Source organism: Nocardia amikacinitolerans, assembly GCF_900215415.1.
In the GTDB taxonomy this organism is placed as follows: Bacteria; Actinomycetota; Actinomycetes; order Mycobacteriales; family Mycobacteriaceae; genus Nocardia; species Nocardia amikacinitolerans.
The window spans coordinates 1027057-1137730 of record NZ_OBEG01000001.1; the positions used below are offsets into that span (position 1 = coordinate 1027057).

Consider the following 110674-nt stretch of genomic DNA (forward strand, 5'->3'; position numbering starts at 1 on the left):
ACCGCGGTCTGGAACGTGACGTCGGCGCCGAGCGCTTCGATCGCGGTGTCGACGCCCTCGCCGCCGGTCAGTTCGAGCACCCGCTCGACGACGTCCTCGCTCGTGAAATCGATGATCTCGCCTGCACCGTATCGGCGTGCCAACGCTTGACGCGCCGGTACCGACTCCACGCCGATGATCAGACCGGCGCCACGCAATTTCGCTCCCGCCGTCGACATCAAGCCGACCGGCCCCTGAGCCAGGACCGCCACGGTGCCCCCGATCGGGATGTTGCCCTTCTCCGCGCCCATGAATCCGGTGGACAGCATGTCGGAGCAGTACACCGCCCACTCGTCCGGAATACCGTCCGGGATGACGGCGAGATTGGCGTCGGCATCGTTGACGTGAAAGTACTCGGCGAAGACGCCATCCTTGGAGTTCGCGAATTTGAAGCCGCCGAGCGGTCCACCCGATTGCGAGGGGAACCCGTTCTGCGCGGCCGCATCGCCCCAATCCGGGGTGATCGCACCCGCAAGGACGCGGTCGTTCGGACGAATGTGCCGCACCTCGCTGCCGACCGCGTGCACGACGCCCACGGCCTCGTGACCCAAGGTCAGGTTCTCGCGTGGACCGATGCCGCCCTGGACGGTATGCGAGTCGGAAGTGCAAATGAGGGCCGTGGTGGTCCGCACGACGGCGTCGAATGGGCCGGGCTCCGGGACGGGTTTCTCGGTGAACCCCACCGACCCGATCTCCTTCATGACGAACGCCTTCATCGTCCTGCCTCTCCCTAACGTTCGAGGTCGTAGAAACGGGCATGTCGACGGCGAATCTCGGCAAATTTAGCAGCTTTGCACCCGGTCACCAACGATTGTTACCACCACGGGATCTCCACGAGAAATCTCCGGAATGCGCTACGAGTTGCCCGCTTGCCCGGCACAATTCCGATGAACTGCCTCGCATCCGGTCGAACGGCTCGGCTTTTCAATCCCGCGATCCACTTGTCTCGAGCGCGCCGAGTCCCAGGCCGGGTACACGATGTCGACGAAGTCGTGTCACAGAATCCGAGTTGTCAGAGATGGCCAACGCTCGAGCATCCAATGCTGAACGGTGTTCCCCTGGGTTCCCGATCGGGAGACCTACGACTCGACCAGAAGGAGATGACATGATCGCAAACCGGAGTCGAATTACCCGCTCCGTTCTCGTCGCCGGGACAGTGGCCGCGAGCATCGTCCTCACCGGCTGCGGCGACAACGGCGACGACGCCGCGCAAGACACCACCACCCCCATGACCACACTGCCCATGACCACGACACAGCCGACTACCACCCCGGCGACCTCGCCTACGAACGGTGCCGAGATCAGCTCCGAGGCAAGTCAGCAGTTGTGCGACATGATCGAGCCCGAACTCGACAACTGGCGTGACCAGGGTTCGACGATCGCCAAGACCACTTTCAACGCAACGGTGCAGAACTGGGCGGCCCGCAACGAGCTGACCGACGACGTCGTTCAGGACAAGACGATCGTCGACACGGTCACCACGCAGACCTGCCCCGACGTCCGTCAGCAAGCACTGGAGGTGCTGGAGGTCCCGGACCTCGCCGCCGCCCTGGTGGGATTCGGCGGCTAGAACGCGCGGCGTCGTAGCCGGTTGTCGTGGACCTCGACGCGGGTCCGGGCACGCGGCGGCTGCGGACCCGCCCGCGGCGTTCGTGCGTATCGCGGTGCACACGGGGTAGGCGGTCTAAGCACCTACCTCGACGAATGGAGGCGTCATGAGGGACACCGATGCCAATGTTCCCGCCGATCGCGGCCGCCCGCTCCGAATTCCGCGTAGCCGGGGCGCCGCCGGCGGGCTCGCGGTACTCCTGCTGGGCGTCTGGGGTGCGCTCATCCCATTCCTCGGGCCGTACTTCGATTTCGCCTTCACTCCGGACGAGCCGTGGGTGTGGACCGCGGCGCGCGGGTGGCTCGAAGTACTGCCCGGTGCCGCCGCGGTCATCGGCGGACTGCTCATGTTGGTGAGCCGCAACCGTCTGGTGGCGAGCTTCGGCGCGTGGCTGGGAGTGGCGGCCGGGTTCTGGTTCGTCATCGGGCCGCTACTGGCTGACCCGCTGGGAATCGGGAATGTCGGTGATCCGGTCGCCACGTCCGACTGGAAGCGCGCGGCGCTGCAACTGACCTACTTCTACGGTCTCGGTGCGCTGATCCTGTTCTTCGCCGCGACCTCGCTCGGCCGGTTGTCGGTGCGGAGCCCACGCGATATCGCTTTCGCGCGACGCGAGGTCGATGCCAGAGCCGCCGAAGCGGACAGGCAGCGCCGCGCGGCCGACACGGCAGGACCCGACGCACCCACTTCGTGGAACAATCCCGCGACGGGACCGCGTCCGAACGACCCTGGGCCGCACCGCGGCTGAAACAAGACTCGTGCCGGTGCCTCATGGAGCTCTACGGTGGAGATATGACCGCCTTGGAGTATCGGCACGTGCTGGTCGCGCGGGACGGCGACACGGTGCGCATCACCATGAACCGGCCGGACCGGCGCAACGCGCTGTCGGGCGAGCATCTGGCCGAACTGCTGGCCTCGTTCCGGGCCGCAGGCGAAACCGACGCCACCGGGATCGTGCTCGGGGCACAGGGTCCGGTGTTCTCCGCCGGACACGATTTCGCCGATGTCGCCGCCCGCGACCTGCTCGGCGTGCGGGAACTGCTCACGCTGTGCACCGAGCTCATGTCGACCATCCAGTCGGTGCCGCAAGTAGTGATCGCCCGGGTGCACGGTCTGGCCACGGCCGCGGGCTGCCAGCTGGTGGCCTCCTGCGATCTGGCCGTCGCCGCCGAATCGGCCGGTTTCGCGCTGCCCGGCGGCAAGGGCGGCTGGTTCTGCCACACTCCCGCGGTGCCGGTGGCTCGCTCGGTCGGCCGCAAACGGCTGATGGAACTGGCCCTCACCGGCGACCCGATCGACGCCCGCACCGCCGAACAGTGGGGCCTGATCAACCGCGCGGTGCCGGACGCCGAGCTGGACACGGCCGTGGACGAGCTGCTCGCCCGCGCGACCCGGGGCAGCCGGGCCAGCAAGGCGCTCGGCAAACGCACCCTCTACGCCCAACTCGACCGCCCCGAAGCAGACGCCTACGCCCTCGCCCTCGAAGTCATGGCCGCCGCCGCCCAAGTACCCGGCGCCCGCGAAGGGATGGCCGCCTTCCTGGCGAAGCGCCCACCCGTGTGGCCCGATTAGTCAGCTGGACTGCGGCGTGAGCGCGGCCTGCATGGCGACCCCGTCGACGTAGGAGTGCTTCTCCTTGACGGCACCGTCCTCGACGAGGACATAGTCCGCGAGGTCGACGCACACGCGATTGCCGGCGGCCGAGGTTCCGGTCAGCTGCCATTGGACCACCCAGAAATCGTCTCCGACGCGCAAGGAGATCAGCTGGAAGGTCAGGTCGGGAACCAGGGCGAAGGTTCCCGCCGCGGCCTCGCGGATGGCGGCGCGGCCTCGGGCGGGTTCCTGGCCCGAGTGCAGGTGGAATACCGAGTCGGCGGTGTGGAGTTCGATGATTCGGTCCGGGTCGCGGTCCGCCCAGCACGCGTGGTAGCGCTCGAACAATTCGCGCGTGGCAGTGGTCATGGGGGCCAACTCCGATCGCAGTAGCAGTCGTTTTCGTCGATGTGACCTGAGAGGTGTTCTGCGCGAGTCACTCTGGACGCTGTGACGACTCAGGGACTTCAGTGTCGCGGGGAGCCGTCCGTCGTGGCGACGGGCGCGCGCCTCCTCTTCGAACGTCTCCGTTGTGCGCACGCACAACGGGCGCTAGGTTGACCGCAGTGACCCAGAACACGCACGCCGAGCGCCCGCGCCTCCTTCGCGAGCTGCGCGCGGATCTCGCCGCGATCGCCGAAATGGTCACCGCCAGAATCGAAAACGACGACGGGGACTATGGCGACGCCGCACTCGATCATCACGAATTGGCCGTCCTCGTTGCCGACAGCCTCGCGGCACTGCTCGATGCCCTTGGCGGAGAGCCGTATTCGCTCGATCCCGCTCGCGGAGCCGGACGCCTCAAGGCCGAGCGTGGCATACCACTGGACAGTTTGCTGCACGCCTTCCGCCTCGCGGGCTTGGCGTTCTGGGACATCATCGTCGAACGCGCCGATCACGACGACCGTCCCGCGCTACCTCAGCTGTCCACGCTGATGTGGGCCACCGTCGACGAGTATTCCGTCGCGGCGGCCGACGCCTACCGGCGTGTAGTGGTCGCGGGGACCGAACAACCCGATCAACGGTTGCTGCGGGCGCTGCTGGATCCGAGCTTCCCGCCGACGCAGCGTGCGGACCTGGGCAGCAGGATGCGCCTGCCCGCCGGAGCCACGTTCGTCGTCGTGGTCGGCGACATGCGCCTGGCCGCGACCGGGGTCACCACCGTGCGCACCCGTCTCGCCGAGGACCGAGTCACCCTTGCTGCCGCGGTCTCGCCTGCCACGCTGCACCGCGCGCTGGACACCGTGCGGACGCGAGCCGGTGCGAGCAAGCCGTTCACCGACCTCGTGGCCACGCCCACCGCACTCGACCAAGCACGTCTCGCCTTCCGATGCCTGAGCGAGGCGGACACCGGAGTCCACACCTATGCCTCGTCCCCGGCGCGTGCGCTGATCGCGGCGAATCCCGGACTCGCCGCGGACGTTCTCTCGGACGCGCTCGCCGCGTTCGACCGGCTCCATCCCGACGACACCGATGCTCTCGTCCGGACCGCCCTGGCCTGGTACGAACTCGGCGGCTCCACGTCGGCGGTCGGGGAGCGGCTGCACCTGCACCGCAATACAGTCCTGCATCGCCTCAAGCGAATCGAGCGACTCACCGGCACGGACTTCGCGGTTCCCGCCGACACGGCGTTGCTGTATCTGGCACTGCAAACACGGCTGCTTCAGGCGCCCGGCGACAAATCGTGATCAGACCTCAACATCTCCGCACAGACCGTGGAATTGGATAACATTCGGTGTCCATTCCGCGCATCCGGTTTCGTATCGAGATCGAATTGCGTACTCACACCGTGATTTTCTACTTTTATTGTGGCCGGTGACGTGCGGCGGCTTCGAATCGGACGGCGGTGGCCGACAATCGCGGGCGCGGTGCGCCACGGTCGTATACTCCCGTTATGGCGGATGAACCGTCCTCCACGGAATTCCCCGAGGCGCCGGTTCTTGTGGTGCAGACGAGGGAACGCGTCTATCGGCTACGCGCCGGTGGCCACTACAACGTCGGCCGCGATCCCGCAGCCGACATCGTGGTGACCGATCCCCGAGTATCCGCGGTGCACGCGGTTCTGGAACGCGGATCGAACGGGTGGGAAATCGAGGACGCCGGCAGCCGCAACGGTATCTATTTCGACGGTAAACGCGTCGAGCGCATGGTGATCGACCGAGACGAGACGTTCCAGCTCGGCCACGCCAGGGACGGCGAGCTGTTGACCTGCTCGGTGGAAGCGCCACCCGGCCACGAGACCGATGGCGGCCCCGGCGGAGACACGATGATCGTCCCCGATCCCGGCTACCAGCTCGACGACGAAGCGACGGTCACCAAGTTCGTGACGGGCGAGCGGGCGATCGCGCGACCCTTGGCTCCGTCCGCCGACCCCAGCTCGGTCGTGAAGATCACCTCGAGCCCGCTGCGGATCGGCCGCGCCGCCGACAACGACATCGTCGTGTCCGACCTCATGGTCTCCCGCCATCACGCCGAGTTGCGGACGATCGGCGACGGCAAGTACCGGATCGTCGACCTCGGCAGCCACAACGGCACCTACGTCAACGGTTCCCGGGTCGACGCCGCCGACCTCTCCGAATCCGATCTGATCAGCATGGGGCACACCACGGCCCGCCTGGTCGGCGACGAACTGCGCGAGTACGTCGACACCGGTGACGTCTCGGTCTCGGTGCAGAACCTCATCGTGCGGACAGGTGAGGGCAAAGTAATTCTCGACGGGGTGAGCTTCCCCATCCCGCATCGCTCGCTCGTCGGCGTCATCGGACCCAGCGGAGCGGGCAAGTCGACGCTCCTCGGCGCGGTCACCGGGTTGCGACCGGCCACAGAAGGCACGGTGCGCTACGACGGACGCGACCTGTACACCAACTACGACGAGCTCCGGCACCGGATCGGCCTGGTCCCACAGGAAGACATCCTGCACAACCAACTGCAGACCCGGCGCGCCCTGCTCTACGCGGCCGAACTGCGCTTCCCCGGCGACACCCGCCGCGAGGAGCGCGAGCAGCGGGTCGACGAGGTCCTCGAGGAACTCGGCCTGGCGCGGCACGCCGACACCCGCATCGATCGGCTCTCGGGAGGACAGCGCAAACGGGTGAACGTGGCGCTGGAATTGCTGACCAAGCCATCGCTGCTGTTCCTCGACGAACCGACCTCCGGCCTCGACCCCGGCCTGGACAAGACGGTCATGGAGATGCTGTCCGAGCTGGCGCACGATGGGCGGACCGTCATCGTGGTGACGCACAGCGTGGCGAATCTCGATGCCTGCGACCGCCTGCTCGTCCTGGTGCCCGGCGGTCGGCTGGCGTACTACGGTCCGCCCGCGGACGGGTTGCGGCACTTCGGGCAGCGCAGCTGGGCCGAGGTGTTCCAGGCGTTCGAACGCGAGGCCGAGCGCGACTGGGCGGGCGAGTTCCGTGATTCGCCGTATTTCCAGCAGTACGTGGCGGTCGGACTGACCGACGAGGTCGGCCCCCCGGAGGTGCGCCCACCGGAGCCGCCGCCCGCGCCGCAGTCCAAGCTCAGCCAGCTCAGCACGTTGTGCCGTCGGTATCTGGCCGTCATCGCCTCGGACCGAAGCTATCTGGCGCTTCTCGGTGTGATGCCCGTGCTGCTCGGCGGCTTGATCGCCGCGGTGCCGCCGGGCCAGGGTTTCGCCGGGGCGCCGGGAACCAACACGGACGCACCGACCAAGCTCATGATCCTGATGTTCGCCGCGTGCTTCGTCGGCACCGGCAACTCGATTCGCGAGATCGTCAAGGAGCAGACGATCTACGGCAGAGAACGGGCGGCAGGCTTGTCGGCCGGTGTCTATCTGATGTCGAAGATGCTGGTGCTCGGGGTGATCACCACCATCCAGGCGGTGGTGTTGGTCTTGATCGGCACCATCGGCGTGGACATGCCGCCCAAGGGGCTGTTCACCTCGGTCTTGGTGGAGCTGATTCTGGCGATGGCGCTGCTCGGTATCACCTCGCTGGCATTGGGCTTGCTGGTGTCGGTTTCGGTCAACACCTCCGAGAAGACATTGCCGCTGCTGATCGTGCTGTCGATGGCGCAACTGGTGCTCACCGGCGGGCTGGTGCGACTGCCCGGCACACCCGTCCTGGAGCAGCTGTCCTACATTTCGCCGTCGCGGTGGGGATACGCCGCGGGAGCCTCCACCCTCGACCTCGACACACTCTCGCCGCACGAGGGCGCGGCCGATCCGCTGTGGAAACACAGCATCGGAACGTGGCTTGTCGACATGGGAGTCGTCGCCGCCCTCGGGATCGTCTTCCTCACGCTGGCTTGGTATCGCCTGTACCAGATGCGCCCACGGCGCCGCGGCGCGCGTCCCGCGCGGATCTGACGACTATCACGCTCTCGAAGGCGCCGATGCGTGCGTTCCGCGGCGCGCTTCGAGCGCGTCCAGTATCAGCTCCAGCCCGAAGCCGAACTCGCCCGTGTGGTCGTAGCCGGGTTGCAGGGCGTGGTCGACGATCATTTCCGTCAGGTAGGGCAACTCCTGGGTCGGCAGGTGGTCGAGAAGGTTGCCCGCGACTTCCGCCATATCGGCCGGAGTCCGCACCGGCAGGTTCGCCTCCTGGAGGACGTACCCGCTGACATAGCTGTCGATGAGCGAGACGGCGTGCGCGGCCATCGGCAGCGAGAACCCCGCCTCCCGCAGGACTCCGAGAACCGCGTTGTGATGGCGCAACGTCGCCGGTCCCGGATTTCTGCGCGAATCGATGAGACCGAGAGCCCAGCTGTGTCGTGACAAGACCGTGCGCGCGGAGTACGAACGCGTCCGGATCGCTTCGCGCCACTCGGCGCACTCGATGTCGGGTAGCTCGATCGCCGCGAACACCGCGTCGACGACGCCGTCGAGGAGCGCGTCCTTGTTCGGTACGTGGTTGTAGAGCGACATCGCCTCCACGCCCAGTTCCCTGGCTACCCGTCGCATCGAAATGGCCTCCGCCCCACCGCGATCGGCGACCCGGATCGCGGCGTCGAGAACGCGATCTCTGGTGAGGGGTTGGCGTGCGGGCATGACGTCTCCAGGGTGCGAAGGTGTTGACAAGCTTACAGGTGTAAGTCAGCCTTACAGGTGTAAGTTTCCCGGGTTGCAGCAGCTGCCGATCTCGGCGGGACGACCTGGATATGCCCTCACGTGGCGAGAGAAGGAGATCACCGATGCCGATGCCGAGGTGGTGGGTGCACATCAACAAGCGGGTGTTCAATCCTCCCGCGATCGCCGGAGGGAAGCGGCCCGTACTGATTCACGTCGGCCGAGTCTCCGGCACGACCTACCGCACGCCGCTCGACGCGCATCCCGTCGACGGCGGCTACCTGTTCGTTCCGGTGTACGGATCGAGCTCGGACTGGGTGCGCAATATTTTGGCGGCGGGCAGCGCGCGGCTCCGGGTCGACGGCACGGAGATCGATCTCGCCGCCCCGCGTTTGGTGGGGGTTGAGGAGGCGTACCAAGCCTGGCCCGATTCGGTGGCGCGTCCACCGAAGCTGTTGCGCATCACCGAGTTCCTGCGCATGGACCTGGTCACCGCCTGACCGGCCCCACCGACGACGCCAGAGCTCGCACGAATGCCTCGATACCTTCCAGCGTGTGCGCGGGCATCATGATGTCGCAGAACGGCAGGGCCGCCGCCATCGCACCGGTGGTCGGCTCGAATCGAGGATTGCCCGCGCGGGGATTGAGCCAGATGACCCGCCATGCACGGCGTCGGATCCGGGCCATCGCGCGGGCGAGAACATCGGGGGTGTCGCTGTCCCAGCCGTCCGAGGCGATGACGACGACGGCGCCGCGCACCGCGTCACCGGACGGCGTCGCGAGCAGCGCGCCGAGGCATCGGCCGATGTGCGTGCCGCCGTAGCGGTCGACAACCTTGTCGTTGGCCCGCGCCACCGCGACATCGGGGGAGCGGTGCGCCAGCACCGAGGTCAGCCTGGTCAGCGAGGTGGAGAAGGCGAAGACCTCGGGCCGATCGGGGGAGCGGCGCAGCATCGCGGCCCGCATCAGATGCAGGTAGATCGTCGCGTACGGCTGCATCGACCGGCTGACGTCGCAGATCAAGACGATTCGGCGGCGTCGACGCCGGGGACGGGTACGGACGAGCACCGCCGACTCCCAGCCGGTGCGGCGAGAGTTGTTCATCGTCGCGCGGAAGTCGATCCGCTTGCCGTGCGGATGGCTTTCGTAGCGCCTGCTACTGCGCTGGGGCCAGAGCGCCGCCGCCTGTTCCAGCCAGGTGCCGATGGTGCGCAGATCGTCCGGATCGAAGCGGGCGAACGGTTCCTGTGCTCGCGCCGCGAATCGGCTCGGCAGCACGTCGGGCAGCGCGGCGCCCCGGTCGGTCGATCCGTCGGCGTCGGCTACCGATCCCAGTGTCGCCCAAGGGACTTCACCGCCGTGCCGAGGCTGCCCGCGACCACCCGTGCCCGGCGCAGTCGCGCGTCCGGGCGGCAGTCCGTGCGTTCGGCTCGGCGGGTCCGTCCCCAGTACCGCGTCGGCGAACACCGTCGCGAAGACCGCGTCGAAGGCGGCGAGATCCTGCATGCGATCGACGAGCGTGAGGCGCGTTGCCCAGTAGAGTTCGGTGCGCGATCGCGGCGTCATGCGACGCAAGGCGTGCACGTACAGCGCGGGCCCGCTCGGCGCCACCGCGACCCCGCCGCGCCGCAGCCGCGCGACGACCGCGACGGCGAAGGCGGCCAGATCGACGCCACGCAGCAGGACCGCTCGCGTCATCGTCTGCCGCGTATTCGCCTGAGTACCACAATGATTCCGATCAAGGCCGCGAGCGCGAACGCGATCGCGGGCACGTACTTCTCGAGCAACGCCGACCTGACGAGATTTCCGAGGTCCAGCGGCGCCTGCTCGGGTTGCGCGACAGGCTGTAGCCGCGGTGCTCGGCTCTCCGCCTCGGCCATTGGCTCGACCGCAGCCGAATCGCCCTCCGCCAGTTTCGCTTCCAGTGATGCGACGAATTCACCGATCATCTTCTCGGACACCTGCTGCAACATCCCGCTGCCGAATTGCGCGAGCTTGCCGACGATCTTGAGATCTGTGTCCACACTGACACGGGTCCTGTCGCCGTCTTCACGTAACCGCGTGGTGATGATCGCCGCGGCGTTTCCGGATCCGCGAGAATCCCGGCCGCGGCCGTTGATGACGGCTCGATGGTCGTGTTCGTCGCGCTCGACGAAATTCGCCTTCCCGCTGAATTCGCTGATCACCGGGCCGACTTTGACCTTCAGCTTGCCGAGGAAGTCGTCTCCTTCCCAGCCCACCATTTGTGCGCCCGGCATGAGCGGGACGACCTGTTCGAGGTCGGTCAGCACCTCCCAGGCCCGCTCGACGGGTGCGTTGACGGTGAACTCGTTGGCGATCTTCATCGGAGTATCCCTCTCATCCAGAAGTCGGACCTCGGGTGTATTCGGCGAACGCCGCGTCGACGGTGACGCGGTCGTCGGGCGTCTTGGCCAGTGCGCTGAGCGCGGCGATCGCCTCCGGCGCGGTGAGTTCGGTGACATCGAGTGTCGCCAATGCCGCGATCCAGTCGATGGTCTCGGCGACGCCGGGCGGCTTGTCGAGATCGAGAGTGCGGGTGTGGGCGACGAATCGGGTGGCGTGCTCGATCAGCGCGTCGGTCGCCCCTGGCACGGTGCGTCGCACGATCGCGACCGCGCGGGCCGGTTCGGGGTAGTCGATCCAGTGGTAGAGGCAGCGCCGCCGCAGCGCGTCGTGCAGGTCGCGGCTGCGGTTCGAGGTCAGCACCGCCAGCGGCGGCTGTTCGGCGACGAAGGTGCCGAGCTCGGGAACGGTCACGGCCGCCTCGCCGAGGAATTCCAGCAGCAGCGCCTCGAATTCGTCGTCGGCGCGGTCGATCTCGTCGACGAGCAGCACCGGCGGGGTCGGTCCGCGATACCGGACACAGCGCAGGATCGGACGGTCGACCAGGAATGCCTCGGTGAACAGGTCGGCTTCGGTGAGGTCGGCGCCGAGCGCCTCGGCGAGCCGGATGCTGAGCAGTTGACGTTGGTAGTTCCAGTCGTAGAGCGCTTCGCTCACGGTGAGGCCCTCGTAGCACTGCAGGCGGATCAGCGGTGCGCCGAGCACGGTGGCGAGAGTCTTCGCGGCCGTCGTCTTGCCCACTCCCGGTTCGCCTTCCAGCAGCAGCGGCCGCCCCAGCGTGGTGGCCAGATAGAAGGCCGCGGCGGTCCCGGTGTCGAGCAGGTAGTCGTCGGCGTCGAAACGTCGCACGACGTCCTCGACATCGTCGAACGGCGACATCATGGCGGTGACGCGGCGCGCAGGCGCTCGTAGTCGTCCCAGGTGTCCACGTCCAGGGGCACCGGTGCGTCGACATCGAGCAGGGACACCGGCACGCGGCCCGACTCGATGATCTTCCACACGGCTTTGTCGCCGTGCAATTCGGCCAACTCGCCGAACATGCCGCGGCTCAGCCAGAAGGGATGCCCGAGGCCGTCTCGATAGCGGCAGACCGTGATGGCTCCGGTCGTTCCCTCGGCGATCAGCCGATCGACCGTCGTCGCCGAAAGACCCGGCTGATCACCGAGCACCAGCACGATTCCGTCGGCCTGTGGGTCCACCGAGCGCAGCGCCGAACGCAACGACGACGAGCAGCCCGAACCGAACTCTTCGGCCATGACCACCGCCAACCCGGTGAGATCGACCCGCTGCCGGATCGCCTCGGCGGATCCGCCGAGGGTGACGATCATCTGATCGAAAGCGCACGAGCGCACCACGTCGAGGGTGGCGCCCAGAACCGTCGTATTCCGATACGGCAGCAGCTGTTTCGCAGTCCCGAGACGCCGTGAGGTTCCCGCGGCGAGGACGACTCCGGTGACGAACCCGCTCGTCATGAGTCCGTCTTCGTCGTTGCGAAGGAACTGCGGCAGCCGGAACTACAGAACCAGTAGTCGACATCGTCGACGGTGAGATGTGGCGTATCCGGCCCGACCGCCACCGTCATGCCGCACACCGGGTCCAGAGCCTCGGAGACGACGCTCACCGGGCTCGACGGGACGGTCAAACCATCCTTGCGGATCGCCTGGATCAGTTCCGCGACGATCGAGACAGCTATCTCCTGCGAGGTCTTGGCCCCGATCGGCAAACCCACTGGTGTGCGTACGCGCGCACGCTCGGCGTCGGTCAATCCGAGCTCGTCGAGGATCGACGCACCGCGAATCTTGCTGGCCACCAAGCCGATATAGCCCACGCCCGCGTCGAGCGCCGCCCGGATCAGCTCGGCTTCCGGTCCGCCGTGGCTGGCGATCACCATCGCCGTGGTGTCGGAAGGTGAATCCAGCGGGTCAGCTTCGGCAGCACCGCGTTGCACCCCGAATCCCACCAGTTCGCACATTTCGGCCAGTGCGTCCGCGATGGGCGTCGCACCGCAGATGCGCACCAGCGGCGCCGGGATCTGCGGCTCGAGGAAGATCTCCAGCGCGCCGCCGGACAGGCAGGGATTCACCACCACCGCCGCGCCGGGCGCCTCGGGAAATTGCAGATCGCCGTCGGGCAGCACCCGCAGCAGCACGCTCTCGTTCGACTGCAGTGCGCCAAGCGCGGCCTTGCGGACCGAGTTCTGGGCGCACTGGCCGCCGACAAACCCTTCGATCGTGCCGTCCGGCAAGAGGATCGCCTCGTCCCCGGCGTGCGCCGAGGTCGGTTGCTGCGCGCGCACGACGGTCGCGTGCACGAACGGAGTCCGGGTGCGGACCAGCTGCTGTGCTCGCTCGCTGATCTTCATCGGTGATCTCATCGCTGGTATCCACTCAGATGGGCGGTGTCGGCCTGCCCTGCATCGCTTCCCACACCCGCGACGGCGTCAGCGGCATGTCGGCGTGCCGAACTCCGAACGGCGCCAACGCGTCCACCACCGCGTTGACCACCGCCGCGGGCGATCCGACCGTGGCCGATTCGCCGATGCCTTTGGCGCCGATCGGATGCACCGGCGACGGGGTGACCGTGTGGCCGGTCTCCAGATGCGGAACCTCGAGCGCCGTGGGGATCAGGTAGTCCATCAGGGAGCCACCGAGGCAGTTGCCGTCCTCGTCGAAGGCGATGATCTCCATCAACGCCATGCCGATACCGTCGACGATGCCGCCGTGGATCTGGCCCTCGATGATCATCGGATTGATGCGGGTTCCGCAGTCGTCGACGGCCAGGAAGCGCCGCACCTTCACCACGGCCGTTCCAGGGTCGACGTCGACGACGCAGAAGTACGCACCGTAGGGATAGGTGAGGTTCTCCGGGTTGTAGCAGATCTGCGCGTCGAGCCCGCCCTCGATTCCCTCGGGGAGGTCACCGGCGCCGTGCGCGCGCATCGCGATCTGCTGGATCGTGACGGCCGCGGACGGATCGCCCTTGACGTGGAACGAGCCCTTCTCCCAGTCCAGGTCGGCGATGGAGACCTCGAGCATGCCGGAGGCGATGATCCGCGCCTTGTCGCGCACCTTCCGCGCCACCAGCGCGGCGGCCGCACCCGAGACCGGTGTCGACCGGCTGCCGTAGGTGCCGAGGCCGAACGGCGTCTGATCGGTGTCGCCGTGCACCACGTCGATGTCGTCCGGCGGGATGCCGAGCTCCTCCGCGACGATCTGAGCGAACGTCGTCTCGTGTCCCTGACCCTGGGTCTGAACCGACAGGCGCAGAACGGCTTTGCCGGTCGGATGGACGCGCAGCTCGCACCCGTCGGCCATGCCGAGTCCGAGGATGTCCATGTCCTTGCGCGGGCCAGCGCCGACGGCCTCGGTGAAGAAGGACATCCCGATGCCCATCAGCTCGCCGCGTGCTCGCCTGTCCCGCTGCTCTTCACGCAACGCGTCGTAGCCGATCATATCCATCGCGAGGCGCATGGTCTTCTCGTAGTCGCCGGAGTCGTAGACCCAGCCGGTCTTGCTTGTGTACGGGAACTGTTCTGGGCGAAGGAGATTCCGCAACCGCAGTTCGGCCGGATCCATTTTCAATTCGTGGGCGAGGCAATCGACCAACCGCTCGACGAAGTAGACGGCCTCGGTGATCCGGAACGAGCACGCGTACGCGACGCCGCCGGGCGCCTTGTTGGTGTAGACCGCGGTCATCTTGCAGTACGCGGCCTCGATGTCATAGCTACCGGTGAAGACGCCGAAGAAGCCCGCCGGGTACTTCAACGGCGCGGCCGTGCCGTTGAAGGCGCCGTGATCGGCGAGCACGGTCGACCGGATGGCGAGAATCTTGCCCTCGGCGGTCGCGGCGATCTCGCCGACCATGATGTAGTCGCGGGCGAACCCAGTACTGGTGAGGTTCTCGCTGCGGTCCTCCATCCACTTCACCGGTTTGCCGAGCAGCAGCGACCCGACGATGGCGCAGACGTAGCCCGGATAGATGGGTACCTTGTTGCCGAATCCGCCGCCGATGTCGGGGGCGATCACCCGGATCTTGTGCTCGGGCAGTCCGGCGACCAACGCGTACAGCGTGCGGTGGGCATGCGGCGCCTGAGTCGTCGACCACAGCGTGAGCTTCCCCGTCACGGGATCGAGATCCGCGACGGCGCCGCACGTCTCGATGGGGGCGGGATGCACGCGCGGGTAGACGATCTCCTGCTTCACCACGACATCGGCGCGCGCGAACACCGCCTCGGTCGCGGCGGCGTCGCCGGTCTCCCAGTCGAAGCAGTGGTTGTCGCGCTTGCCCTCGAGATCGTCGCGGATCACCGGCATCTCGGGCGACAGCGCGGTCCTGGCGTCGATCACCGGATCGAGCATCTCGTACTCGACATTGATCAGCTCCAGCGCGTCGCGCGCGGAGTAGCGATCCTCGGCGACGACGAAGGCCACCTCTTGGCCTTGGAATCGGACCTTGTCCGTCGCGAGCACCGCCTGCACGTCGTTGGACAGCGTCGGCATCCAAGCCAGGCCCTTCGCCGCGAGATCCGCGCCCGTGACGACGGCCTTGACCTTCGGAAGCGCCTGTGCCGCCGAGACATCCACGCTGACGATCCGCGCGTGCGCGAACGGGGAGCGCAGGATCGCCATGTGCAGCATGCCGGGCAGCGCCACGTCGTCGACGAAGTTGCCGCGGCCGCGAATGAATCGCGGGTCCTCCTTGCGCAGCATCCTGCCGTGACCGCACGGCTTGCGGTCGTTGTCGACACGGTCTTCGGGGCGGGGCTCGACGGCGGTCATGACGCGCTCCCCGCGGGCGCTGCCGTGGCGGCGGGTTCGGGTTCCGCGGCTTCGCCTCGTTGCTTCGACGCGGCCCACTGGATGGACCGCACGATCGTGGTGTATCCGGTGCAGCGGCAGATCTGGCCCGAGATCGCCTCGCGGATGGTCTGCTCGTCGGGATTCGGGTTGCGGTCGAGCAGCGCCCTGGCGGTGATCATCATTCCCGGCGTACAGAATCCGCACTGGAGCCCGTGGCACTGCATGAAACCCTCTTGGACGGGATCGAGCTGGCCGTCCACTTCCAGTCCCTCGACGGTGCGCACCGCGTGGCCGCCCGCCATGACGGCAAGCATCGTGCACGACTTCACCGGTTCGCCGTCGACCTCGACCACGCAGGCGCCGCAGTTGCTGGTGTCACAGCCCCAGTGGGTTCCGGTGAGCCGCAATTGATCTCGCAGGAAGTGCACGAGCAGGGTGCGTGGCTCTACTTCCGCGGTGACCGACTCGCCATTGACGGTCATGGTTACCTGCATGGCTAATTCCCTTTCGGCGCGGGATGGTTCAGCACTCGCTCGACGGCGCTGCGCAGCGAGCGGATCGTCAGTTCGGACGCGAGATGGCGCTTGTACTCCGCGCTGCCTCGCGCGTCGGAGACCGGTGCGCACGCCGCGCTCGCCCGGCGGCCCGCCTCCGCGAAGACCTCTTCGGTGGCCGGCCGGCCGATGAGCGCGTCCGACGCGGCGGCCAGCGCCGCCGGATCGGGGACGACTGCCGTCAGGCCGATCCGTGCGGCCGCTATCGCGCCGTCGTTCAAGGTCACCGTCACGCCTGCCGCCGCGATGGCCCAGTCGCCGACCCGACGCTCCACCTTCGTGTAGGCGCTCGAGGTCCGGTGCCGCACGGGAATCCGGATCTCGATCAGAAGTTCGTTGTGCGACATGGCGGTTTCGTACGGTCCGGCCAAGAAGTCGTCCATCGCGATTTCCCGCTCGCCGGACGGTCCGCGCACCAGGCAGGTGGCGCCGAGGACCGTGCAGACCGTGGTGAGATCTTCGGCGGGATCGGCCTGGCACAGCGAGCCGCCGATCGTGCCGCGGTTGCGCACGACCGGATCGGCGATCACCCGCTCGGCGTCGCGGAAGATCGGGCACACCGCGGCGAGGCGGTCCGATTCGAGCAAGTTGCGATGCCGGACCATCGCACCGATGCGCACCAGGGTCGGATCGGTGACGATGTAGCCCAGCTCGGCCGCCAGGTCGTTGATGTCGATGAGATATTCCGGATTGGCCAGCCGCAGCTTCATCATCGGCAGCAGGCTGTGCCCGCCCGCGATGATCCGCGCCTCTTCCCCCAGCCGGTCGAGTAGTCCGATGGCGTGGTCCACGCCCGTCGCGCGCTCGTATTCGAATGGTCCAGGAACTTGCATGTGATCGACCTCACATCGATGGGGAAGCTCAGCCTCTGCCCCGCACATGCCGCCGTCAAGACCGATTTAAGGGATCACTTAATTCGCTGTCGCGCCTGGCGTGTGGTGAATCCGGCCGCCGGTGTCGGTCAGTGAACGGCCGTGTCCGCCCCAGCGTCGCGCGATGATCTCGGCCGCGATCGAGACCGCCGTCTCTTCGGGCGTCCGGCCGCCCAGATCAAGCCCGATCGGGCTGGCCAGCCGGGCGAGTTGTTCGTCGGTGAGGCCGGCCCGACGCAGCCGCGCCATCCGCTCGTCGTGCGTGCGGCGCGATCCCATGGCGCCGACATAGCCGATCTCCGGCGCGCGCAGCGCCACCTCGAGCAGCGGAACGTCGAACTTGGGATCGTGGGTCAGCACGCAGACGACGGTCCGCGAGTCGATCGCGCCCGCGGCGATCTGCGCGGCCAGGTAGCGGTGTGGCCAGTCGACGACGACCTCGTCGGCGGTCGGGAACCGGGCGGAGGTGGCGAAGACCGGCCGCGCGTCGCACACCGTCACCCGATAGCCGAGGAACGATCCCTGCTTGGCGACCGCGGCGGCGAAATCGATCGCGCCGAACACCAGCATCCGCGGTTGCGGCGCGTAGCTCGCGACGAAAACCGCCATACCTTCGCCGCGCCGCTGTCCGTCCGGGCCGTAGGTCAGCACCTCGTTGCGACCTGCCGCGAGCAGCCCGCGCCCGTCATCGATCACCGCGTCGTCGGCGCGCGCCGACCCCAGCGTGCCGTGCGCGGTGTCCGGCCGGATCAGCAGCCGTCGCCCTATCCGGCTGGCATCGGGGTGCTCGATGACGGTCGAGACCGCGACCGGCCGGTCCTCGGCGATGTCGGCGGCGATCTCGCCGAGTTCTGGAAACGTCGCCCGCGAGATCGCCTCGACGAAGATATCGATGACGCCGCCGCAGGTGAGGCCGACGGCGAAGGCGTCGTCGTCGGAGAAGCCGTATTGCTGTAGCACCGGGCGACCGGTCCGGATGACCTCGGTGGCGAGGTCGTAGACCGCGCCTTCGACGCAACCACCGGAGACCGAACCGCCGACCGTCCCGTCGGGGGCGACGACCATGGCCGCGCCCGGCGGTCGCGGCGCCGAACGGAAGGTCCGCACGACCGTCGCGACCCCAGCCGTGCCCCCGGCGTTCCAGGTTGTCATCAGATCCGTGAGCACGTCCTGCATGATGCGTCCTCCACGCGCGATGCGGCGGTAGGCGCTGCGCCCACCTCCAAATTAGACTCGAATCGTGACGCCCGCCCAGCTTCGGGCCTACTCGACCGTGGTGCGGCTCGGCTCCGTCCATGCGGCGGCCAGAGAGCTGGGGATGTCCGACGCCGGTGTCTCGATGCACATCGCCCAGCTGCGCAAGGAACTCGACGACCCGCTGTTCACCCGCGCGGCGGCGGGACTGATCTTCACACCCGGCGGGCTGCGTCTGGCCAGCCGGGCGATCGAGATCCTCGGACTACAGCGCCAGACCGCCATCGAGGTGAGCGAGGCGGCGCACGGCCGACGGCTGCTCCACATCGCGGCGTCGAGCGCGTTCGCCGAACATGCCGCGCCCGGCCTCATCGATCTGTTCGCGGCCCGGGCGAAGGATCTGTCTGTCGAGCTGAGCGTGCATCCGACCAGCCAGTTCCGCAGGCTGATCGAGACCCGCGCGGTCGACATCGCGCTCGGACCCGCACCGGAGGGCGCAGGCGCGACCGTCACCGCCCGGCCGTTCCTGAAGTACTCGATCATTTCGGTCGCACGCCCCGACAGCCCGCTGGCGGGCACCGCACCCCATCCGGCGCTCCTGCGCGAGCAGCAGTGGATGCTCGGCCCGAGCGCTGGCAGTGTGGACGGACATATCGCGACGATGTTGCGCGACTTGGCGATTCCTGAATCGCAGCAGCGGATCTTCCAGAGCGACGCCGCCGCTCTGGAAGAGGTCCGCCGCGTCGGGGGCATCACCCTGACGATCGGCTTCGCCGTTTCCTCCGACCTCGCGGCCGGTCGGTTGACCCACATCAACGGTCCCGGCCTGCAGGTATCCGACGAGTGGTGCGCGACCACACTGCCGCCCGATGCCCGCCAGCCCGCGGTGTCAGAACTGCTCCGGTTCATCACCACGCCGCGCTGCATTCAGGCGATGATCCGCGGCTCCGGCGTCGGTGTCACGCGGTTCCGTCCGAAAGTGCATGTGACACTGTGGAGTTGACGATGGATCCGCCCCCGCCAGCCATGTCGAGAAGCATCTTCGCGGCGACCGTCGCCCCGTCGGTGCGGATCGTGTCGGCGACGGCCCTTGCCCGCGTACGAGTCTCGGGGGCCAAGGCGACTTCGAGTGCTGCCGAGAGGGATTCGACGGTCGGCGCCGGACCGTCGTGCGCCGCGCCGATGCCCAGTTTGGCCACTCGCTCGGCCCAGTACGGCTGGTCCGCGATCTGAGGGACCACCACCTGGGGTGCACCTGCCTTGGCGGCCGTCGTCGTGGTACCCGCGCCGCCGTGGTGCACCACCGCGGCCACCCGGCCGAACAGCGCCTGCTGGTTGACCTCGCCGACGGCGAAGCAGTCGTCGGCGTCGTCGATCAGGGCCAGCTCGGCCCAGCCGCGCGCGAGAACGACGCGGCGACCCTGCGCGCGGACCGCCTCGATGGCCACCTGGGCGATGTCCTTCGGGACGTACGAGGCGATGCTGCCGAAGCCCACGTACACCGGCGGTTCCCCGGCATCCAAGAACGCCTCCAGCTCCTCCGGGAGTGGACGGTGGTCCGGGAGAATCCACGCCCCGGTCTGCACGAGGTCGAGGTCCGTCATGCCCTGCGACGGGCACAGCGTCGGGTCCGCCGCCAGCCACGGCCGGTCGGTGAAGACGTAGTCGCGGACGTTGTCCACCGGCGGCAGGCCGATCGCCGCCCGATGGCTGTTGAGCGCCTCGCGGTACAGCGCGTTCACCCGTTGGGCGTCCTGCTCCCACAGCACCCGGTTGTCGGTCTCGTTCTTCGGTGACGGCTTGCCCGGCCGCGCGCCCGGAGGGTAGTGCCGCGACGGCAGTCCGTAGAGCTGGAAGCACGCGAGCACGTAGCCGATGCCCAGTTTCTCGGCCACGTCCCGCGCCCCGGCAGGCATCAGGCCGGTCGCCAGCAGCGCGTCACATCCCTCGGCCGCCTCGGTGAGCGTGGCGAACCGCGCCGCGACCAGCTCGCGGGCGAACCGGAACGCGTCGTTCGCCGTCGGCGGCTTCGCACCGGCGACCACCGAGCGCACCGACGGGCCGAGCGGCACGAGCGGAACGCCGACGCGCGCCAGCAGCTCCGCGAACTCCTCGTCCGGCGGCGCGCACACCAGCGCCTCCGCACCCAGCTCCCGCAACGCCACAGCGAGCGCGACCACGGGTTCGACATCTCCGCGCGATCCCACCGTCGTCAACAACACACGCACTTCCGCACTCCCCATTTCCGCAGGTCATAGCTTCCGGCCGACAATGATGGGCCATGACCCGGGTCTTGCCGCAAGCCCCCGGGTGCGCTATATCTTGAGAGGGGGAGGGGAGTGGGACCTCCTCACATTCGCTTCTCAGCCGAATCCTTCGCGCCGACCATGTGCCCGGGCGTGGAGCTGCGTCGCTACCCGCCCGTGTGACTCACCGGCTCGGTGGCTCCTTGTTCCGTACGATCGGCGGCGGACACGTCGGCTCGGTTCGGCAGCGTATTATCCTGCGCCACAACCGAAGTCGTCTCGTAGTTCGCAACGTCGAACTTCCGCAGCTGCCCACGGAACCGGAAGCTGAAGTCGGGCCACAGCGTGGGATTGTTCCCGTGCTGGTCCAGGAACCAGCTGGTGCAGCCGCCGGTGAGCCACACACTGCGGGCCATCTTCTGCCGCAGGCCGCGGTTGTACTCGTCCTGCACGTCCTTTCGGACCTCGAACGTGCGCAGGCCCCGCTTGTCCATCGTCGCGAGAGCGTCGAGGACATAAGCGATTTGGGATTCGATGATGTAGATCAGCGAGGTGTAGTTCAGGCCGGAGTTGGCGCCGAGCATGGTGAAGAGGTTCGGGAAACCCGCGACGGTCGTGCCCTTGTAGGCCTGTAGCCCCTCGGTTTCGAACTCCTCGGACAGCGTGAGTCCGCCCCGGCCGGTGAACATGCGGTAGGTCGGCGAATCGGCGACGTGGAAGCCGGTGCACAGCACGATGGCGTCGACCTCGCGTTCGATGCCGTCCGCCGCGACGATCGAGCGTCCGCGGATCTCCTCGATGCCGTCGGTGACGAGCTCGACGTTGTCCCGGGTGAGCGCCGGGTAGAACCGGTTCGAGACGAGCAGACGCTTGCAGCCCGCCCGGAATTTCGGCGTGAGCCGCTTGCGCAGCGCCGGATCGCGAACCTCCAACCACAGCTTCACGCGCGCGATCAGCTCGAGAAACACGGCCGTGGCCGGGTACTTGGCCTGGCTGATCACGAACAGTTCGCGGTTGGCGTAGATCAGCCCGCGGAGCAATCGTTGAAGTCCAGGAACATGTTTGAACGCGAATCGCTCCGGAGCAAGGTACCTGCGGGTGAGATGCGGGAACACCCATGCCGCGCTGCGCTGGTACACGTCGAGCCGCGCGACCTGCGGTGCGATGGACGGTACGATCTGCACGGCCGAGGCGCCCGTGCCGATGACCGCGACCCGCTTACCGGACAGTTCCGCGTCGTGATCCCATTGCGCGGAATGGAAGATCTCACCCTCGAACGAGTGAATTCCCTTGATGTCGGGCAGATTCGGCTCGGCAAGCACCCCGGCGGCGGAGACGACGACGTCGGCGGTGAACTTCCCGCGCGTGGTCTCGACCTCCCACCGGGCGGCCGCCTCGTTCCACCTGGCGCTCGTCATCGCGCAACCGAAGATGTGCTTGTCGCGCACACCGTACCGATCGGCGATGCCCTGGATGTAGCGGTGGATCTCCGGCTGCGGCGAGAACGACCGCGACCACTCGGGATTCAACGCGAACGAGTACGAGTACAGCTGCGACGGAACATCGCAGCCCGCACCCGGATACGTGTTGACCCGCCAGGTGCCGCCCACGTCGTCGCCGCGCTCGATGACCAGGAAGTCGGTGTACCCCTCCTGGGTCAACCGGACGGCCGTGCCGAGTCCGGAAAGCCCGCTCCCGACGATGAGGACGCGGGTGTGCCGAGGCGTGGTGTCCCCGTTGGTGATGCTTTGGCTCATATTCGACCTCAACGGGATTCGTAGATGCGCTTGTGACCGGAGATCGCGGCCAACCGGAAGGGGCGGCCGGTCTCCTCGGGGATGGCGTGATACATCCCGTCCGAGGGCGATTCGGCTTCGTGCAGCACGCGGTAGCGGTCGTAGTCGAGCGCGACGCGGGTGGCGATGGCGTCCCGGTTGGCGTCGGTGCGCAGGTGTGCACGGTAGCCGGGTTGTACTGTGCCGCTGAAGAATTCGGCGACGCTGCCCGATCCGTAGCTGATGAAGGCCAGCGGCTTGCCTGTCAGGTCGCCGGTGTGGTCGAGCAGGGACGCGAGACCGAGGTAGAGCGAGGCGGTGTAGCTGTTGCCGACCGTGCGGTTGTAGATCGTGGTGTTGCGGATCGCGGAATCGATCTCCGCCGCGTCGGCGGTGTGCCCCTGGCTCTCCAGCAGGTGGCGGTGCGCCTTGAAGGCCATCTTGGTGAACGGCTGGTGGTAGCAGAACGCGGCGAACTCGGTGAGTTCGCGCCCGCCGTTGCGGCGGTAGTCGGTCCAGGCTTCCTGGGTGGCCTTCTGGTAGGCGTTGACGGAGGTCTTGCCGTCGACCATGGCGGCGGTGCGGTAGTTCGGGCGCCAGAAGTCCATGATGTCGGCGCTGTAGATGCCGGACTGCGGATCCAATTGCAGGATCGCGGGATTCGCGCTGACGAGCATGGCGACCGCGGCGGCGCCCTGGGTCGGTTCGCCGGGGGTGCCGAGTTCGTACTTGGCGATGTCGGTGGCGATGACCAGCACGCGCTGCGACGGGTCGCGGGCGATGAGTCCGGCGGCGAATTGCAGACCAGCCGTGCCGCCGTAGCAGGCCTGCTTGAGCTCGACGACGCGAGCGGTGTTCGGCAGGCCGATCAGCGGGTGCAGGTACAGGCCCGCCGCCTTGGACTGGTCGACGCCGCTTTCGGTGGCCAGCAGCACGGTGCGAATGTTGTCGACGCCGTGGCGGTCGAGGATGGGCTTGGCGGCGGCCGCCGCGATGGTGACGATGTCCTCGTCGGCGGCGGCGACACTCATGTTCTCCTGGCCGATGCCGAGGTAGAACTTGTCGGGATCGACGCCGAGGCGCTCGGCGAGCACCGCGTGATCGAGGGCGTAGTGGGTGGTGGCGAAGGAGAGGTCGTGGATTCCTACCGGTGTGACGGTCATGGCTGTGCTCCGATGGTGGCGGTGGGGATGCTTGCGGTGGGCCGTTCGAATTGGGTATGGGCGCGCATCAATTCGCCGCTGTTGGTCTGCGCCGCCATCAGCGACAGTTCGCCGCACAGCACGGTGGCCGCGGCGATGACGGCGAGCCGGCGGGCGTTGTCGCCGGGCTCACGATCCGCGCGGCAGCCGAGGCGGGTCAGGTTCTCGTCGACGAAACTCAGGTCCTTGCCGTTGCCGACTGTCCCGACGATGAGATTCGGCAGCGTGCACGAGAAGTAGAGGTCGCCGTCGCGGTCCTCGGCGTGGGTGATGCCCTGCGACCCTTCCACGATGTTCGCGGCGTCCTGCCCGGTGGCGAGGTAGAAGGCGAGCAGCATGTTGGCGTAATGCGCGTTGGCGGAACGGATTCCACCCGCCAGCAGGGTGCCGATGAGGTTCTTGCGGATGTTCAGCTCCGCCACCTGGCGAGCGGTGGTGTGCAGCCGCTTCTCGACCACTTCGCGGGGGACGAGCAGCTCGGTGACGACGTTCTTGCCGCGGCCGAGGATGCCGTTGACCGCGGTCGCCTTCTTGTCCGTGCAGTAGTTCCCGGAGATCGAGACGTACCGCAGGCCGGGCATCGTGGCCAGGATGTGGTTCATCAGGTGGTCGCAGGCGAGGGTGGCCATGTTGTGGCCCGAGGCGTCGCCTGTGGTGAATTCGAAGCGCAGGAACAGCAGGTTGCCGGTGATCTGGTGGTGCAGGTCGATGAGGCGGGCGAACCGGCTGCTGCCCGCGGCCACCCGCTGGAGTTCGGGGAACCGGTCGCGCAGCTGTCCGACGGTGGTGTGCGCGGTGTAGGCGTCGTCGGCCTCGAGCAGGATCGAGCGGGTCATGCGGTCGTCGACCAGGGTGGCCACCACGCCCTTGTCGGTCAGCGTTGAGATCCGTGCGCCGCGACCGACCGAGGGCCACAGCGGCGATTCGTAGGTGGCCAGTGGGACGTCCACACTGTCGTCGACGGTGTCGCCCGTAATGCGCACGGGGCCGACCCACCGCAGCGGTACCGCCGCGAAAGACTCGTCGTTCACGCGTGGCTCCTTCTTTCCGATTCGTTCCACCAGGGACTCCGGTGGGTATAGGAGGCCGCGTCGATACCGCGCAGCCGGCAAAACGTGTCCACCTCGCCGGTGATCAGCAGGTCGCTGCCTGCCAGGTCGGCGGGCGTCGGCGCGCCGAGCACGGTGAGGATCCGCCGCAGCTGATCGAGCCACGTGCGAATCGTCTCGATCAACGCGTCGGTGCCGTGACTGACCAGCGTCTCGAGGAAGCGACCCGCGACCCCGGTCGCGTTGGCGCCCAACGCCAATGCGCGGGCGACGTCGAGGGGTGAGCGGATGCCGCCGGAGGCGAAGAGGTCGATGCCGGTGACGCCCGCGCAATCCACCAGGCAGTTGACCGTGGACTGGCCCCAGTCCGTCAGGAAGGAGAAGTCCGCCGTGGTGCGCCGGTCGTTCTCGATGCGCGCGAAATTGGTGCCGCCGCGCCCGCCGACATCGGCGACGGCCACGCCCGCCTCGCGCAGCCAGGTGACGGTGGGCCTGCTGAGACCGAAGCCGACTTCCTTGACGATCACCGGCACGGCGGTGTGCTCGGTGATGCGCTCGATCTGCCGGGGCCAAGAGCCGAAAGACCGGTCGCCCTCGGGCATCACGATCTCCTGGACCGCGTTGAGGTGGATCTGCAACGCGTCCGCTTCCAGCAGGTCGATCGCTCGCCGCACCTCGTCCAGCGTCGCGGTCGCGTTGACGTTGGCCATCACGAAGCCGTGCGGATTCTCCTCGCGCAGCACACGGAAGGTATCGGCGACGGAGGGGTCGCGGAAGTAGGCGCTCATCGATCCGGACGCGATCGGAACCCCGGTCTCGCGGGCGGCGATGGCCAACTGCCGGTTGATCTCTCCGGTGTGCTGACTGCCACCGGTCATGCCGTTGATGAAAAGCGGTGTATCCCAGCGCTTCCCGGCCACGTCGACGGCAAGCGACACGTCGTCGCCGTCGATGCCCGCGAGGGCGTGGTGAACGAAGGTGACCGAGTCGAAGTCGTTGGGGCCGCCGTCGCGCTGCTGGCTCACGGCGTGGCGGACGTGATCGTCTTTGCGGCTCGCGATCATCGGCGATCCCCTTCGAATGGATGTGTCCGCAGCGACAGCGGCCGGATGCCGGCGCCGACCCAGCGGTCGGTGAGCTCGGTGATCGCCGCGGTGCGGCCGCGGTCGATGAGCGCGATGCCGCAGTCGCCGCCACCCGCGCCGGAGGGTTTGGCCGCGGCGCCGACGGCCGCGCCCGCCTCGCACAGCGCACGCAGTGACGGCGTCATGATGCCCAATCGAGCTCGGGCGTCGAGGTCGACCAGAAGTGCTCGGGCGCGGTCGATTTCGGTGCGGATGGCCGGTGCGTCGTCGGCTTCCAGTGCGGCGACGAGTCGTTGGACGCACTCGTCGCTGTGCACCAGGAAGTCGGCAGGCGTGCCAGCGCGGAGTCCGGCGACCAATGCCGGTGTCGACGCGGGCTTCTCGGTCCAACCGACTCGCATCGCGAGTCCCGTCGGCGTGGGCAGCGGGCGCACCGACAGTCCCGGCCATGGCGCCCGCAGCGCGGCGGCCACCCCGCTCTCGGCCACCAGCTCGGCTACGTGCCCGCGGTCGGGGGAGCTGTAGGCGATCCAGCCGCCCCAGGTGCTCGCCGCCACGTCGCCGCCGGAGGCGCGCGGGTTGATCGACACGGTGGCCAGCATCGCCAACCGGTACCGGTCCATCGAGCTGAGACCGAGCCGATAGAACTGGCCGAGTGCCGCGACGGTGGCCACCGTGACGGCCGCGCTGGAACCGAGACCGAGCTTTCTCCCGTCCGCGTCGGCGAGGTCGGTGCTGATGCTCAGCCGGTAGGGGCGCGCCACGATCCCGCGCTCGACGACCAGCCGATCAATGATCGCGGCCGCGGCGAAGACGTAGCTGAAGTTCGGCGGCACAACGCCATCGGCGGGAACCAGTCCGTCGCCGATGCGCCCGCAGGTCAGCGTCACGCCACCGTCGAGTTCCGAGTGCAGCGTCGTGACTTCGTCATCGGCCTCGACGACCGTGGCGGTGGCATAGCGGTCGACCGCGGTGAGAACGGCGTGGCGCCCCGGGTCGACGACGGCGTATTCCCCTGCGATGAACAGCTTTCCGGGGGCGCGGCGGGTGATCATCGCTCGTCGTCTCGGACGAGGGTCGCACCGGGGCCGAGATGCGCCACCTGGATGTCGGCGACGTCGCCGCCGTCCCGCAGGGCGGTGGTCACTCGCTGCTCGTCGGCGCGGGCGCACAGCACCTTGACGTTCGGTCCGGCGTCCATGGTGGCGTAGGCGGCGATGCCGTCCGCGCGCAGCGCGAGCACCCGATCCAGGAGCGCGACCGACCGCGGCGAGAGGTATCGGACCGACGGTCTGGCCAGCAGCATGGTGGCGTGCATGCCGAGGGCGTTGCGCTCGGCGATCTCCCCGACCGCGGGCAGATCGCGGCGCGCGATCGCCTTGCGCATCTCGTCGAGGTCGAGCCGGGACGCGGCGGCCCACGGCTGGTAGAACGGCGAGGTGTCGCAGGTCCGCCGCATCGCCTCCCTGCTCGACACCGCCTTCGCCCCGTCGTCGACGACGGCGACGATCAGTGCCGGATCCAGCGCGTCGCCGTCGATCGGCTCCGCGTAGGAACTCGCGTCTCCCGCCGCGCCGTCGCCTTCCCCTGCGTGCCACACCGCGAACCCGCCGAAGATCGAACGGCAGGCCGATCCGGAGCCCCGCCGAGCCAGCCGCGAGAGGGCGCGGGCGTCCACGTCGAGTCCGTAGGCGGCGGCCGCGGCGACGGCCAGCGCGGCGAACCCGCTCGCCGAGGAGGCCAGGCCCGCGCCGGTCGGTCCGGCGTTGCTGGAGACGACAACGGCGTGTTCGTCGCGGCCCGCCCGCGCGCGCACCAGATCCAGGAACCGCGCCACCCTGGCGTGCGCGTCGCCGACCGCCGGGCGGTCGTTGAGCACAACGGTGTCACCCGGTTCCGCGTGCAAGCGCACCGCGGTCGTTGTCGGGTAGATGTCGAGGGTCATCGAGAGGCTTCCCGTGACGGGAAGGAAATACGTCTCGTCGCGCTTGCCCCAGTACTTGACCAAGGCGATGTTCGGGTGCGCGACGGCGACCGCCGCGTCGCCGATCACGTTGTCGCCGAACCGATCCGCGAGCGGGTCGGCCAGCTCTGCTCCAGCTGTGAATGTCATTGGCGTTTCTCGAGCTCCGGTAGCGAGGGGAATCGGGAATCGGTCATGGTTGTGCGGCTCGGGTCGGAACGATCCAGGTCCGCACGGCGCCCGCCCGGTGCAGCGCCGCGCGCACGCTCGCGGCGCCGTCGCCGGTCTCGGTGAGGGCGAGGACGCAGCCACCGAGGCCTCCGCCGGTGAGTTTCGCGCCGTACGCGCCCGCGCCGGATGCGGCGGTGACGAGGGTGTCGATCTCGGGTGTGCTGACGCCGAGTTCGGCCAGCAGGCTTTGGAATTCGAGCAGTGTCTCGCCGAGCGACTCGACGCTACCGGCCGCCAGATCCGCCGCCGCCGACTCGACCAGGTTCGCCGCGCGTTCCAGCAGCCGGTCGGCCGCGCGCCGATCGGCGTCCAGCTTGCGGCGGACGGCGGCTACCGCGTGCTGGGTTGCGCCCGCCGTCCCGGTGTCGGCGACCACCAGGGTGGCGTCCAGCCCGACGGCGAGCTCGCGCGCCGTGCCCGCCTGGAACCGGATCGGTCCGGTCGCGACCGCGGCGCTGGCGTCCACGCCACTGGCGCGGCCGTGCGCGAACTGCTCGCCGCACTGGACCAACTCGTAGAGCGCGTCGGAGCCGATGGTCCGGCCGTAGAGGTCGGCGACCGCCCGTACCGCGGCCGCCGCACACGCGGCACTGGAGCCCAGGCCGCGGGCGGGCGGGATCTCACAGTCGAGCACGACCTCGACCACCTCACCCGCCAGTCCCCACCGCCGCAGCGCCTCCTCGACCGCGACGTGGGCACCGGACGACGCGGTGACGGTATCGCCAGCGACGAACCGAAAGTGCTGTACCGCAGGGGAATCGCCTTCGTCCTCCGGTCGACCGAGGCGAGCGACCGCGCGCGCCGCGAGCGTCGGCAACGGAAACGCGAGGGCGGGCGTGCCGTGCACCACCGTGTGCTCGCCGAGCAGGATCGCCTTGCCGTGGGCACGACCGGCGCCGTGCCCGCCGTCCGTGCCCGCGGTGATGGGTCCGTTGCCCTCGCGAACGCTGTTCACGTCGTTTCCTCTCCCAACTCGAGCAGGGGCCACCGGCGCGTTCCCGTGCCGGGGACGAACCGGTGGCGGACGGTGCACAGCCGATGGCCACGTCGATGTGCGGCGACGGCGACCACGGGCTGGGTGGTGCGAAAGCCGTTCAGGCCGAGCCGTATTCGGCCGTCACAGCGGTTGGTCCGAACGGCCGAACACGGCTTGGCGCACACGTGCCCGCGCCGAGGGACCGAGCGGTGACGGGAAGAAGGCGGGAACCTGCTCGGCGTAGGCGCGGTAGGCCGTGCCGAAGCGTGCGACGAGGTCGCGCTCTTCCAGGAACGTGCCGAGCAGGATGTAGCCGGTCAACCCGACCGCCCACAGCAGATGCCCGGCGGTCATGTCGCTGGCGCACCAGAACGACAGCAGCAGGCCGGTCATCAACGGATGGCGCACCAAACGGTAGGGCCCGTGCACCTGCAAGCGATCCATGGTCGCGTCCGGCACCTGGATCACGTAGTGACGGTAGGCCTGACTGATGCCGAGCAGGTGAAAGTGGTTGAGCAGCAACGTCGCCGCGTAGACGAGCACGAAGCCGAGCCAGAACCCGGCATCGAGCGCGGTCCCGACGACACCGTCCGCCGACCAGACCCGCTGGGGCAGCGGCTGCCACGCCAGGCACATCACCCACACGACCAGGCAGACCATGACGATGTAGACGGTGCGCTCCAAGGCTTCCGGCACCCAGCGGGTGATGAACGCCTTGAACGCGGGTCGCGACATGCCCGAGTGCTGCAAGCCGAACAGCGCGAGCAGCAGCACGTCTACGGCGATGGCCGGACCGGTCGCCAGGTGCGGTCCCTCGTCGACGGTCTTCGGCAGCCACCAGCCTCCGGCGAACAACAGCAGCAGCGGCACGGTCACTCCGGCGACGCCGTAGACGCCGAAGGCCAGCAGGAACGGGACGAGCCGGCGGCGGTCCGTCAGCGCGCCCCGAACCTGTTGCTGCGCGGTGGTCAGATCCATGCGAACCAGGGCAGGAACCGCAGGCGGACCGTCCCCGTCTCCATCCGCTTGTCCAGCTTGGCCTTCCACCGCTCGCCGTAGCGCGCGTCGAGGAAGCCACCGGGCCGGACAAGGCGCCACGACGACTGGATCGTCATCCAGTACGGCACGATGACGGCCGCGTCGACCTGCCGCATGAAATCGAGCTTGTCGGGGATCTGCGACCAGTGCACGCCCGGGTACCGGTGGTGCACGCTGTGGTAGCCCTGGTTGAAGATGAAGAAGTTCAGCCAGTTACCCGCGGTGTTCAGCGATTTGCTCGGATCGTCCTCGAACACCCGCGCCGGGGCGTGGGTCAGCCAGGCGAAGTATCCGGAGTTCACCTGGGTGATCAGGAACGGCAGGCCCCAGAACAGCGCGAACCGCTCGAAGCCCGCGACGTACCAGATGCCGATCGGCAGCGCCAAAGCGAGCGTGAGGTCGAGGACGAAGGTGTGGCGACGCTTGCGCCGACCCTCGGACGGGTTGGCGGCGAAGATCATTCGCATGGTGTGGTTCTTGACGATGGTGCCGTACCGAATCCAGTACCACACGGCGCCGAGCCCGCGCTCCATGCCCTCGGTGGACGTGACGTCACCCGGTCCGTCGTTGAACCGGTGGTGGTTGAGTACGTGCACCTCGCGCATCTCCGCCGAGGTCAGCGTGGCGGGCAGACAGCACATGATGTCCACGAAGCGGTTCAGCCGCCGCGAGACGAACAGCGCCCGATGCGTGTGCATGTGCATCACGCCGATGGTGAGCGAGAAGTTCAGCAGGGTCAGCACGATGATCAGCGGGACGGCCAAATACCAGTTCGTGGCGATCGGCACGAACAGGCCGAAGGACAGCAGCACGACCCACGCCACGATGTGCAGTAGCGGGCCGACGTTCGCCGGGTGCTCGAGCTTCAGCACCCGGCGGCTGAACGGCGGTCGGTCGGAGGCCGCCGGGGGCGTTCCGTCGCCGGGACGGGTTGGCACGGTGGTCATAGGTGTTCTCCTCGGGTGTTGGTGTCGGGCGTTCCTATGCCGGGGTCGGTGGACGAACTGGTCACGGACGATCTCCTCCGGGAGTGGTTTCGAGGGCGGCCAGCTGGAATCTTGTTGCGAGGGCGCGCATCTCGTCTGCTCCGCGCGGCGGTAGCCGGTCAAGTGCACCGAAGGCCAGGTGATCGGCGATCATCATGGTGCGGATGTCGGCGGCGGAGAGTGTGCCCGTCAGCGGTTCTTCCGGCAGTGCCCGCACGAGGGCGAAGGTGGTGTCGACGATCAGCGGCACCATCGCGGGCGACAGCGTGCCAGGGTCGACCGCGCCGAGCAGTCGCGCCGCCGCGTCGGAACCGGTACCGAGTTCCGGCGAGGTGTCGAGCACCCGGTGGACCGCCGCGTCGGCGCATCGCTGGACCCGCTCGACCATCTTGGCCCAGCGCGCGGGCGACAGGACGGCCAGCGCGGTGGCGCCGATCGGCCGCCGGTAGGGGACCGGCGCCCCGACCGTCGAACACAGGAAGCCGGTCGTCGTGATGGTCATGTACGCCATCGCCGCCCTGGCGCCCGGGTTGGGGGTGCGCGGGCCGAGGCGAGCCAGCAGGGCGAACCCGCCCAAGGCAGGCGCCAGCAGTCGCAGCATCACCGCCCTGGTCAGTTCGGCGCGGTCGGCGACGCCGTAGAGTGCGAGTTCGCCGTCGCGCAGGTCGTTGGCCGCCTGGGCGATGACGCCGACGCACGCGGTGAGCTCGCGCAAATCGGCTTCGGCACAAGCCTCTTCGGCGACCAGCGTGCACGCGTAATGCGTCACGCGGCCGAGCACTCCCTCGCTGTAGGCGACCCGAGGCAGTGGCGATTCGAGGTTGCGGGCCATCACATCGCCGATGTCGAGCAGCAGGCTGCCCACGCGTTCCCGTCCCGCGACGGGCAGCGCCGACACCAGCGCGCGCACGTCCGCGATGCGTTCGGCGAGCACCAGGTCGACGGCCTCACTGTCGCGGACCGTGACCCGCTCCGGCGGTGGCGGCGGGGTGTCGGCGCCGCCGATGAGGTACTGCGCGGCGGTCCGCACGGCGGCGCCCGCCAGCGGACGGTCGATCAGGTCCTCGTAGGCGTCGAGCACGCGGCAGGCGAGCAGGGCAGCGGTGGCTTCGGCCCGCAGGTCCGCGCCGAGGAAGCCGATCGCGATTCCCATGTTCCGTGCCGCCGGGATCAGTGCCCGCCTGGCCAGTTCGTCGGGGGAGCCCGCCGCCCGCAGCGCGGCCAGGTCGGGTGCGCGGCGCAGGTTCCGCAGCCCGTTGGCGAGGATGCCGAGTCTTCCTCCGGTCATCGCGACACCACCTGTAGCGCCAGGGTGCGCAGGTCGTCCCGCGCCGGTGTCGGCGGGAACGTCTCCAGCGCCGCGCACGCCGTCTCGGCGGCGCGGATCGCGGCGTCGTGCGCGGCCTTGGTCGCCCCGCTGCGCACCAGGTCGGCCTGCAATTCGCTGCTGGAAGTCGTTGGCGAAAGCCACATTTCGCGAGCATTCGGGCGTATCGCCAGCCATTCGATCACCGGCCAGGTCGGCACTCTGCGATCCAGGTCGCCGCAGGCCTCCTTGCCGAGCGCGGGGTCGCCCTCGACGTCGCGCACGTCGTCCATGATCTGGAAGGCCAGGGAGAACTGTTCGGCGTACCGCATCAGGTCGCGCAGCCGGTCGGGGTCGACCCCGCCCGCCGTACCGCCGTAGGAACACGCCAGCCGGAACAGTGTGCCGGTCTTCGCGCCCGCGACGACCTCGTAGTGCCTGCGCAGCGCGGCATCGTCGACGTCGGGGGTCATGGTCTCCACCAGCTGTCCCGCGGACAGATCCGAGATGCTGTCCAGGTAGGTGACGCCGGGAGCCTCGCCGAGCTGCGCGCAGACCACCGGGTTGTCTTCCAGCACCCGCGCCAAGACCTGTAATGCGGTGCCCGCCATATGGAATCCGACCCGGGCGGCGGTCCGGATACCGAACAGGGCGGGCACCGAGGGGGCATCGCGCCGCAGCAGCGAGCTGTCGCAGATGTCGTCGTGGATCAGCGACGCTTCGTGCAGCATCTCCATCGCGCAGGCCAGATCGACGGCGTCGGGGACGGACGCCGTCACGGCCGACGGCAGCAGGCGGTGGCAGTCCAGCACCAGCCTGGCCCGGACCCGTTTGCCGGGGGCGGTCAGGACGTGACGGTAGATGTCGTCGAAATCGCTTCCGGTGACCAAGATTTCGCGCATCCGCTCGGTGACCATCGCCGCTCGGTCGCCCGGCGCGGCGAGCTGCTCGGCGGACTCGGTGCGGGCATGACCGTTCGACGCCGGGGTGGCGACGCGGACGCCGCCGTCCGCGACCGCGTGCGCGGTGCTCGACCGCCCGGACATGGCCGCCACCAGGCGCCCGTCCTCCTGATGTCCTGACGGTGACGTGGGATTGTCCATTGGCGGTGAGCTCCTTCGGTGTCATAGCGAGCGGAGTCGGGCACGCGGCGGCGACCACTGGCCTGGAGAGGGCGTTCGGTTACGGACGAATCGGCTGTTCGGCAGCAGGCGTCGATGCCGCCACCGCGACTTCGGTGGGCTAGTCGGCGCTGGTCTCGGTGGGTGCGGAGCGCGGGGAGTTGGCGATTTCGTGGTCGCCTGCAAGAGTCGGCGTAAGTACGCGCCGAGTACCGGATCCGCGGCTGGGTCCGGGGGAGGTTCGCGGGGCGGACGGCGGTGCGACCGTTGCCCGTTCGGGAATCCACGGCTCTCCGGCTACGGAACCAACGCGTAGCCGGGCCGACTTCGATGTCGACAGCCGTGAAATACATTGTGCGCCAATATCTGTGGCGTGGTAGTCGGCCGCGGCGACCGGTGCGGTTCGGCGGCGCGACGCAGCGGGGACATGCCCGTTGCCGAGATCGTCGAGCCGACAACGCTCGACGACACCGCCCTGACGCGGACATATATGTTGCGCCCGAGGGATTTTCACGTTCTTGTAGAAGGATCCGGCCTCATCCACTACCAGCACATCGTCCGGATCGCCGAGGTGCTCGTCCGCGTACGCGCGCAGAGCGTCACGCACGCGGTAGTAGTCGTTCCACATGGTCTTGCTCGACGCCCGCCACGGCCAGTCCATCACCCAGCGCAACCTCGAGCGCAACAAGTTCCTCAACCACGAACATAGCGAAAGAGGCTACCGCACAACACATCTAGTCGCGCGTCGAAACCGACCGGAATTCTTTGAGCAAACTTCTGTGAGGAATCACAGTGCACGACAAGGCAACTCAGACGGATGATGGTTCAGTAGTCGACCATACGGCCGGACCGAAGGGAGCGATCGGCAATCCCCAGCAGGGGAGCGTCGCGAATCCGGATCAGACGGCGCTTCAATCTAAATTGTTTGCGCACAACGTAATTCGATCGCTGTTTGTTTGCTTCTACGCGCTTGTGACACGTTCGGCAATGCGTCTGCCGCTAGGCTCTCGAGGTGTGGGAAGTGGGCCGTGTCGGCGCGCGCCGCCCTTGCCGCGTGGCGTTCGCGAACGCTATTGTTCGTTGACCGGCTCGCGATCCGAGCCGTCGGACCCCGCGCGCCCGACAGGGTACGCAATTGCTTCAAAGCTATTGGAAACAAACGAATCTCAGTTAACACCAGCTGACACCACGGCCTTTCGCGACAGCGTCCGGAGAGGGATCGGATGCGAACCGGCCTACGGCTGGTCAGCGATATCGGCGAGCCCAATCGAAGGTATCGTGTGATTCAGTCGTGCCGTATAGTGCTGTGCAGCAACATTTTTCGTCCTAGGAGCGCGAAACTCGGCGACATACTGGACGGCATCTCGTCGAGCTGATCGTCCACCACGCTGATCACCCGCGCTGTTTCGGCGGTGTATCGATCGTCGGCCGACACGACGATCGCGTCGCTGATTACGGGGCTGATGCCGGCGTTCGCAGTCGCTGGTCCAGCCACTCATTGCGCACGGGATGCCGGTGCTGCCGGACGGGCGTTTTTCGGTCCGGCGCGAGGCCCGGCGGGGTGCTGAACTGATCGCATTTTCAACTGCCGCGCATTGTCGGTTTCTTCCGACCGCGGGCATCGAAACCGCCGCCCACCTTGGTGGGATCGAACCACAAGAAGGGTGAGTCGCCCCGCACCCTTGGTGTCCTATCAGCGCGGCTCAGGGTCGAGCAGTCTAGACATCGTCACAACGACAGCGGGACCGCCCCGCCAGACCGACACGAAGGAGCAAACCATATGACGACCGACCAGCGCTCGACCCGCCGCACCCACCGCTTCGCACGCGCCATGGCGATCGCCGCGGCACCCGCCCTGCTAGGTGCCGGCTTGGTGACGGCTGGTGTCGCCCAAGCCGAGCAGGACCCCAACCTGCCGACCTGCTCCTGGCCCAATCTGGTGTGTGGCGGCCAGCAGGATCTGACCCCCGGCGGCCAGACCAACCTCACCCCGGGCGGCCAGACCAACCTGATGCCGGGCTCCGAGAACTACGACGCCTACGGTAATTACTACTACTACTGATCACCGTACGGGCGTGCGGCTCCGCCGCCTCGCACGCCCCCTGCCACCCATACCAGCAACCCCGGGACCTGCCCCCTCGGCAGCACCCCGGGGTCGGAGGTGTTGGTGGATCGCCCGATGTACCGACCGCTCAAAGACTCGCGCCGAGCCAGGAGGCGAAGCCGACGAGGCTCTCGGTCTGGCGGCGCTGAGCGGCGGCGATGCCGAACAAAGTCTCCCGAACGGACGGATGCAGGCGCGTCTGCTGTGGCGCCGCGGCACGCGCCTTGTTGAGCGCGGCAAGAGCTTGATCGGGCTTGCCCGTCATCAGCCAGGCGCGAGCGTTGTCGTGCCAGTGGTGCCCCGCCCTCGGCGCGGCCATATCGGGCGGAAGTGCCAAGGTGGCACCGTCACGCGCTGCCTTGCCGGGGTCGCCCGCCTCCAGCTCGACCGCACACGCGTGCACCTCCACGTTCCCCGGGCCGAAATCCGTTGTGTACAGCGAGCTTTCCCGGGTCATCGGCCTCGCGATCTGCCGGGCCGCGCCGATATGGGTTCGCGCGTCGTCGAGGCGTCGTGCCCGCGCGGCGACGATCGCACCGCGCAGGTGGCTGTACCCGCGAAGGACGTTCTCCGCCTCGCTGTCGCCCGGAACCAGAGCCAGGCCACGGTCGACCAGCGACATCGCCACGTCGGTCGCTCCGTGTGCCATGAGGAGGCGCGACCGTTTGATCAGACTGCGGACGGCATAGGCGGGATCGTCGGCGTGCGACGCCGCCCAATCCAGCCGATCCAGCACCAGCGCAGTCAACGATGAGTAGCCCAGTCGGCCGCACGCCCCCTCGGCGGCGATATATGCCGCGCAGAGCATCTTGTACGCCTTCGCGCGGTCCCGCTCGTGCTGTGCGGCGTGGATCGCGCCGTACAGTTGCCGGATCAGATCGGGCAGCATCACCAGGGCACGACGTGTGCGGTCGTTCCGCAGTGCCATCTCCACGGCGGTGAGACCGGCGGACAGCTCCTCGAAAGACGGCGGCTCGACCGCGCGGACATACGCGCCTTCGGCCAGCACCGTGCGCAGTTCGGCCAGCCCTTCGATCGGACCATCTTCGGCGAGCGTATCGACATAGGGATTGCCCTGCAGCCGCTCGGGCTCGACACCGAGCGCGCCGGACACCGCCGCGATGAACCCCGCAGACGCGACCTCACGCCCCTGTTCGACCGCCTTGACCATGCTCAGGCTGTACTTGGCCCGACCGGCCAACTGCTGCTGACTCAGCCCAGCAATCTTGCGTTCGGCGGCAATCCGCTCACCAGCATGATGGCCCATGCCACGAGGGTAGATCGATCCACACGACGCCGCCCCTCACCACTCGAAACCTGTCCCTTCACTGGCCTTTCGAACACACCCCCAACCACCAAGCTGATACCCAGCCCCGCCGCCGGGTCGACCCGGTGCCCCACATCGTTCCCCGACCGCGAGTGCACACCGCTCGTCGATCGAACCTGCGGACGTCCGAATCATGGGGTTGTTGGATTGCCCGTTTTGCCTGACAGCTCAAAGACTCGCGCCGAGCCAAGAGGCGAAGCCGACGAGGCTCTCGGACTGGCGGCGCTGAGCGGCGGCGATGCCGAACAAAGTCTCCCGGACGGACGGATGCAGGCGCGTCTGTTGAGGTGCCGCGGCACGGGCCTTGTTGAGCGCGGCGAGGGCTTGGTCGGGTTTCCCCGTCATCAGCCAGGCGCGGGCGTTGTCGTGCCAGTGGTGGGCGATGCGTGTTGGTGGTGCGTCGTCAGGGTAGGTCAGCTTCACCCCTTCCACCGCCGCGCGGTTCGGGTCGCCTGCCTCGAGCTCGATGGCGTGGGCGTGAATGTTCACGTTGAGTGGGCCGAAGGCTGTCATGTACAAGTCGGTTTCGCCGGTGCGGGATGCGAACTCGCCCGCTGCCTGAAGATGGGCCATTGCGTTCGGATAGTCGAGCTTGCGAGCCTCGTTGATCGCTCCGGCGAGATGGGAGTATCCCGCCAGGACCATGCCTGCGGGGGTGTCGTCGGCAGTCCGAATCGCCGAGTCGATCAGTTGGGCAGCTACCGCCGATTCTCCGAAATGCGTGAGTACTCGCGCCCGGGCGAGCGCTGAGAACGCGCCGTAGTTCGGATCGTCCGCGAGTGGGGCGTATGTGTCTGCGAGATCTAGCGCAGGCAGCGCAAGCATCAAGTGGCCGGTCCTGCGAACGGACCATTCCGCCAGCACGTAGGCCGAGGTCAGCAGCGTGTACGCGTGCGCCTGTTCGTCGCCGGACAAGTCGCGTACGGCACCGTGCAACTGCCGGATCATATCGGGCAGCACTTCGATGGTCTGACGGGTGCGGTCGGCGCGGTAGAGCTGTTGCGCCTTTTCGAGTTCTACCTCGAGCGCCGCTAAACCAGCAGGCTCGGTCGCCCGTGCGTAGCGGCCCTCGGCAAGCAGTACCGACAGCTCGTTCACGGCATCGGAGAGGGGCTTGCCGTCGTCGTAAGGCGCGCCGGTCAGTTGCTCCGGCGTAATCCGCAGCGCCCGGGCAACAGCGGAGATGAACCCAGGGGACGCGACCTCACGCCCCTGTTCGACCGCCTTGACCATGCTCAGGCTGTACTTGGCCCGACCGGCCAACTGATGCTGACTCAGCCCAGCGATCTTGCGTTCGGCGGCAATCCGCTCACCAGCATGATGGCCCATGCCACGAGGGTAGATCGATCCACACGACGCCGCCCCTCACCACTCGAAACCTGTCCCTTCACTGGCCTTTCGAACACACCCCAACCACCAAGCTGATACCCAGCCCCGCCGCCCGGTCGACCCGGTGCCCCTCATCGTTCCCTGGCGGCGGGCGCTCTTCATATGTCGAGCGAACAGGGAGGGTGTTCCACCGATGGGGTTGTTCGAAGCAGTGACCGGGAGGCTGTTGTGAGCAACATTCCGCCGCGGACCGATCCGTTCGCGCGAGTCGGCGCCGATACACCCCGATCCCGGGTCGCCTATTACCGCACGGTGTGCAACCTTCCCGCGGTGGTCGAACCCGGCACCGGGCGGATCAGTTTCACCGCGGGCATGGTGTGGGCGATCGAGATGCCCTCCGAACTCGGGCAGTCGGTCAAGATCCACCTCGACACCACCAAGCAAGGTGGCGGGCCGATCGTCACCCACCCCCGATCCCACACGTGGACATTCCTCGTGCGCTCCGACATCCCGGCAACCATGGTCGCGGCCGAGGCGGCCTTGTATCGCAGCCGCCGAATCACGGTGCTTGGCAACGGCGAGCGAGTCGCGCTGCCGTCACCGGCCGACGAGGGCTCGGAGTATCGCGGCTGGATCACCGCCGCGCACTCGCTGTTCCGTCCCTCCGGCCGGGCAGTGCTCTACGGAGTGCACGCGTGTCCGACTCCGCCCCATGAGCATTCGCGATGAGCACCGTCTCACCGCGGCCGGAGGAACCGGACGTGCACCTGTCGGTGTTCCTGCACGGCGTGCGCATGGACTTCGTCGCGTGCCTGACCGCCGCGCTGGTCTTCGTCGCCGAACACGAGGACCGGCATTACCTCGACGCGGTGACCATCGATATCGCCGCGAACGGATTCCCCAGACTCCCGAACGAGCGGCTCTACCTCGAACCCTGACCCGACTGCTGGACGTCCGGAGTCTCACCCGGTGCAGAACCTTTGCGGGGTCGGTTTGGGCGTCGAATCAGTGTGACGAGTCGCGGCGAGCGTGCATGCGGGCGAGTTCGTCGGCGGTGTAGTCGGCGAGCCACACCCGTTGCAGCATGTGCCAGTCTGCCGGGTGTGCGGCGATACCGGCGGCGAATCGATCGGCAAGCGCCTGAGTCGTGTGTCGCACTCCGCCCGTCGTGTCGATCGGCGCACCGACGTGAAATCCCCAGCCACCAGGAGTGAACCAGCAGTGCACCGGCAGCAGCGGTGCACCGGTGTCGATCGCCAGCCGGGCCGGACCGGCTGGCATGCGAGCCGGTTCACCGAAGAACGCGACCGGCACGCCTCTGCCGGACAAATCGCGCTCGCCGAGCAGCCCAACTATCCGCCCCTGTTCGAGTCGCGCGGTGAGGAGCTCGAACGGTGGTGTCGCGGCACCGGTGAGCGGGACGATTTCGAAACCCAAACGCTCACGGAACCGGACGAAGCGTCGGAACAAGGATTCCGGCGACAGCCGCTCGGCCACGACGGTCGGTGAACCCACCCGCTGCACGAGCCAGACTCCCGCCAAGTCCCAGTTTCCGCTGTGCGGCAAGGCCAGCACCGCGCCGCGTCCGCGCTCGACCGCCTCGTGGATGTGTTCGAGCCCGGTGGCAGCGGATTCGATGGTCTCGGCCAGCCGCACAGGATTCATCGACGGGAGCCGGAACGCTTCGCACCAGTAGCGAGCGTAGGAGCGCATGCTCGCGCGCACCAGGTCGTCCGGCACTTCTTCCGGCGCGGTGGCGAGTACCCGAGCCAGATTGCGCCGCAGCTGGTCTGGTCCACCGTTACGGGCCGAGCGGTCGGCCGCGATGTCGAACAGACGGCTCGCCCACCGCTGCGGCATAGCGCGCACTAGCCGCCAGCTCGCCGCGTACCCGAGATCCCACGCTCGGTCCTTCGGTTTCATTGATCACTGCCGGCCGGGGCCGCGGCGTCGTCCGTCGCCGCGGGACTCGACACGGCGCTGCTGAACACCGGAGGACACACCTGGCCGTCACCGGCCGGTGCGGAGGTGGCAGTGGGTTCATCGAGGTGACTGAACAGGTTCGGCGGCCGAGATTTACGATTCATCCCTGAAGTGTCCTCTCCGATACGAAAACAGCGGCGACCGGTACCGTCGACACCGCCGAACTCCTTTCACGACGGCCACTTGGACACGGCAGCTACTTCTCGTCGAACAAGCCATGTCGAGCTTTCACCTTGGGGCTCTGTAGCGATAAGCTGTCTATCATCGCTGAACCCCGCCGATTTTATTGGACCGACGAACAATTCAAACGGCTCGAGCGTCCACATCGTGTGCAGTGTCGAAACCCGCCGGCTAACTTCTCGCATGCAGGGGGCTAGGTTGAGTACTGTTGCTCGTCGAACACTGCTTCAGAACGCGACGACCGCGCTGGTGCGCGGCGCGACGTCGCTACGCGCCGTGCTGATCGTCCGCGGCGGAGTGGCGATCCGGCCGGGCGCCGATCTGGTCCGCGCGAGACTGCACGGGATCGAGCTTCCCGGGGCGGATCTCACCGGAGCCGATCTGACGTCGGCCGATCTTCGCGAGGCCTACCTCGTCGAGGCGGTTCTGGTCGACGCCAATCTCGCGTACGCGCAACTGGCCGGTACAGATTTGCGCGGCGCGGATCTCACCGGCGCGGACCTGACCCGAGTCGACGCGGTGGGAACGGATTTCTCCGAGGCCGAGATCCCGGGCATCGCAACGGCGAAAGACCTGACGTGGTCGGAAACCACGCGCTGGGGCGAGTACTCCGAACAGGTCCGTTCCCGCTCGTGCGCCCTGGGTGGCGGCCGATACCGGCTCAATCCGTAGACGCGAATTCTTCGTTCCCGAAGCCGATCTCAACGGTTGAGGGCATATGCCCGCACCGCCGTGCTAGATTCCGTCTGGACGTTAGTCCAATTCATGCACGGGGTCGGGTAGTTCGAGCGGAGATACAGTGCTTGGGACCAGGCGAACACTGCTGGCGTCCGCCGCGGTGGCGCTACTGCCACTCACGGCCGCGGGTCTGCCCGCCGCACCGGCGACGGCCGCACCGGCGTATTCGGAGTATGTGGCGCTGGGGGATTCGTGGGCGGCCGATGCCACGGGCAGTCAGATCAGTACGCGGTTCGCGCCGGTGAACTGTCTGCAGAGCGCCCGCAACTATCCGAAGCAGGTGGCCGCCGCGCTGTCGATACCGGTCTTCCGCGACGCCACCTGCGGCGGCGCCGAGACCCGACACATGACAAGCCCGCAGGCCACGGCACTGGGCAGCAACCCACCCCAGTTCGACAGCCTCACTCCCACCACGGATCTGGTGACCCTTGGCATCGGCGGCAACGACGCCGCCCTGGCGAAGTCCGTATTCACCTGTCTGACGATCGATCCCGCCGCCACACCGTGCCGGGACACGATGGTCACCGGCGACACCGACCTCATGACCGAGGCCATCGGCGTCGCCGCGACCCGCGTGACCGCCACCATCGCGGGCATTCGCGAACGCGCCCCGCACGCCCGCATCCTGCTGCTCGACTACTTCGACGCCGTCGGCACCACCGGCGGCTGTTTCCCGGAGATCCCCATCTCCGACGCCGACGCGATCTGGCTGGGCGACAAGCTCATCGAGCTCAACCGCATGCTCGCCCGCGTGGCCGATGCCACCGGTGTGGAGTTCGTCGACACCCACACCGGCAGCACCGGCCACGACGCCTGCCAACCACCCGGTGTGCGATGGGTGGAGGGACTCGTCCCGTTCTCCAGCGCGCCGACCGGGCTCGCCGTGCCTTTCCATCCCAACCAGCTGGGAGCGGACTACCAGGCGCGGCGGGTGCTGGAGACGCTGGGGGCGTAGCGGTTTCGCGAACGCGGCTCAGCGACCGCTGCGGGCCGCGGCGACGTCGTCGGTCGTTTTGACGAATCGTGCGATCAGCTCGGTGATCGCCTCGGGCTGCTCGAGTGTGCAGGTGTGGCCGCAGTTGGGAACGATCTCGAGCGTGGCGCCCGCGATGTGGTCGGCGATCTGCTTCGCTTTGTCCGGTGGGGTGTCGATGTCGTCGGCGCCGACGACGACGAGGGTGGGCACGTCGATGCGGTCGAGTTCCGGCAGGATCGCGTCGCGGTCGGCGACACCGACGATCGCGCGGTGAATGCCCGCGCGCTCGGATCGGCTCAGCCGTCGAGCCCATTCGGCGATGACCGGCTCACCCGCCGTGCTTGCCCGAAATACCGGCCCGAACAGCAGATTCGCGGCGCGGTCGCGCACCATGCCGGTCCCGGCGAGCCGGTAGGCCAACGCGAGCAGCTTGAACTTGGCGGCGTGCACAGCGCCCTGGGCCTCGGCGCTGGTGCTCAGCAGGGTCAGCGAGCGGAGCAACTCGCCGCGCCGCGCGGCGATGCGCTGCCCGACGAACCCGCCCATGGACAGGCCGACGTAATGCACCGGCGCCAGATCCAGGTGATCGATCAGGGCCACCACGTCGTCGGCGAGCGTGTCCATGTCGTAGCCGGACGGTGTCGGCGCGCTGTAGCCCTGACCGCGGAAGTCGATCGCCACACAGCGGTAACGCGAACGCAGAGCTTCGATTTGCGGTTCGAACATCCACCCGCCGAACAGCAGCCCGTGTCCGAACACGATGGTCGGCGCGAACGGCCTCCGCGGGGGGAGGCCGGTGTCGATGTAGGCGAGTTCGGCGCCATTGATGTGACTGGTCGGCATAGTGACTCCTGCCTGGTCAGCGGTCGACTCATCGTCGTGGGGGCTACAGGCTAGCGTCAGGTTGAGCAACGCTCAATAGTGGCGGGAGCATTGCTCCGCAGTGGTACCTTCGCCAGATGACCGCGTCCGGGAGCGCCCGCATCCGCTTGAGGAGCGAGGATCGTCGGCAACAGCTCATCGGCATCGGGCTACGCCTGCTCGTCACCCGCCCGATCCACGAGCTCGCGATCGACGAGGTCGCCGCCGAGGCCGGTATCTCGCGAGGCCTGCTGTTCCACTACTTTCCGACCAAGCGCGACTACTACATCGCCGTCGTCCGCGCGGCGGGGGACCGGATGCTCGGGCAGACCGAAGTGCCCGAAGGCGGAACGTCGCAAACGCGCGAGCACGCTGTCACCGATGGCTTCGTGAGCTTCATCCGGCGGCGCCGCGCCAACTACGTGGCACTGGTGCGCGCGGCGAGCGGCGGTGACGACCGGGTCATGGAGGTCTTCCAGGACATTCGCGCGACCTTGACCGACCGCATCCTGCACGCGATGGGACGTTCGAAGGCCGACGCGATGACGCGCCTCGCCGTCCGCGGCTGGCTCGCGATGGCCGAGGAGATGGCCGTGGAAGCCGACGACGACGTGGCCACCTCGGATCTGGTCGACTACCTCGTCGACGCCCTCGGCCGCCTGTTCGACTCACCCGAATGACACTGCCCCACTACGCGTCGAGCCCTACGAGACGAGTCTTATTGAGCATTGCTTAGGAATGTTCTACTGTCGCCGTGTCGGGGGGAATCGAGAGGAGCCATCGTGGACTTCACCCATTCAGCCGTCGCCCGCGATTACATAGACCGGGTCCGCGCGTTCATCGACAATGAGATCACGCCGCGCGAGGCGGACTATTTCGCCACGCTGCACGGTCTTTCGGACCGTTGGGTCGTCTCTCCCGTCGTCGAGGAACTCAAGGCCGCCGCGCGCGAGCAGGGGCTGTGGAACCTCTTCCTGCCCGACGACAGGTACGGGGCTGGCCTGTCGGTGGTGGATTACGCGCCGCTGGCGGAGCTGATGGGTCGCTCGTTGCTTGCCCCGGAAGTGTTCAACTGCAACGCCCCCGACACCGGCAACGCCGAGGTGCTGGTGCACTACGGCAGCGACGCGCAGCGTGCGGAATGGTTGACGCCGCTGCTGGAGGGCCGGATTCGTTCGGCGTTCTGCATGACCGAGCCGGACGCGGCGTCCTCGGACGCGACGAACATGAGCGCGACCGCGATCGTGGACGGCGACAGCGTCGTTCTCAACGGCCGCAAATGGTGGAGCACCGGCATCGGCCACCCGAACTGCCGATTCGTCATCTTCATGGGCCTGACCGATCCCGACGCGCACCGCCACGCACGGCACTCGATGGTCCTTGTGCCGCTGGACACCGAAGGCGTTCGGGTGGAACGGATGCTGCCGGTCATGGGGTACTACGACGAGCCATACGGCCACGGCGAAGTGTCGTTCACCGACGTCCGACTGCCGCTGGACGCGATCATCGCCGGTCCCGGCCGCGGCTTCGAGATCGCCCAGGGTCGTCTCGGACCCGGCCGGATCCACCACTGCATGCGCTTGATCGGCATGGCCGAGCGCGCGCTCGAGCTGGCCTGCGAACGGGCAAGCAGCCGTCACGGTTTCGGCAAACCGTTGATCAATCTCGGTGGCAATCGCGAACGCATCGCGCACGCGCGCATCGCGATCAACCAGGCGCGGCTGCAAGTCCTGCACACGGCGTGGCTGCTGGACACCGGGGGAGCCGCGGCGGCGATCAGCGAGCTGTCGCAGGTGAAGGCCTCGGTTCCGAGCATGGCGTACTCGGTGATCGACATGGCGATCCAGCTGCACGGCGCGGCGGGACTGTCCGACGACACCCCGCTGGCGGGGTTCCTCTCGGCGGCGCGGGCGCTGCGGCTGGCCGACGGTCCCGACGAGGTTCACCTCGGCGTTGTCGCCCGCGTCGAACTCGCCAAGTATCGGGACCGCGCGTGACCCGGCCGCACACGTTTCAGCATCAGGAGGATCGTCGATGACCACCAGGAAGCGCATTCTGATCACCGGCGCAAGCAGCGGCCTCGGCGAGGAGATGGCCCGCGCCTTCGCCGCGAAAGGACGCGATCTCGCGCTGTGCGCGCGCCGCGGGGAGCGCCTGCGTCGACTGCACGACGAATTGCTCGCAGCGCACCCCCGCATCCGGGTGAGCGTGCGCGAGCTCGACGTCAACGACCACGACGCGGTCTTCGAGGTGTTCAACGCCTTTCACGACGACCTCGACGGCCTGGACCGGGTGATCGTCAACGCCGGGCTCGGCAAGGGCCAGCCGATCGGCACCGGCCGCTTCCACGCCAATCGGCAGACCGCAGAGACGAATTTCGTCGCGGCGCTGGCGCAATGCGAAGCCGCCGTGGAGATCTTCCGCCGTCAGCGGTCCGGTCATCTCGTCGTCGTCTCCTCGATCAGCGCGATGCGGGGCCTGCCGCGCAATCTCACCACCTACGCCGCGAGTAAGGCCGGTGTCGCGGCGCTGGCCGAGGGAATCCGCGCCGAACTGCTCGACACCCCGATCGCGGTCACCACCTTGTACCCGGCCTACATCGAATCGGAGATGACCGCCGCCGCGGGCCGCACGCCGCTGATGGTCTCGACGCGAAAAGGCGTGCGGGCCATGGTCAAAGCCATCGAGGCCGAACGCGTCCAGGCCAAAGTCCCCGCGTGGCCCGGCTTGCCGCTGGCAGCCGCCATGCGCGCTCTGCCGCTGCGCCTCGTCGCCAAGGTCAGCTGAGCACTTCCGCGTTTCTGTCGTAGCGGCGGTGTAGGTTCCGGCGCGTGGCATTGAACTGGAAGCTCGTCATCGACAGCAAGAACGCGCCCGTCCTCGCGGACTTCTGGGCCGCGGCCCTGGGGTACGAGATGGAAGACCCGAGCCCGCTCATCGAGCAGCTGCTCGCGGCGGGTCATCTCGGCGAGGACGCGGTGGCCGAGCACGGGGGTCGCAAGATCTTCCGTGGGCTGGCCGGGATCCGGCACCCGGAGGATCCGTTCGATCAGCTCAGCGGTGTCGGTCGGGGCAGGCGTCTGCTGTTCCAGGACGTCCCCGAGGACAAGTCCGGCAAGAACCGTCTGCACATCGACGTGCACGGCGAGTCGGGCGACCTCGAGGGTCTGGTGGCTCGGCTGGAAGGGCTCGGCGCGACCCGCGTGCGCGAGTTCGACAACGGACCCGCCGGGCACTGGTGGGTCATGCGGGATCCCGAAGGCAACGAGTTCTGCGCAGCGTAGACCCGATCCCACCAAGGTGGCGATGCGTTCACCCCTTGGGGAAGCGACCTCAACTCTCGGGGCACTGACAACGGCGGCGGATCCGGCGGACAGTTGGACACGTAACCGCCAGCGAACCGGAGCCTCCGATGTCGATCCCCAGCACAGTCGCCACCTCGGCGGGTCGTCGTGCCACGGTCTCGACCCGAGACGGTGTGCGACTCGCCCTTCGCGAATACGGCCCGCGAGACGCGGAGCTCACCGTCGTGCTCCTGCACGGACATTGCCTGCGCACCGCGTCCTGGGCCTACGTCCGTGACGCGCTGATGCGCAGGTATCCGGGCGGCAGGCTCGTCTGCTACGACCACCGTGGCCACGGCGAGTCCGCCGTCGCGTCGCGCCAGACCTACAACCTCGAGCAGCTCGGCCACGACCTGCGTGATGTGCTCGACGCCGTCGCACCCACCGGGCCGGTCGTGCTGGTCGGTCACTCCATGGGTGGCATGACCGCGCTGACCTACGCCAGCCTGTACCCGCACGAGATCGGCACTCGCGTCGTCGGCGCCGCGCTCATCGCGACCGCAGCCAGCGGACTCGCCGACGTCGGCTTCGGCCGTCTGCTGCGCAATCCGGTCATCTCCCTGTTCCAGGCCGCCGTCCGGCGCGCGCCGAGCATGATGCACCACGCGAAGCTCATGGCCTGCAAGGTCTTCGCCCCTCTCATCCGCACCGCCGAGTTCGGCGATCGCAAGGTCAGCCCCCGGGTGCTCACTCTCGCCAACGCGATGCACAATCAGACTTCGGTCGTGACGATGGCGAGCTTCCTGAGCGCCTTCATGGCCTACGACCAGACCGACGCGCTCGCCGTCCTGTCGAAGATCCCGACGCTTGTGCTGTGCGGCTCGGCCGACCTGATGACGCCGCCCTCGCATTCCGTCGCGATGGCCGCCACGATCGAGTACTCGGACTTGGTGATGGTCGAGGGCGCGGGCCACTCCGTGATCCTCGAGCAGCCGCGCCACGTCGCCGACGCCCTCGCCCGCCTGCTGGAGCGAGCGGGCGGCACCCCGTCGGACGAGGATCCCGACCTCGCTTTCGCCGCTTAGCCCCGGGCTCGGCTCACCCGAAACTCTGCTGTCCGCGGAGGGACCGCGGCATGCCGCGAACGGCGAAGCGTCTGGCTACGACCGAGTTCCGGAAGTTCCTTCGGCGACTTTCCGGACGCGCACGCGCTGCGGTGCGACGGTCTGGCCGTCCGGGGTGGTGAAGCGCAGTGTCGGCAGTGGACGTCCGGAGTCGGTGTCGACCAGGACCGAGTGCGGCTCGTCGGGGGAGAAGGCGTGCCGCTGGCCCCATTGCCGGAGGCTGACGATCAGATCGAACAGGTCCCGCCCCTCGGCGGTGAGGACGTACTCCTCGAATCTGCTTCCGTCGGCAGCGGGTTCGACGCGCAGCACGCCCGCGTCGACGAGATGTCGTAGACGGGCGCTGAGGATGTTCTTCGCGATGCCGAGATTGCGCTGGAATTGTCCGAAGCGCCGAACGCCGTCGAAAGCGTCGCGGACGATCAACAGGGACCAGCGGTCGCCGACCAGATCCAGCGTGCGCGCGACGGGGCACTCCGGATCCGTCCAATCCTTCGCCTGCGGCTTGCCCATGCACTCTCCCTCGGTGGACTCACCTCCATGGTTGCACATCGAAACCATTACGTCCATGATGGTTGCAAATCGAAACCATGACGCTTCGGTGTGTCACAGAGGGGAGAGGTCGGTATGGGCATATCGGTCGAGAAGGCTTCGGCCGCTGCGGAATCCGACGGAATCGACAATCGACTATCGGTGTTGCTGACGCTGGCCTGCGGGATCTCGGTGGCGAACGTGTACTACGCCCAGCCGCTGCTCGACGGCATAGGCGCCGATCTCGGCATCGGCTCCGGGCAACTGGGCCTGGTGACCACGCTCACCCAGGCGGGGTATCTGCTCGGCCTCGTGCTGCTCGTTCCGCTCGGCGATCTGATCGATCGGCGCAGGCTGATCACTGTGCTCGCGGCGGTCGCGAGCGCCGGGTCGGTGGTGATCGCGGTCTCGGGCCGTGCGGTTGTCTTCCTCGCCGCCTGCGCGCTGGTCGGGCTGGTCTCGGTGGTCGTTCAGGTCGTCGTCGCCTATGCCGCGGTGCTCAGTGCGCCCGCGCGGCGCGGCGCGGTCGTCGGTACGGTGACGAGCGGGGTGGTGATCGGCATCCTGCTGGCGCGTACCGTTTCCGGACTCGTCGCCGAGGTGGCGGGCTGGCGCGCGGTGTTCGCGGTCTCGGCGGTGCTGATGCTGACTCTCACGTTCGCCCTCGCACGCGCGCTGCCTTCGGATACGGCTGCGCGACAAAGGATTTCCTACGGTGACCTGATCACCTCGGTGGTCCGGCTGACCATCCGGGAGCCGGTCTTCCGAGCCAGGAGCCTGATCGCCTTGTTCATGTTCGCCGCGTTCGGTGCGGTGTGGGGCTCGATGGCGCTGCCGCTGGCCGCGACGCCGTGGCGGCTGTCCGAAGCGGAGATCGGTCTGTTCGGGATCGTCGGTGCGGCGGGCGCTGTCGGCGCAGCGCGCGCCGGGCGGTGGGCGGATCGTGGTCTCGGGCAGTGGATCAGCGCTGGGTCGCTGGCGGTGCTGGCCCTGTCCTGGCTGTTCATCTGGGGCGCGCCGCACTCGTTGCTGCTGCTGGCCGTCGGAGTCGCCGCGCTCGACTTCGCGGGGCAAGCCCTGCACGTGATTAATCAGAACCTGATCGTCGCCATCGATCCGGCCGCGAGCAGCAGGCTGATCGGCAGCTACATGGTCTTCTACTCGCTCGGCACCGGTGGTGGAGCCATCGCCGCCACCGCGCTGTACAGCGCGGCAGGGTGGGGCGCGGTCTGCCTGCTCGGCGTGATTCTGTCCGGCCTGGCCGCGCTGGTGTGGATCGTCGACCGGTGGCGGCGTGAGCCGACAACCGATCCGCTCACCTCTCGGGCAGCAGCGTGCCAAGGGGGCCGAGGTCGATGTTCAGGTCCTCGGGTGTGAGACCGAAGTGTTCGCGCAGTTCGTCCATGCGCTGTTCGAGCAGCATGAGGGTGGTGCCGATGCGTTCGATCTGCGCCTCGCTCAGGTCGCCGTCGTCCACGCGGCGCAGCGCTTGGCGCTCCATCAGCTGCCGGAGCAGCTCCACCAGGGTGAGCACGAGCGTGACGAGTCCGCGTTCGACGGATTCGGGGTCGGCGTCGATACGCGGTGAGATGCCGTCGAATTCAGTCATCCTTGGCCGGTTCCAGTGCGGTCCGCGCCACGGGCGAGAGCGGGTTGGCGGAGATGGTGCTGACGGAGGAGATCAGGGCGCGCAGCGAGATCTGGACCATGTCGACGTCCGCGATGGAAAGCCTGATGTCGCCGGTGACGACGACGCCGCCCGCGAGCACCCGATCGAGCAGATCGATGAGCGCGACTCGTCGCTCGCTGTCGGTGCGCGTCATCGCGCCTCCCGTTCCGCACCGGCGAACGAGTACGGCGGCCACGGACCGGTGAGCTCGAGCCGGATGCCGGGGAACTGCTTGCCGAGATCCTCGACCACCGCGGCGAATTCGTCGGCGCGGTCGTCGTCGACGAGGTAGGTGCCGTTCAGCACCATCCAGTCCCGGCGGCCGTCCAGCACCGGATCGGTCAGCGGCTGACGCCGACCCGCCGCGGCCTGCCGGACGAGGCGCTCGTGGATCCGGTCGGCGCGCTCGGCCGCGTCGCGTTCCACGGTTTCCCGCGCGGACAACTGCGCGCGGCGCCGAAGCAGATATGCCGTGCCAGAGCCCGCTCTTTCGGACCCGGCCAGCTCGGCCTCGGCGACCGCGGCCGTGAGCGCGGCCCGGTCCCCATAGGCTTTGACGCCCCATTCGGTCCGCCCCCTGATCAGGGCAAGCGCGGACTCGAAGGCCGCGCGGCGCTCGTCGAGCATGCCGCGCACTCGGTCGTCGTCGAGGAAGACGACGGCCAAGCGCAGCGGGACGGCCGCGCCCCGCCCCGCCACCGCGGAGACGACGGCGTCGTGGGCCCGAGCCGTCGCCTCCAGCCATGTGAGATCCTCCAGATTCCGGCGCAGCGGCTCGTCACCGAAGACCGCGAGCGGCACCGATCCCACCACTGCCGCGAGATCGCCGGAGACCACCGTGCGCACCGGCTCCCCGGCAACGCCGGTCAGCTCACCCAGGTCTTCCCCGAGGTCGGCGGCGCTGGTCACCGCGTAAAGCCAGACTCCGTCGGCGTCAGTCACGGTCGCGCTCTTCCTCCCGTTCGCGTGCGCGCTCGATGGGCTTGCGGCCGACGTCCTTGCGCGACTCCAGTTCCGCGATCCGATCGCGCAGCTTCTGGTTCTCGAGTTCGAGATCGTGATCCTGCCGTTCGAGGGCGCGCGCCTTGCTGTTGAGCCAGGGATCGGTTTCCCACCAGTCGATGCCCACCGCCTTGGCGGTTTCCAGCGACGCGACCACCAGCCGCAGCTTGATCGTGAGCAGTTCGATGTCGAGCAGATTGACCTGAATGTCGCCCGCGATGACCAGGCCCTTGTCGAGGACCCGCTCGAGGATGTCGCCGAGGTTCGTCGACCTGTTGCCGCCGCCGTAGGGCTCCGGCATAGATGATCCGCTGTTCACGACGGTCATGGCGCACCCCTCGCGCCGATATCGGTGCTGCCGCGGCTGTAACGCCGGGTTCTGCGGTACGCCACCAGATTCCCGTCCACATCGAGCTCCACCTCGTAGAGCGCGAGCATGTCCGACGACGAGGGGATGCGACGGTCCTCGAGCACCTCGACCTCCACCAGCCAGCCGTCCTCGATGGGCTCGGCCGAGGTCGCCCCCTCGGCCTGCTTCGAGGTCAGCTCGGCCAGCTCCGCGATCGCCGCGGCGGCCGCCTGCGCGGCGGTCCGGCACTGCGCTCGGCCACCGCCGTCGTCGGCCTCGTCGTCCGCTCTCCGGGCGCTCACTCGGATCACTCCCTTCCGGTCAGCCGGTGCCGCCCTGGCGCATCATCCGGTCGAGGACGGCCTGCTGGGCCTGCCTGTGCTCTTCCTCCGACAGTTGGCCGGCCGCCGCGGCCTCGTCGATCGCCTCGAGCTCACGCCGGATGGTCGCCGGATCGTTCAGCTGCCGTTCGACTTCGTCCTGGATGACCTGACCGAGCCAGATCACGCCGCGAACCGGCGCGAGCGGCAACGTGACGATCGCCGAGATCAAACCCACCGGTCAGCCCTCCGGTGCGCGCTTCATCACGAAGTCGTAGGCCGCCATCGGACCGAGCAGCGACAAGGTCACGCGGTCGTCCCACTCGTCGGCGAGCTGGGCCAGCGCGTCCTCCAGGTCGCCCTGCCTGGACACCTCCACCAGGATCGCGACGTGCACGGCGTCCTGCTCGTGGGTCGGGGGCCGCTGGTTGACGAGGGGCTCCAGCTCGTTCAGCGCGTCGAGCACCCGCTGGGTGTCCTGGGCGCGTTTCGCTTCGATGCCTTGGTTGATGATCTCGCCGAGCGCCATCCTGGCGTCCCGCGTGGCATCCGCCGACTTGTCGCGGATCGCGTCGCGCAAACGAGCCGCCTCGGCGTTCTCGTCGAGCAGTTCCCGCAGGATCGTCTTCTCGACGTAGCGACCCTTGACCACGAACTGCGCGCGACCCTCCAATTCCTCCAGCGCTGCGCGGAATTCGTCCTGATGGGCCTCGAGCAGTTCCTTCTCCACCGCTTCCGTGGTGGACATGACGGCGCCGAACCGCAGCGGCAGCACCGGGACCACGGCGGCCGAGCCGTCCAGCAGCTCCGCGTGCGCGGTCATGTCGGCGGGGGTGCCGAGCGGGCGGTCGGTCGTGATCTCGCTGACCAACGCGCCGATCTCCCCGTGGCGCACCACGGTGACGCCGTGATCGCCGACACCGGAGGCCTGTTCCTCGGGTTCCACATCCGCGGGCACGATGCCGTAGACGTACACCGCGGTACGCCCGGCGCTTTCCTTCTCCCGCGCTTCGGTCGCTTGTTCGGTGGACATCAATCCTCCCTACGTTTCGTCGACCGGCTCTGCTTCTCGCGCCGCGCCTCGACGTCGTCCATGAAGTTCAGGACTTTCTCGCCTGCGGCCTCGAGCGCGCCCTGGGTCTTGTGCTTGGCTCCGCCGCTGGCGACCTCCCCGACCAGGTCCGGCAGACCCTTCGGTTCGGTGTCGGAGATCTCCAGTCGATTGACGGCCTCGGCGAATCGCAGATACGTGTCGACGCTGGCCACCACGACTCGGGCGTCGATGGTCACCAGTTCGATACCGACCAGCGACACGCGCACGAACGCGTCGATGACCAGTCCTTTGTCCAGAATCGTGTCGATGACGTCGGCCAAGCCCGAAGAGTTCGGTCGAGCCGCTACGCCCCCGCCACCCGCGGGTTCGATAGTCATGCTTCTTGCCTCCTGCGCGCGGTCGATCGGCGTTCCGGGGCGCCGCGCCTGCTCCCTGATGTGGTGCGACGTCGCGCCGCGGGCCGGCGGGCAGGCCGCTCGTCTTCCTCGGACTCCTCGTCTTCGTCGGCCTCGTCGCGTTCTTCGTCTTCGTCCTCGTCGGGTTCCTCGTCCTCGTCGGGTTCTTCGTCTTCGTCGGTCGCCTCGGCTTCGTCTGTCTCTTCGTCCTCGGCTTCCTCGGGTTCCTCGCCTTCGTCGGCCTCGTCGCGTTCCTCGCCCTCGTGTTCTTCCTGCTCCTCACGACGGGCGGTCTCGTCGTCCTTGACCACCTTCTTGTCGCGGATTTCGCCGTGCCAGCCCACGATGTCGTCGGGGTGCAGCACGCTTTCGGTCATGACGTGACGCTGGAAATGCTTGAGCTCGAGCCGAACCCGGCGACCGGCCGCACGCCAGAGGTTGGCGGTCTTCTCGAAGAACCCGGCGGGGTGGTACTCGAGGACCACCATGATCCGCGTCAGGTCGGGGGTGAGTTCGTGGAAGGTCACCGCGCCGTCGATATACCCTTTGTGGCCCTTGGAGCGCCACACGATCCGCTCGAACGGCACCTGCTCGACGATGGTGGAATTCCAGGTCCGCTTGGACCAGAAGACCTTGCCGGACCATTCGAGCTTCTCGTCGGAGACCTGCTCGACCTGCTGGACCTTCTTCATGAACTTCGGGAAGTCCGCGAACTGGGTCCACTGGTCGTAGGCGAGGTCGATCGGGACACCGACATCGATGTGCTCGACGATATTGGTCAACTTGAGCTTCTTGCCGCCGCTGCCCTTGCCGCCTCCGGTCAGGGATTCCTTGACATCCTGGAACTTCTCCGTCGCGGAACTCTTCAGCTTGTCCATGCCCGCGCTCATCGCCGCGGACATCGGTGACTTGCCTTCGGCGAGCTTCTCGACCCCGGTCAACGCCGACAACAGATTGCCGCCGCCGCCCTCGGCCACCTGGGTGAGGCGATCGGCTGTTCCGGCTACCCGGTCGGCGACACGGGTGAGAGCACGCTCGGCGAGAGTTCCCGTGAGATTCCGCAACGAGTCCTGCAACTGCTGCTGCGGCGTACCGGGCCCGGCCGCCTTCTTCGCCCGGCTCGCGGCACCGGTCGCGGTCTCACCGAGCTTGCGGGTGACGTCTTCGAGAGCTTTCGTCATCGCCCTCACCTCCTCGTGCGACGCACCGGCGCGCTGTCCGCGCTGTCGGCACTGGCTCTACGCCGTGCGGCGCCCGTCGGCTTACGTTCTCCCGACCCGGACGATTTGGCAGGTGTCCGCTTGGAGCCTGCCGCCGTGGCCCGACGACGGGTGGGCGTCCGCGAGCGGGTGGACGACGACCTCTTGTCCTTCTCCGGCTCGGCCTCCTCCTCGTCTTCGTCCTCCTGGTCTTCCTCGGCGGATTCGTAGTCCTCTTCGGCGTAGTCGTCCGCGTCTTCGGGGCGCTCGTCCTCGTCGGTGTCTTCCTCCGCCTCCGACGGCTGGCCACCCGCCTGGAGGCGGGCGTTCAACGCATCGATGCGGTTGCTCGCGGCGCTGACTGCCGCGGCTCGCGCGGCGTCCATCAACTCGCCGCGAATCGTGTCGGTGATCTTGGTCAGTTCCTTCGACGAGCCGAGCACCGACGCTCCGCGTTGCAGCAGGGCCTGCGGGCCCCCCGCCTGCCTGCTCAATCCCGCACCCGCCAGCGCCAACGCCAGCCGCATTTTGCGCGTGCGTCCCAGCACGTATCCGATCCCCACCCCCACCGCCAACCTCGCTCCACCCTTCATGGTCACTCCTGGTTTGCCATTCGCTCGATATCAGCGCGTGTGCGAAACGGAGCCCGGTTATAGCCTCAGTGGTTCAGAGGTGGGTCAGATCACATCACGCCCCTAGACTTCGACGCTACGCCGAATACGAGGCGGGTGTAACCGCGTTCTTCCTGCGAAAAGCCGGAACATCCCGATATGTGAAACGCACGACCACGCGCGAGGGGCGATTGGACGACGATGCGAGTGCGCGTGCGAACGATCGAAGGCCGCGGATGAGCTGTGAGATAGCCAGATGCCTTTTGGCTACGGCACGGCAGCCGTGTCGCCGCGAAAGAGTTGCGAACGAGCGGAATTCACCGCCGCCGAGGGCAGTGGAACGGCGCGGTGCGTGGCCAGTTCGACGGCAGTTCCCACCACCGACCCAGGGGACTAGCAGGACGGTGGCGCCGATCAGCACGTCGACCACCGCGCAGAACTCCGCGAACGAGCGTGCCACGGCGCGGTTGGTGGCGCACGTCCGGCGTCTCGCCGCGGTCAGCAGGCGGGTGTCCTCGGTCCGCACGGGCGCGAGCGTGCCGGCCGCTGCGGGGCTGCTCGACGGGAAGCGGGCCGCCACGCACTGGATAGCGGCCGAACAGTTGGCCGCCGCGCATCCGGCGATCACGGTGGATCCCGATCCGATCCACGGCGGAGCACGCGCTGGTCCGACGGGTCGCGACTCATATCGCCGCGAACCTGGCCGCTGATCTGTCCACGGCCGTGCGCGCCGCGCGGGAGGGCGCCGGCGCGCGACACCTCACGCGGTTGTCCGTCCAGCAGGCGGGCCGAGCGGGTCACCGGCTGATCCGGCCGCGAGTCACGCACCGGCGCAGCCAGTTTCGGTTTGCCATGGCACGCGATCATGATCGATTTCGCCAAGTGCCGACGGACGAAACCTCTTTCGCGCAATCCGTAGCCGTTCGATTGCGATACCCGGTGAAAACGCCTACCCGCGAAACCGAACGAGAAATCACGTTTTCATCACGGGATTCCTGGGTACTACAACGATATGACTTCACGGAACGACCGAGCTCGCCGAATAGTCGGCATCGAGCGCGGTACGGCCGTGCTGTGCGCCCTCATCGCCACGGCTCTGGCCTGCGGCGTTGTGATCTTGACCGGTTCATTGACCTGGGCGCTCGCCGCGGGCGCGTCGATCTGCGCGGGAATGGCGGTGAGCTTGCCGACGATAACTCGACAAGCGCCGCCAGCGCAGACAATTCGCGATTTTTGATCACAATCTCCATATTCCCGTCATCAATTCGTAAAACACCTCGCGATCGCATTCGCGCCCAACGACTGTCAGCCGCGCGACCCGCAAGGACCGGGATCGGTACCGAACATCGCGACACAAGGCGCCGCCAATTCCGGGACGGCGGGTTTCGCGAAGAGGAAGTACGCGGGGCGCGGGTCCGGCCAGCTCTACGGAAGGCCGACTCGCCGAGCGGTAGCGAACCGCGCGGCGTGGAGACAGCGGGCGGTCTCGGCTGATTGGATCGGTGCGTGACAGTCGAGGGTTTTCAGTTGATCGGGCAGCGGCCGATGGTCGAGGCGATGCCGGCCTGGGCGCCGCGCTTCCCACAGTTCGATCTCGTTTTCGGGTATTCGGATCTCGGGCACACGTTCCTGGTGAACAGCCAGTCGGGGGAGTGCGCGGTGCTGCATCCCTATCGCGCGGCCGCGAAGGGATACGGCGCGTTCGCCGATCCCGCCGAGTTCGCGGACCGGGTGCTGCGCGAGCAGGGGTTCGCCGACCACGTGCTGCGCACCGAGCATGTGGCGCGGATTCGCGACCTGCTCGGGCCGCTCGCGCCGGAGCAGGTCTACATCGCGACGCCCTACCCGTTCCTCGGCGGCAGCGAGGCGCCCGACACCTACGACACCGGCGAGCTGTGGACGTTCCTCGAGCTCGTCGCGCAAGCTCAGCAACTTCGGTAGCGGGGGGCATTCCGACCGGTCCGTATACGTGACATGATGGGAACATGTGTTCGAATTGCGGAGCGGTCGGGTCGGGTGGTCGACGGTGACCGAGGATGGCTGGTCGGCGGTCCGGCGCCTGCCGCGACCGCGTCCCGTGCTGGTCGACCCGAAGCGGATCTGGCTACTGCCGAACCGGCCGGGACCGCAACGTCCGTCGCTGGGTGTCGCGTCGAACAGCCTGGACCCGAGGTTCCAAGAACCGTGGGTCCAGGCGACCCAGTACGGCTGGGTGCGACTGCACCTCGGCCACTATGTCGCCTGGTACGCCGAGGTCGCGGTCGACTACCGCACCCGCAACAAGCTCACCGAGACGACCCTGCGGCATTGGGTGCCCTGGGATGCGGTGCGGTTGCCATCGCCCGACAAGAAGCGCTGACCTTCAGCGCGGCGCATCCGGGCTACGCACCAGCATCCGACGTGTCGTCCGGCCCGCCTCGGCGATATTGCGCAGCCGCGCCGCGGACGAATTGTCCTCCGAGGTGGCGACGGGTCAGGTCGGCGACACGCGCGGTGTAGGCCAGCTGCCCCAGTACCACCTTGCTCCAGCCGACGGGATGATCGCGGCCTGCCGGACACCGAGACGCAGTGCCTCCCCGAGGTATTCGGTTCCGAACCTGGAAACGCCTACAGCGACACCGAGATCCACGACGAGCGACCGAGGAACCGATCCGGCGGGCGCTGTCGTTCACCGGCGGGCCGGACGGACCGGTGCCGATGACGGCGACACCGCGCACCTGAACTCAGACGCGCAGACCGGTGAAGGGCGCGATCGGGATATTGCGCAGCACAAGCCAGCCGAGCACCAAGGCGAGGGTGATGTGCGGGGCGGTGCGGTACTGGTACCAGCGCACCGAGTCGCGGCCGCGGACGCGGTCGCGCGTCCAGAAGACGAACGTGCCGACCAGCGCGAGCAACGCGAGCAGGCCGAGGGCGTTGTAGTGCAGCGCCGCGGGCAGATCGCCGTGCAGCAGCGAATACAGCATGCGGGAACTGCCGCAGCCGGGACAGTTGACGCCGAACAGCGCCTTGGACGGACAGACCGGGATGACACCGCCCGGCGTCGTGGGATCGGCCCACAGCACGGCGGCACAGACCAGTGCGCCCGCACCGGCGACCGCGACGGGCGCGGCCAGCCGGTGCGAGACGGAGATCGGCGTGCTCACACCCCGGAGGCTCCGATGAGCGCGATGTTGGCGACGAGGGCGATCACGAAGACGATCACGCCGCACACCGCGGAGATCATCGTCCACTTCTTGGCGTCCTCGGCGGCACGGTAGGCCTCGGCGGCCTGCCCCTGCGCCCACAGGCTGTTGACGTTGGCCGCCTTCATGATCGCGACGATGCCGAACGGGAGGCAGCAGAACACGGTCGCCAGGATCGCCCACACCATGTTGTTCTCCGGCGGCGTTCCCGGGTTGTAGCCGGGGCCGTAACCGGGAGCGGCCGGGTAACCCGGGGCGGGCGGATAGCCGCCGGCGGCCGGATAACCCGGCGCCGCGGGGTAGCCTGGCGCGGCAGGGTAACCCGGAGCTCCGGGATACCCCGGCGCGGCAGGGTAGCCGGGCTGCTGCGCGTAGGGGTCGCTCGCCGGTTGCGGCTGCTGCTGGGCGTACGGGTCGGACTGCTTGTACGGGTCGAAGCCGGGCTGGGGCGGGGGGTACGTCATCAATTCCTCACTTGTCGTCGACGCTCGGCGAGCGCGGGCCTGATTTTCGGTGGAACTCCGAGCGCGCCCCCCGAACGACCTTGACAGTCTGTCGACCAGGTCTCCGGCAGTGTAGTGGGTCGAATCCGCCCGTTCCTGTCGGCCGCCCGCGGCGGTTCCACCCGCCGACAGCGGGTTTCGGCCCGGCGGGCACGGGTTTGCCGCACGCTGATCGCTAACCCGAGGCGCCGCGATCGCGCACGCCACGCCGCGTCGCGCACGGACTCGCGGCGCGGTGGCGAAGCGCGGCACCGGCGACGAGTGGTAGGAAAGGGGACGTGTCCGTCAACGACGAAGGCTCCGGTCCGAACAGCAGATCTCGCGCGGTGGACGAGGTCGTCGAGTTGGTCAGTCGCCTGATCAGGTTCGACACCTCGAACACGGGCGATCTGGCCACCACGAAGGGTGAGCGCGAATGCGCCCAGTGGGTGGCCGATCAACTGCACCAGGTCGGATACACCACCGAATACGTGGAATCCGGTGCGCCGTGCCGCGGCAACGTCTTCGCGCGGCTGAAGGGCGCCGATTCCAGCAGGGGCGCGCTGCTGATGCACGGGCATCTGGACGTGGTGCCCGCCGAGGCGTCGGACTGGAGCGTGCACCCGTTCTCCGGCGCGGTGCGCGACGGCTACGTCTGGGGTCGCGGCGCCATCGACATGAAGGACATGGTCGGCATGATGCTGGCGGTGGCGCGCCAGTTCAAGGTCGAAGGCACGGTGCCGCCGCGCGACATCGTCTTCGCCTTCCTCGCCGACGAGGAGAACGGCGGCAAGTGGGGCTCGCACTGGTTGGTGGACAACCGCCCCGACCTGTTCGACGGCGTCACCGAGGCGGTGGGGGAGGTCGGCGGCTTCTCGCTGACGGTGCCGCGCCGCGACGGCGGTGAGCGCAGGCTCTACCTGGTCGAGACCGCCGAGAAGGGGCTGGGCTGGATGCGCCTGCGCGCCAAGGCCCGCGCCGGACACGGCTCGTTCCTGCACGAGGACAACGCGGTCACCATCCTCGCCGACGCGGTGGCTCGCCTCGGCAAACACACCTTCCCGCTGGTGCTTTCGGATTCGGTGACCGAGTTCCTCGCCGCGGTCTCGGAGGAGACCGGCATCCCCTTCGACCCGGAGAGCCCGGACATCGAGGGACAACTGGCCAAGCTCGGCACCATCTCCCGCATCATCGGTGCCACCCTGCGCGACACCGCCAATCCCACCATGCTGCAGGCCGGTTACAAGGCCAACGTCATTCCGCAGACCGCGGAGGCGGTGGTGGACTGCCGGGTGGTGCCGGGCCGCCAAGCCGCCTTCGAACGCGAGGTGGACGAGCTGATCGGCCCCGATGTCGAACGTGAGTGGATCACCAAACTCGACTCCTACGAGACCACTTTCGACGGGCACCTGGTCGACGCCATGAACGACGCGATCCTGGCCAACGACCCGCAGGGCCGCACGGTGCCCTACATGCTCTCCGGCGGCACGGACGCGAAAGCCTTCGCCCGCCTGGGAATTCGCTGTTTCGGTTTCGCACCGCTGCGGCTGCCGCCGGAACTGGACTTCAGCGCCCTGTTCCACGGCGTGGACGAACGTGTTCCGGTGGACGCCCTCGAGTTCGGCACCCGCGTACTGGAACACTTCCTGTTGCACAGCTGATCCGCACACCACGGCTTCGAAAAGAGGAACCATGACCTACAACCCGTACGACGCACTACCGCAGGTCCCCGAGTTCACCCTCACCTCCGAAGACGTCACCGACCGAAGCCCGCTCGGCAACGATCAGGTCAGCGGCGTGTTCGGCGCCGGGGGCAAGGACATCTCCCCGCAGCTGTCCTGGTCCGGATTCCCGGCCGAGACCAAGAGTTTCGCCGTCACCGTCTACGATCCCGACGCTCCGACGGCTTCGGGCTTCTGGCATTGGGCCGTCGCCGACATCCCCGCGTCGGTCACCTCGCTGCCCAGCGGCGCGGGCAGCGAGGGCGGTTCGCTGCCCGCGGGCGCGGTGACCCTGCGCAACGACGGTGGCTTCGCCGGATTCGTCGGCGCCGCACCGCCGCCCGGCCACGGCCCGCACCGCTACTTCATCGTGGTGCACGCGGTGGACGTGGAGAGCCTCGGCGTCCCGGCCGACGCGTCGCCCGCCTTCCTGGGCTTCAACCTGTTCTCGCACACCCTGGCCCGCGCCACCCTGATCGGCACCTACGAGCAGTAGTCCGGCGCGAAAACGACCGTGGCCCCGAGCTTTCCGCTCGGGGCCACAGTTCTTCCAGCACGACTCAGGAGACGTTGACCACCGTCTCGGGCAGCGGGGTGACATACAGCGTGGCGATCTCCTCGGCGTACTTCGCCGCGATCGGGTTGCGCTTGAGCTTCATGGTCGGGGTCAGCTCGTCGCCGCCCGGCTCCCACGGCTTGCCGACGATGGTGAAGCGCTTGATCTGCTCGACGCGCGAGAGCTTGCGGTTACCGGCCTCGACCGCAGCGAGCACCTCGTCGACGATCTCCTTGCGGGTGGCCAGCGCGGCGAGATCCTCGGCGGGCGCGCCGATCTCCTTGGCGCGGATGGCGGCCGTGTCGGGGTCGAGCACGATCAGCGCGGAGATGTAGGGCTTGGCCTCGCCGATCGCCACCACCTGACCCACCAGCGAGGACGCCGCCTTCACCGCGTTCTCGATGTTGGTCGGCGAGATGTTCTTGCCCGCCTCGTTGATGATGAGCTCTTTCTTGCGGTCCACGATCCGGACGTAGCCGTCGGCGTCGATGGTCGCCACGTCGCCGGTGGACAGCCAGCCGTCGGAGTCGAGCGCCTCCTTGGTCTTGTCGGGCTGCTTGCGGTAGCCCGGCGTGACGATCGGACCGCGCACGAGCAGCTCGCCGTCCTCGCCGAGGCGCAGCTCGAGCCCGTCCACCGCGCGTCCGACCGAACCGGGGCGCGGCTTGTCCAGCTCGGTGTAGGTCGCGACGCCGGTGGTCTCCGACATGCCCCACACCTCGGTGACGGTGAAGCCGAGGCCGAGGAAGTACTCCAGGGTCTCCGGCGGGATGGCGGCCGCGCCCGAGGCGGCGACCTTCAGGTTGTCCAAGCCGAGAGCGTGGCGCAGCTTCGACAGCACCAGCGCGTCGGCGATCTTGTACTGCAACCCGAGCACCGGGCCGCGTCCCTTGCCCGCGAGATCGGCGCGCGCGGCGGCGACACCGGTACCGATGGCCCAGGTCGCCAAGGACCGCTTGACCGGGCTCGGTTCGGTGGCCAGCTTGCCGTCGATGCCCGCCTTGATCTTCTGCCACACCCGGGGAACGCCGAAGAAGACGGTCGGGCGGGCGTCGGGCAGCGCCGCGGCGATCTCGCGCGGATCCGGAACGCAGGTGATGAGGATGCCGGTGAGCAGGCTGATGGCGTGCCCGGAAATGCGGTCCGCGACATGTGCGGCGGGCAGGTAGGAGATCGCCCGATCGTCGTAGCCCACCGGCAGCGCGCCGTTGACCAGCGCGATGATCTGGGCGAGCACGTTGCGGTGGGTGATCTCCACGCCCTTGGACGGGCCGGTGGTGCCCGAGGTGTAGATCAGGGTGGCCAGATCGCCGGGCTCCACGGCCTGCCAGGCGGCGGCGAAATCGAAGTCGGCGACCGGGTTCGCCTCGACCTCCTCCAGGGTGATCGCGCCGGTGGCCGGGCCGTCCACGACGACGGTGTGCGCGAGCTCGACGCCCGCGGCGTTGATCGTGTCGAGGAACGCGCGTTCGGTGACGACGACCTTGTTCTCGGCATTGGTGAACAGGTGGGTGATCTGTTCGGGGGAGCTGGTGTTGTAGATCGAGAACGGTGTCGCGCCCAGGTGCAGCGCGGCCGTGTCTACGAGGTTGAATTCGGGCCGGTTGGTGAGCATGATCCCGACGGTGTCGCCGCGGCTCACGCCGAGTGCCGCGAGGCCTGCCGCGATCGATTCGACCCGTCGGCCGTACTCCCGCCAGCTGATCTCCGTCGTCCCGCCGACGGTGCGCAACGCGACCGCTTCCGGCCGCAGCTTGATGGTCTCCTGGAACGCCTCGGGAACGGTGTAGACCGTCTTGCCTGATTCGTGTGCGAAACCGATTTCTGTAGTGCTCATTTTCCCTGTTCCCGATGATCCTGTCGGTGAACCGACCCGATGCGCTCGGCGCCAACCGCTGACGCAATGCGCCAGACTCTATGTCATCTTCTCGCCGGATGTGGCGTCAACGAGTGGCGCGGCTCACTCATGGTAGCCAGACCCGGGCAAAAGTGACGGCCTTTACAGCGCGAGCAACCGACGCCACCAACAACCTGGCGCGGACCCGCGCCACCGCGATCGCCACACCGCACTGCCGAGCGCCTGCCAGGAAGCGCGCTCGTCCGGGATCGTGTGACCGCGCCTGCGTCGCTTGGCTTCCAAATACCGACGGGCGCGTTCGCTGCGCGGCCGAGTCACCAACGGCACCACCGTGACCGCGATGCCGAGATCGGTCAGCGCGCGCACCTTGTCCGGGTTGTTGGTCAGCAGCCGCACCGATCGCAGACCGAGACGCAGCAGCGCGCGGGCCGCGTTCTCGTAGGAGCGGGTGTCGGCGCAGAGTCCGAGCCGCTCGTAGCTGTCGAAGGTGTCAAGGCCGAACACCTCGCTGGTGCGCAATCCCCGTGCCTTGTCGACCAATCCGGCGCCGCGGCCCTCCTGTTCGAGATAGACGAGCACCCCGCACCCGGCGTCCTGGATCATGTCCATCGACAGATCGAGTTCGGGCCCACAATCGCAATCGTCGGAGCGCAGCGCGTCGCCGTACAGGCAGCGCGAATGGATGCGCACCAGGCAGCCATCGGCGATCGGACCGAAGATCATGGCGTGCCCGCCGTCCTCGGCGCCGGGTATCGCCATGACTCGAACGCGGAGTTCGCGCCCCTTGCGAGTCAGACGATGCCCGGTCTCGCGGAGATGGAATGCCGCTTGGTCCATGCCCCTCCGATGCACGCTGCAGCGGTTCGGCGAACTGCGGAATCCCCAGTCGCACAATCCATCTATGGTAGCCGCAGGCCGGGCATCGCAGCAGGGCCTAGACCAGAACCGGCGGCGCGTTTTCGCGTGGCGGCTCGGCGGCCTCCGACCTGGGCAGGATGGTCTGCTCGGCCGACCACGGCGATTCGCCGTTGGGAATCCAGTGCCTGCGCCTGCGGCGTTTGGCGTCGAGATAGTCGATGGCGCGTTGGCTCAGCGCCTCGGTCACGAGCGGCACCACCTGCACCGCGAGACCGGCCTCGCGCAGCGCGTGCATCTTGGCCGGGTTGTTGGTCAGCAGCTGGACGCTGCGCAGGTTCAGCACGTCGAACAGCGCGCGCGCCGCCTGCTCGTAGGAGCGCGCGTCCGGCGGATAGCCCAGTTTCTCGTAGCTGGTGAAGGTGTCCTCGCCGGATCGTTCGCTCTCCAGGTACCCGCGAGCCTTGGCGAGCAGACCGGCTCCGCGGCCTTCCTGCTCGAGATAGACCAATACGCCGGACCCGGCGTCCTGGATCATGTCGAGGGACTTGTCCAGTTCCGGACCGCAGTCGCAGTCGTCCGACCGCAGGGCCTCACCGTAGAGGCAGCGCGAATGCACCCGGACCAGACAACCATCGGTGATGTCCCCGAAGACGAGAATGTGGCCGCCTCCGTCGCCGAGATCGGGTAACTCGATCACGCGAACGCGAGTGTCACGCCCCTTGCGCGTGAACCGATGACCGGCTTCGGCAAGATCCGACGCAACCGTCGTCAACCGCTCCTCCGACTCAACAGGTGCGGCCACGGCCGCACATCCGAGATGACCTCGAGAATGTACCCTGCGTTCGACGTAACACGCATGTTTCTACCAGGTCTTTTGGGTAAAGAATCGCCGCATCGCGGCTCTGATCACGAACCGCTGTCCGCCGGACCGATCACAGCTTGCCGCCCTGTCGGACCACGTCGTCGATACGGTCCCTGTCCGGCATCGCGCGCGGCACCGCGCCCAGTTGCTGGGTGGGAATCATCGCCGCGGTGGCCCAGACGAAGTCCTTGGCGGTCAGCTCGCCGTCGGTTTCGATCAGACGGCACGCCAACGCGGCCGAGAACGCGGCGGCGGCGCCCGGTGAATTCTTCAACGCCCCGTGGAACTGGCCGACATCGAGATTCAGGCGCTCGGACAGCAGCGAGCAGCGGAATCCCTCGATCGCGCACACCGCCCGAACCCCGAGCCCGCGCAAGATCTGCGCACTGTCCGCGGTGGAGGCGGTCGAGACGACCGGCAGCATCGCCTGCAGTTCCGACGGCGATCCCACCAGGAAGTCCACCACGTCCAGATACTGGTAAAGATCTTGTGGCACAGCGGGACTCGGCGAGGGACAGACGATCACCTTCGGTCGGGGCCGCATGCCGCGCACCATCGCGAGCACCTGTTCGGCGACGCCCCTTGGGTGCTCGAGCGTCAGCAGCACCACCTCCGAACTCGCCAGCGCCGCGTGCACGGTCCCGGTGAGCAGGTCGGCGACCTCGAGTGCGACCCTGTTGTCCTTGCACCCGATCAGCCTCGTCTCGCCGCTGGAATCCATGATCACGGCCGTGACCGGAGACCGGCCGCCCGCAACGGTTTTCACCAGATCGCAGCGAACGTTCTCCTTGGTCAGGAAGTCCAGGATCTCCGTGCCGTCCTCGTCGTCGCCGACCGCGGAGACCAGCGCGACGTCCAAGCCGAGGCGCGCTGCGGCCACCGCGCGATTGAGGCCCTTGCCGCCGGGGGGCCGGGTGAAGCTGCCATTGGCCGCTCGGTCGGCGGTCGGAAACCCGTCGACGCGATAGAGATGGTCGATGACGGCGTCGCCGACCACCGTCACCGACTTCGGCCGACGCACCGAATCGGGCAGCGAGACAAGGATTTTGCCGCTCGGTATCGCCTTGGTGATGGTGTGGCCCTGATCGGCGGTGAGCAGCTCGGCCAGGGCGGTGAAGGTATCGCCCTCCGAGGAGGTGCGCAGTCGCTTGACCGTCGGCGCTTCGGGAATGCGGTCGACACCGAGCGCTCGGTGCAGCCGCGGCCAATGCTCGACGAGATACTCGCGGCGCGGTCCGAGGTTGTCGGCGTATAGGCGGGCGAGATCGATTCCGTCAGGGGGGTTGTCACGAAAAAGACCGAGCGCCAACGCCGAATCGGCGATCAGGCGCTCGGTCGGCGGCAATCGCAGCGCCGTCTCGCGCACCACCGGCAGCAGCGACTCGCCCGCCGGCCGCCCGGTGCGTTGCGCGTGCTGGCGCACGACCGGCAGTTCGAGCAGGCTGCTGACGTCGATCTCGGTGTTGCCCAGACGTTCTGGGCGCAGTCCGTAGTAGGTGCACAAGCGGGTGAGGATGTCGCGAATCGCGATCGTGCGGGGATTCTGCGGAGCCATCGGCGAGTCCGCCCTCCATCGCGTCGTTGCCAATTCGTTGTGCCTTGTGCGGAGATTGCCCCGATATGGGTGTTTAGCGGGCAATGAGACCGGCAATCCCCAAGATACTCCGGCAATTGACCGGACAAAAGGCAAATGCCACACTGATTTTGGGCGATTGATCGTCTCACCAGCGGACTCGGGAGGGCCATGGTGATGAAAGGCACTGGCGGGGATGGATCTTGCCGAGATCGTCAGCACCCAGACCTACCGGCACGAGCGGCTCGCCCACCCGCGAGCGGTGCACCACGCCGGACAACTTCACATTTCCCTGGAGCAGATCCTGCTCGGGCTGTAGTACCGGAGGCAGCCATGACCATTCACACCACCGAGTGGACCATGATCAGCGACCTGAGCCCCGAATCGGCCTACCGTGACGGCGCCGACCTATGGCGGCTGAGCTGGTTGCCTGGTCGCACGCTCTCGCGCGAGCAAGCGTTGGCGGGCATGGAGCTCGACGAATTGCTCAGCGACCCGGACATGGTGCACGACCGCATCGCCCACGCCCACGCCGCCGCGCGCGCCGACCGGCTCGGCATCCTGCTCGACCACGCGATCATCCTGCTGCACAAGCGGATCGTGGCCCGGCTGCGCGACCGGCCGGACGAGTCCGCGCCTGGCCCGGTCGGCGCGTGCGATCCGAGCGGTCCGCCCGCACGGTGCGTACCGCAGCGCACGAGCGGACCGCCCCGCGTGTACGGATGACCGCGTCGGCGTGGACGCGGCGGGATTCAGGTTCGCGCGACGTTCTCCGCGCCGACCGCCTCGGCGATCGAGGCGTAGCCGTTCTCGCGCAGGCGCGCGGCGAGGCCGCGGTGGATCTTGCGGGTCCAGAACGGGCCGCCGTAGATGAAACCGGTGTAACCCTGCAGCAGGCTGGCGCCGGCGAGGATGCGCTGGAAGGCCTGGTCGGGGGTTTCGATGCCGCCGACGGAGATCAGCACCAGCCGATCGCCGACCCGCCGATACAGGCGACGCAGCACTTCGAGCGAGCGTTCGGCGACGGGGGCGCCGGACAGGCCGCCCGCGCCCATCGCCGCGACCTCGGCGGCGTCGGTGCGCAGACCGTCGCGGCGGATGGTGGTGTTGGTGGCGACGATGCCCGCGAGACCGAGCTCGAGCGCGAGGTCGGCGACGGCGTCGATGTCGTCGTCGGACAGGTCGGGGGCGATCTTCACCAGGACAGGAACGCGCACGGTGTCGAGCACGGCCCGCAGCAGCGGACGCAGCGATTCGACGGCCTGCAGGTCGCGCAGGCCGGGGGTGTTGGGCGAGCTGACGTTGACGACGACGAAGTCGGCCAGCGGGCCGAGCAGTGCCGCGCTCGTGGCGTAGTCGGCGGCGGCGTCGGCCGGTTCGACGATCTTGGTCTTGCCGATGTTGGCGCCGATCGGGACGGTGGCGGCCTTGGCGCGCAGCTGCTCAGCGGCGCGGGCGGCGCCGTGGTTGTTGAAGCCCATCCGGTTGATCAGGGCGCGGTCGGCGGGCAGCCGGAACAGTCGCGGCGCGGGGTTGCCCGGCTGCGCCTGCGCGGTGACGGTGCCGATCTCGGCGAAGCCCCAGCCGAACGGACCCCAGATGTCGGCGCCCTCGGCGTTCTTGTCGAAGCCTGCGGCCAAGCCGAGCGGCGCACGGAACTGGACGCCGAACACGGTGTTGCGCAGGATCGGATCGTCGACGACGGCGAGCCGCTTCAGCAGCAGCCTGGTCGGCGCGAACCTGGCGGCGACGCGCATGGCGGCGAAGGCCAGGTGATGGATGCGTTCCGGCGGAACGAAGAACATCAGGCGAAGCAGCAGTGCGTACATCCGGTTCACATCCCCGGCTCGGGCTGGGGTAGTAGCGAGGTCTTGCGACGACGCAGCAGCACCTTGCGGCTGCCGTCGGTGTAGGCGCGCACGCGCGAGAGCTCCCATCCGCCGAATTCGGCCTGAATCGCCAGGCGCATCGAGGCGGTCACCCTGGTCACGTCTTTCGGTAAGCGCAGCGGGACGTATTCGTAGTCGTCGCTGCTGGTCTCCCAGTTCGCCGGTAATGCTGCGCGGGAGCTTTTCGGCGCCATCACTGCCCTCTCTTCAGCTGGTCCGCGCGGATCCGCTGAACACCGTCACCGGTGGCGGATCCGACGAACAGATCACCGGTGCGCTCGTCCACGGTCACCGATTCGGGCTGCCGGACGGTCGGATGGCGTCCCACTTCCTTCGGTATACCCGTCGACAGATCGAATCCGACGACTTCGTTGCTCTGGGTACACGTCACCCACACGGTGTCGGACCGTCGATCGTAGGCGAGCGCGTAAGGCGACGATCCTACCGGGAAACGCTGGCGCAGGACGAGGGGTCCGGTGGTGTAGACGAGCAGTTCCTCGCCCGCGGTGTCGGTGACGATCACCCTGCCGAAGTGGTCGGAGATCATGGTGGTCGCGCCGTCGCCCGCGCGGAGCGCGAGGCCGAGGTGGTCCTCGGCGGGGTCGATCTCGGTGACGGAGGTCTGGCGCCGGTCGAGCACCGCGATGCGATCGGCGGTGAGGGCGACGACATCGGCTGAGACCAGACCGGAGACGGTGTCGAGGACGTCGCCGCCGGGGCCGAGGGTGCGCACGGCGCCGTCGGCGGTGCCGACGACGAGCGTGCCGTCTTCGCGCTGCCGCACCGAGCGCGGTTCGCCCTCGACGGGTATCTCGGTGACCACGCCGGTGGCGACGTCGACGCGGAAGATCCAACCGGTCGCGGTGACCAGGATCTCGCCCGGTTTGCCCGCGGACAGGCTGGTTCCGTGCGCGGGCAGCGTGACGGTGCGTCGGCCCGAGGTGGCCGGATCGATCAGGAAGAGCACGGTGGTGCTGTCGCTGCTCTTGTCCAGTGCCGCGAGCTGGCCGGTGGCGGAGTCGGCGAGCATGGCTCGGATCGGGGCGTTCATGCCGATCACGTCGCCCGCCGGCGCGGCTTGCGGCGCGGGAGCGACCGCCGCGGTGGCGGGTTCGCGGGTCGGGACGTCGGGTTCGCCCTTGTCGGAGGAGCATCCGGCCAGCAGTGCGAGCACCGCCACGCCCACCAGCGCTGAGGGGACCGAGCCGCGAGGGCGCACCACCGAACTCCTCCTACCGACGAATCAACCCGACCTCACCATCTGACCATGATGGCGCAACACCACCGCCGACCGGGGTCGCGGCAGCACCGAATTACCCGTGATGGGGGTTACGGTGTAATCAAACAGTGTCCGACTCAGGGAGATCCGGTTGAAAGCCGACCATGCATCGGGTTTTGCCATCGATGACATAACCGTTGGTCCGTTTGCTCACGGGTTCGGCACCACCGCCGACGGCCGGCCGTACGCGTTCCGCACGGTGCGCTCGATCCTGACGCTCGAGATCTATCGCGCCGATCTCGGCAACGAGGTGCCCGGCCCTGAGGATGTGGTCGCGGTCGCCGAGGTGCGCGTCACCGACGTCGATCTGGACGACGAACGCAGCGTGGTCGCGCTGGTGCGCGACATGATTCCCGACGCCGCCCCGGTCGAGTCGGCCGCCGATCGGGACGTCACGACCGTGCGCGCTCTGCTGGGACGGATCAGTTCCGTCATCGATGGTATGTAGGTAGTGATGCACTCCACACGAATCTCCCGAATCGCGCTGACCCTCGCCGCCGGTGTCGCTTTCGCCGCGGCCGCCGCGTGCGATTCGGGGCCGGACGAGGCCTCGGTCGCGGCAGCCCGCTCCAAGGCCGTCGCCGAACTGTCCTCCTCCGCGGCCGCCACCTCCAGCGCGATCGCCAACCGGCCGATACCGTCCGCCGCCGAGCTCGACGCCCAGATCAAGCGGGCGCTCGACCCGGCGCTGCCCGACACCGAACGCACCGCGCTGATCGAGGACGGCGACGCCTTCCGCGACGCGATTCCCGACATGTACCGTGCGCTGCAGGACAACCCGCGCGCCGTCTACGGCGTCACCGATCCCGTCTTCGACAACCGCGACGGCACCCTGACCGCCACCATGCGCCTGGACAAGGACGGTACCGGCACCGCGGTGCGCACCACGGTGGTGCACTTCGTCTATCTCGACGGCCGCTGGAAGATCTCGCGCACCGACCTGTGCGGCATCCTGCGCTCGGCCGACTACCGCACCCCGGCGTGCGGGTAGCGGCCCGGCCCATCGATGCTGCATTCGGGTTTCCTGGGGTGGGGCCGATTCGTCCACCGCTTCCGCTATCTCGTGCTGGCGGGGTTCGCGCTGGCCGTGCTGCTGTCGGGCTGGTATGGCCGCGACCTGATCGACCGGCTCAGCCAGGAGGGCTGGTTCGACGAGAGCAGTGAATCGGTGGCGGCGTCGAAACTGGCCGACGCCACCTTCGGCCGCGACACCGACAGCGACCTGATCCTGCTCTACAGCGTGCCCGAGGGCAGCACCGTCGACTCACCGGAGGTCCGCGCCGCGGTCACCGCCCAGCTGCGTGGCCTGCTCGAACGGTATCCGGACCGGATTCTGAAGATCGACAGCTATTGGGACAGCCCGTTCACGGCCAGCGCCAGCGACCCCGCGAAGAAGCACGCCTTCGCCAGCGTCGGACTGCGCGGCGAGGGCACCGAGACCGTCGAGAACTATCTCGCGATCAAGGATTCCCTCGACGCGGGCAGCGCGGGCGGCGGACCGGGCGGCACCACGGTGCAGCTCGCCGGATTGCAGCCGATCCTCGAAGGCATCAACACCGGGATGCAGAACGACATCCACCGCGCGGAACTGATCGCACTGCCGATCGTGGCGATCCTGCTGTATTTCGTGTTCGGCGGGGTGATCGGCGCGCTGCTGCCGGTGATCATCGGCGGGATGACGATCCTTGGCACCCAGGGCATGCTGCGTGCGCTCACCGACCACATCGAGGTCAACGTCTTCGCCAACGCGGTGATGACGCTGGTCAGCCTCGGCTTGGCCATCGACTACGGCCTGTTCACCGTCACCCGTTTCCGCGAGGAGCTGGCCGCAGGGCGCAGTGTGGAGGAGGCGACCGCGCGCACCGTGGCCACGGCGGGGCGCACGGTGCTGTTCTCGGCCGCGATCATCGCGATCAGCCTCGCCGCGCTGTTCATCTTCCCCAACGGCGTGCTGCGCTCGGTGCCCTACGGCGGCATCAGCTCGGTGCTGCTCGCGGCGCTGCTCTCGGTGACGGCGCTGCCCGCCGCGCTGAGCATCGTCGGTCGGCGCATCGACTTCCTCGGGTGGAAACGCTTCTCCCGCACCAAGACCGAGGCCCAGATCGACGCCGGATTCTTCTCCCGGCTCGCGCTGTTCGCCATGCGGCGGCCGTGGGCGGTGGCGGTGCCGATCGTGCTCGTGCTGCTGGCGCTGAGCATCCCGTTCCGCAATATCGAGTTCGGCGGGATCAGCGAACAATATCTGGCCGAGGACAATCCGGCCCGCGTCGCCCAGGAACGCTTCGACGAGCTGTTTCCCAGCTTCCGCACCGAACCGTTGAAACTCGTTGTGGTCGGGGCGAATCCGCAGGAGCTCGGCGACATTCGCCACGAAGCCAACCAGGTGCCCGGCTTGACGGGGCGCTTCGAACCGGCCGCGCCGACCAAGGACGGCGTCAACGTCCTCAACGCAGGGCTGACCGACAAACGCGAGGCCGACGCAGTGATCGCCGCGCTGCGCGCCATTCCCGAACCGCCGGGGGTGGAGGTGATGGTGGCCGGGGTGCCCGCGTTGGAACGCGACAGCATCAACGGGTTGCTCGAGGGTCTGCCCGCGCTCGTAGCGATTCTGGCGTGCACGGCGCTGCTGGTCATGTTCGTGGCGTTTCGTTCGATCGTGCTCGCGCTCAAGGCCGTCGCGATGAGCGCGCTGAGCCTTGTCTCCACGCTGGGCATCCTCACCTGGATCTTCGTGGAGGGACACGGGTCCGAGGTCTTCCAGTTCACGCCGGGGCCGTTGATGTTCGCGGTGCTGGCGTTGATCGTGACGGTGGTGTTCGGGTTGTCCACCGACTACGAGGTCTTCCTGCTGTCCAGGGTCGCCGAGGCACGCGAGGGCGGAGCCGACGCGCCGGAGGCCATCCGCTACGGCATCGCCCACACCGGCGGCGTGATCACCTCGGCCGCCGCCATTCTCATCGTGGTGACCGGCGCGTTCGGCTTCTCCGATCTGGTGCTGATGAAATACATCGCCTACGGCATGATCGCGGCGTTGATCATCGACGCGACCGTCATCCGGATGCTGCTCACGCCCGCGGTGCTGAAACTGATCTGGAGATGAGGGGTATGCGGCGGGCGCTGATCGGGGCGAATCTGTTTCTGATGTTCCTGTTGGAACTGGGAGTGCTCGTCGGCGCGGCGTTCTGGGGTTTCACGCTGTCCGGCGGGCTGGTGACGCGGTTGGCCGCCGGTGTGCTCGCGCCCGCGTTGTTCGTGCTCATGTGGGCGTTGTTCGGCGCGGCGGCCAACGCCAGGTTTCCCCTCACCGGGTGGTGGCGGGTGGGGCTCGAGGTGATCTGGTTCGGCGGGGGAGCGGTGGCCTGGGCCGTCGCGGTGACGCCGGTGCTCGGGATCGCGTTCTTCGTGCTGTGGGGTGTGAACGCGACGGTCAGGATCGTCGCGCAGGGTGGATTGCGGGTGCGGGTCGAGAAGTAGGTTGCCGACCAAGAGCACCGAGGGCAAGCGGTCAGCGACGGACGGGCAGGACCAGCTGGGCTCCGGTGACCGGGTGGTCGAGGACTTCCACCGGATGCTGGTAGACGCGGCTCAGTAGTTCGGTGGTGAGGACCTCGCGCGGCGGGCCGTCGGCGGCGACGCGGCCGGACTCCAGCACGGCGACGCGATCGGCGTAGGCGGCGGCGATGCCGAGATCGTGCAGAACGACCACGACCGCCGCGCCCGCCGTCGCCCGCTCGGCCGCCAAACGCAGAACCGCTTCTTGGTGGCCGAGGTCCAACGCGGCGGTGGGTTCGTCGAGCAGCAGGGTGGCGGTGTCCTGAGCCAGCACGCGGGCCAGCGCGACGCGCGCGCGTTCGCCACCGGACAGCGTCGGGAACGACCGCGCGGCCAGATGCCCGACATCGGCCGATGCCATCGCGGCGGCGATGACTTCGTCGTCACGCTCGCCGCGCGCGGTGCGCACCCACGGCGCGCGACCCATGGCGACGACCTCGCGCGCGGTGAACGGGAATCCGACGGTGTGGCTCTGCGGCAGCACCGCGCGTCTGCGCGCCATGTCCAGCGCGGTCCAGTGGTCGAGGCCGCGGCCGTCCAACTCGACGCTGCCCTCGCTCGGCGTCAGCTCACCGGCCAACGCGGCGAGCAGTGTGGACTTACCTGCCCCGTTCGGTCCCACCAACGCGACGACTTCACCGGCGACGACGTCGAAATCGACGGCTTCGAGCACGCGGCGCGCGTGCCCGCTCGCCCCGCCGCGCCGGTCGACGCTCAACCCGCGCGCCCGCAAGGTCACCGCGCCGCGCTCGGGCCGCACCGGCTCCTCGTAAGTCCGACCGAGCATCGCGCCCAGCCCTTGCCGCATTCCACTCACGCGATCACCATCCGTGGCTCGATCTGTATCGCGCCCACCACTCGTTGCCTTTCGGCACCGCACAGCCTCGGCTTCCGCGAGTTGCTCGTGCTCGGGCGTGCGGCACCTCGCTGACCGGCAGCCTCCGATATCGGCGGGGTGTGCGGCATTGCATCGACTGCACGGTCGAGGCGCCGGTGCCTGTGGACCACGCTCATCCCCACCCTCCGGCGCGGGCGCGAGTGCGGCGCAGCAGCCAGAAGAAGAACGGCCCGCCGATGAGGGAGGTGAGCATGCCGAGCGGCAGATCGGCATTGTCGACGAGCGAGCGCGCGGCGACGTCGGCGCCCAGCAGCACGACCGCGCCGACGATGGCGCTGAGCGGAATCAGCACACGATGTCCAGGGCCGACGATCATCCGCACCAGGTGCGGAACGATCAGGCCGACGAACAGGATGATTCCGGTGAACGCGACGCCCGCGGTGGCGAGCACCGCGACGATGACGATCACATTGCGCCGCAGCCGTTCCACGTCGACACCGAGGTGACGGGCCGCGGACTCACCGAGCGCGAGCAGATCCAGGCGCGGCGCAACGACGACCGCCGCGAACACACCGAGCGCGGCGAGCGGCGCGACGACCGCCACCGAGTCCCAGTTCGCGCCGTTGAGACTGCCCAGCTGCCAGAACACGATCTGATCGCGGGCCGCGGGCGAGGCGACGAACAGCAGGAACGCGATCAGACCACCGGCGAAGGCGTTGATGGCGACACCGGTGAGCACCAGGGTCACCACTTCGGTGCGGCCGTTGGATCGCGCGAGCAGATACACCAGCAGCGTGGTGAACAGCCCGGCGACGAACGCCGCCGCGGCCACCGACCAGGCGGCGACGAACGCGCCGCCGACCACGATCACGGTGCCCGCGCCGACCGCGGCACCCGCCGAGACACCGATCACGCCCGGCTCGGCCAGCGGATTGGCGAACACGCCCTGCAACAACGCACCCGCTGTCGCCAGCGCGGCGCCCACCAGCATGGCCAGCACGACGCGCGGGAAACGCACCTCCCACAGCGTCACGTCGCCGGACGGGTGGGCGGGCATCGGTCCCCAATCCAGACCGATCCGGTGCAGGACGCTGCCCGCGACTTCGGCGGGCGTCGTCGGCACCTGTCCGATGGCGGCCGAGGCCAGGGCAAGCACGATCAGCGCGGCGATCGCCACCGCGAAGGTGACGGTGATTCGGGAGACCGAACGCGTGCTCGTGGGTACCGGTGCGCCGCGATCGGCTTCCGCTCGCGCGAGCCGCGCGCCGATGTCGGCTTGCTGTTTCGTGCTCCCCGCGCCGTTGGCCGAAGACGACGCCGGCGAGGTGCGAGCCCGTTCGCTCATGCCGGCGCGGAACCGTAGACGGCCTCGTTGAGCGCGGCGACCACGCGTCCGGTGTTCGGGCCGAAGCTGAGCAGCACCGCGTCGGACATGTCGATGACGCGCTTGTTCTTCCCGGCCGGTGTCTGCGCGATGCCGGGCACCTTCAGCAGGCCTTCCACCCCGCCGACCGAACTCAGTCCGTCGGTCATGACGAGCAGGACGTCGGGCGCGGCGCCGATCATCGCCTCACTGGTGATGGCGGTGAACGGTTCGGTGAGCCCGGCGACGGCGCCCGCGTCCTCGCCGCCGATCGCGGCGATCAGCGAGTCGGCACCGGAACCCGGCCCGGCCATCATGGTGATGGCGGTGCTGCGCAAGTACAGGAACGCGATGCGCAACGGCTTGTCCGTGGCGGGGACAGCGGCCGAGGCGGCGGCGATCTCGTCGCGGGTGCGCTGGGCAAGGGCTCGACCGCGGTCGGGGACGCCGAGCGCGGCGGCGACGGCCTCGATCTGCGGCGCAACACCGTCCATGGTCCGCTGCGGATCGAAGTAGACGACGGTCACCCCGGCCGCGCGCAACTGCTCACGCACCGCGGGCGCGGCGCTGGTGGTGTCGGTGAGGAACACGGTGGGCCGCAGCGCCAGAATGGATTCCACGTTCAGCGAGCCGCTGCCGCCGGTCACATTCGGCAGATTCTGCACGGCAGGGAACGCCGCCGACGTGCTGCGCCCGACGAGGTTGGGCCCGAGGCCGAGCGCCCAGACGGTCTGGGCGAGCGTGCCGTAGCGATCGGCGGCGATGATGCGGTCGGCCGAGGTGACCGTCACCTCCGTGCCGTCGAAGGAGCGCACCGTCACCGGCAGCACCGGCGTCGGCGCGGGACCGATCGGTACCGGATCCAGATTCCCCACGGTGGCGGTGCTCGGCCCGCGCTGTCCGGAACCGGTCGCTTCGCTGTCACTGCCGCACGCCGCGGTTCCGGCGATCAGTGTCAGAGCGAGGGCGGCGAGGAGGGAGCGAACCACCCCGGGACGAGCACGGTCGACGAGCCTCATGAAGGCAAGCCTAATGGGCGCTGTCGGACGGAGTCCGTCCACAGCCCGCGCACGGCCGGAGCGCAGGCGGAGGTACGCCTAATGGGCGCTGTCGGACGGAGTCCGTCCCGCGTCATTCCGTGCGCGCGCTGACGTCGTCCAGTGCGGCCGCGATCGCGCGCGGCAATTCGAGTGTCTCGGCGGCCATCACGCCGGTGAGCTGTCCGATGTCGCGGGCGCCGACGATCATGCTCGCGATGCCCGGCCGGTCCCGTATCCAGGCCAGCGCGACCGCGAGCGGCGAGGTGCCTAGCCCGTCGGCGGCGGTGACCAGCGCGTCGACCACCCGGGTCGCGCGGTCGTCGAGGCGATGGCGGATCTCGGCGGCGGTCGCCTCGTCCGCGCCGCGCGAGTCCGCGGGAACGCCGTCGCGGTATTTGCCGGTCAGGATGCCGCCCGCCAGCGGCGCGGACGCGATCACGCCGACGCCGTGATGCTGTGCGGCGGGGACGAATTCGCTTTCGGCATGGCGCGCGAGCAGCGAATAGGGCGTGTGCGCGACGGAGATCGGCGCGATGGCGGCCAGACTGGCCAGCTGCCACGGATTGAACCCGCGCACGCCCGCGTAGCGGACCTTGCCGGAGCGCACCGCGTGTTCGAGGGTGGCCGCGATCTCGTCGAGCGGGGTGCCGGGATCCCAGGCCGCGACGTGCCAGATGTCGAGGTAGTCGGTGCCCAGTTCGAGCAGGGTGCGGTCGAGTTGGCGCAGCAGTCCCCGCCGTGACGCGTCGATCTCGGTGCGCGGCGCCGGACCAGGCACGGTGGTCTGGGCCGGTTCGGTGCGCGGCAGCACGCCCGCGCAGCCGCTCAGCACCAGTTCGTCGCGCGAGACCAGGTCGCCGAGCAGATCGGCCAGGATTCGCTGCGCCGCGCCGCCCGCGTACGCGGGGGAGGTGTCGACCAGGGTGCCGCCCGCCTCGGCGAAGGCCACCAGCTGCGACGCCGCGTCGTCGGCGTCCGTCTGCGAGCCCCACGTGTGGGTCGCCAGTCCTATCCGGGACACCCGTAGGCCGCTGCGTCCGACCGTCCGCTGTTCCATCACCGGATCCGCGCTTTCATCACGGCGCCAAGCGTAAATGGTGGGGGCCGCTCGCGGTGCCCGCCGCGCGGCGCGGGGCAGCGGCCGGAATCACCTCCTCACCGGGCGACATGTACTGTCGCTGCGGTATCGCGGCGCCGCTTTTTCCGGCGAACGGTGTCGTCGCTGGACCAATTGCCCAGTCGGAACGGCGGTTTCGGGCAACGGAAGAGGAGGTTGCGTGGGCGAGTCGATGACCTGGTTACAGGCGCTGGTACTCGGACTGGTGCAGGGTCTGACGGAATTCCTGCCGGTTTCCTCCTCTGCGCACTTGCGCATCGTGTCCTCGGTGTTCTTCGGCGAGGACGCGGGCGCCTCGTTCACCGCGGTCACCCAACTGGGCACCGAGGCGGCGGTGCTGGTGTATTTCGCCAAGGACATCTGGCGCATCGTCGTCGCCTGGTTCACCACCCTCGCCGAGAAGGTCAGCGCCAGGTCCAAGGAGACGGTGCCGATCACCGACCAGGTCACCACGAAACTTCCGGTCATCACCGGCGATCGCATCCCCTACGGTCTTGCCGAGGACCGGCAGCGCGAACTCGACTATCGGATCGGCTGGTATGTGATCATCGCCACCATCCCGATCGGCGTCATCGGCTACCTGCTCAAGGACGAGATCCGCACCGGCGCCCGCAACCTCTGGCTGGTGTCGTTCATGCTGATCGCCTTCGCGCTGGTGATCGCCGCCGCCGAGTACTACGGCGCCAAGCGGCGCCCGATCGAAGAGCTCACCACCCGCGACGGACTGGTGATGGGTTTCGCCCAGTGCCTGGCGCTCATTCCCGGGGTGTCGCGCTCGGGTGCCACGTCATCGGCGGGACTGTTCCTCGGATTGGAGCGCGAGGCCGCGGTGCGGTTCTCCTTCCTGCTCGCCATTCCCGCGGTGACCGCGTCCGGCCTGTTCAGCCTGCCCGACGCGTTCGAGCCCGCGGGTGAGGGCCTCAACGCCTCGGGTCCGCAGCTGCTGGTCGCCACACTCTTGTCGTTCGTCGTCGGCTATGCCTCGGTCGCGTGGCTGCTGAAGTTCGTGTCGAAGCACTCGCTGAACTGGTTCGTCGGCTACCGCATCGCGCTCGGCCTGGTGATCATGGGTCTGCTCGCGGGCGGGGTGATTTCGGCGACATGATCGGTGGATTCGTCGACGGACTCGGTCCGGCAGCGCCTACTAGGCGTACCTCCGCCTTCGCTCCGGCCGTGCGCGGGTTTTCGGGCGGACTCCGTCCGGCAGCGCCCATTAGGCGTACCTCCGCCTTCGCTCCGGCCATGCGCGGGTTTTCGGACGGACTCCGTCCGACAGTGCCTATTAGGCTGGCCGCATGACGGTGATCCTGCTGCGGCACGGTGTGTCGACCTCGAACACCGCCCGCACTCTCGCCGGCCGCAGCGCCGGAGTCGACCTCACCGAACACGGCGCCGATCAGGCCCGCGCGGTCGCCGAACGACTGGGCGGGCTGCCGATTCAGCACATCGTGCACTCGCCGCTGCTGCGCTGCCAGCGAACGGTCGGCCCGCTCGCCGACAAGCTCGGGCTGGAACCGGAGTACGACGACCAGCTCATCGAGGTCGATTACGGCGAGTGGACCGGCAGGCCGATCGCCGAACTGCTCACCGAACCGCTGTGGAAGGTGGTGCAGCGCCATGCCTCCGGCGCGGTGTTCCCCGGCGGCGAAGGTCTCGCGCAGGTGCAGCACCGAGCGGTCGCCGCGATCCGCGAGCACGATCGGGTCTTCGCCGAGCGGCACGGCCAGGATGTGCTGTGGGTGGCGTGCACGCACGGTGACGTGATCAAATCCGTGCTCGCCGACGCGCTCGGCATCCACCTGGACGGCTTCCAGCGGATCGTGGTGGAACCGGCGTCGATCAGCGTCGTCCGCTACACCCCGCACGCCCCCTACGTGTGGCGGCTCAACGACACCGGTTCGGACCTGAGCACATTGGAGGCGATCAGACCGCGACCGCGAGACAGCGACGCGGACACGGATCGCCCCGATACGTCCGGACCCGTTCCCGGTGGCGAGCTAGGTGGTACTGCTAGTGCGGATAATGGGAATGCGTAGCCTCGAGATTCCTTGTAAACGAGTAGACGGTGTTTCGGGAGTCCGGGCGCCGCGGGTAGTCGATCAGGGTCACGCATCAGGAGGTGCAGATGGCACGAGCAATCCATGTATTTCGCACCCCCGATCGTTTCGTCGCCGGGACCGTCGGTGAGCCGGGCGATCGCGCCTTCTACCTGCAAGCGGTGCAGCAGCCGCGCGTTGTGAGCGTGCTGCTGGAGAAGCAGCAGGTGAAGGTGCTCGCCGACCGCATGGGACTACTGCTGGACGAGGTGGCTCGCCGCTTCGGCGCCCAGGTGCCGCCGCAGGCCGACGACGTGACCGACACCGATCCGCTCGTGACACCGATCGACGCCGAATTCCGGGTCGGCACCATGGGTCTGGGCTGGGACGCCGACGCGGGCGCCGTCGTCGTCGAGTTGCTCGCCATCACCGAGACCGAGGTGGACGAGTCCGTCGTGCTCGACGACACCGAGGAGGGCCCCGACGCCGTCCGGGTGTTCCTGACCCCGATTCAGGCCCGCGAGTTCGCGCTGCGTTCGGCGCGGGTGATCGCGGCGGGCCGCCCGCCGTGCCCGCTGTGCGGGGAGCCGCTCTCCTCGCGCGGGCACATGTGTGTGCGAACCAACGGCTACAAGCGCGGGGACATCTTCGGCGCGGCCGAGCTAGAGGAGTGATGTGGCGCGGGTCGACGAAAGGTTCGCCACCGGTGAGCTGAGTGTGATCGGGCGGATACGCACCGCGAGCAACGTGACGCTGGTGTGCGATGTGGTCGACTCGGATGTCGATGGCCATCCGCTGCGCGTGGTGTACAAGCCGGTGCGCGGTGAGCGGCCGCTGTGGGATTTCCCGGACGGCACTCTCGCCGGGCGCGAGGTGGCGTCGTATCTGATCTCCGACGCGCTCGGCTGGGGTGTGATCCCGGAGACGATCTTGCGCGAGGGCCCGTACGGTCCCGGCATGGTGCAGCGTTGGGTGGAGGCGGTCGACAATCACACCGAGCGCGGCAATCGCCTCGATCTGGTCGACCTGTGCCCGCCGGGCGCGGTGCCCGACGGTTTCTGCGAGGTGCTGCGCGCGCTGGACGGGGAGGGCAACGAGGTCTCGCTCATCCACGCCGACGACCCGCGTCTGCGGCGCATGGCGGTGCTCGACGTGCTGCTCAACAACGCCGACCGCAAGGGCGGACACGCGTTGGAGGGCGTCGACGGTCAGGTGTACGGCGTCGACCACGGCATCTGCCTGCACAGCGAGCACAAATTGCGCACGGTGTTGTGGGGTTGGGCCGGTCGGCCGATCGGTGACGACCTGGTCGCCGACATCACAGCCTTCGCGGCCGCTCTCCCCGGCGAGCTCGCCGACGCTCTCGCCGCGCACATCACCGACGCGGAGATCGATGCGCTCGCGGGCCGGACGAAGGAATTGCTGGATCAGCCGGTGATGCCGATGCCACGGACCTCGCGACCGATTCCGTGGCCCGCGTTCTGAGTGGTTCGCGAGGGTGACCCTCTCAGGGCCTCCCTACCGCGCGGCCACCGCGCGAGACTCGTCCCATGCTTCGCCATCGACTGTTCGGCAAGACCGGCCTCCGCGTTTCCGAAATCGTGCTCGGCACAATGCTTTTCGACGACGTGGACCGAGCGCGTGACATCGTCGACGCCTATGCCGAGGCGGGCGGCAACGTGCTCGACACGGCCTCCGCCTACGGTGACGGCGAGGACATCCTCGGCGAGATCCTCGGCAAACGGCGCGACCGCTTCGTCCTCGGCACCAAATACACCCTCAGCCACGACCCCGACGACGTGAACGCCGCGGGCAACCACCGCAAGAACCTGATGACCTCGCTGGAGCGCAGCCTGCGCCGGTTGCGCACCGACTACGTCGACATCTTCTGGGTGCACGTCTGGGACCGGCACACCCCGCTGGAGGAGACCATCCGCGCCCTCGACGACGTGGTGACCGCGGGCAAGGTGCGGTATCTGGGGATCTCGGACGCACCCGCCTGGGTCGTCGCTCGCGCCAACACCCTGGCGCAGTGGCGCGACCGGACCCCGTTCGTCGGGTTGCAGGTGCCCTACAACCTGCTCAGCCGAGACATCGAACGCGAACTGTTGCCGATGGCCGAGGCGTTCGGGATGAGCGTCACCGCGTGGCGGCCGCTGGCCGCCGGGAAGCTGGCGGGCACGACCGGCAGGCGGGCCGATCCCGCCACGCTCACCGATCGGGAACGCGCCGCCGCGGGCGCGGTCGCCGAGGTGGCCGCCGAACTCGGCGCGCGGCCAGGGCAGGTCGCGTTGGCGTGGACCCGGCACAAGTCGCCCGCGATACTGCCGCTGGTCGGCGTGAGCAGTGTCGAGCAACTCACCGAGAATCTGGGGGCCGCCCAGCTGGCCCTGCCCGAGGACGCGGTGCACCGCTTGGAGGCCGCCGCACCGTTCGAACGCGGATTCCCCGAGGACTTCCTCGCCGAATCCGAACCGCATCCGTTCGTCTTCGGCTCCGCCGCGACGCGAGTGGACGGACGCGGCAGCGCACTGCTTTAGCCCACCCCTGGCCGCCGGTTCGGTCCCACAAACCCACCGCACGGCTCACATCGGCAGTGGCTGTGTGGGGCGTGCGGACGGTGTGTGGAATCGGTCCGGCGATCCGAGCGATTCGTCGGATGTTATTTTCCGCGAGAGCGAAACCATTGACATTCGGTAGCCGTCTCGTTTTGGCTGGTCCCGATAGGGTCACGGGGCGCTCGGAGCGCCCGCGCAGCCGGGGCGAGCGGCGATGAACTCGGCCACACCTTTACCCTCGAATCATGCAGTCCTGGTCCGATACCGCCCTACCGACCGTCCCCGGAGCAGGGCCACCGTTGCGGTTGTACGACACCGCCGACGCGCGGGTGCGGCCGGTCACCCCCGGCGCCACCGCCACCATGTACGTCTGCGGGATCACCCCCTACGACGCCACCCACCTCGGACACGCCGCCACCTACCTGACCTTCGACCTGGTCAACCGACTGTGGCGCGACGCGGGCCACGACGTGCACTACGTGCAGAACGTCACCGACGTCGACGACCCGCTGTTCGAGCGCGCCGCCCGCGACGGCGTGGACTGGCGCGATCTCGGCACCCGCGAGATCGACCTGTTCCGCTCGGACATGCGGGCGCTGCGCATCGTGCCGCCGCGCGAGTACGTCGGCGCCATCGAGTCGGTGGACGAGGTCGTCGAGTTCGTCCAGAAACTGCTCGCCTCGGGCGCCGCGTATGTCGTCGACGACGCGGAGTACCCCGACATCTACTTCCGCGCGGACGCCAACGACCAGTTCGGCTACGAGTCCGGTTACGACCGCGCGACCATGGAGCGGCTGTTCGCCGAACGCGGCGGCGACCCGGACCGCCCCGGCAAACGCGACACCATCGACGCGCTGGTGTGGCGTGCCGCCCGTCCCGACGAGCCGTCCTGGCCCGCCCCGTTCGGTGCGGGTCGGCCGGGCTGGCACATCGAGTGTTCGGCGATCGCGCTCAACCGCCTCGGCCCGGAGTTCGACATCCAGGGTGGCGGCAGTGATCTGATCTACCCGCACCACGAGTACTCCGCCGCGCACGCCGAGTCCTTGGTCGCGGGCCGCCGTTTCGCCCGCCACTACGTGCACGCCGGGCTGATCGGCCTGGACGGCGAGAAGATGTCGAAGTCCAAGGGCAATTTGGTGCTTGTCTCCAAGCTGCGCAACTCCGGTGTCGACCCGGCCGCCATCCGGCTCGGCCTGCTCACGGGCCACTACCGCCAGGACCGTATGTGGACCGACGAGGTCCTCACCGACGCCCAGGCGCGCCTGGCCCGCTGGCGCAGCGCCACCGCCCTGGCCTCCGGCCCCGTCGCCGAGGACACGGTCGCCCGCCTGCGCCAGCATCTGGCCGACGACCTCGATACCCCCAAAGCCCTTGCCGCCGTGGACAACTGGGTCACCCAGGCGCTCGAATACGGCGGCCCCGACACCGCGGCTCCCGGCTTGGTGAAGACGGCCGTCGACGCGTTGCTCGGCGTCGAGCTGTAGGTCCGGACCGCCTGCACCCGGCTCAGCGAACCGCCGTTCAGACGTGACGGCCGGAGCCCGCGCCGCGCGGGGTTGCCGAATGCGGGTTTCCGTGATCTGGTGCACGAATGTGCAATCTGCATCCTGGTTCGCTGATCGCTGGGTTCCGTGGCGCGTGGGGTCGGCCGATGCGATTGGAACCGGTGGGCGAGGCGGGGCACGCGCGGACGGTGGCGGCGCGGCAGCGGTTCTTCGGCGCGGCGGCCGATCCCGAGACGGGTGCGGTACGAAGCGATCGCGTGGTGCTGTCGTGGGTCGGTTGCACGACTTACGCGCTGGCGCTCGGCGGTTCGGTGTTCCTGCTCGACGCGTGGGTACCTCGGGTGACCAGTTCCGGTTACGTGCCCGCGACGCCGCAGGAGTTGGCGGACCTGCGTCCGGCGGCGATCTTCATCGGGCACGGCCATTTCGACCACGCCGGTGACGCGGGCGCGATCGCCGAGGCCAGCGGCGCGACGGTCTACGGCACGGCCGAGCACTGCGCCGCCATCCGCGCCCAAGTGCCCGAGGCCACGTTCCCGACGGAGGCGCTCGGCGACGCGCACACGCCCATCGGACAGCGCCACGAGGTCACCGCGGACGGGGTCGCGGTCACCGCGGTTCGGCACTTGCATTCGGCGCGGACCCCCGAGGATCCGGCCGACGAGGCGCGGCGCTTCTTTCCGCGTCCGGAACTGGGGCCGATCCTGCGCCACCATCCGACGCTCACCGATCTGCGCCAGACGTTGCCGCGCCTGCTGGATCCGGAGGGCGGTGTGCTGCTCTACCAATTCCGCGTCCCCGGTTTCACGCTCACGTGGCACGATTCCGCGGGCCCGCTCACGGAGAAGGCACCCGAGGTGTTCGACGTGCTCGCGGGCTTGCCGTCCACGGATGTGCACATCGGCGCGGTGCAGGGCTACAACCAGATCACCAACGGTCTGCGCGATCCCCGCAAATACGTCGAGGCGCTGGGCCCGTCGCTGTTCGTCCCGTCCCATCACGACAATTGGCTGCCGGGCCTGACCGCCAGCGCCGCCACCTACGACGCCCCGCTGCGCACCGAACTCGCCCGCCTGGCCGCCGACCGCCGTCCCGAACTGCGCACGATGCACGACCCCACCGACTACCTGAGCCCGGACCGCCTCACCTTCGCACTCTGATCCGGCAAGAGCGACTGTCGCCACCGACGGCCAGCCCGATCGGCGCCATCCCGGCCGCGACCGAACGCCGACCCACCGAACAGCCCCGCACAGTTCGCGCCGCAGATCACGCCAACACCAGCAACCCCGTCGCGTACATCGCCGCCACTCCCACCGCGACGCCGAGGACCGCGGTCGTGTCCATCGCCGCCACCGTCCCCGCCTTCGGCTCCGCCCCACCGCGCAACGCAGGCGCGATCTGCACGACGACCTGTCCGATCGCGCCCACCCCGAGCCCGAGCAGGAACAACGACAATTCGGCGTTGCCGACTCCCGCGCCGAGCACCGCCCCCACGATCGCCGGTGCGCCCGCGATGAGCCCGAGTCCGAGCAGCCGCAACACCCCCGGCCGCGCCGTCGCGGTCAGCGGGCTGACGATCGCCAACCCCTCGGTGGTGTTGTGCACCGCGAACCCGATGACCAGTGCCGCGCCGAGCGCGAGTTCGCCAAGCGCGTAGGCGGATCCGATGGCCAAGCCCTCGCCGAGGTTGTGCAGTCCGATGCCGATGGCGATCATCAGCGCCAGTCGCATGCCGCCGCGTGCGCGGTCGGCGCGGCGGTTGAGCCAGCGGTCGACGAAGGTGAGCGCGAGGAAGGCGAGGATCGCGCCGAGGGCGAGCAGGCTGATCCCGCCGAACGCGCCGCCGGAACGCTCGCCGAGTTCGAACCCCTCGAAGACGGCGTCGACGGCGAGGAACAGCAGCAGCCCGACGGTCACCGCGAGCAGGAAACGCATGCCGCCCTTGCCGATTCGCCGCAGCGCGGGAAGCAGCAGCATGCCGAGGACGACCGGGATGATGCCCACGTAGGCGCCGAGCAGCGCCATCACCGCGAACAGGTCGCGTCCGCCGCTGGGTGTCTCGACGGCCGCGGCGATCTCGTGTTCGACGACGAGTCCAGTGGAGGTCATCATGGAGACCAGATACGGCTGGCCTTCCTGCCACGGATAGTCCAGGGTGAGCCTGGTACTGTGGCGCGGTTCGATCGGCTCCTCGCCGCCGCGGACGTCGACGAACGCGTCGTTGACGAACACCTGCGCCACCCGCACCGGATCGGGTCCGGCGTTGCGGACGGTGAGGTCGATGCGACCGGGCGACATCCGAACCTGTTCGACCGCGATCTCTTCCACGGGCGGGCCGATCCGCTCGGGCAGCGTACGCCCGCCGAGCACGGCCAGCGCAGCCAGCGCCAGCCCGAGCAGCAGAACCACACCCACGGTGGAAGCCCACCCGCGACGGTCCTCGGATTCTCGGGGTGTTTCGGTGCGCTCGCCCATCAGGTCACCTCGAAGAATCCCATCCATCCCAGTTCGGCGAACTCGGATTTGTGGGCGTGGAACATGAACTTCCCCTGGTACGGGAACCGCAGTTCGCAGATGCCCCGCTGACCTTGGCCCTGGACGACGGTGTCGGTGTAGTCGGCGGGTTGCAGGCGGGTGCCGGTGGGGTAGTAGTCGAAGAAGTTGCCGTGGATGTGGAAGCTGTTGATCGGGTCGTACTCGAGCACGTTGACCAGGTAGATCCGCACGAGTTCACCGCGTTTCACGCGCACCGGTTCGTGCATGTAGTGGAACGGGATGCCGTTGACGGCGTAGAGCTGGTTGCCTTCGGCGTCGAAGGTGGTGTTGTAGCCGTGCTGCACCATGACCAGCTCGTCGGCGGGGGGACGCGGCTGGGGCGGGTCGACGATGAACGTTCCGTACATGCCGCGGGCGATGTGCTCGGCAAGCGGCCCGACGTGGCAGTGGTAGAGGTGCACGCCGAAGGGGATGGCGTCGAATTCGTAGACGGTGGTCTGTCCCGGTGCGATGAGTCCGGCGCCGAGACCGGGTGTGCCGTCCATCTCCGCGGGATGGATGCCGTGGAAGTGCATGGTGTGCGGGTGTTGTGAGCCGTTGGTGAAGGTGACGCGCAGCAGATCGCCTTCGGTGCAGCGCAGGGTCGGTCCCGGGATGCGGCCGTTGAACACCCACGCCGGGAACTTCACACCCGGCGCGACCTCGAGTTCCTTGTCGGTGGAGGCGATTTCCCATTCCCGGACGGTGCGACCGTCACGGGACTCGGTGACCGTGCCGTAGTCGAAGTCGCGCAGGATGTCGGTCGGGTCGAATCCGTTGGCGTGGTGGTCGACCACCGAGCCGATGCGGAAGGTGGGTCCGCTGACCCCGCCGCCGTGGGCGACCGCCCCATGCATGTCGTGGCCGGTTTGTTCGGTGCGCGGTAGCGCCTCGGACAGTCCCGCGCGTGCCGCGACCGCCGCGCCACCCAAGCCGAGTAGCGCGCTGCCGCCGGCCAGGAAGCCGCGGCGCGAAGGCTCCCTCATCGGGTCATGCCGCACCAACGCACGCCTTCCCACAGAGTTTTCGTATTACCTAAATTAGATCTGTGGGACTGCTAATACAACAGTGCGGGTAACCGTCCCTAGCGGTCGGTGCTAGCTCACCGCGGTGTCCAGGGCCTCGATCGGCTCGTGCACCGAACCATCCGGACGGTCGGCGTAGAGCGCTTCGATCTCGGCTGCGTACTTCTCGGCGATCGGCTTGCGGCGCAGTTTCATCGTCAGGGTGATCTCGTCGCCGCCCGGCTCCCAGAAGACCGGCAGGATCGTGAACCGCTTGACCTGCTCGACCCGCGACAGCGCCGCGTTGCCCGCCGCCACACCGCGCGCGATCGCCGCGATCACACCGGGGTCGGCGGCGAGTGCGGCGGCCGAGGAATCCGGCAGACCGTGCTGGGCGGCATAGGGTGCGGCGGATTCGGCGTCGAGCACGATGAGCGCGGTGGTGAACGGCCGTCGATCCCCGATCACCGCCAGCGAGCCAACCAGCGGCGTGGCCGCCTTGATGGCGTTCTCGATATTGGCAGGCGACATGTTCTTGCCCGCCGAGTTGATGATCAATTCCTTCTTGCGGTCGACCACTCGCAGGTAGCCGTCCTCGTCGACGGTGATGATGTCGCCGGTGTGCAGCCAGCCGTCGTCGTCGAGGGCGGCGGTGGTCTTGTCGGGTTCCTTGCGATAGCCGCGCATCACCAGCGGTCCGCGCACCAGGAACTCACCGTCCTCGGCGACGGACCCCTCCAGTCCGGGCAGCAGCTTGCCGACGGTGCCCAATCGCGCCTGCTCCGGCGGGCTCACGCTGGCCACGCAGGTCAGTTCCGACATTCCCCACACCTCGGAGATCGGGATGCCGAGCCCGAAGAAGAACCCGAGCGTCTCCGGCGGCACCGGCGCGGCGCCCGACATCGCCCACTTGACTTGATCCAGACCGAGTTTCGCGCGCAGCTTCGACAGCACCGCGGCATCGGCGCGCGCCCACTCCTCGGCGAGGGCGGGATCGAGCGGCTCCTCGCGCAGCCGGGCCTCGGCCTTGCGGCGCGCGGTGTCCAGAGCCCACTGCAAGGCGGCCTTGGTGGTGGGATCGGACTCGTTGGCGACGGAGAACTCGATCGCCGCCTTGAACTTCTCCCACACCCGCGGGACCGCGCCCCAGATGGTCGGGCGCACATCGAGCAGTGCCGCGGGCAGCTGGGCGCGATCGGGGACGGCGGTGATCTGCGTGCCGAACACCTCCTGCAGGTACAGCGCGGTGAACCGGTCGGCCATGTGCGCGGTCGGCAGGTAGGAGGTCTGGCGGTCGCCGAATTCGACGGGCAGCACCGAGGCGAACGCGCGAGCTTCGAACAGCAGGCTCTCGTGCGTGATCTCCACACCCTTGGGATTGCCGGTGGTGCCGGAGGTGTAGCAGAGGGTGACGATGTCGTAGGGGCGCACGGCACGCCAGGTCGCCTCGAAGTCGAAATCCTCGGCGGCCGAGGCCATGAGCTCGTCGACGCCGATGGTTCCCTCGGGCGCGCCGTCGACGCACACGATGGTCTCGATCGGCGCGCCGCAGTCGCGGACTCGCTCGACGTACTGCTCCTCGCAGATCACCACCCGGTTGCCCGCGTTGGTGAACACGTACCGCAACTGGTCCGGCGCGAGGGTGTTGTACACCGAGAACGATGTCGCGCCGGTGTGCTGCGCGCCTACTTCGAGCGGATAGAACTCGACGCGATTGCCCATCATCAGGGCGACGGTGTCACCGCGCCCCACGCCGAGCGCGCTCAGCCCGCCCGCGACTGCGCGAACCCGCTCGGCGTACTCGCGCCAGGTCAGACTCTGCTCCCCTCCGATCGAGCGGACGGCGACGGCGTCCGGATCGATCGCGGCGACGCGCTGGAATGCGGCACAGGAGGTGTTCGGTTCGGTCATTTCGGTCTCACTCACGACGCCCGGCACTGTGCTCTGACGGTAGGTCGGGCGATGCGCTGCGCGCTGACTTTCTTCGAAACCTGTTCGCGGACAGGCGTATACCCGCCGGCACGGCCAGCCGTTTCCGCCAACCGGTCACGGTGATCTTGCAGGGCACGCCCGCCGCCGACGCGCGGTCCGCGCTTATCACCGCCTCGGTAGGCTGGACGACATGACCGAGCGCAAACCGCCGGATCAGACCTTCGAATCGTGGATCGACAAGCAGGTCCGCGAGGCCACCGAGCGCGGGGAATTCGACAATTTGCGCGGGGCGGGTCAGCCGATTCCCGGGGTCGGCACGCAGGTGGACGAGAACTGGTGGTTGCGCAGTTATCTGCGGCGCGAGGGGGTTCGGGCCGACGGCATGTTGCCGGACTCGCTCGTTCTGCGCCGCGATGTGGAGCGGATTCAGGAGACGGTCGCCGAACTGGACACCGAGCGTGAGGTGCGCGCGGCGGTCGCCGAGCTGAATCAGCGTGTGGTCCGCTATGTGCGGGTACCGACGCCGCCGCACGTGCCGGTGGGGCCGGTCGATGCCGACACGGTGGTGCGGCGCTGGCGGGACGAGCGTGCGTCCGCGTCGGGTGCGGCAGTGTCGCGGGGCGTCGCGGCGGACTCGGCGCGGCGCGCCAGCTCGGCACATGCGGAGGAACCTTCGGCGCAGGCGCAACAGGCGGCGGGGCCGTCGGCGCGCCATGTCGCGGAATCGTCCGTCGGCCCCAAACGCCATTGGTGGCAGCGTTTCCGCCGCTGACGCCGACCTGCAACCTGCCCGCTATGCCCGATTTGTCCGCTTCTCTTGTACTACGTGACGTAGTAAGCAAGAATGGGCTTGTGACACGGAAGGCGATGCCTTCCACCGTCATTCATCGCTGAGGGAGGGCACATGACGGTCAATGGCGACCGCGGCCCGATCATCGTCTCTGCCGCGGTGGGGATCACGGTTCTCGCCGCCGCCGGGATGCACGATCGGCTGCTGTTGGGTGTATTCATCTGGGCCGGAATCGGTTTGGGATTGTTCAATACGTGGCTCACCCGCCTTGGCGTCGCCGCGATCGCAAATGGGAACGCCTCCGGCAAAGGGCATTTGGCGGCCATCACCGGGATGCGACTGTTCGGCGTCACCGCACTCGCGCTGGTCGCCGGTGTGCTGACCAGACCGGACGGGTTGGGCATCCTCTACGGCTTGGTGACATTCCACATCGGTGCCGCACTCTGGGCGACCGTACCGGCCCTGCGGAGCGCTCGATGACGAAAGTGGAGGTGGGACACCACGAAACCGCGCACCTGTTCGGTATGGACTTTCATGTCGACACGATCGTCGCTACCCTCGTCGCGGCCGCCGTCGTGCTTGGTCTGGCGTTCTCTCTGCGCGTCAGGCTGACATCCGGAGTCCCCGGCGGGGTGCAGTTGTTCTTCGAAACGGTCACCGTGCAGATGCGCGCGCAGGTGGAAAGCGCTGTGGGACTTCGGATCGCGCCGTTCGTTCTGCCGCTTGCGGTGACGCTGTTCGTGTTCGTGCTGCTGTCGAACTGGTTGTCGGTGCTGCCGGTGCAGTACGGGGCAGGTGAGCTGATCAAACCGCCCGCCGCCGATGTCAATTTCACCTACGCGCTCGCCCTGTTCGTCTTCCTCTGCTATCAGACCGCGGGCATGGCGCGCCGCGGCCCGATCGGGCATGTGAAGCAGCTGTTGAAGGGCCATATGGGGTGGGGACCGATGGTTGTCGTCAACGTCATCGAAGAGATCGCCAAACCGTTGTCGTTGGCGCTGCGGTTGTTCGGCAACATGTTCGCGGGCGGGGTGATGATCTCGGTGATCGCGCTGCTGCCCGCCTGGCTGAGCTGGGGGCCTAACGCGGCATGGAAGTTGTTCGACCTGTTCGTCGGACTCATCCAGGCCTTCATCTTCGCTCTGCTGACCGTCCTCTACTTCGGCCAAGCCACCACCGTCGAACACGAAAAGCACTGAGCGACAAGCCCCCGCACACAACTGTTCGATCCTTCGAGGAAAGGAAACACCCATGGCCGACATAACCCACGAGACGGTCGTCCAGGCGGCGGCCTTGGTCGCCGGTGGACTGATGATGGTCGGCGGCGCGATCGGCGCCGGTTACGGCAACGGCATGGCGGGCTCGGCGCTGATCAACGGCATATCCCGGCAGCCGGAGGCCGAGGGCAAACTGCGCGGCAACTACCTGATGGCGGTCAGTCTCGTCGACGCGGTGTACTTCATCAACCTGACGTTCATGGCGCTGTTCGCCTTCGCGGCGCCGGGCAAGTAGCGCCATGAACACCGTGAGTCTCGCGACCGAGAACTTCTTGATTCCCAACGGCACCTTCTTCGTCGAGCTGGCGATCTTCCTCCTCGTGTTCGCGGTCATCTGGTTGTTCGTGGTGCCGCCGATCCGAGAGGTGCTGGATCAACGGGAGGCCCGCGTCACCGAAGCCGCCGCGCACCGGCGACAGGCGCGGGAGGCGTTCGCCGCGGCCGAAGACCGCTACAGGTCCTCGCTCACACAAGCCCACGCCGACGCGGCGCGGCTGCGCGAACAGGCCAGGGACGAAGGCCGGGTCATCCTGACCGCGGCGCGCGAACGGGCACAGGAGCAGACCGACGAACAGGTGGCGGCGGCCACCGCGCGACTGCGAACCCAGGCCGCGACGGCGGCGACACGATTCGACGCGTATCTCGATCCCATGGCGCGCGACCTGGCGGATCGGGTGATCGGAGGTGGACGACGATGAACACCAACGACGGCATCTACGACATCACTTGGGACTGGCCGGTATTCGTCAGCCAGCTGTTCGGGTTCGCCGTCATTCTCGGCGCACTCTCGAGATGGGTCGCGCCACCGCTACGGACGGCGATGCGCAAAGCCCAGCACACGATCCACCAACAGATGGAGGAAAGTACCGACGCCGCAACCGAATTGGCCGCCGCCCAGCGTGCCTTCGCCGAGGCCGGCGCAGCCGCCCGCGCCGAGGTCGCCCGCATCGACCGGGAAGCACGAGAAGACGCCGATCGGATCGTCACCACCCTGCGGGAAACCGCGGCTGCCGAGGTCGAACGGGTACGCAGGCAGGGCCTGCGCCACCTCGCGCAGGTGCACCGGCAACTCGAGGACGAACTGGCCAACAATCTCACCGTCGCGGTGATCGACCGTGCCGAGTCCATAGCCGTGACCTACTCGAATCACCGCTCGCCAGATCGCACAGCATCGATCGTTTCCTGGACGAGCTGACAGCGCGAGCCAGAGCCGCCGAGGAACTCACCGGCCCGATCTGACCTCGGCTCGCTTGCCACCCCGCGCCCGGGTCCGTCGATCCGGGCGCACTCGGTGTCTGCCCACTTCTTCCCGCCGGGCGAAGCCGGTGAGCCTGCGCCCGGCGACGAGGTGGGTGCCGTCGGGCGTCGCTGGATCACTACTTCAGGGCACTGTGATCTCGGCGGGGCTTTTGTCGATGCGGATACCCCGCCAGCTGGGATGACGCAATCCCTCGGGGGTGGCTTCCCGGTATTCGATATCGGCGACGAGCTCGGGCTCGACCCAGTGCGCCGGTACGGCGATCGCGCGCGGCGGCGGCACGTCGAAAGGGGTGTCGGGGCGGGCGAGTCGGTCCAGGCGAGTGCGTAGGCTGCGCCGTTCCGCGGCTTTCCATCCGGTGCCGACATTGCCGATATGGACCAGGCGTCCCGCCGAGTCGTGTGCGCCGAGAATCAAGGATCCGAACGACTCGGCGAACGGGCCGTTTCCTGGCAACCATCCGGCGATGACGGCTTCGGTGGTTTTGCGGAACGGCATCTTGATCCAGTTGCGCGACCGTTCGCCCGGTTGATAGGTGGAGTCGAGGCGTTTGGCGACCAGTCCCTCGAGCCCGTTCTGTGCCGCGGCGGCCGAGAGCGTCTCGGGCTCGATGTCGGTCCAGTAGGGCGACAACTGGATCGGCGGGCGGGCGATGTCGAGCTGGGCGAGCAACTCGCGCCGCTGCCGATAGGGCAGGGTGGTGGTGGCGTGGCCGTCGAGGGCGAGCAGGTCGAAGATCATGTACAGCACCGGAACGTCCCTGATCAGCTGCGCGGTCGGCGCGCGGACGTGCATGCGGCGTTGGAGCCGGGAGAACGACGGCGCGCCGCTCGCCCCTTCCGGCGCCACGATCTCCCCGTCGATGGTGGCTCGGTGCTCGCCGACCGCCGCGGCGACGGCGGCGGCGATGTCGGGGAACGAGCCGGTGACGTGTTTGCGGTTGCGGCTGTAGAGCTGACAGTCGCCTTCGGCCACCGCGGCGACGACGCGCATGCCGTCCCATTTCATCTCGAAGGCCCAACCGTCCGGATTTCCGGGCGGTCGTCCGGACAGGGCCAGCATCGGTGACGGCGCGGACACCACCGATACAGCATATATCCAGCATCCATCACGCTTTCTCGCGGCGACTAGCCATTTTCCTGGCATTTTGGTGTACCCGACGCGATGGATGATCGATATCGCCGGGCAATCCGCGATCAACTAGCTATCCGAGATAGGTCACCGCGAGGGCCGTGAGGCGCTGCCGCCATGCGAGTGATCTGGATCACGTTCTGTCATGTTCGGCGGCTCCGCGTTGTCTCGAGGGCATGACCGATCAACACACGCCACAAGGTTGCCGTCCTCGGTGGCCGATACGCAGGAACCGGCGCGGCGGATCGACCGCGGAGGCACGCCGATGTCGATGACCGGTGATCATCTCCCCATGACGACCGACGGGCACGCCCAGCGGTTCACGCTGCTGCGGCCACTGCTGTTCACCATCGCCTACGAGATCCTCGGCTCGGCGACCGAGTCCGACGACGTTCTCCAGGACAGCTATCTGCGGTGGGCCGAGGTGGACCTGGCGTCCGTGCGTGACACGAAATCGTATCTGGCGCAACTGGTCACCCGGCAGGCGCTCAACTCGCGGCGGGCGAGCGCGCGCCGCCGCGAGGAGTACGTCGGCCCGTGGCTGCCCGAGCCGCTGCTGCTCGCCGAGGGTGACGCCTCGACCGATGTCGTTCTGGCCGAGGCGGTGTCGATGGGGATGCTCGTGCTGCTGGAAACGCTGCTTCCGGAGGAGCGCGCGGTGTTCGTGCTGCGCGAGGTCTTCGGCTTCGACTACGACGAGATCGCCACGGCGGTTGGCAAGTCCGTGGCCGCGGTGCGTCAGGTGGCGCACCGCGCCCGCGAACACATCCAGGCGCGGCGGCAACGGTTCGGGCCCGCCGATTCCGCGCGTACCGCCGAGCTGACCGAACGGTTCATGACCGCGGCCACCACCGGCGACATGGCGGGCCTGCTGTCGATGCTGACACCGAACGTCACCTGGACCACCGACAGCGGCGGCAAGGTGTCCGCGATCGCGGCGCGGGCGCAGGGCGCGCGGCGGGTGGCCGAGATCTTGGTCGGCCTCTTCCCCGTCATGCGGGCGATCGCCGGCGTCCGGATCGAGACCATGACCTACAACCACGACCCGGCGATCGCCATCTCCTTCGACGACCGGCTCGAAGCGATCCTCGTGCTCGAGATCGCCGACAGCGCGATCACCGACCTCTACGTCCTGCGCAATCCCGACAAACTCGCCGCCCTGACCATTCCACGCAACATCACCCGAGGAGAAGCCGATGTCGACTGAGACGAACACGCCAACCATCACACCGCCGCGGCACGCGACCGACGACAAGCCGGATTCGGCCGCACGAAGCAACCGAAAGGGGAGCCGGATTCGGCCCATCGCCTTTTGGGTGACCACGCTTGCCGTCGTCTTCGAACTGGTCGCCGGATCGGTGTGGAACCTGCTGACGATCGAGTGGGTGGAAATCCAATTGCGGCACCTGGAATTCCCGCGTTCCTTCGCCTACGTGCTGGGGGCGTGGCAGGTCGGTGCGGCCGTCGCGATCATCGTGCCCGGGTTCCGCCTGATCAAGGAATGGGCGTACGCGGGCGCCTTCTTCCTGTGGTCGGGTGCCGTTGTCCTCCATCTCGAGGCAGGCGACGGTGTCGAATCGTGGTCGTCGCCACTGATGTTCGCGATTCTCGCCGTCGCGTCGTGGATGCTGAGGCCTGCCGACCGTCGGCTCCCGCAGACGCGCCGTGACCACACCACCGACGCCGGACAGGACGAGGCGCGCCTTGCGGTAGCCGGCCCTCGCCAGTGGGCGGTCGCGCTCGGTGTCCTCGTTGTCCTGTATGCGGTTTCGTTCCTCACGCTGCCCGCGGTCGAAGACTTCATGCACCAGAACGCGATCAACCTCGGCTGGATCACCGAGTAGAGTCGAGCGACCCGAGGAGGCCCAGTGCGCCGCATCTACGTCGTCACCCACCCGCAGGCGACCCATCACGTCGACCGCTTGGTCGGCGGATGGTACGACTCGCGACTCACCGCGGCGGGCGAGCGCGCCGCGGTGGCCATCGCCGAGTCGCTGCGCACGCGGATACCCGGAGAAGCCGAGGTGGCGGTGCACTCCTCGGGTCTGCTGCGCACCGCCCGAACGGCCGAGGCGATCGGCAAGGCGCTCGGCGTGACGCCGATCCTCGACGAACGACTGCGCGAGAAGTCCTACGGCGAAGCGGGCGGCAGACCGCAGGAGTGGCTGGACCGGCGATTCGTCCCGCCACCCGCCGTGGGCGAGCGCCTGCGCCACGACGAGGGAATCGCCGGTGCGGAGACGAAATGGCAACTCGCCCAACGTATCTACGCCGCAATGAGCACGATCGTGGACTACCCCTGCGAGAACCAGGTCGTCGTGACACACGGCGGCGCAATGACATTCGTGCTCGCGGCGTGGATCGGGATGCCGATCGACTCGGCGGACTACGTCGCCTTCCGCGCCGCGCCCGGCAGCATCACGGTGCTCACCGAGGACGACTTCTTCCACAACCGTGAGGTCACCATCCTCGGTGACACCCGGCACCTCGACCTGGCGTCGCCCTGACCCCCGCCGCCCCAACGACACCCCGCCGGCCTACCGCCGCGACCCGGTCCGTCCCACACACTTTTCACACGGTCCACATAGGCACCGACTGTGTGAGGCGTACGGAAAGTGTGTGGTAGCGACCTTGCGCGGCGTAGATTTCCGATCATGGACACCGTCGAGCTGAGTGCACCGGATGGCCCGCTGCCCGCGCTGCTGGCCCGCCCGGCGGGTGCGGGGCCGTGGCCGGGCGTCGTCGTGGTTCACGATGTGCTCGGCCTCGGCACCGACCTCGAGGGGCACGTGGCGATGCTGGCCGACCACGGCTACCTCGCGATCGCGCCCGATCTGTTCTCGCGGGGTCGCGCGCGCTGCATGCGGGCGGTGATGCGGGCGTTGTGGTTCACCGGGGGCAAATCCGATGCCGAGGAGGTCCCGGTTCGTGACATCCTCGCCGCCCGCGGCCGCCTTGTGGCCGATCCGGCGTGCACCGGGCGCACGGGAGTGATCGGTTTCTGCATGGGCGGCGGGTTCGCCTTGCTCACCGCGCCGCGCGGTTTCGATGCCGCCGCGCCGTTCTATCCGGGCTTGTACGGCGACTACCGCGGCTTGCTCGACGGCATCTGCCCGGTGGTGGCCAGCTACGCCCGTCTGGATCCGTCGCTGGTGGGCGCGCCCGCCAAGCTCGAGCGCACGCTCACCGAGTTCGGTGTCGCCCACGACATCAAGACCTATCCGGGTGTCACGCACGGCTTCGCCAATACCTTTCCCGGCGACCGGCTGCTGCGCGTCACGGGCCTCGGCCACAACGCCGACGCGGCCGCCGACGCCTGGCGTCGCATCTTCGCGTTCTTCGAGACCCACTTGGCCGATCGCGAGCACACTCCGCCACGCTGACCGACGAAACCGTTCAGGTCTACAGCGTGGTCAGCGCGGTGACGGCCGGTGCGAACATGGTGTTCTTGATCGCGCCGAGGGTGCCGGAGTCCTTGCCGCCCAAGGGCAGCAGCATCTCCAGCGCCGCTCCGGTGACCTGGCCTTCCGGTGCGGTCGCGTCGACGATGTCGACTTCGGCGGCGGCCTCTCCGCCGTAGCGGCGTCCGGTGGTCATGGACGCGACCGCGGTCTTCGGCGTCAGTTTGGCTTGGATGAGGGCGGCCATGCCGGGGGTGAAGGGGATGCGGATGTCGACTTCGGGGAAGCAGAAGTAGCCGCGGTCGGCGCGCATGACGCGGTAGTCGTGGGCGATGGCGAGCATCGCGCCCGCGCCGAAGGCGTGTCCGGGCAGTGCGGCCGCGGTGGGCACGGGCAGAGTGAGCACGCGCGCGAACAACGCTTGCACGCGTCCGACGTACCACTGGGCGCGATCGGCGTTGGCGCCGAGCCAGTCCAGGTCGAGTCCGTTGGAGTAGAACTTGCCGCTCGCGGTGGTGAGCAGGCCTTGGGCGCCTTCGGCGAGGGCGGTGTCGAGGTGGGCGTTCACTTCGTCGAGGAAGTCGGGGGAGAAGCGGTTCTCGTCGCCGCCGAGGTCGAGGACGGCGATCTTGTCGTGGTATTCCAGGGTGGGCACGGTGGTTCCTTCGTCGAGAGTGGTCGGGACTTGCGGATCAGGGGGGAGGTCCGACCGCGAGCACGGCGCGCACGGCGGCCCGAAGTTGTTCGCGGGCAAAGGGTTCGGCGATGCGCTCGCGCCGGATCAGGATGGCGGTCGGCAGGTCGACAAGGCAGGTGGTGAGGACCTCGACCACGCGACGGTCGCGGCGGCCCCATCGGCGCTGCGCGAGCCGCACCAGCAGGTCGATCAGCGCGCGTTCGGCGGCGCGGACCTCGGCGGCGACGTCCTCGGGCAGGTCCTCGCCGAGCAGCTGCTCGCGCGAGACGGTGAGCAGCAGGCGTGAGGAGTCGGGGAATCGCTCGGCGAAGACGCTTGGCGCTTCGGCGGCGGCCACGATCGCCTCGTCCCGCACAGCATTCGCCGCCGAATCCAGCTGCTGGGCAGCGCTTTTCGATTCGCCGACGCCCGAGTCGCCTTCGGATCCGGCGGCCGCCTCGACCAACTCGTTCTGCACCGCGAGAAACCGACGCGCGGCCCGCAGCCACGCGCGGCCCAACACCCCGGATCGCGACCCGAAGGTGTGGTATAGCGCGCCGTTGGACACCCCCGTTGCTGCGGCGACGGCACGGATGGTGACCGCGGCCGGGCCGCCGCGGACGGCCAGCGATTCCGCGGCGTCGAGCACGGCGTCGGGGTCGTGGGTGCGGGGGCGCGGCATGCCGCCGACTATAACAGAGCAAGTGCTCTGTTATGCAACCCCGTTTCGGTTCGCCTCGGGCACTGCATATTTCGCGCGGTAACAGCTACCGCGCGTCACCTAGCGGATTCGGTTGTGCCCGCACGCGCGCGCGAACCGATGCGGTACTGTTCGGGCCCTCCCCCCTTGCCCGCACGAGCAGAACGGCATCCGCATGTCACGAGTGGTCACCAAGGAGCAGTACTTCGACACCGCTCTGGAGGTGCTGGCCGAACTCGGGTTCAAGGGCCTCAACATCGGGCTGCTGTGCCGTCGGCTCGGGGTCACCAGCGGCTCGTTCTATCACCACTTCGGCAGCTGGCAGGGTTTCGTCGACGCGCTGCTCGAGCACTGGGAGAACCGGCAGGTGCTGATCCTGCGCACGCTGAAGTTCAATCAGGGCGATCCCGACGACGACGTGCGCGCGATGTCGGATCTCGCGGCGGGTCTGCATCACGCGGCCGAGGCCGCGATCCGGGCGTGGGCCGCCAACGACGAATCGGTGAATCTGGCGCTCAAGCGGGTCGACGAGTCGCGGCGGCGCACCGTGCACAAGGTGATCAACGGCGTGGTCGGCGACGACGAGACCGCCGCTGTGGTCACCTCGCTCGGTATGGCGATGCTGATCGGCTACCAGCAGATCGCGGCGGGCGGGGAGAACCTGTCGTTGCAGCGGCTGCTCAACGAATACGCCCGCCTGATCTACTCGCACGCGCGCCGTCCGGTGGCGGTGGGTGCTCAGCCGAGCAGCTCGTCGACGTAGCACCAGCGCCAGGCTTCGCCGGGTTCGACGCTGCGCATCACCGGGTGCCCGGTGGCGGTGTGGTGTTTGGTGGCGTGGTTGCCCGGTGAGGAGTCGCAGCACGCGATGTGCCCGCACGACAGGCACATTCGCAGGTGCACCCAGTTCTGGCCCTCGGCGACGCATTCGGCGCACCGGTCGGGTTCGGTGGGTTCGCGCAGCAGCGGCGCGGCCCGCAGGTGGTCGCAGTCGCCTGCCGCGGCGGGCGCGGCGAGGGGTTCGCGGCGTTCTTCCTCGGTTTCGTCGAACCGGTCGATCATCGATTCCTCGAGGTCGAGCCGGGCCAGCACGTGCTGGAGGATCTCGTAGTCCGCACCGCCCGAATCCCGCACCCGCAGTACCGTTTCGCGTTCGGCGCGCAGCATCTCGAGGCGCAGCCTGCGGTATTCGGCGGTGGGCGTTCGCTGTTCGGATTCGGCGCGGCCCAACCGTTCCCAGGCGGCGTTGGTGCGCCAGGTCAGCCGATCGCGCAGTGATTGCACGACCTGCCGCGGGGTGTCGGGTCCGGCAGCGGCATCCAGCGCCGCCATTCCGGCCGCGCCCGCTTGGGTGAGCAGGTCGGCTTTCTGTAGCGCGTCCTCCGAGCGGCTCGGGCCGCGCAGATGCAGGCGCCGCACCAGCCACGGCAGCGAGGTGCCTTGCAGCAGCAACGTTCCCGCCACCACGACCAGCGCCAGCAGCTTCAGCACCGGCAGCTGCGGGGTGTCTTCGGGTAGCAAGAGCACCGCGGCCAAGGTCACCACCCCGCGCATGCCCGCCCACGACACCACCGTCGGATAACTCAGCGGCACGGTCGAGCGCCCGAGCCGCTGGAACAGCAGCGACCACGGGAAGATCCACAGCGGCCGCGCCAGCATCACCGCCAGCAGCACCGCGATCGCCGAGACCACCAGGGTGGTGTGGTCGAGCCCGCTGCTCCACGCGCCCTCCACGATCGCGCGCACCTGCAACCCGATGATGAGGAACACCGAGCTCTCCAGAATGAACTGGATGGTGCGCCAGTTGGTGCGCTCGGCGATACGCGAGGCCGCCGACTGCCACACCGGCGCGCCGTGGCCGAGGATCATCCCGCAGGTCACCACCGCGATCACCCCGGAGGCGTGTATCTCTTCGGCGGGCAGATACGCCACGAACGGCGCGAGAAATGACAGCGTAGTGTCGAGCACCGGGTCGCTGATTCGCCGCCGCAACATCGCGAGCAGGTAGGCGACGGCGACACCGACCAGCGCGCCGCCGCCCGCGGCGAGCAGGAAATCACCGCCGGCCTGCCACACCGACACCGTGCCCGCCGAGGCCGCGATCGCGGTCCGCAACGCCACCAGCGCGGTCGCGTCGTTGAACAGCGACTCGTCCTCGAGGATGGTGACGATGCGCCGCGGCATCCCGATCCGGCGCGCCACCGCCGTCGCGGCCACCGCGTCGGGCGGGGCGACCACCGCGCCGAGCGCGACCGCCACCGCGAAGGGCACCGGAAGCAGCCACCACACGACCGCGGCGACCGCGAAGGTGCTGAACAGCACCAAACCCACCGACAGCGAGGCGATGGTGCCGATGTTGGCGCGGAAATCCACCAGCGAGGTCCGGATCGCGGCGGTGTAGAGCAGCGGCGGCAGCAAACCGAGCAGCACCACCTCCGGTTCCAGATGCACCGCGGGAACGAACGGCAGATAGGAGGCCGCCACCCCGGCCAGGGTCAGCACCAACGGTTCGGAGACACCGAAGCGGCGCGCCAGCGCCGCCAGCGCGGCCGCCGACGCCACCAGAACCACCAGCCCGATCGCCACATGCACCGACGCATTCTCCCAAAACACCACGATCGCCGTTTCCCCGCCGTAGACGACGCGGTCGATGGGCCGATTCCCCGGAATCGCTGCCGCGCGCCCGCGCACCGGCAATGCTTGTCGGGTATGGAGGAGTTTTCGAATTGGCGTGCCAACGGCCACCGGTTCACCCACAACGGGCACCAGATCTTCTGGACCGAAGGCGGCGGCGGACCCGAGGGGGTCCTGCTGTGCATCCACGGCTTCCCGACCGCGTCCTGGGACTGGCATGCCGTGTGGCCCGGTCTGTGCGAACGGTTCGCCCGGGTGCTGGCCGCCGACATGATCGGCTTCGGCTGGTCGGCCAAACCGCGCGAATACGACTACAGCATCGCCGACCAAGCCGACCTGCACGAACAACTGCTGCGCGAACAGGGCGTGCACCGTTTCCATGTGCTGGCCCACGACTACGGCGACACCGTCGCCCAGGAACTGCTGGCCCGCGACGCGGAACGCCGCGCCACCGGCGACGACTCGCTGACCATCGAATCGGTGTGCCTGCTCAACGGGGGACTGTTCCCCGAAACCCACCGCGCGCGCTGGGTGCAGCGGCTGCTTGCCGGGCCGCTGGGACCGATGGTCGGGGTTCTCGGCGGTGAGACCGCGTTCGAACGCAGTCTGGCGGCGGTCTTCGGACCCGACACCCGCCCGAGCGCCACCGAACTGCACCAGTTCTGGCTGCTGTGGTCGTCCCGGCACGGTAAACGCAACGGCCACAAGATCATTCGGTACATGGCCGAACGACGCAAGCATCGCGAACGCTGGGTCGGCGCGTTGCAGCACGCCGTGGTGCCGGTGCGGTTGATCGACGGGCTGCGCGACCCGGTCTCGGGTGCGCACATGGTCGAGCGCTACCGCGAACTGATCGAGGATCCCGACGTGGTGGAGTTGCCCGACATCGGCCATTACCCGCAGATCGAGGCGCCGCAACGGACCTTGGACGCGTTCCTGGAGTTCCATCGCACCCGAGTCCACTGACCCACTATGGGCATCCCCATAGAATGGTGACGTGGCACGCCGATCCAGCACCGACGGTTCTTCTCGCACCCGCCTGCCCAACGCGCGGCAGCGGATGATCGAGGGCGCCATCGACTCGCTGCGCGTGCACGGCGCCAGCGCGACCAGCGTGGACCGGGTGCTTGCCAGCACCGGCGCACCGCGCGGCTCGGTGTATCACCATTTCCCCGGCGGACGCACCCAGCTCGTCAACGACGCGGTCACCACGGCGGGGGAGATCATGTCCGGCTACATCGAGCGCCTCACCCGCGACAGCGACCCGCTCGACGCGCTCGAGAAATTCGCCGAGATGTGGCGCACCACGCTGCGCGAGAGCCAGTTCCGCGCGGGGTGCCCGATCTTCGCGGTCGCTGTCGAAACCAACGACGAGGCACCGGAATTCGCGCGCGCCGCGGCCGCGGTCTTCGGTCGATGGCACGCCGCGCTCACCGACGTGCTCATCCGTCACGATGTTCCCGCCGACCGGGCGCGGCGCCTGGCGGTGCTCACCGTCGCCTCCTTCGAGGGCGCCATCGCGCTGTGCCGGGTCCAGCGCAGCACCGAGCCCCTCGACGACGCGGTCTACGAGCTGCGCGCGCTCTACCCGGGCACCGCGCACTGACCCGGCATGCCCTACCACGGTCGGAGCCACAGATCCGACCGCGCGCGGATGTGTCCGACCCGCTCGGCTCGCTACCGTGCTCCCAGAAGCGGGACAGACCCGCGTTCTGCACGCCACGGCGACAGGGGACGGTACAGCTGATGAAGATCGAAGGTTCGCGAGTTCTGATCACGGGCGCCACCGGCGGCATCGGGCACGCCATCGCCCACGCGTTCGCCGAACGCGGCGCCGAGCTGGTGCTCACCGGCCGCCGCGTCGACGTGCTCGCCCCGCTGGCCGAGCAGACCGGCGCGCGCGCCGTGCCCGCGGATCTGGCCGACCGCGACGGAGTCGCCGCGCTGCTCGCGGCGGCGGGCCCGCTCGACATCGTCATCGCGAACGCGGCCGTGCCCGCCAGCGGACTGCTCACCGACTACTCCATCGAGCAGATCGACCGCGCCCTCGATGTGAACCTGCGCGCCCCGATCGTCACCGCACGCCTGCTGGCCGAACCCCTCATCGCCAAGGGACACGGGCATCTGGTGTTCATCTCCTCCATCTCGGGCAAGATCGCCTCACCCCGGGTCTCGCTCTACAACGCCACCAAGTTCGGGCTGCGCGGCTTCGCCCAGGCACTGCGCCAAGACCTCGCCCCGCACGGTGTCGGCGTCTCGACGGTGTTCCCCGGCTTCGTCCGCGACGCGGGCATGTTCGCCGACGCGGGTGTTCCCGCGGCCCCCGGCACCGGCACTTCCTCGCCCGCCCAGGTGGCGGCCGCGGTGCGCCGCGCCGTGGAACGCAATGTCGGCGAGATCGACGTGGCCCCGCCGCAGGTGCGCCTCGGGGCGCTGCTGGCGGGCATCGCGCCCGGATTGTCCGCGCGGGTGCAGCGGCTCGCGGGCGCCGACAAGATCGCGGCGACGTTGGCCGAAGCGCAGCGCGCCAAACGCTGAGCGCCGATCGATCTCAGCGCAGCCGCAACACCATGGTGACGCTGGTCGTGCCTGCGCGGTTGACGATGCGTGAACCGTCCACATCGACGAAGCCCATGCGCTGATACAGCCGCCGCGCCCGGATTCTCCTCGCGCACACTCAAACTCACCGCCGCATAGCGTCGCGCGGCGTCGGCGACGAGCCGTTCGAGCATCGCCGTGCCCAGCCCGGTGCCGCGCGCCCGCGGCGCGACGGCGATCGCGAGTTCGGGAGTCGTGTCGTCGACGTAGCCGTAACCGGCGTCCGCGCCGGTGAGCAGGCGCAACCACGCCGCGCCGGAAGGGGATTCGGCCGGGCCGCCGACGACACCGAGATCGCCGTCGAGACCCCACTTCGCCACGTAGCGCGCCAGCGCCGGGATGGTCACGAGATCGGCGACGGTCAATCCCTGATCGGCGGCATGCGATGCATCGTAGAGCATTTCCCAGAGGAACGGTTCGTCGGCGGTCACGGCCGGGCGTAGCGGAGCGGAGATCACGAATCCGAACATAGGAGAACCGTGCGCGCACGGCCACGCCATTTCCGGGGCGCTTCGAGGGCCGACACCGACCACCGTCGCGCGCGTTCAGCGGCCGCGGATCTGCCACGCAGCCGACCAGGGCCGGAGCGTGCTGTCGCTGATCGATGTGGCGTTACCGACCGGCGGCGGCAACGTTTCGGGCATGCTCGGCGACCCAGACACCGACTCCGATCGCCGTGGCCACCGGCCACGACACCAGTCCGGTGGCGGCCGCCGCGCCGAGCCCACCGTAGTAGAGCATCGACTCCCGATCCGGCACTCGATGCAGCACCGACGAGACACCGTCGGCCGCCGTGCGCGATCCGGGCGGAAGCGGGACTCGCGCCATCCGCACCCCGACCGTCGGAATCGGGACACGCAGTCCGCCGTTCCCGATATTCGATTCGGTTGCCGACGGTTGTCCCGCCGATTCGGGGACCGAAGGTGCGGTCTCGGTCGGCTCGGTACCCGGTTTGCGGGCCTGTTTGGTCTTGCCGGACATAACTGCTCCTTTCTCGACCTTTGGACCTCCGCGCTGAGTATGCGAACAAGTCAACCCCTGTCCGGCCCGCGCCGCCACACCCCGCTCGGTCTTGACACCACGATTATGGTGTGTGCCATAGTAGGTGCCGAAGCCGCTCGACCGCACCGGGTCGACGCCGAGCCTCGTCCACCGTCGCGCGCCGTAAGGAGCCGCCGATGTCCCGCGCAGCCGACCTCCGGTTGGAGACGATCGACCTCACCCAGGACGGGCGGGTCCTCACCGCCCGCGCCGTCGCACCGCCGCTGAACTTCGTGACCACCGAGTTCGTCCGCGACCTCGACCGCCTCACCGCCACCGTCGACACCGACGACACGGTCGGCGCGGTCGTGCTCACCGGCGGACTGCCAGGACGGTTCCTCACCCACGCCGACCCCAGCGCGCTGACCGGCATGATCGAACTGCCGCACCCGTTCGTGCCCGCCCGCGTCGCCGCACCGCTGCTGCGCGCCGCGAGCGCCGCGCTGCGCATCCCGGGCGCGACGGCGGCGGTGGAGCGGTTCGGCGGCGGCCTCGGCGTGGGACTGGTGTGGGGGCACCGCTGGAAACGAACCACCTTGCGCATGAACCGCTCCCACGCGGTGTATCTGGCCGCCATCAACGGCCCGGCGCTTGGCGGCGGCCACGAGATCGCGCTGGCCTGCGACCTGCGCTATGCCGCCGACGCCGAGCACGTCAAGCTCGGCCAGATCGAGACCATGGCCAACCTCATCCCCGGCGGCGGCGGAACCCAACGCCTGACCAGGCTGCTCGGCGCGGCCGCCGCGCTCGAGGTCACCTTGGAGGGCGCGCCGCTGTCGGTCGCCGAGGCCCACCGGCTCGGACTGCTGCACCGCGTCGTCGCCGAAGACCAGCTGCTTGCCGAAGCCCAGGCCACCGCGGCCCGATTGGCGGCCCGCAATCCGGTCGTCGTCGCCGAACTCAAGCGCGCGGTCTACTTCGGCACCGACACCCGCCTGTCCCGCGGCTTGGACCGCGAACAAGCCGGGTTCGTCTCCGTCGGCACCACGGCCGCCGCGGCGCGCACCACCCGCGCGTTCTTCGACGACCTCGCCCGGCTCGGGGACACACCGTTTCTCGCCGACCCGAAACCGTGGCTCGACGGCACCCGTGTGGATCAGGTGAGCCGATGAACGCCCCCACCCGCGACACCGCTGCCGCCCGTGCCACCGCTTCGGCCGATGAACCAGCGACTTGGCACAAGACCGCCTGCATTCTGTGCGAGAACAATTGCGGCCTGCTCATTCAGCTCGACGGCCGCCGCTTCGCCAAGATCCGCGGCGACAAAGACCACGTCGCCTCCGCCGGCTACACCTGCAACAAGGCGCTGCGCCTTGACCACTACCAGAACGGCGGCGCCCGCCTGACCAGCCCGCTGCGCCGCGAACCCGACGGCACCTTCACCGAAATCGACTGGGACACAGCCATTTCCGAGGTCGCTGCCCGTTTGAAACAGGTACGCGACGAGCACGGCGGCGACAAGATCTTCTATTACGGCGGCGGCGGTCAAGGCAACCACCTCGGCGGCGCCTACAGCGGAGCCCTGCGCCGCGCCCTCGGCAGCCGCTACCGCTCCACCGCGCTCGCCCAGGAGAAGACCGGCGAAGGCTGGGTCGACGCCCACCTGACCGGCGGCCACACCACCGGCGACTTCGAACACGCCGAAGTATCGGTATTCCTCGGCAAGAACCCCTGGCAGTCCCACGGCGTGCCGCGCACCCGCACGATCCTGCAGCAGATCGCCAAGGATCCCGCCCGCGGCATGATCGTCATCGACCCGGTGCGCACCGAAACCGCGGACCTCGCCGACATCCACCTCCAGGTCCGCCCCGGAACCGACGCGTGGTGCCTCGCGGCGCTGCTGGCCATCCTGGTCCGCGACGATCTGCTCGATCACGACTTCCTCACCGCCCACACCAGCCAAGCCGAGGACGTCCTCGCCGCACTGCGCGATGTCGACATCGCCGACTACGCCGACCGCTGCGGCGTCCCGGTCGAGCTGCTGCGCACCGCCGCCCACCGCATCGGCACCGCCGCGAGCGTCGCCACCTACGAAGACCTCGGCGTGCAGCAAAGCCCCAACAGCACCCTCATCTCGTATCTGAACAAACTGCTGTGGCTGCTCACCGGCAACTTCGCCGCGCCGGGCGCGATGCAACCGCACTCGTGGCTGGTCCCGCTGGCCGGCTACGGCCGCGACATCCGCCGCAGTCCCGTCACCGGCGCACCCGTGCTCGGCGGCATGCTGCCGTGCAACTCCATCGCCGAGGAGATACTCACCGACCATCCCGACCGCTTCCGCGCGATGATCGTCGAATCCGCCAATCCCGCGCACTCCCTTGCCGATTCGACCTCCTTCCGCGCCGCGCTCGACGCACTGGATCTGGTGGTCGTCATCGACGTCGCACTCACCGAAACCGCCCGCCACGCCGACTACGTGCTCCCCGCGGCCAGCCAGTTCGAGAAGTGGGAAGCCACCTTCTTCACCCTGGAATTCCCGCGCAACACCTTCCATCTGCGCGCGCCGCTGCTCGACCCGCTGCCTGGCACGCTGCCCGAACCCGAGATCTACGCGCGGCTGCTTCGTGAACTCGGCGCGGTCTCCCGTACCAAGCTCGCGCTGCTGCGCGCCGCCGCCCGCCTCGGCCGCCGCCCCTACGCGCTGGCCTTCGCCGCACTGTTGGCCGTCGACAAGAACACCGCGGGCTTGGCGCCGCATCTGCTCTACGAAACCCTCGGCCCCACCCTGCCCGACGGCGCCCGTTCGGCCGCGGTGCTGTGGGCGTTGGCTCAGCGCGTGGCCCGCACCCATCCCGCCGCCATGCGCCGCGCCGGACACCGCGACGCCGACGCCCTCTTCGACGCCATCCTCGCCGGACGCTCCGGTGTCACCTTCACCGTCGACGACTACGCCGACGCCTGGGACTACGTCCCGCACCCCGGCAAACGCATTCCCCTCGCCATCCCCGAACTGCTGCACGCACTGCGCGCACTCGACACCACGCCCGCCACCCACACCAGCGCCGACTACCCGTTCGTGCTGGCGGCGGGGGAGCGGCGCTCCTTCACCGCCAACACCATCTTCCGCGACGACACGTGGCGTCGCCGCGACCCCGACGGCGCACTGCGCATGAACCCCGACGACGCCACCCGCCTCGGCCTCGGCGCAGGCGACCGCGCTCGCGTCACCACCCGCCGCGGCAGCGCCGTCACCACCGTCGAACTCACCGACCGCATGCAGCCCGGCCACGTCTCCCTGCCCAACGGTTTCGGCCTCGACCTGCCCGACGGCACCCGCACCGGCGTCGCGCTCAACGAACTCACCGACGCCACCCTGCGCGACGCCATCGCGGGCACACCCTGGCACAAACACGTCCCCGCCCGCATCGAACCCGCTTGAGCAGCACCGGGTTTCACCGCGTTAGGACCGCTCGCGGCGGCACACGCGCCTTCCTCGAGTCGATGATCGATCGGGTCCGGCGAACACCCGCCGCGCCCACGCGGTCGCCCGTGTGAGGCAAGACGTCGCCGCACACGTTGAACCGCAAAACCTGTTGGTGAACCATCGAGGCCGCTGCTACTTTTCCGGAGGCCGTGCGATAGGACGAGGAGGTGGTACCCGTGAACGCAGTATCGGCATGGGTGCTCCTCTCTGGGGTCACGGTCGGGCGATAGGTCGTCCGGGAGCGCCGTTCGACAGCACTCCCGAAAGGCACGACCGTGCAATTCATTACCGAACAGCGCCTCGACGACGACATCCTCGAGCGCGAATTCATCCTCGGCGAGATTCCCGGCATCCTGTGGACGCCCGGATCCGCATCCGGGCCGGTACCGCTGATCCTGATCGGCCCCCCGCCCCTCGGGCTGCGCAACGCGTACCCGCGACTGCTCGCCAGGGCCCGCTACGCCGTGGCGGAGGACTTCGCCGCGGCCACCATCGAACTGCCCTGGAGCGGAGAGCGGCCCAGTTCGGCCGCCGCCGATCAGGCCCGCACCGACCTGCGCCGGGCGGTGGCCAGTGGCGAACATGTCACCGACGAGATCATCGACCGGCTCATCCTGCCACTGGTCGACAAGGCGGTCCCGGAATGGCGGGCCGCCTTGGACGCACTCCTCGCACTGCCCGAGATCGGCGGCCCGGTCGGGTATTCGGGCGGGGTGATCTCCATCGGTACCCGGCTGGCGGCGGTCGAGCCACGCGTTTCGGCCGCCGTTCTGTACGCGGGAAGTTTCGTGCCCCGTGCCATCATCGAGGAGGCCCGGCAGGTCACCATTCCGCTGCATGTCCTGCTGCAGTGGGACGACGAAGGCAACGACCGGCAGAGGGCTTTGGACCTGTTCGACGCCTTCGGCTCCAAGGAGAAGACGCTGCACGCCAACATGGGCGGGCACACCGGCGTCCCACAGTACGCCGGGGAGGAAGCGAACCGGTCCTTCGCCCGGCACCTGAAGTGAGGCCGGGCCGCCGGAGACGATAGGGCCGTCGGTCAGGAGCCGCTATCGAGGACAGGTCCCGACCCTCCTCGACAGCGGTGGCCGGCAGATGCGCAACCGCCCCGGGCATCGGCGGAACCAACGGGCGGGGCGGCGCTCGGCTTCTCAGCCGGTCGGCGCGGACTCCGCGAGCGTCTCGGATTCCGGGGCATCGGATGCCGCGACCGGCGCGGGTGTCACGCGGACCCACGTGTTGTTGACCGCCGAAGCGCCCGAGAACGGGTCGATCGACGAAGGATCGTGCAGCAGATTGACGTTCGCACCAGGCAGTGACGCCGCGACCGTCCAGCCGACGCCGGGCTCGCGGTGTCCCCATCCGTGCGGGATCGCGATCGCACCGGGGCGGATTTCGTCGCTCACCTCGAGGGTCACCACGATCGAACCCATCGGTGAAGTCACGGTCACCGGTTCACCGTCGGACAGACCGTGTTCGGCGGCATCGGCTGGATCCATGAGGGCGGTGCATCGGTCGCGGCCTTTCACCATTGGCGGGAGGTTGTGCAGCCAGGTGTTTGGACTTTTCCGGTTTCGGCGACGACGATCGCGACCCAGTGGAACTCCTTGGCGACGTCGATGCCCACGACAACTGCCATGCAACCCGCTGTGGTCGGCGGCGCGGGTGGTCGCCGCACGCCGAGCCCGCCGCCTCACCAATCTCGCCAGGCCGGGCCGTGCAAGCCGCTGAGGGCCTCAATAGTCGAGGGCGTGTTCTGGTTGGCAGACATCCATTGGGGAGGGCAGGTAGCGGGCGATGGCGTCCAGGAGCGTGGCGATGTCATCGCTCATGGGCGCTGCACCGCATAGGACGGGTACGACGTCACCGATGCGGGTGAGGTAGCGGATGCGGTGATGCAACTGGTCGAGCGGGATGTCGCACCGGGCTGGGGAGGCGTTCGGATCCGAGGGGACTTGTTCCATGACCGTTTTCACGAGGTTGCCGTACCACCGCTCGGCGACTTCCCAATGGCTGCCGTAGAGTTCGGCGGCCAGCGATTCGAGTGCCCACAGCGGGAGCAGGTCGATGACGCCTTCGAACGTGGGGTGGGCGCCGAGGGGGATCTGTAGCGCCAGTGGGACCGCGCCGCGGGTGTCGGCGATCGTGCGGACGCAGCGGTCGAAATCCGCTGCGGGGTGGTCGAGTCCGTTGATCAGGCACAGGCGGGCGACCTGGTGGTCGTCGGCGACCCGCAACATCGTCTCGACGTGCGGGATGGGGTTCGCGGCGGCGTTCACGACCGCGACCACACCGTCGGCTACGCGGATGGACCGCTCCAGCTCCGCCATGGGCGCGTGGCTCGTCAGCGCGGCGATACGGATCGTGTGCTCGACGCGGCCCGTCTTCCAGTCGACCGTGGCCCGGGTGCCGGAGCCGGGCCGACCGGAGCGGCGGCGAAGGAGGTGGGCCACTCGGGTGGTCTCGTCGGGGTCGCCGATGATGGTGACGTTGCGGATTGTTTGGGGATCAATGGCTTTGGCGCCCATCGCGTTGTGGTACTCCAGATCGACTCGAGGGGTCGGGACGTCCTCGATCCGGATTCACCGTACCTCCGCCCGCGGATCGCTGGAGCGGATTTCGGCCCCAAAATAGAACGTGTTCCTATACGGTCGGGCTGTGCAGAAAGAACAACGGCCCGCCGTGGCAGACTGGTTCACTGCGGACGACGGTGTGGTGCGTCTGAAGGGGAGTCGCTGCAAGGTATGCGCCACACCGTATTTCCCGCGGAACACCCTGGCCTGCCGGAATCCGCAGTGTTCCGGTCCGAGGGATGGCTCCGAGCTCGTCGAGCATCTGTTTTCCCGACGTGGGCGGATCTGGTCGTATGCCGACGCCCGGTACAAACCTCCGGCGCCCTATGTGTCACCCGATCCGTTCGAGCCGTATGTCGTTGCGGCAGTGGAGCTCGAGGTCGAGCAGATGGTGGTTCTCGGGCAGGTCGTGCGCGGCCTCACGGTGGACGACCTGGCCGTCGGCATGCCGGTCGAAGTGACTCTCGGCACGTTGTACGCCGACGAGGAAGCCGAGTACACGGTGTGGATGTGGAGGCCGGTCAATGACTGACACCAATGATCGCGACATCGCCGTCCTCGGTGCGGGCATGCACCAGTGGGGCAAGTGGGGGCGCAATTTCGTCGAATACGGGCTGGTCGCCGCCCGCGCGGCGCTGGCCGATGCCGGAGTGGACCATCTCGATGTCGGCTATATCGCCGGCGCGGACACCATCCGCAATGGCTACCCCGGTTTCGTCTCGGGCGCGACGTTCGCTCAGGCGTTGGGTTGGTCGGGTGCGCAGATCTCGAGCAGCTATGCCGCCTGCGCCTCCGGTGCGCAGGCCATCGCCAACGCACGCGCCCAAATCCTGGCGGGGTTGTGCGACGTGGCGCTGGTGGTGGGCGCCGATGCCGCCCCGAAGGGCTTCTTCCAGCCGGTCGGCGGTGAGCGACGCGACGATCCGGACTGGCTGCGTTTCCACCTGCTCGGCGCTACCAATCCTATCTATTTCGCGTTGTATGCCCGCCGCCGGATGGCGCTGCACGGCGCCACACTCGACGATTTCGCCGCGGTCAAGGTGAAGAACGCCAGGCACGGCCTGAACAACCCGTATGCCCGCTACCGCAAGGAGGTTTCGATCGAGGAGGTCGCCGCCTCGGCGATCGTCTCGGACCCGTTGCGGCTGCTCGACATCTGCGCGACCAGCGACGGCGGGGCCGCACTGGTGTTGACATCGATGGAGTACGCGCGTCGGCACGGCGTCACCGACCCGGTCCGCATCCGGGCGCTGTCGACGCTCACGCCGACCTTCCCGAAAACCGTTCTCGACCTTCCGGATTTCGCGACGGACTCCGCTGTGGCCGTCGAGGCCCCGCCCCGT

Annotated in this window: 119 protein-coding genes and 1 pseudogene (2 of these 120 running past the window's edge); 55 read left to right on the forward strand and 65 right to left on the reverse strand. The window is 68.5% G+C overall.

Annotation, left to right across the window (positions count from 1 at the left end):
• Positions 1–740, reverse strand: the 5' portion of a protein-coding gene (locus CRP45_RS04880; protein WP_245909900.1) for an NAD(P)-dependent alcohol dehydrogenase. The gene continues 298 nt to the left of window position 1, outside the view; only the first 740 of its 1038 coding nucleotides appear in the window; the start codon lies at positions 738–740; its stop codon lies beyond the left edge, outside the window.
• A 404-nt stretch (positions 741–1144) separates the two neighbouring features.
• On the opposite strand from CRP45_RS04880, the gene CRP45_RS04885 reads away from it, so the two are divergent.
• The 3 genes from CRP45_RS04885 to CRP45_RS04895 all read left to right on the forward strand — a co-directional run bounded on the left by CRP45_RS04885 (position 1145) and on the right by CRP45_RS04895 (position 3220).
• Positions 1145–1609: a hypothetical protein gene (locus tag CRP45_RS04885; RefSeq protein WP_245909902.1), complete on the forward strand. Its 465-nt coding sequence runs from the start codon at positions 1145–1147 to the stop codon at positions 1607–1609.
• Between the two features lie 145 nt (positions 1610–1754).
• Complete coding sequence (locus CRP45_RS04890; protein WP_097243963.1) at positions 1755–2396, forward strand: hypothetical protein; 642 nt, start codon at positions 1755–1757, stop codon at positions 2394–2396.
• 44 nt (positions 2397–2440) lie between these two features.
• Positions 2441–3220: an enoyl-CoA hydratase-related protein gene (locus tag CRP45_RS04895; protein ID WP_097244570.1), complete on the forward strand. Its 780-nt coding sequence runs from the start codon at positions 2441–2443 to the stop codon at positions 3218–3220.
• Here the strand turns inward: CRP45_RS04895 and CRP45_RS04900 are convergent, their stop codons facing one another.
• Positions 3221–3610 carry a nuclear transport factor 2 family protein gene (locus tag CRP45_RS04900; RefSeq protein ID WP_097243964.1) on the reverse strand — a complete coding sequence of 130 codons (390 nt, stop codon included), beginning with the start codon at positions 3608–3610 and terminating at the stop codon, positions 3221–3223. It lies immediately after the preceding gene.
• 197 nt (positions 3611–3807) lie between these two features.
• On the opposite strand from CRP45_RS04900, the gene CRP45_RS04905 reads away from it, so the two are divergent.
• Positions 3808–4929 (forward strand): PucR family transcriptional regulator, encoded by a 1122-nt coding sequence (locus CRP45_RS04905; protein ID WP_097243965.1) that lies wholly within the window; start codon positions 3808–3810, stop codon positions 4927–4929.
• Positions 4930–5135: 206 nt separating this feature from the next.
• The gene (locus CRP45_RS04910) at positions 5136–7586 is read left to right on the forward strand and encodes an FHA domain-containing protein (protein ID WP_097243966.1); all 2451 of its coding nucleotides are present in this window, start codon (positions 5136–5138) and stop codon (positions 7584–7586) included.
• A 6-nt stretch (positions 7587–7592) separates the two neighbouring features.
• On the opposite strand, the gene CRP45_RS04915 is transcribed toward CRP45_RS04910, so the two are convergent.
• On the reverse strand, positions 7593–8267 hold the full coding sequence (locus tag CRP45_RS04915) for a TetR/AcrR family transcriptional regulator (protein ID WP_097243967.1): 675 nt from the start codon (positions 8265–8267) through the stop codon (positions 7593–7595).
• Between the two features lie 143 nt (positions 8268–8410).
• On the opposite strand from CRP45_RS04915, the gene CRP45_RS04920 reads away from it, so the two are divergent.
• Positions 8411–8785, forward strand: coding sequence for a nitroreductase family deazaflavin-dependent oxidoreductase (locus CRP45_RS04920; protein WP_097243968.1), 375 nt, complete (start codon positions 8411–8413; stop codon positions 8783–8785).
• Here CRP45_RS04920 and CRP45_RS04925 read toward each other — a convergent pair.
• The 9 genes from CRP45_RS04925 to CRP45_RS04965 all read right to left on the reverse strand — a co-directional run bounded on the left by CRP45_RS04925 (position 8775) and on the right by CRP45_RS04965 (position 18050).
• Positions 8775–9983, reverse strand: a complete 1209-nt coding sequence (locus CRP45_RS04925; protein ID WP_097243969.1) for a vWA domain-containing protein — start codon at positions 9981–9983, stop codon at positions 8775–8777. The genes CRP45_RS04920 and CRP45_RS04925 overlap by 11 nt on opposite strands.
• Positions 9980–10630, reverse strand: coding sequence for an SRPBCC family protein (locus tag CRP45_RS04930; protein ID WP_097243970.1), 651 nt, complete (start codon positions 10628–10630; stop codon positions 9980–9982). Before CRP45_RS04930 ends, CRP45_RS04925 begins: the two co-directional genes overlap by 4 nt.
• Positions 10631–10643: 13 nt before the next feature.
• Entirely contained in the window at positions 10644–11531 is an 888-nt protein-coding gene (locus CRP45_RS04935; protein WP_097243971.1) for an AAA family ATPase, read from the reverse strand.
• Positions 11528–12121: a nucleotidyltransferase family protein gene (locus CRP45_RS04940; RefSeq protein WP_097243972.1), complete on the reverse strand. Its 594-nt coding sequence runs from the start codon at positions 12119–12121 to the stop codon at positions 11528–11530. The genes CRP45_RS04935 and CRP45_RS04940 overlap by 4 nt, the downstream gene beginning before the upstream one ends.
• Complete coding sequence (locus tag CRP45_RS04945; RefSeq protein ID WP_179830807.1) at positions 12118–13011, reverse strand: XdhC family protein; 894 nt, start codon at positions 13009–13011, stop codon at positions 12118–12120. Before CRP45_RS04945 ends, CRP45_RS04940 begins: the two co-directional genes overlap by 4 nt.
• A gap of 25 nt (positions 13012–13036) precedes the next feature.
• On the reverse strand, positions 13037–15427 hold the full coding sequence (locus CRP45_RS04950; protein ID WP_067783592.1) for an aerobic carbon-monoxide dehydrogenase large subunit: 2391 nt from the start codon (positions 15425–15427) through the stop codon (positions 13037–13039).
• Positions 15424–15942, reverse strand: coding sequence for a (2Fe-2S)-binding protein (locus tag CRP45_RS04955; protein ID WP_067783589.1), 519 nt, complete (start codon positions 15940–15942; stop codon positions 15424–15426). The genes CRP45_RS04950 and CRP45_RS04955 overlap by 4 nt, the downstream gene beginning before the upstream one ends.
• 2 nt (positions 15943–15944) lie before the next feature.
• Complete coding sequence (locus tag CRP45_RS04960) at positions 15945–16835, reverse strand: FAD binding domain-containing protein (protein ID WP_097243974.1); 891 nt, start codon at positions 16833–16835, stop codon at positions 15945–15947.
• Positions 16836–16913: 78 nt separating this feature from the next.
• Positions 16914–18050: an XdhC family protein gene (locus CRP45_RS04965; RefSeq protein WP_097243975.1), complete on the reverse strand. Its 1137-nt coding sequence runs from the start codon at positions 18048–18050 to the stop codon at positions 16914–16916.
• Positions 18051–18114: 64 nt separating this feature from the next.
• On the opposite strand from CRP45_RS04965, the gene CRP45_RS04970 reads away from it, so the two are divergent.
• Entirely contained in the window at positions 18115–19071 is a 957-nt protein-coding gene (locus CRP45_RS04970) for a LysR family transcriptional regulator (RefSeq protein ID WP_097243976.1), read from the forward strand.
• Here CRP45_RS04970 and CRP45_RS04975 read toward each other — a convergent pair.
• The 13 genes from CRP45_RS04975 to CRP45_RS33190 form a co-directional block, all read right to left on the reverse strand.
• Positions 19028–20296 carry a glycosyltransferase gene (locus CRP45_RS04975; protein ID WP_097244571.1) on the reverse strand — a complete coding sequence of 423 codons (1269 nt, stop codon included), beginning with the start codon at positions 20294–20296 and terminating at the stop codon, positions 19028–19030. The two genes, CRP45_RS04970 and CRP45_RS04975, sit on opposite strands and share 44 nt — an antisense overlap.
• A gap of 185 nt (positions 20297–20481) precedes the next feature.
• Positions 20482–22071: a flavin-containing monooxygenase gene (locus CRP45_RS04980; RefSeq protein ID WP_097243977.1), complete on the reverse strand. Its 1590-nt coding sequence runs from the start codon at positions 22069–22071 to the stop codon at positions 20482–20484.
• Positions 22072–22079: 8 nt separating this feature from the next.
• Positions 22080–23252 (reverse strand): hydroxymethylglutaryl-CoA synthase, encoded by a 1173-nt coding sequence (locus CRP45_RS04985; protein ID WP_097243978.1) that lies wholly within the window; start codon positions 23250–23252, stop codon positions 22080–22082.
• Positions 23249–24322: a hydroxymethylglutaryl-CoA reductase gene (locus CRP45_RS04990; RefSeq protein ID WP_143861340.1), complete on the reverse strand. Its 1074-nt coding sequence runs from the start codon at positions 24320–24322 to the stop codon at positions 23249–23251. Before CRP45_RS04990 ends, CRP45_RS04985 begins: the two co-directional genes overlap by 4 nt.
• Positions 24319–25404 carry a type 2 isopentenyl-diphosphate Delta-isomerase gene (gene fni / locus CRP45_RS04995; protein WP_097243979.1) on the reverse strand — a complete coding sequence of 362 codons (1086 nt, stop codon included), beginning with the start codon at positions 25402–25404 and terminating at the stop codon, positions 24319–24321. Before fni ends, CRP45_RS04990 begins: the two co-directional genes overlap by 4 nt.
• The gene (locus tag CRP45_RS05000) at positions 25401–26480 is read right to left on the reverse strand and encodes a phosphomevalonate kinase (RefSeq protein ID WP_097243980.1); all 1080 of its coding nucleotides are present in this window, start codon (positions 26478–26480) and stop codon (positions 25401–25403) included. The genes fni and CRP45_RS05000 overlap by 4 nt, the downstream gene beginning before the upstream one ends.
• On the reverse strand, positions 26477–27538 hold the full coding sequence (mvaD, locus tag CRP45_RS05005) for a diphosphomevalonate decarboxylase (RefSeq protein WP_097243981.1): 1062 nt from the start codon (positions 27536–27538) through the stop codon (positions 26477–26479). The genes CRP45_RS05000 and mvaD overlap by 4 nt, the downstream gene beginning before the upstream one ends.
• Before the next feature lie 43 nt (positions 27539–27581).
• Complete coding sequence (gene mvk, locus CRP45_RS05010; protein WP_097243982.1) at positions 27582–28574, reverse strand: mevalonate kinase; 993 nt, start codon at positions 28572–28574, stop codon at positions 27582–27584.
• A 162-nt stretch (positions 28575–28736) separates the two neighbouring features.
• Positions 28737–29573, reverse strand: a complete 837-nt coding sequence (locus CRP45_RS05015; protein WP_067783565.1) for a methyltransferase family protein — start codon at positions 29571–29573, stop codon at positions 28737–28739.
• Positions 29564–30580: a fatty acid desaturase gene (locus CRP45_RS05020; RefSeq protein WP_097243983.1), complete on the reverse strand. Its 1017-nt coding sequence runs from the start codon at positions 30578–30580 to the stop codon at positions 29564–29566. Before CRP45_RS05020 ends, CRP45_RS05015 begins: the two co-directional genes overlap by 10 nt.
• 61 nt (positions 30581–30641) lie before the next feature.
• Complete coding sequence (locus CRP45_RS05025) at positions 30642–31907, reverse strand: hypothetical protein (RefSeq protein ID WP_097243984.1); 1266 nt, start codon at positions 31905–31907, stop codon at positions 30642–30644.
• A complete protein-coding gene (locus CRP45_RS05030; protein ID WP_245909904.1) occupies positions 31904–33028 on the reverse strand; it encodes a polyprenyl synthetase family protein in 1125 nt (374 codons plus the stop codon). The genes CRP45_RS05025 and CRP45_RS05030 overlap by 4 nt, the downstream gene beginning before the upstream one ends.
• 139 nt (positions 33029–33167) lie before the next feature.
• Positions 33168–33710, reverse strand: a complete 543-nt coding sequence (locus CRP45_RS33190) for a hypothetical protein (protein WP_143861341.1) — start codon at positions 33708–33710, stop codon at positions 33168–33170.
• Positions 33711–34826: 1116 nt separating this feature from the next.
• On the opposite strand from CRP45_RS33190, the gene CRP45_RS05035 reads away from it, so the two are divergent.
• A complete protein-coding gene (locus tag CRP45_RS05035; protein WP_097243985.1) occupies positions 34827–35108 on the forward strand; it encodes a hypothetical protein in 282 nt (93 codons plus the stop codon).
• A gap of 130 nt (positions 35109–35238) precedes the next feature.
• On the opposite strand, the gene CRP45_RS05040 is transcribed toward CRP45_RS05035, so the two are convergent.
• Both CRP45_RS05040 and CRP45_RS05045 read right to left on the reverse strand, forming a co-directional pair.
• Entirely contained in the window at positions 35239–36417 is a 1179-nt protein-coding gene (locus tag CRP45_RS05040) for a helix-turn-helix domain-containing protein (RefSeq protein WP_097243986.1), read from the reverse strand.
• 228 nt (positions 36418–36645) lie between these two features.
• Positions 36646–37806, reverse strand: coding sequence for a helix-turn-helix domain-containing protein (locus tag CRP45_RS05045; RefSeq protein ID WP_097243987.1), 1161 nt, complete (start codon positions 37804–37806; stop codon positions 36646–36648).
• 228 nt (positions 37807–38034) lie between these two features.
• On the opposite strand from CRP45_RS05045, the gene CRP45_RS05050 reads away from it, so the two are divergent.
• Both CRP45_RS05050 and CRP45_RS05055 read left to right on the forward strand, forming a co-directional pair.
• Positions 38035–38535, forward strand: coding sequence for a DNA-directed RNA polymerase subunit beta (locus tag CRP45_RS05050; RefSeq protein WP_097243988.1), 501 nt, complete (start codon positions 38035–38037; stop codon positions 38533–38535).
• Positions 38532–38744: a hypothetical protein gene (locus tag CRP45_RS05055; RefSeq protein WP_097243989.1), complete on the forward strand. Its 213-nt coding sequence runs from the start codon at positions 38532–38534 to the stop codon at positions 38742–38744. The genes CRP45_RS05050 and CRP45_RS05055 overlap by 4 nt, the downstream gene beginning before the upstream one ends.
• A 67-nt stretch (positions 38745–38811) precedes the next feature.
• Here CRP45_RS05055 and CRP45_RS05060 read toward each other — a convergent pair whose 3' ends face one another.
• On the reverse strand, positions 38812–39729 hold the full coding sequence (locus CRP45_RS05060) for a phosphatidylinositol mannoside acyltransferase (RefSeq protein ID WP_097243990.1): 918 nt from the start codon (positions 39727–39729) through the stop codon (positions 38812–38814).
• 387 nt (positions 39730–40116) lie between these two features.
• Here CRP45_RS05060 and CRP45_RS05065 point away from each other — a divergent pair, with 387 nt between their 5' ends.
• A complete protein-coding gene (locus tag CRP45_RS05065) occupies positions 40117–40641 on the forward strand; it encodes a pentapeptide repeat-containing protein (protein WP_245909906.1) in 525 nt (174 codons plus the stop codon).
• Between the two features lie 127 nt (positions 40642–40768).
• Complete coding sequence (locus CRP45_RS05070; RefSeq protein ID WP_097243991.1) at positions 40769–41662, forward strand: SGNH/GDSL hydrolase family protein; 894 nt, start codon at positions 40769–40771, stop codon at positions 41660–41662.
• A gap of 18 nt (positions 41663–41680) precedes the next feature.
• Here the strand turns inward: CRP45_RS05070 and CRP45_RS05075 are convergent, their stop codons facing one another.
• Positions 41681–42526, reverse strand: coding sequence for an alpha/beta fold hydrolase (locus tag CRP45_RS05075; protein ID WP_097243992.1), 846 nt, complete (start codon positions 42524–42526; stop codon positions 41681–41683).
• Between the two features lie 116 nt (positions 42527–42642).
• On the opposite strand from CRP45_RS05075, the gene CRP45_RS05080 reads away from it, so the two are divergent.
• The 5 genes from CRP45_RS05080 (at position 42643) to CRP45_RS05100 (ending at position 46913) form a co-directional block, all read left to right on the forward strand.
• A complete protein-coding gene (locus CRP45_RS05080) occupies positions 42643–43224 on the forward strand; it encodes a TetR/AcrR family transcriptional regulator (protein ID WP_097243993.1) in 582 nt (193 codons plus the stop codon).
• Positions 43225–43326: 102 nt separating this feature from the next.
• Positions 43327–44541 carry an acyl-CoA dehydrogenase family protein gene (locus CRP45_RS05085; protein ID WP_097243994.1) on the forward strand — a complete coding sequence of 405 codons (1215 nt, stop codon included), beginning with the start codon at positions 43327–43329 and terminating at the stop codon, positions 44539–44541.
• Between the two features lie 37 nt (positions 44542–44578).
• The gene (locus CRP45_RS05090) at positions 44579–45331 is read left to right on the forward strand and encodes an SDR family oxidoreductase (protein WP_097243995.1); all 753 of its coding nucleotides are present in this window, start codon (positions 44579–44581) and stop codon (positions 45329–45331) included.
• A 44-nt stretch (positions 45332–45375) separates the two neighbouring features.
• Positions 45376–45828: a VOC family protein gene (locus CRP45_RS05095; RefSeq protein ID WP_097243996.1), complete on the forward strand. Its 453-nt coding sequence runs from the start codon at positions 45376–45378 to the stop codon at positions 45826–45828.
• A 128-nt stretch (positions 45829–45956) separates the two neighbouring features.
• On the forward strand, positions 45957–46913 hold the full coding sequence (locus CRP45_RS05100; protein ID WP_097243997.1) for an alpha/beta fold hydrolase: 957 nt from the start codon (positions 45957–45959) through the stop codon (positions 46911–46913).
• Positions 46914–46988: 75 nt separating this feature from the next.
• Here the strand turns inward: CRP45_RS05100 and CRP45_RS05105 are convergent, their stop codons facing one another.
• Positions 46989–47465 carry a winged helix-turn-helix transcriptional regulator gene (locus CRP45_RS05105; RefSeq protein ID WP_097244574.1) on the reverse strand — a complete coding sequence of 159 codons (477 nt, stop codon included), beginning with the start codon at positions 47463–47465 and terminating at the stop codon, positions 46989–46991.
• 114 nt (positions 47466–47579) lie between these two features.
• Here CRP45_RS05105 and CRP45_RS05110 point away from each other — a divergent pair, with 114 nt between their 5' ends.
• The gene (locus CRP45_RS05110) at positions 47580–48860 is read left to right on the forward strand and encodes an MFS transporter (protein ID WP_097243998.1); all 1281 of its coding nucleotides are present in this window, start codon (positions 47580–47582) and stop codon (positions 48858–48860) included.
• On the opposite strand, the gene CRP45_RS05115 is transcribed toward CRP45_RS05110, so the two are convergent.
• From CRP45_RS05115 to CRP45_RS05160, 10 genes are read right to left on the reverse strand one after another with little or no spacing between them, the layout of a single operon-like run.
• Positions 48799–49092 carry a gas vesicle protein K gene (locus CRP45_RS05115; RefSeq protein WP_067783512.1) on the reverse strand — a complete coding sequence of 98 codons (294 nt, stop codon included), beginning with the start codon at positions 49090–49092 and terminating at the stop codon, positions 48799–48801. The genes CRP45_RS05110 and CRP45_RS05115 overlap by 62 nt on opposite strands.
• A complete protein-coding gene (locus tag CRP45_RS05120; protein WP_067783509.1) occupies positions 49085–49306 on the reverse strand; it encodes a gas vesicle protein in 222 nt (73 codons plus the stop codon). The genes CRP45_RS05115 and CRP45_RS05120 overlap by 8 nt, the downstream gene beginning before the upstream one ends.
• Positions 49303–50094, reverse strand: a complete 792-nt coding sequence (locus tag CRP45_RS05125; protein WP_097243999.1) for a GvpL/GvpF family gas vesicle protein — start codon at positions 50092–50094, stop codon at positions 49303–49305. The genes CRP45_RS05120 and CRP45_RS05125 overlap by 4 nt, the downstream gene beginning before the upstream one ends.
• Positions 50087–50482: a gas vesicle protein GvpJ gene (gene gvpJ / locus CRP45_RS05130; RefSeq protein ID WP_097244000.1), complete on the reverse strand. Its 396-nt coding sequence runs from the start codon at positions 50480–50482 to the stop codon at positions 50087–50089. Before gvpJ (CRP45_RS05130) ends, CRP45_RS05125 begins: the two co-directional genes overlap by 8 nt.
• The gene (gene gvpO, locus CRP45_RS05135; RefSeq protein ID WP_067783500.1) at positions 50479–50805 is read right to left on the reverse strand and encodes a gas vesicle protein GvpO; all 327 of its coding nucleotides are present in this window, start codon (positions 50803–50805) and stop codon (positions 50479–50481) included. Before gvpO ends, gvpJ (CRP45_RS05130) begins: the two co-directional genes overlap by 4 nt.
• A 19-nt stretch (positions 50806–50824) precedes the next feature.
• Positions 50825–51061, reverse strand: coding sequence for a gas vesicle protein GvpG (locus CRP45_RS05140; protein ID WP_097244001.1), 237 nt, complete (start codon positions 51059–51061; stop codon positions 50825–50827).
• 3 nt (positions 51062–51064) lie between these two features.
• On the reverse strand, positions 51065–51856 hold the full coding sequence (locus CRP45_RS05145; protein WP_067783494.1) for a GvpL/GvpF family gas vesicle protein: 792 nt from the start codon (positions 51854–51856) through the stop codon (positions 51065–51067).
• The gene (gene gvpJ, locus CRP45_RS05150) at positions 51856–52254 is read right to left on the reverse strand and encodes a gas vesicle protein GvpJ (protein ID WP_097244002.1); all 399 of its coding nucleotides are present in this window, start codon (positions 52252–52254) and stop codon (positions 51856–51858) included. Before gvpJ (CRP45_RS05150) ends, CRP45_RS05145 begins: the two co-directional genes overlap by 1 nt.
• A complete protein-coding gene (locus CRP45_RS05155) occupies positions 52251–53453 on the reverse strand; it encodes an SRPBCC family protein (protein ID WP_097244003.1) in 1203 nt (400 codons plus the stop codon). The genes gvpJ (CRP45_RS05150) and CRP45_RS05155 overlap by 4 nt, the downstream gene beginning before the upstream one ends.
• Before the next feature lie 5 nt (positions 53454–53458).
• On the reverse strand, positions 53459–54064 hold the full coding sequence (locus CRP45_RS05160; protein WP_097244575.1) for a hypothetical protein: 606 nt from the start codon (positions 54062–54064) through the stop codon (positions 53459–53461).
• A gap of 422 nt (positions 54065–54486) precedes the next feature.
• On the opposite strand from CRP45_RS05160, the gene CRP45_RS35235 reads away from it, so the two are divergent.
• The 3 genes from CRP45_RS35235 to CRP45_RS05175 all read left to right on the forward strand — a co-directional run bounded on the left by CRP45_RS35235 (position 54487) and on the right by CRP45_RS05175 (position 56441).
• Positions 54487–54792, forward strand: coding sequence for a type 1 glutamine amidotransferase family protein (locus CRP45_RS35235; protein ID WP_143861342.1), 306 nt, complete (start codon positions 54487–54489; stop codon positions 54790–54792).
• 796 nt (positions 54793–55588) lie between these two features.
• On the forward strand, positions 55589–56023 hold the full coding sequence (locus CRP45_RS05170) for a T6SS immunity protein Tdi1 domain-containing protein (protein WP_218841079.1): 435 nt from the start codon (positions 55589–55591) through the stop codon (positions 56021–56023).
• Positions 56024–56108: 85 nt separating this feature from the next.
• A complete protein-coding gene (locus CRP45_RS05175; protein WP_143861343.1) occupies positions 56109–56441 on the forward strand; it encodes a hypothetical protein in 333 nt (110 codons plus the stop codon).
• 364 nt (positions 56442–56805) lie between these two features.
• Here the strand turns inward: CRP45_RS05175 and CRP45_RS05180 are convergent, their stop codons facing one another.
• Together CRP45_RS05180 and CRP45_RS05185 are read right to left on the reverse strand one after the other, a co-directional pair.
• Positions 56806–57228: a DUF2752 domain-containing protein gene (locus CRP45_RS05180; RefSeq protein WP_179830762.1), complete on the reverse strand. Its 423-nt coding sequence runs from the start codon at positions 57226–57228 to the stop codon at positions 56806–56808.
• The gene (locus tag CRP45_RS05185) at positions 57225–57731 is read right to left on the reverse strand and encodes a CD225/dispanin family protein (protein ID WP_084482839.1); all 507 of its coding nucleotides are present in this window, start codon (positions 57729–57731) and stop codon (positions 57225–57227) included. The genes CRP45_RS05180 and CRP45_RS05185 overlap by 4 nt, the downstream gene beginning before the upstream one ends.
• 317 nt (positions 57732–58048) lie before the next feature.
• Here CRP45_RS05185 and CRP45_RS05190 point away from each other — a divergent pair, with 317 nt between their 5' ends.
• Together CRP45_RS05190 and CRP45_RS05195 are read left to right on the forward strand one after the other, a co-directional pair.
• Positions 58049–59410 (forward strand): M20/M25/M40 family metallo-hydrolase, encoded by a 1362-nt coding sequence (locus CRP45_RS05190; protein WP_097244005.1) that lies wholly within the window; start codon positions 58049–58051, stop codon positions 59408–59410.
• Positions 59411–59441: 31 nt separating this feature from the next.
• Positions 59442–59966, forward strand: coding sequence for a YbhB/YbcL family Raf kinase inhibitor-like protein (locus tag CRP45_RS05195; RefSeq protein ID WP_067783465.1), 525 nt, complete (start codon positions 59442–59444; stop codon positions 59964–59966).
• A gap of 64 nt (positions 59967–60030) precedes the next feature.
• Here the strand turns inward: CRP45_RS05195 and CRP45_RS05200 are convergent, their stop codons facing one another.
• From CRP45_RS05200 to CRP45_RS05215, 4 genes are all read right to left on the reverse strand, one after another.
• Complete coding sequence (locus tag CRP45_RS05200) at positions 60031–61863, reverse strand: AMP-dependent synthetase/ligase (protein ID WP_097244006.1); 1833 nt, start codon at positions 61861–61863, stop codon at positions 60031–60033.
• A gap of 162 nt (positions 61864–62025) precedes the next feature.
• On the reverse strand, positions 62026–62643 hold the full coding sequence (locus tag CRP45_RS05205; RefSeq protein ID WP_245909908.1) for a GTP cyclohydrolase II: 618 nt from the start codon (positions 62641–62643) through the stop codon (positions 62026–62028).
• Positions 62644–62818: 175 nt separating this feature from the next.
• Positions 62819–63439, reverse strand: a complete 621-nt coding sequence (locus CRP45_RS05210) for a GTP cyclohydrolase II (protein ID WP_245909910.1) — start codon at positions 63437–63439, stop codon at positions 62819–62821.
• A gap of 235 nt (positions 63440–63674) precedes the next feature.
• On the reverse strand, positions 63675–65159 hold the full coding sequence (locus CRP45_RS05215; protein ID WP_097244009.1) for a PfkB family carbohydrate kinase: 1485 nt from the start codon (positions 65157–65159) through the stop codon (positions 63675–63677).
• Between the two features lie 214 nt (positions 65160–65373).
• Here CRP45_RS05215 and CRP45_RS34905 point away from each other — a divergent pair, with 214 nt between their 5' ends.
• On the forward strand, positions 65374–65496 hold the full coding sequence (locus CRP45_RS34905; protein WP_255284300.1) for a hypothetical protein: 123 nt from the start codon (positions 65374–65376) through the stop codon (positions 65494–65496).
• 14 nt (positions 65497–65510) lie between these two features.
• Positions 65511–65903, forward strand: coding sequence for a hypothetical protein (locus tag CRP45_RS05220; protein WP_067783449.1), 393 nt, complete (start codon positions 65511–65513; stop codon positions 65901–65903).
• A gap of 26 nt (positions 65904–65929) precedes the next feature.
• Here CRP45_RS05220 and CRP45_RS05225 read toward each other — a convergent pair whose 3' ends face one another.
• The 3 genes from CRP45_RS05225 to CRP45_RS05235 are packed head-to-tail and all read right to left on the reverse strand — an operon-like array spanning position 65930 to position 68288.
• Positions 65930–67006 carry a quinone-dependent dihydroorotate dehydrogenase gene (locus tag CRP45_RS05225; RefSeq protein WP_067783957.1) on the reverse strand — a complete coding sequence of 359 codons (1077 nt, stop codon included), beginning with the start codon at positions 67004–67006 and terminating at the stop codon, positions 65930–65932.
• A gap of 5 nt (positions 67007–67011) precedes the next feature.
• Positions 67012–67260: a DUF5703 family protein gene (locus tag CRP45_RS05230; RefSeq protein WP_067783446.1), complete on the reverse strand. Its 249-nt coding sequence runs from the start codon at positions 67258–67260 to the stop codon at positions 67012–67014.
• Positions 67260–68288 (reverse strand): YncE family protein, encoded by a 1029-nt coding sequence (locus CRP45_RS05235; protein WP_342746985.1) that lies wholly within the window; start codon positions 68286–68288, stop codon positions 67260–67262. Before CRP45_RS05235 ends, CRP45_RS05230 begins: the two co-directional genes overlap by 1 nt.
• Positions 68289–68436: 148 nt before the next feature.
• Here CRP45_RS05235 and CRP45_RS05240 point away from each other — a divergent pair, with 148 nt between their 5' ends.
• Genes CRP45_RS05240 through CRP45_RS05255 form a run of 4 tightly spaced genes read left to right on the forward strand, consistent with a single transcriptional unit; the run spans position 68437 to position 71819 of the window.
• On the forward strand, positions 68437–68793 hold the full coding sequence (locus CRP45_RS05240) for a hypothetical protein (protein ID WP_067783440.1): 357 nt from the start codon (positions 68437–68439) through the stop codon (positions 68791–68793).
• A 6-nt stretch (positions 68794–68799) separates the two neighbouring features.
• Positions 68800–69336: a WKL family lipoprotein gene (locus tag CRP45_RS05245; protein WP_097244010.1), complete on the forward strand. Its 537-nt coding sequence runs from the start codon at positions 68800–68802 to the stop codon at positions 69334–69336.
• A 15-nt stretch (positions 69337–69351) separates the two neighbouring features.
• Entirely contained in the window at positions 69352–71445 is a 2094-nt protein-coding gene (locus CRP45_RS05250; protein ID WP_097244011.1) for an MMPL family transporter, read from the forward strand.
• Entirely contained in the window at positions 71442–71819 is a 378-nt protein-coding gene (locus tag CRP45_RS05255; protein ID WP_218841080.1) for a YrdB family protein, read from the forward strand. Before CRP45_RS05250 ends, CRP45_RS05255 begins: the two co-directional genes overlap by 4 nt.
• Before the next feature lie 31 nt (positions 71820–71850).
• Here CRP45_RS05255 and CRP45_RS05260 read toward each other — a convergent pair whose 3' ends face one another.
• The 4 genes from CRP45_RS05260 to CRP45_RS05275 all read right to left on the reverse strand — a co-directional run bounded on the left by CRP45_RS05260 (position 71851) and on the right by CRP45_RS05275 (position 76195).
• Positions 71851–72705 (reverse strand): heme ABC transporter ATP-binding protein, encoded by an 855-nt coding sequence (locus CRP45_RS05260; protein ID WP_097244013.1) that lies wholly within the window; start codon positions 72703–72705, stop codon positions 71851–71853.
• 202 nt (positions 72706–72907) lie between these two features.
• Complete coding sequence (locus tag CRP45_RS05265) at positions 72908–74080, reverse strand: FecCD family ABC transporter permease (protein ID WP_179830763.1); 1173 nt, start codon at positions 74078–74080, stop codon at positions 72908–72910.
• Complete coding sequence (locus CRP45_RS05270; RefSeq protein ID WP_097244014.1) at positions 74077–75117, reverse strand: heme/hemin ABC transporter substrate-binding protein; 1041 nt, start codon at positions 75115–75117, stop codon at positions 74077–74079. Before CRP45_RS05270 ends, CRP45_RS05265 begins: the two co-directional genes overlap by 4 nt.
• A gap of 112 nt (positions 75118–75229) precedes the next feature.
• Positions 75230–76195, reverse strand: coding sequence for an aldo/keto reductase (locus CRP45_RS05275; protein WP_067783422.1), 966 nt, complete (start codon positions 76193–76195; stop codon positions 75230–75232).
• Between the two features lie 232 nt (positions 76196–76427).
• On the opposite strand from CRP45_RS05275, the gene CRP45_RS05280 reads away from it, so the two are divergent.
• The 7 genes from CRP45_RS05280 to CRP45_RS05310 all read left to right on the forward strand — a co-directional run bounded on the left by CRP45_RS05280 (position 76428) and on the right by CRP45_RS05310 (position 83514).
• Positions 76428–77360: an undecaprenyl-diphosphate phosphatase gene (locus tag CRP45_RS05280; protein ID WP_097244580.1), complete on the forward strand. Its 933-nt coding sequence runs from the start codon at positions 76428–76430 to the stop codon at positions 77358–77360.
• A gap of 190 nt (positions 77361–77550) precedes the next feature.
• The gene (locus CRP45_RS05285) at positions 77551–78291 is read left to right on the forward strand and encodes a histidine phosphatase family protein (RefSeq protein ID WP_097244015.1); all 741 of its coding nucleotides are present in this window, start codon (positions 77551–77553) and stop codon (positions 78289–78291) included.
• 89 nt (positions 78292–78380) lie between these two features.
• Positions 78381–78965: a DUF3090 domain-containing protein gene (locus CRP45_RS05290; RefSeq protein WP_067783416.1), complete on the forward strand. Its 585-nt coding sequence runs from the start codon at positions 78381–78383 to the stop codon at positions 78963–78965.
• 1 nt (position 78966) lies between these two features.
• Positions 78967–79776, forward strand: coding sequence for an SCO1664 family protein (locus CRP45_RS05295; RefSeq protein WP_067783413.1), 810 nt, complete (start codon positions 78967–78969; stop codon positions 79774–79776).
• A 65-nt stretch (positions 79777–79841) separates the two neighbouring features.
• A complete protein-coding gene (locus CRP45_RS05300; RefSeq protein WP_097244016.1) occupies positions 79842–80831 on the forward strand; it encodes an aldo/keto reductase in 990 nt (329 codons plus the stop codon).
• Between the two features lie 263 nt (positions 80832–81094).
• Positions 81095–82333, forward strand: a complete 1239-nt coding sequence (mshC, locus tag CRP45_RS05305) for a cysteine--1-D-myo-inosityl 2-amino-2-deoxy-alpha-D-glucopyranoside ligase (RefSeq protein ID WP_097244017.1) — start codon at positions 81095–81097, stop codon at positions 82331–82333.
• Positions 82334–82500: 167 nt separating this feature from the next.
• Positions 82501–83514, forward strand: a complete 1014-nt coding sequence (locus CRP45_RS05310; protein WP_245909911.1) for an MBL fold metallo-hydrolase — start codon at positions 82501–82503, stop codon at positions 83512–83514.
• Between the two features lie 106 nt (positions 83515–83620).
• Here the strand turns inward: CRP45_RS05310 and CRP45_RS05315 are convergent, their stop codons facing one another.
• The 3 genes from CRP45_RS05315 to fadD11 form a co-directional block, all read right to left on the reverse strand.
• A complete protein-coding gene (locus CRP45_RS05315) occupies positions 83621–84829 on the reverse strand; it encodes a ZIP family metal transporter (protein ID WP_097244018.1) in 1209 nt (402 codons plus the stop codon).
• Complete coding sequence (locus CRP45_RS05320) at positions 84829–85875, reverse strand: multicopper oxidase domain-containing protein (protein WP_097244581.1); 1047 nt, start codon at positions 85873–85875, stop codon at positions 84829–84831. The genes CRP45_RS05315 and CRP45_RS05320 overlap by 1 nt, the downstream gene beginning before the upstream one ends.
• Before the next feature lie 111 nt (positions 85876–85986).
• Positions 85987–87804, reverse strand: coding sequence for a fatty acid--CoA ligase FadD11 (gene fadD11, locus CRP45_RS05325; RefSeq protein ID WP_097244019.1), 1818 nt, complete (start codon positions 87802–87804; stop codon positions 85987–85989).
• 211 nt (positions 87805–88015) lie between these two features.
• Between fadD11 and CRP45_RS05330 the strand changes: the two genes are divergently transcribed.
• From CRP45_RS05330 to CRP45_RS05355, 6 genes are all read left to right on the forward strand, one after another.
• Positions 88016–88597, forward strand: a complete 582-nt coding sequence (locus CRP45_RS05330; RefSeq protein WP_097244020.1) for a DnaJ family domain-containing protein — start codon at positions 88016–88018, stop codon at positions 88595–88597.
• Between the two features lie 132 nt (positions 88598–88729).
• Positions 88730–89095 (forward strand): hypothetical protein, encoded by a 366-nt coding sequence (locus CRP45_RS05335; protein ID WP_097244021.1) that lies wholly within the window; start codon positions 88730–88732, stop codon positions 89093–89095.
• The gene (atpB, locus tag CRP45_RS05340) at positions 89092–89814 is read left to right on the forward strand and encodes a F0F1 ATP synthase subunit A (protein ID WP_097244022.1); all 723 of its coding nucleotides are present in this window, start codon (positions 89092–89094) and stop codon (positions 89812–89814) included. Before CRP45_RS05335 ends, atpB begins: the two co-directional genes overlap by 4 nt.
• Before the next feature lie 52 nt (positions 89815–89866).
• Positions 89867–90127, forward strand: coding sequence for an ATP synthase F0 subunit C (gene atpE / locus CRP45_RS05345; RefSeq protein ID WP_067783390.1), 261 nt, complete (start codon positions 89867–89869; stop codon positions 90125–90127).
• Between the two features lie 4 nt (positions 90128–90131).
• Complete coding sequence (locus tag CRP45_RS05350) at positions 90132–90590, forward strand: F0F1 ATP synthase subunit B family protein (protein WP_097244023.1); 459 nt, start codon at positions 90132–90134, stop codon at positions 90588–90590.
• Entirely contained in the window at positions 90587–91087 is a 501-nt protein-coding gene (locus CRP45_RS05355) for a F0F1 ATP synthase subunit B family protein (RefSeq protein ID WP_097244024.1), read from the forward strand. Before CRP45_RS05350 ends, CRP45_RS05355 begins: the two co-directional genes overlap by 4 nt.
• A gap of 186 nt (positions 91088–91273) precedes the next feature.
• Here CRP45_RS05355 and ligD read toward each other — a convergent pair whose 3' ends face one another.
• The gene (gene ligD, locus CRP45_RS05360; protein ID WP_245909913.1) at positions 91274–92233 is read right to left on the reverse strand and encodes a non-homologous end-joining DNA ligase; all 960 of its coding nucleotides are present in this window, start codon (positions 92231–92233) and stop codon (positions 91274–91276) included.
• Positions 92234–92573: 340 nt separating this feature from the next.
• Between ligD and sigJ the strand changes: the two genes are divergently transcribed.
• From sigJ to CRP45_RS05380, 4 genes are all read left to right on the forward strand, one after another.
• Positions 92574–93488, forward strand: a complete 915-nt coding sequence (gene sigJ / locus CRP45_RS05365; protein ID WP_097244582.1) for an RNA polymerase sigma factor SigJ — start codon at positions 92574–92576, stop codon at positions 93486–93488.
• The gene (locus CRP45_RS05370) at positions 93478–94125 is read left to right on the forward strand and encodes a DoxX family protein (protein WP_097244026.1); all 648 of its coding nucleotides are present in this window, start codon (positions 93478–93480) and stop codon (positions 94123–94125) included. Before sigJ ends, CRP45_RS05370 begins: the two co-directional genes overlap by 11 nt.
• 24 nt (positions 94126–94149) lie before the next feature.
• Positions 94150–94788, forward strand: coding sequence for a histidine phosphatase family protein (locus CRP45_RS05375; RefSeq protein ID WP_097244027.1), 639 nt, complete (start codon positions 94150–94152; stop codon positions 94786–94788).
• Between the two features lie 147 nt (positions 94789–94935).
• Entirely contained in the window at positions 94936–95664 is a 729-nt protein-coding gene (locus CRP45_RS05380) for a dienelactone hydrolase family protein (RefSeq protein ID WP_097244028.1), read from the forward strand.
• 19 nt (positions 95665–95683) lie between these two features.
• Here CRP45_RS05380 and CRP45_RS05385 read toward each other — a convergent pair whose 3' ends face one another.
• Both CRP45_RS05385 and CRP45_RS05390 read right to left on the reverse strand, forming a co-directional pair.
• The gene (locus CRP45_RS05385; RefSeq protein ID WP_097244029.1) at positions 95684–96337 is read right to left on the reverse strand and encodes an enoyl-CoA hydratase-related protein; all 654 of its coding nucleotides are present in this window, start codon (positions 96335–96337) and stop codon (positions 95684–95686) included.
• Positions 96338–96374: 37 nt separating this feature from the next.
• Positions 96375–97040 (reverse strand): TetR/AcrR family transcriptional regulator, encoded by a 666-nt coding sequence (locus tag CRP45_RS05390; protein ID WP_097244030.1) that lies wholly within the window; start codon positions 97038–97040, stop codon positions 96375–96377.
• A gap of 193 nt (positions 97041–97233) precedes the next feature.
• Between CRP45_RS05390 and CRP45_RS05395 the strand changes: the two genes are divergently transcribed.
• Positions 97234–97821 (forward strand): TetR/AcrR family transcriptional regulator, encoded by a 588-nt coding sequence (locus CRP45_RS05395; RefSeq protein WP_097244031.1) that lies wholly within the window; start codon positions 97234–97236, stop codon positions 97819–97821.
• Here CRP45_RS05395 and CRP45_RS05400 read toward each other — a convergent pair.
• Positions 97797–99650, reverse strand: a complete 1854-nt coding sequence (locus CRP45_RS05400) for a Na+/H+ antiporter (RefSeq protein ID WP_097244583.1) — start codon at positions 99648–99650, stop codon at positions 97797–97799. The two genes, CRP45_RS05395 and CRP45_RS05400, sit on opposite strands and share 25 nt — an antisense overlap.
• A gap of 117 nt (positions 99651–99767) precedes the next feature.
• Between CRP45_RS05400 and CRP45_RS05405 the strand changes: the two genes are divergently transcribed.
• The 3 genes from CRP45_RS05405 (at position 99768) to CRP45_RS05415 (ending at position 102230) form a co-directional block, all read left to right on the forward strand.
• Complete coding sequence (locus CRP45_RS05405) at positions 99768–100658, forward strand: alpha/beta fold hydrolase (RefSeq protein WP_097244032.1); 891 nt, start codon at positions 99768–99770, stop codon at positions 100656–100658.
• Between the two features lie 31 nt (positions 100659–100689).
• A complete protein-coding gene (locus tag CRP45_RS05410; RefSeq protein WP_245909915.1) occupies positions 100690–101298 on the forward strand; it encodes a TetR/AcrR family transcriptional regulator in 609 nt (202 codons plus the stop codon).
• A 140-nt stretch (positions 101299–101438) separates the two neighbouring features.
• Entirely contained in the window at positions 101439–102230 is a 792-nt protein-coding gene (locus tag CRP45_RS05415) for an SDR family NAD(P)-dependent oxidoreductase (RefSeq protein ID WP_097244034.1), read from the forward strand.
• Positions 102231–102243: 13 nt separating this feature from the next.
• On the opposite strand, the gene CRP45_RS34910 is transcribed toward CRP45_RS05415, so the two are convergent.
• The 3 genes and pseudogenes from CRP45_RS34910 to CRP45_RS05425 form a co-directional block, all read right to left on the reverse strand.
• Entirely contained in the window at positions 102244–102369 is a 126-nt protein-coding gene (locus CRP45_RS34910) for a hypothetical protein (protein WP_281256162.1), read from the reverse strand.
• 25 nt (positions 102370–102394) lie between these two features.
• Positions 102395–102790 (reverse strand): annotated as a pseudogene (locus CRP45_RS35240) (N-acetyltransferase family protein); the annotation flags it as partial.
• A gap of 112 nt (positions 102791–102902) precedes the next feature.
• Positions 102903–103271, reverse strand: a complete 369-nt coding sequence (locus CRP45_RS05425; protein ID WP_097244035.1) for a hypothetical protein — start codon at positions 103269–103271, stop codon at positions 102903–102905.
• A gap of 197 nt (positions 103272–103468) precedes the next feature.
• On the opposite strand from CRP45_RS05425, the gene CRP45_RS05430 reads away from it, so the two are divergent.
• From CRP45_RS05430 to CRP45_RS05440, 3 genes are all read left to right on the forward strand, one after another.
• On the forward strand, positions 103469–104443 hold the full coding sequence (locus CRP45_RS05430) for an enoyl-CoA hydratase/isomerase family protein (protein WP_097244036.1): 975 nt from the start codon (positions 103469–103471) through the stop codon (positions 104441–104443).
• On the forward strand, positions 104440–106710 hold the full coding sequence (locus CRP45_RS05435) for a molybdopterin-dependent oxidoreductase (RefSeq protein ID WP_097244037.1): 2271 nt from the start codon (positions 104440–104442) through the stop codon (positions 106708–106710). The genes CRP45_RS05430 and CRP45_RS05435 overlap by 4 nt, the downstream gene beginning before the upstream one ends.
• A gap of 320 nt (positions 106711–107030) precedes the next feature.
• Entirely contained in the window at positions 107031–107765 is a 735-nt protein-coding gene (locus CRP45_RS05440) for a dienelactone hydrolase family protein (protein WP_097244038.1), read from the forward strand.
• A gap of 144 nt (positions 107766–107909) precedes the next feature.
• Here the strand turns inward: CRP45_RS05440 and CRP45_RS05445 are convergent, their stop codons facing one another.
• Both CRP45_RS05445 and CRP45_RS05450 read right to left on the reverse strand, forming a co-directional pair.
• Entirely contained in the window at positions 107910–108290 is a 381-nt protein-coding gene (locus CRP45_RS05445; RefSeq protein WP_097244039.1) for a molybdopterin dinucleotide binding domain-containing protein, read from the reverse strand.
• A 204-nt stretch (positions 108291–108494) separates the two neighbouring features.
• Positions 108495–109286, reverse strand: a complete 792-nt coding sequence (locus CRP45_RS05450) for a GTP-binding protein (RefSeq protein ID WP_097244040.1) — start codon at positions 109284–109286, stop codon at positions 108495–108497.
• A 130-nt stretch (positions 109287–109416) separates the two neighbouring features.
• Here CRP45_RS05450 and CRP45_RS05455 point away from each other — a divergent pair, with 130 nt between their 5' ends.
• On the forward strand, positions 109417–109863 hold the full coding sequence (locus CRP45_RS05455) for a Zn-ribbon domain-containing OB-fold protein (RefSeq protein WP_425436911.1): 447 nt from the start codon (positions 109417–109419) through the stop codon (positions 109861–109863).
• Positions 109856–110674: the 5' portion of a lipid-transfer protein gene (locus CRP45_RS05460; RefSeq protein ID WP_097244041.1), read on the forward strand. It continues 384 nt past the right edge of the window; 819 of the gene's 1203 nt are visible here — the first part of the coding sequence; its start codon is at positions 109856–109858; the stop codon falls past the right edge of the window. The genes CRP45_RS05455 and CRP45_RS05460 overlap by 8 nt, the downstream gene beginning before the upstream one ends.

Coding starts and splice junctions, on each gene's coding strand:
- CRP45_RS04885 (WP_245909902.1), top strand. CDS start 1,145: ATGATCGCAAACCGGAGTCGAATTACCCGCTCCGTTCTCGTCGCCGGG.
- CRP45_RS04890 (WP_097243963.1), top strand. CDS start 1,755: ATGAGGGACACCGATGCCAATGTTCCCGCCGATCGCGGCCGCCCGCTC.
- CRP45_RS04895 (WP_097244570.1), top strand. CDS start 2,441: ATGACCGCCTTGGAGTATCGGCACGTGCTGGTCGCGCGGGACGGCGAC.
- CRP45_RS04900 (WP_097243964.1), bottom strand. CDS start 3,610: ATGACCACTGCCACGCGCGAATTGTTCGAGCGCTACCACGCGTGCTGG.
- CRP45_RS04910 (WP_097243966.1), top strand. CDS start 5,136: ATGGCGGATGAACCGTCCTCCACGGAATTCCCCGAGGCGCCGGTTCTT.
- CRP45_RS04915 (WP_097243967.1), bottom strand. CDS start 8,267: ATGCCCGCACGCCAACCCCTCACCAGAGATCGCGTTCTCGACGCCGCG.
- CRP45_RS04920 (WP_097243968.1), top strand. CDS start 8,411: ATGCCGATGCCGAGGTGGTGGGTGCACATCAACAAGCGGGTGTTCAAT.
- CRP45_RS04925 (WP_097243969.1), bottom strand. CDS start 9,983: ATGACGCGAGCGGTCCTGCTGCGTGGCGTCGATCTGGCCGCCTTCGCC.
- CRP45_RS04930 (WP_097243970.1), bottom strand. CDS start 10,630: ATGAAGATCGCCAACGAGTTCACCGTCAACGCACCCGTCGAGCGGGCC.
- CRP45_RS04935 (WP_097243971.1), bottom strand. CDS start 11,531: ATGATGTCGCCGTTCGACGATGTCGAGGACGTCGTGCGACGTTTCGAC.
- CRP45_RS04940 (WP_097243972.1), bottom strand. CDS start 12,121: ATGACGAGCGGGTTCGTCACCGGAGTCGTCCTCGCCGCGGGAACCTCA.
- CRP45_RS04945 (WP_179830807.1), bottom strand. CDS start 13,011: ATGAAGATCAGCGAGCGAGCACAGCAGCTGGTCCGCACCCGGACTCCG.
- CRP45_RS04950 (WP_067783592.1), bottom strand. CDS start 15,427: ATGACCGCCGTCGAGCCCCGCCCCGAAGACCGTGTCGACAACGACCGC.
- CRP45_RS04955 (WP_067783589.1), bottom strand. CDS start 15,942: ATGCAGGTAACCATGACCGTCAATGGCGAGTCGGTCACCGCGGAAGTA.
- CRP45_RS04960 (WP_097243974.1), bottom strand. CDS start 16,835: ATGCAAGTTCCTGGACCATTCGAATACGAGCGCGCGACGGGCGTGGAC.
- CRP45_RS04965 (WP_097243975.1), bottom strand. CDS start 18,050: ATGCAGGACGTGCTCACGGATCTGATGACAACCTGGAACGCCGGGGGC.
- CRP45_RS04980 (WP_097243977.1), bottom strand. CDS start 22,071: ATGAGCCAAAGCATCACCAACGGGGACACCACGCCTCGGCACACCCGC.
- CRP45_RS04985 (WP_097243978.1), bottom strand. CDS start 23,252: ATGACCGTCACACCGGTAGGAATCCACGACCTCTCCTTCGCCACCACC.
- fni (WP_097243979.1), bottom strand. CDS start 25,404: ATGATCGCGAGCCGCAAAGACGATCACGTCCGCCACGCCGTGAGCCAG.
- CRP45_RS05000 (WP_097243980.1), bottom strand. CDS start 26,480: ATGATCACCCGCCGCGCCCCCGGAAAGCTGTTCATCGCAGGGGAATAC.
- mvaD (WP_097243981.1), bottom strand. CDS start 27,538: ATGACATTCACAGCTGGAGCAGAGCTGGCCGACCCGCTCGCGGATCGG.
- CRP45_RS05015 (WP_067783565.1), bottom strand. CDS start 29,573: ATGGATCTGACCACCGCGCAGCAACAGGTTCGGGGCGCGCTGACGGAC.
- CRP45_RS05020 (WP_097243983.1), bottom strand. CDS start 30,580: ATGACCACCGTGCCAACCCGTCCCGGCGACGGAACGCCCCCGGCGGCC.
- CRP45_RS05025 (WP_097243984.1), bottom strand. CDS start 31,907: ATGACCGGAGGAAGACTCGGCATCCTCGCCAACGGGCTGCGGAACCTG.
- CRP45_RS05030 (WP_245909904.1), bottom strand. CDS start 33,028: ATGGACAATCCCACGTCACCGTCAGGACATCAGGAGGACGGGCGCCTG.
- CRP45_RS05035 (WP_097243985.1), top strand. CDS start 34,827: ATGACGACCGACCAGCGCTCGACCCGCCGCACCCACCGCTTCGCACGC.
- CRP45_RS05040 (WP_097243986.1), bottom strand. CDS start 36,417: ATGGGCCATCATGCTGGTGAGCGGATTGCCGCCGAACGCAAGATTGCT.
- CRP45_RS05045 (WP_097243987.1), bottom strand. CDS start 37,806: ATGGGCCATCATGCTGGTGAGCGGATTGCCGCCGAACGCAAGATCGCT.
- CRP45_RS05055 (WP_097243989.1), top strand. CDS start 38,532: ATGAGCACCGTCTCACCGCGGCCGGAGGAACCGGACGTGCACCTGTCG.
- CRP45_RS05060 (WP_097243990.1), bottom strand. CDS start 39,729: ATGAAACCGAAGGACCGAGCGTGGGATCTCGGGTACGCGGCGAGCTGG.
- CRP45_RS05075 (WP_097243992.1), bottom strand. CDS start 42,526: ATGCCGACCAGTCACATCAATGGCGCCGAACTCGCCTACATCGACACC.
- CRP45_RS05080 (WP_097243993.1), top strand. CDS start 42,643: ATGACCGCGTCCGGGAGCGCCCGCATCCGCTTGAGGAGCGAGGATCGT.
- CRP45_RS05090 (WP_097243995.1), top strand. CDS start 44,579: ATGACCACCAGGAAGCGCATTCTGATCACCGGCGCAAGCAGCGGCCTC.
- CRP45_RS05100 (WP_097243997.1), top strand. CDS start 45,957: ATGTCGATCCCCAGCACAGTCGCCACCTCGGCGGGTCGTCGTGCCACG.
- CRP45_RS05105 (WP_097244574.1), bottom strand. CDS start 47,465: ATGGGCAAGCCGCAGGCGAAGGATTGGACGGATCCGGAGTGCCCCGTC.
- CRP45_RS05110 (WP_097243998.1), top strand. CDS start 47,580: ATGGGCATATCGGTCGAGAAGGCTTCGGCCGCTGCGGAATCCGACGGA.
- CRP45_RS05115 (WP_067783512.1), bottom strand. CDS start 49,092: ATGACTGAATTCGACGGCATCTCACCGCGTATCGACGCCGACCCCGAA.
- CRP45_RS05120 (WP_067783509.1), bottom strand. CDS start 49,306: ATGACGCGCACCGACAGCGAGCGACGAGTCGCGCTCATCGATCTGCTC.
- gvpJ (WP_097244000.1), bottom strand. CDS start 50,482: ATGACCGTCGTGAACAGCGGATCATCTATGCCGGAGCCCTACGGCGGC.
- CRP45_RS05145 (WP_067783494.1), bottom strand. CDS start 51,856: ATGTCCACCGAACAAGCGACCGAAGCGCGGGAGAAGGAAAGCGCCGGG.
- gvpJ (WP_097244002.1), bottom strand. CDS start 52,254: ATGACTATCGAACCCGCGGGTGGCGGGGGCGTAGCGGCTCGACCGAAC.
- CRP45_RS05155 (WP_097244003.1), bottom strand. CDS start 53,453: ATGACGAAAGCTCTCGAAGACGTCACCCGCAAGCTCGGTGAGACCGCG.
- CRP45_RS05160 (WP_097244575.1), bottom strand. CDS start 54,064: ATGAAGGGTGGAGCGAGGTTGGCGGTGGGGGTGGGGATCGGATACGTG.
- CRP45_RS05185 (WP_084482839.1), bottom strand. CDS start 57,731: ATGACGTACCCCCCGCCCCAGCCCGGCTTCGACCCGTACAAGCAGTCC.
- CRP45_RS05195 (WP_067783465.1), top strand. CDS start 59,442: ATGACCTACAACCCGTACGACGCACTACCGCAGGTCCCCGAGTTCACC.
- CRP45_RS05200 (WP_097244006.1), bottom strand. CDS start 61,863: ATGAGCACTACAGAAATCGGTTTCGCACACGAATCAGGCAAGACGGTC.
- CRP45_RS05205 (WP_245909908.1), bottom strand. CDS start 62,643: ATGGCGATACCCGGCGCCGAGGACGGCGGGCACGCCATGATCTTCGGT.
- CRP45_RS05215 (WP_097244009.1), bottom strand. CDS start 65,159: ATGGCTCCGCAGAATCCCCGCACGATCGCGATTCGCGACATCCTCACC.
- CRP45_RS34905 (WP_255284300.1), top strand. CDS start 65,374: ATGGATCTTGCCGAGATCGTCAGCACCCAGACCTACCGGCACGAGCGG.
- CRP45_RS05220 (WP_067783449.1), top strand. CDS start 65,511: ATGACCATTCACACCACCGAGTGGACCATGATCAGCGACCTGAGCCCC.
- CRP45_RS05225 (WP_067783957.1), bottom strand. CDS start 67,006: ATGTACGCACTGCTGCTTCGCCTGATGTTCTTCGTTCCGCCGGAACGC.
- CRP45_RS05230 (WP_067783446.1), bottom strand. CDS start 67,260: ATGGCGCCGAAAAGCTCCCGCGCAGCATTACCGGCGAACTGGGAGACC.
- CRP45_RS05245 (WP_097244010.1), top strand. CDS start 68,800: ATGCACTCCACACGAATCTCCCGAATCGCGCTGACCCTCGCCGCCGGT.
- CRP45_RS05250 (WP_097244011.1), top strand. CDS start 69,352: ATGCTGCATTCGGGTTTCCTGGGGTGGGGCCGATTCGTCCACCGCTTC.
- CRP45_RS05255 (WP_218841080.1), top strand. CDS start 71,442: ATGAGGGGTATGCGGCGGGCGCTGATCGGGGCGAATCTGTTTCTGATG.
- CRP45_RS05260 (WP_097244013.1), bottom strand. CDS start 72,705: ATGCGGCAAGGGCTGGGCGCGATGCTCGGTCGGACTTACGAGGAGCCG.
- CRP45_RS05265 (WP_179830763.1), bottom strand. CDS start 74,080: ATGAGCGAACGGGCTCGCACCTCGCCGGCGTCGTCTTCGGCCAACGGC.
- CRP45_RS05270 (WP_097244014.1), bottom strand. CDS start 75,117: ATGAGGCTCGTCGACCGTGCTCGTCCCGGGGTGGTTCGCTCCCTCCTC.
- CRP45_RS05275 (WP_067783422.1), bottom strand. CDS start 76,195: ATGGAACAGCGGACGGTCGGACGCAGCGGCCTACGGGTGTCCCGGATA.
- CRP45_RS05280 (WP_097244580.1), top strand. CDS start 76,428: ATGACCTGGTTACAGGCGCTGGTACTCGGACTGGTGCAGGGTCTGACG.
- CRP45_RS05285 (WP_097244015.1), top strand. CDS start 77,551: ATGACGGTGATCCTGCTGCGGCACGGTGTGTCGACCTCGAACACCGCC.
- CRP45_RS05290 (WP_067783416.1), top strand. CDS start 78,381: ATGGCACGAGCAATCCATGTATTTCGCACCCCCGATCGTTTCGTCGCC.
- CRP45_RS05300 (WP_097244016.1), top strand. CDS start 79,842: ATGCTTCGCCATCGACTGTTCGGCAAGACCGGCCTCCGCGTTTCCGAA.
- mshC (WP_097244017.1), top strand. CDS start 81,095: ATGCAGTCCTGGTCCGATACCGCCCTACCGACCGTCCCCGGAGCAGGG.
- CRP45_RS05310 (WP_245909911.1), top strand. CDS start 82,501: ATGCGATTGGAACCGGTGGGCGAGGCGGGGCACGCGCGGACGGTGGCG.
- CRP45_RS05315 (WP_097244018.1), bottom strand. CDS start 84,829: ATGGGCGAGCGCACCGAAACACCCCGAGAATCCGAGGACCGTCGCGGG.
- CRP45_RS05320 (WP_097244581.1), bottom strand. CDS start 85,875: ATGAGGGAGCCTTCGCGCCGCGGCTTCCTGGCCGGCGGCAGCGCGCTA.
- fadD11 (WP_097244019.1), bottom strand. CDS start 87,804: ATGACCGAACCGAACACCTCCTGTGCCGCATTCCAGCGCGTCGCCGCG.
- CRP45_RS05330 (WP_097244020.1), top strand. CDS start 88,016: ATGACCGAGCGCAAACCGCCGGATCAGACCTTCGAATCGTGGATCGAC.
- CRP45_RS05335 (WP_097244021.1), top strand. CDS start 88,730: ATGACGGTCAATGGCGACCGCGGCCCGATCATCGTCTCTGCCGCGGTG.
- atpB (WP_097244022.1), top strand. CDS start 89,092: ATGACGAAAGTGGAGGTGGGACACCACGAAACCGCGCACCTGTTCGGT.
- atpE (WP_067783390.1), top strand. CDS start 89,867: ATGGCCGACATAACCCACGAGACGGTCGTCCAGGCGGCGGCCTTGGTC.
- CRP45_RS05350 (WP_097244023.1), top strand. CDS start 90,132: ATGAACACCGTGAGTCTCGCGACCGAGAACTTCTTGATTCCCAACGGC.
- CRP45_RS05355 (WP_097244024.1), top strand. CDS start 90,587: ATGAACACCAACGACGGCATCTACGACATCACTTGGGACTGGCCGGTA.
- sigJ (WP_097244582.1), top strand. CDS start 92,574: ATGACGACCGACGGGCACGCCCAGCGGTTCACGCTGCTGCGGCCACTG.
- CRP45_RS05370 (WP_097244026.1), top strand. CDS start 93,478: ATGTCGACTGAGACGAACACGCCAACCATCACACCGCCGCGGCACGCG.
- CRP45_RS05380 (WP_097244028.1), top strand. CDS start 94,936: ATGGACACCGTCGAGCTGAGTGCACCGGATGGCCCGCTGCCCGCGCTG.
- CRP45_RS05390 (WP_097244030.1), bottom strand. CDS start 97,040: ATGCCGCGCCCCCGCACCCACGACCCCGACGCCGTGCTCGACGCCGCG.
- CRP45_RS05395 (WP_097244031.1), top strand. CDS start 97,234: ATGTCACGAGTGGTCACCAAGGAGCAGTACTTCGACACCGCTCTGGAG.
- CRP45_RS05405 (WP_097244032.1), top strand. CDS start 99,768: ATGGAGGAGTTTTCGAATTGGCGTGCCAACGGCCACCGGTTCACCCAC.
- CRP45_RS05415 (WP_097244034.1), top strand. CDS start 101,439: ATGAAGATCGAAGGTTCGCGAGTTCTGATCACGGGCGCCACCGGCGGC.
- CRP45_RS05425 (WP_097244035.1), bottom strand. CDS start 103,271: ATGTCCGGCAAGACCAAACAGGCCCGCAAACCGGGTACCGAGCCGACC.
- CRP45_RS05430 (WP_097244036.1), top strand. CDS start 103,469: ATGTCCCGCGCAGCCGACCTCCGGTTGGAGACGATCGACCTCACCCAG.
- CRP45_RS05435 (WP_097244037.1), top strand. CDS start 104,440: ATGAACGCCCCCACCCGCGACACCGCTGCCGCCCGTGCCACCGCTTCG.
- CRP45_RS05445 (WP_097244039.1), bottom strand. CDS start 108,290: ATGGTGAAAGGCCGCGACCGATGCACCGCCCTCATGGATCCAGCCGAT.
- CRP45_RS05450 (WP_097244040.1), bottom strand. CDS start 109,286: ATGGGCGCCAAAGCCATTGATCCCCAAACAATCCGCAACGTCACCATC.